Origin of the sequence: Paenibacillus hunanensis (assembly GCF_014645615.1) — a bacterium.
GTDB classification, from domain to species: Bacteria; Bacillota; Bacilli; order Paenibacillales; family Paenibacillaceae; genus Saccharibacillus; species Saccharibacillus hunanensis.
The window spans coordinates 576,713-692,055 of record NZ_BMMB01000002.1 but is presented as its reverse complement, the minus strand read 5'-3'; the positions used below and the strand labels follow the sequence as shown (position 1 = coordinate 692,055).

87 protein-coding genes and 1 tRNA gene (1 of these 88 cut by a window edge) are annotated in these 115,343 nt (G+C 48.4%); 62 read left to right on the top strand and 26 right to left on the bottom strand.

The window, feature by feature from the left end:
* The 3 genes from IEX62_RS06265 to IEX62_RS06255 form a co-directional block, all read left to right on the top strand.
* Positions 1-1,695: the 3' portion of a glycoside hydrolase family 3 C-terminal domain-containing protein gene (locus IEX62_RS06265; protein ID WP_188774618.1), read on the top strand. The gene continues 1,152 nt to the left of window position 1, outside the view; only the last 1,695 of its 2,847 coding nucleotides appear in the window; its start codon lies beyond the left edge, outside the window; its stop codon occupies positions 1,693-1,695.
* 802 nt (positions 1,696-2,497) lie between these two features.
* Positions 2,498-2,581, top strand: a tRNA-Leu gene (locus tag IEX62_RS06260).
* Between the two features lie 371 nt (positions 2,582-2,952).
* Positions 2,953-4,341 carry an MATE family efflux transporter gene (locus IEX62_RS06255; protein WP_188774535.1) on the top strand — a complete coding sequence of 463 codons (1,389 nt, stop codon included), beginning with the start codon at positions 2,953-2,955 and terminating at the stop codon, positions 4,339-4,341.
* Positions 4,342-4,655: 314 nt separating this feature from the next.
* Here the strand turns inward: IEX62_RS06255 and IEX62_RS06250 are convergent, their stop codons facing one another.
* From IEX62_RS06250 to IEX62_RS06240, 3 genes are all read right to left on the bottom strand, one after another.
* A complete protein-coding gene (locus IEX62_RS06250) occupies positions 4,656-5,903 on the bottom strand; it encodes a SpoVR family protein (protein WP_188774534.1) in 1,248 nt (415 codons plus the stop codon).
* 295 nt (positions 5,904-6,198) lie between these two features.
* Entirely contained in the window at positions 6,199-7,458 is a 1,260-nt protein-coding gene (gene yhbH, locus IEX62_RS06245) for a sporulation protein YhbH (protein ID WP_188774533.1), read from the bottom strand.
* Between the two features lie 21 nt (positions 7,459-7,479).
* Positions 7,480-9,381 carry a PrkA family serine protein kinase gene (locus IEX62_RS06240; RefSeq protein ID WP_188774532.1) on the bottom strand — a complete coding sequence of 634 codons (1,902 nt, stop codon included), beginning with the start codon at positions 9,379-9,381 and terminating at the stop codon, positions 7,480-7,482.
* Between the two features lie 510 nt (positions 9,382-9,891).
* On the opposite strand from IEX62_RS06240, the gene IEX62_RS06235 reads away from it, so the two are divergent.
* Complete coding sequence (locus tag IEX62_RS06235) at positions 9,892-11,454, top strand: right-handed parallel beta-helix repeat-containing protein (protein WP_188774531.1); 1,563 nt, start codon at positions 9,892-9,894, stop codon at positions 11,452-11,454.
* A 51-nt stretch (positions 11,455-11,505) separates the two neighbouring features.
* On the opposite strand, the gene IEX62_RS06230 is transcribed toward IEX62_RS06235, so the two are convergent.
* Complete coding sequence (locus IEX62_RS06230) at positions 11,506-11,874, bottom strand: DUF1304 domain-containing protein (RefSeq protein ID WP_188774530.1); 369 nt, start codon at positions 11,872-11,874, stop codon at positions 11,506-11,508.
* Between the two features lie 411 nt (positions 11,875-12,285).
* On the opposite strand from IEX62_RS06230, the gene IEX62_RS06225 reads away from it, so the two are divergent.
* Both IEX62_RS06225 and IEX62_RS06220 read left to right on the top strand, forming a co-directional pair.
* A complete protein-coding gene (locus IEX62_RS06225; protein ID WP_373289098.1) occupies positions 12,286-13,230 on the top strand; it encodes an NAD(P)-dependent oxidoreductase in 945 nt (314 codons plus the stop codon).
* Positions 13,231-13,350: 120 nt separating this feature from the next.
* A complete protein-coding gene (locus IEX62_RS06220; RefSeq protein WP_188774528.1) occupies positions 13,351-13,857 on the top strand; it encodes a hypothetical protein in 507 nt (168 codons plus the stop codon).
* 13 nt (positions 13,858-13,870) lie between these two features.
* Here the strand turns inward: IEX62_RS06220 and IEX62_RS06215 are convergent, their stop codons facing one another.
* Together IEX62_RS06215 and udk are read right to left on the bottom strand one after the other, a co-directional pair.
* Entirely contained in the window at positions 13,871-14,422 is a 552-nt protein-coding gene (locus IEX62_RS06215) for a 5' nucleotidase, NT5C type (RefSeq protein ID WP_188774527.1), read from the bottom strand.
* Between the two features lie 282 nt (positions 14,423-14,704).
* On the bottom strand, positions 14,705-15,352 hold the full coding sequence (gene udk, locus IEX62_RS06210; protein WP_188774526.1) for a uridine kinase: 648 nt from the start codon (positions 15,350-15,352) through the stop codon (positions 14,705-14,707).
* Between the two features lie 520 nt (positions 15,353-15,872).
* Between udk and IEX62_RS06205 the strand changes: the two genes are divergently transcribed.
* A complete protein-coding gene (locus IEX62_RS06205; RefSeq protein ID WP_188774525.1) occupies positions 15,873-17,105 on the top strand; it encodes a Zn-dependent hydrolase in 1,233 nt (410 codons plus the stop codon).
* Positions 17,106-17,123: 18 nt separating this feature from the next.
* Here IEX62_RS06205 and IEX62_RS06200 read toward each other — a convergent pair whose 3' ends face one another.
* Together IEX62_RS06200 and IEX62_RS06195 are read right to left on the bottom strand one after the other, a co-directional pair.
* Positions 17,124-17,663 carry a chromate transporter gene (locus tag IEX62_RS06200; protein WP_308422631.1) on the bottom strand — a complete coding sequence of 180 codons (540 nt, stop codon included), beginning with the start codon at positions 17,661-17,663 and terminating at the stop codon, positions 17,124-17,126.
* 64 nt (positions 17,664-17,727) lie between these two features.
* A complete protein-coding gene (locus IEX62_RS06195) occupies positions 17,728-18,393 on the bottom strand; it encodes a chromate transporter (protein WP_229685636.1) in 666 nt (221 codons plus the stop codon).
* 466 nt (positions 18,394-18,859) lie between these two features.
* On the opposite strand from IEX62_RS06195, the gene IEX62_RS06190 reads away from it, so the two are divergent.
* The 4 genes from IEX62_RS06190 (at position 18,860) to IEX62_RS06175 (ending at position 22,190) form a co-directional block, all read left to right on the top strand.
* Positions 18,860-19,348, top strand: coding sequence for a PTS sugar transporter subunit IIA (locus IEX62_RS06190; protein ID WP_188774524.1), 489 nt, complete (start codon positions 18,860-18,862; stop codon positions 19,346-19,348).
* 327 nt (positions 19,349-19,675) lie between these two features.
* Positions 19,676-20,506 (top strand): endonuclease/exonuclease/phosphatase family protein, encoded by an 831-nt coding sequence (locus tag IEX62_RS06185; RefSeq protein ID WP_188774523.1) that lies wholly within the window; start codon positions 19,676-19,678, stop codon positions 20,504-20,506.
* Positions 20,507-20,551: 45 nt separating this feature from the next.
* Positions 20,552-21,211 (top strand): peptide-methionine (S)-S-oxide reductase, encoded by a 660-nt coding sequence (locus IEX62_RS06180; RefSeq protein ID WP_188774522.1) that lies wholly within the window; start codon positions 20,552-20,554, stop codon positions 21,209-21,211.
* Positions 21,201-22,190, top strand: a complete 990-nt coding sequence (locus tag IEX62_RS06175; protein WP_188774521.1) for a LacI family DNA-binding transcriptional regulator — start codon at positions 21,201-21,203, stop codon at positions 22,188-22,190. Before IEX62_RS06180 ends, IEX62_RS06175 begins: the two co-directional genes overlap by 11 nt.
* A gap of 85 nt (positions 22,191-22,275) precedes the next feature.
* Here the strand turns inward: IEX62_RS06175 and IEX62_RS06170 are convergent, their stop codons facing one another.
* Both IEX62_RS06170 and IEX62_RS06165 read right to left on the bottom strand, forming a co-directional pair.
* Positions 22,276-22,728, bottom strand: coding sequence for a DoxX-related protein (locus tag IEX62_RS06170; protein WP_188774520.1), 453 nt, complete (start codon positions 22,726-22,728; stop codon positions 22,276-22,278).
* Between the two features lie 39 nt (positions 22,729-22,767).
* Positions 22,768-23,385, bottom strand: a complete 618-nt coding sequence (locus IEX62_RS06165; protein ID WP_188774519.1) for a TetR/AcrR family transcriptional regulator — start codon at positions 23,383-23,385, stop codon at positions 22,768-22,770.
* Between the two features lie 500 nt (positions 23,386-23,885).
* Between IEX62_RS06165 and IEX62_RS23930 the strand changes: the two genes are divergently transcribed.
* The gene (locus IEX62_RS23930) at positions 23,886-24,020 is read left to right on the top strand and encodes a hypothetical protein (protein ID WP_268239795.1); all 135 of its coding nucleotides are present in this window, start codon (positions 23,886-23,888) and stop codon (positions 24,018-24,020) included.
* A gap of 182 nt (positions 24,021-24,202) precedes the next feature.
* Here IEX62_RS23930 and IEX62_RS06160 read toward each other — a convergent pair whose 3' ends face one another.
* Together IEX62_RS06160 and IEX62_RS06155 are read right to left on the bottom strand one after the other, a co-directional pair.
* Positions 24,203-27,298, bottom strand: coding sequence for a DEAD/DEAH box helicase (locus tag IEX62_RS06160; protein ID WP_188774518.1), 3,096 nt, complete (start codon positions 27,296-27,298; stop codon positions 24,203-24,205).
* A complete protein-coding gene (locus tag IEX62_RS06155; protein WP_188774517.1) occupies positions 27,295-28,554 on the bottom strand; it encodes a hypothetical protein in 1,260 nt (419 codons plus the stop codon). Before IEX62_RS06155 ends, IEX62_RS06160 begins: the two co-directional genes overlap by 4 nt.
* A gap of 256 nt (positions 28,555-28,810) precedes the next feature.
* Between IEX62_RS06155 and IEX62_RS06150 the strand changes: the two genes are divergently transcribed.
* The 4 genes from IEX62_RS06150 (at position 28,811) to IEX62_RS06135 (ending at position 34,904) form a co-directional block, all read left to right on the top strand.
* Entirely contained in the window at positions 28,811-30,133 is a 1,323-nt protein-coding gene (locus IEX62_RS06150) for a sensor domain-containing diguanylate cyclase (RefSeq protein ID WP_188774516.1), read from the top strand.
* A 247-nt stretch (positions 30,134-30,380) separates the two neighbouring features.
* Entirely contained in the window at positions 30,381-31,013 is a 633-nt protein-coding gene (locus IEX62_RS06145; RefSeq protein WP_188774515.1) for a LysE family translocator, read from the top strand.
* A 462-nt stretch (positions 31,014-31,475) separates the two neighbouring features.
* A complete protein-coding gene (locus IEX62_RS06140) occupies positions 31,476-33,062 on the top strand; it encodes a response regulator transcription factor (protein ID WP_188774514.1) in 1,587 nt (528 codons plus the stop codon).
* A 42-nt stretch (positions 33,063-33,104) separates the two neighbouring features.
* A complete protein-coding gene (locus IEX62_RS06135) occupies positions 33,105-34,904 on the top strand; it encodes a sensor histidine kinase (protein WP_188774615.1) in 1,800 nt (599 codons plus the stop codon).
* A 1,142-nt stretch (positions 34,905-36,046) separates the two neighbouring features.
* Here the strand turns inward: IEX62_RS06135 and IEX62_RS06130 are convergent.
* Positions 36,047-36,664 (bottom strand): DedA family protein, encoded by a 618-nt coding sequence (locus IEX62_RS06130; RefSeq protein ID WP_188774513.1) that lies wholly within the window; start codon positions 36,662-36,664, stop codon positions 36,047-36,049.
* 606 nt (positions 36,665-37,270) lie between these two features.
* On the opposite strand from IEX62_RS06130, the gene IEX62_RS06125 reads away from it, so the two are divergent.
* From IEX62_RS06125 to IEX62_RS06090, 8 genes are all read left to right on the top strand, one after another.
* Positions 37,271-38,194, top strand: a complete 924-nt coding sequence (locus IEX62_RS06125; RefSeq protein WP_188774512.1) for a copper amine oxidase N-terminal domain-containing protein — start codon at positions 37,271-37,273, stop codon at positions 38,192-38,194.
* A 474-nt stretch (positions 38,195-38,668) separates the two neighbouring features.
* The gene (locus IEX62_RS06120) at positions 38,669-39,958 is read left to right on the top strand and encodes an extracellular solute-binding protein (protein WP_188774511.1); all 1,290 of its coding nucleotides are present in this window, start codon (positions 38,669-38,671) and stop codon (positions 39,956-39,958) included.
* A 165-nt stretch (positions 39,959-40,123) separates the two neighbouring features.
* Entirely contained in the window at positions 40,124-41,053 is a 930-nt protein-coding gene (locus IEX62_RS06115) for a carbohydrate ABC transporter permease (RefSeq protein ID WP_188774510.1), read from the top strand.
* On the top strand, positions 41,046-41,870 hold the full coding sequence (locus tag IEX62_RS06110) for a carbohydrate ABC transporter permease (RefSeq protein WP_188774509.1): 825 nt from the start codon (positions 41,046-41,048) through the stop codon (positions 41,868-41,870). Before IEX62_RS06115 ends, IEX62_RS06110 begins: the two co-directional genes overlap by 8 nt.
* Before the next feature lie 513 nt (positions 41,871-42,383).
* Positions 42,384-45,476, top strand: coding sequence for a beta-galactosidase, LacZ type (gene lacZ / locus IEX62_RS06105; RefSeq protein ID WP_188774508.1), 3,093 nt, complete (start codon positions 42,384-42,386; stop codon positions 45,474-45,476).
* 276 nt (positions 45,477-45,752) lie between these two features.
* Positions 45,753-46,361 carry an esterase/lipase family protein gene (locus IEX62_RS06100; protein ID WP_229685635.1) on the top strand — a complete coding sequence of 203 codons (609 nt, stop codon included), beginning with the start codon at positions 45,753-45,755 and terminating at the stop codon, positions 46,359-46,361.
* A gap of 145 nt (positions 46,362-46,506) precedes the next feature.
* Positions 46,507-47,316: a helix-turn-helix transcriptional regulator gene (locus IEX62_RS06095; protein ID WP_188774507.1), complete on the top strand. Its 810-nt coding sequence runs from the start codon at positions 46,507-46,509 to the stop codon at positions 47,314-47,316.
* Between the two features lie 84 nt (positions 47,317-47,400).
* Entirely contained in the window at positions 47,401-48,399 is a 999-nt protein-coding gene (locus IEX62_RS06090; protein ID WP_188774506.1) for a proline dehydrogenase family protein, read from the top strand.
* A 151-nt stretch (positions 48,400-48,550) separates the two neighbouring features.
* On the opposite strand, the gene IEX62_RS06085 is transcribed toward IEX62_RS06090, so the two are convergent.
* The gene (locus IEX62_RS06085; RefSeq protein ID WP_188774505.1) at positions 48,551-49,882 is read right to left on the bottom strand and encodes an alkaline phosphatase; all 1,332 of its coding nucleotides are present in this window, start codon (positions 49,880-49,882) and stop codon (positions 48,551-48,553) included.
* A gap of 231 nt (positions 49,883-50,113) precedes the next feature.
* Between IEX62_RS06085 and IEX62_RS06080 the strand changes: the two genes are divergently transcribed.
* Both IEX62_RS06080 and IEX62_RS06075 read left to right on the top strand, forming a co-directional pair.
* Complete coding sequence (locus IEX62_RS06080; protein ID WP_188774504.1) at positions 50,114-50,743, top strand: VC0807 family protein; 630 nt, start codon at positions 50,114-50,116, stop codon at positions 50,741-50,743.
* Positions 50,744-51,148: 405 nt separating this feature from the next.
* Positions 51,149-54,703 (top strand): DEAD/DEAH box helicase, encoded by a 3,555-nt coding sequence (locus IEX62_RS06075; protein ID WP_188774503.1) that lies wholly within the window; start codon positions 51,149-51,151, stop codon positions 54,701-54,703.
* A gap of 10 nt (positions 54,704-54,713) precedes the next feature.
* On the opposite strand, the gene IEX62_RS06070 is transcribed toward IEX62_RS06075, so the two are convergent.
* On the bottom strand, positions 54,714-55,832 hold the full coding sequence (locus IEX62_RS06070) for an HD-GYP domain-containing protein (protein ID WP_308422630.1): 1,119 nt from the start codon (positions 55,830-55,832) through the stop codon (positions 54,714-54,716).
* 923 nt (positions 55,833-56,755) lie between these two features.
* Between IEX62_RS06070 and IEX62_RS06065 the strand changes: the two genes are divergently transcribed.
* Both IEX62_RS06065 and IEX62_RS06060 read left to right on the top strand, forming a co-directional pair.
* Complete coding sequence (locus IEX62_RS06065) at positions 56,756-57,070, top strand: cupin domain-containing protein (RefSeq protein WP_229685633.1); 315 nt, start codon at positions 56,756-56,758, stop codon at positions 57,068-57,070.
* Between the two features lie 75 nt (positions 57,071-57,145).
* Positions 57,146-57,289 (top strand): hypothetical protein, encoded by a 144-nt coding sequence (locus IEX62_RS06060; RefSeq protein ID WP_188774502.1) that lies wholly within the window; start codon positions 57,146-57,148, stop codon positions 57,287-57,289.
* A gap of 84 nt (positions 57,290-57,373) precedes the next feature.
* Here the strand turns inward: IEX62_RS06060 and IEX62_RS06055 are convergent, their stop codons facing one another.
* Entirely contained in the window at positions 57,374-57,712 is a 339-nt protein-coding gene (locus tag IEX62_RS06055; RefSeq protein WP_188774501.1) for an MGMT family protein, read from the bottom strand.
* A gap of 378 nt (positions 57,713-58,090) precedes the next feature.
* Between IEX62_RS06055 and IEX62_RS06050 the strand changes: the two genes are divergently transcribed.
* The 3 genes from IEX62_RS06050 to IEX62_RS23925 all read left to right on the top strand — a co-directional run bounded on the left by IEX62_RS06050 (position 58,091) and on the right by IEX62_RS23925 (position 63,024).
* The gene (locus IEX62_RS06050) at positions 58,091-59,596 is read left to right on the top strand and encodes a methyl-accepting chemotaxis protein (RefSeq protein WP_373289097.1); all 1,506 of its coding nucleotides are present in this window, start codon (positions 58,091-58,093) and stop codon (positions 59,594-59,596) included.
* Positions 59,597-59,961: 365 nt separating this feature from the next.
* Positions 59,962-61,458, top strand: coding sequence for a methyl-accepting chemotaxis protein (locus IEX62_RS24000; RefSeq protein WP_373289096.1), 1,497 nt, complete (start codon positions 59,962-59,964; stop codon positions 61,456-61,458).
* A gap of 33 nt (positions 61,459-61,491) precedes the next feature.
* Positions 61,492-63,024, top strand: a complete 1,533-nt coding sequence (locus IEX62_RS23925; protein ID WP_188774498.1) for a methyl-accepting chemotaxis protein — start codon at positions 61,492-61,494, stop codon at positions 63,022-63,024.
* 196 nt (positions 63,025-63,220) lie between these two features.
* Here IEX62_RS23925 and pyk read toward each other — a convergent pair whose 3' ends face one another.
* Entirely contained in the window at positions 63,221-64,636 is a 1,416-nt protein-coding gene (pyk, locus tag IEX62_RS06035; protein WP_188774497.1) for a pyruvate kinase, read from the bottom strand.
* A 278-nt stretch (positions 64,637-64,914) separates the two neighbouring features.
* On the opposite strand from pyk, the gene IEX62_RS06030 reads away from it, so the two are divergent.
* On the top strand, positions 64,915-65,739 hold the full coding sequence (locus IEX62_RS06030; RefSeq protein WP_188774611.1) for an AraC family transcriptional regulator: 825 nt from the start codon (positions 64,915-64,917) through the stop codon (positions 65,737-65,739).
* A gap of 119 nt (positions 65,740-65,858) precedes the next feature.
* On the opposite strand, the gene IEX62_RS06025 is transcribed toward IEX62_RS06030, so the two are convergent.
* Positions 65,859-66,701: an AraC family transcriptional regulator gene (locus tag IEX62_RS06025; RefSeq protein WP_188774496.1), complete on the bottom strand. Its 843-nt coding sequence runs from the start codon at positions 66,699-66,701 to the stop codon at positions 65,859-65,861.
* Between the two features lie 358 nt (positions 66,702-67,059).
* On the opposite strand from IEX62_RS06025, the gene IEX62_RS06020 reads away from it, so the two are divergent.
* The 3 genes from IEX62_RS06020 (at position 67,060) to abnB (ending at position 71,938) form a co-directional block, all read left to right on the top strand.
* Positions 67,060-67,602 (top strand): hypothetical protein, encoded by a 543-nt coding sequence (locus IEX62_RS06020; protein WP_188774495.1) that lies wholly within the window; start codon positions 67,060-67,062, stop codon positions 67,600-67,602.
* Between the two features lie 31 nt (positions 67,603-67,633).
* Positions 67,634-68,713 carry a C40 family peptidase gene (locus tag IEX62_RS06015; RefSeq protein ID WP_188774494.1) on the top strand — a complete coding sequence of 360 codons (1,080 nt, stop codon included), beginning with the start codon at positions 67,634-67,636 and terminating at the stop codon, positions 68,711-68,713.
* An 876-nt stretch (positions 68,714-69,589) separates the two neighbouring features.
* Positions 69,590-71,938, top strand: coding sequence for an arabinan endo-1,5-alpha-L-arabinosidase AbnB (gene abnB / locus IEX62_RS06010; protein WP_188774610.1), 2,349 nt, complete (start codon positions 69,590-69,592; stop codon positions 71,936-71,938).
* Positions 71,939-72,274: 336 nt separating this feature from the next.
* Here the strand turns inward: abnB and IEX62_RS06005 are convergent, their stop codons facing one another.
* Positions 72,275-73,447, bottom strand: coding sequence for a tetratricopeptide repeat protein (locus tag IEX62_RS06005; protein ID WP_188774493.1), 1,173 nt, complete (start codon positions 73,445-73,447; stop codon positions 72,275-72,277).
* Positions 73,448-73,702: 255 nt separating this feature from the next.
* Here IEX62_RS06005 and IEX62_RS06000 point away from each other — a divergent pair, with 255 nt between their 5' ends.
* Positions 73,703-74,050, top strand: a complete 348-nt coding sequence (locus IEX62_RS06000; RefSeq protein WP_188774492.1) for a DUF4870 domain-containing protein — start codon at positions 73,703-73,705, stop codon at positions 74,048-74,050.
* Between the two features lie 147 nt (positions 74,051-74,197).
* Here the strand turns inward: IEX62_RS06000 and IEX62_RS05995 are convergent, their stop codons facing one another.
* Positions 74,198-74,641, bottom strand: coding sequence for a DUF6376 family protein (locus IEX62_RS05995; protein ID WP_188774491.1), 444 nt, complete (start codon positions 74,639-74,641; stop codon positions 74,198-74,200).
* Positions 74,642-74,896: 255 nt separating this feature from the next.
* Here IEX62_RS05995 and IEX62_RS05990 point away from each other — a divergent pair, with 255 nt between their 5' ends.
* Positions 74,897-75,733, top strand: coding sequence for a methyl-accepting chemotaxis protein (locus tag IEX62_RS05990; RefSeq protein ID WP_188774490.1), 837 nt, complete (start codon positions 74,897-74,899; stop codon positions 75,731-75,733).
* On the opposite strand, the gene IEX62_RS05985 is transcribed toward IEX62_RS05990, so the two are convergent.
* Positions 75,714-75,902, bottom strand: a complete 189-nt coding sequence (locus IEX62_RS05985) for a hypothetical protein (RefSeq protein ID WP_188774489.1) — start codon at positions 75,900-75,902, stop codon at positions 75,714-75,716. The two genes, IEX62_RS05990 and IEX62_RS05985, sit on opposite strands and share 20 nt — an antisense overlap.
* Before the next feature lie 359 nt (positions 75,903-76,261).
* Between IEX62_RS05985 and IEX62_RS05980 the strand changes: the two genes are divergently transcribed.
* The 3 genes from IEX62_RS05980 to IEX62_RS05970 all read left to right on the top strand — a co-directional run bounded on the left by IEX62_RS05980 (position 76,262) and on the right by IEX62_RS05970 (position 80,962).
* Positions 76,262-76,969, top strand: a complete 708-nt coding sequence (locus IEX62_RS05980; RefSeq protein ID WP_229685631.1) for an FHA domain-containing protein — start codon at positions 76,262-76,264, stop codon at positions 76,967-76,969.
* A gap of 140 nt (positions 76,970-77,109) precedes the next feature.
* On the top strand, positions 77,110-79,128 hold the full coding sequence (locus IEX62_RS05975) for an ABC transporter ATP-binding protein (protein WP_188774488.1): 2,019 nt from the start codon (positions 77,110-77,112) through the stop codon (positions 79,126-79,128).
* Complete coding sequence (locus IEX62_RS05970; RefSeq protein WP_188774487.1) at positions 79,109-80,962, top strand: ABC transporter ATP-binding protein; 1,854 nt, start codon at positions 79,109-79,111, stop codon at positions 80,960-80,962. Before IEX62_RS05975 ends, IEX62_RS05970 begins: the two co-directional genes overlap by 20 nt.
* A 169-nt stretch (positions 80,963-81,131) precedes the next feature.
* On the opposite strand, the gene IEX62_RS05965 is transcribed toward IEX62_RS05970, so the two are convergent.
* The 3 genes from IEX62_RS05965 to IEX62_RS05955 all read right to left on the bottom strand — a co-directional run bounded on the left by IEX62_RS05965 (position 81,132) and on the right by IEX62_RS05955 (position 82,713).
* Entirely contained in the window at positions 81,132-81,590 is a 459-nt protein-coding gene (locus tag IEX62_RS05965) for a TM2 domain-containing protein (protein WP_188774486.1), read from the bottom strand.
* Between the two features lie 41 nt (positions 81,591-81,631).
* Positions 81,632-81,982: a TM2 domain-containing protein gene (locus IEX62_RS05960; RefSeq protein ID WP_373289091.1), complete on the bottom strand. Its 351-nt coding sequence runs from the start codon at positions 81,980-81,982 to the stop codon at positions 81,632-81,634.
* Between the two features lie 221 nt (positions 81,983-82,203).
* The gene (locus tag IEX62_RS05955; protein WP_229685630.1) at positions 82,204-82,713 is read right to left on the bottom strand and encodes an antibiotic biosynthesis monooxygenase family protein; all 510 of its coding nucleotides are present in this window, start codon (positions 82,711-82,713) and stop codon (positions 82,204-82,206) included.
* Positions 82,714-82,991: 278 nt separating this feature from the next.
* Here IEX62_RS05955 and IEX62_RS05950 point away from each other — a divergent pair, with 278 nt between their 5' ends.
* From IEX62_RS05950 to IEX62_RS05900, 11 genes are all read left to right on the top strand, one after another.
* Positions 82,992-86,105 (top strand): lantibiotic dehydratase, encoded by a 3,114-nt coding sequence (locus tag IEX62_RS05950; protein WP_188774484.1) that lies wholly within the window; start codon positions 82,992-82,994, stop codon positions 86,103-86,105.
* Entirely contained in the window at positions 86,096-87,934 is a 1,839-nt protein-coding gene (locus IEX62_RS05945; protein WP_188774483.1) for an ABC transporter ATP-binding protein, read from the top strand. Before IEX62_RS05950 ends, IEX62_RS05945 begins: the two co-directional genes overlap by 10 nt.
* Positions 87,916-89,256: a lanthionine synthetase C family protein gene (locus IEX62_RS05940; protein ID WP_188774482.1), complete on the top strand. Its 1,341-nt coding sequence runs from the start codon at positions 87,916-87,918 to the stop codon at positions 89,254-89,256. Before IEX62_RS05945 ends, IEX62_RS05940 begins: the two co-directional genes overlap by 19 nt.
* Positions 89,257-89,379: 123 nt before the next feature.
* Positions 89,380-89,553, top strand: coding sequence for a gallidermin/nisin family lantibiotic (locus tag IEX62_RS05935; protein WP_188774481.1), 174 nt, complete (start codon positions 89,380-89,382; stop codon positions 89,551-89,553).
* Positions 89,554-89,711: 158 nt separating this feature from the next.
* A complete protein-coding gene (locus IEX62_RS05930; RefSeq protein WP_188774480.1) occupies positions 89,712-90,200 on the top strand; it encodes a NisI/SpaI family lantibiotic immunity lipoprotein in 489 nt (162 codons plus the stop codon).
* Between the two features lie 12 nt (positions 90,201-90,212).
* On the top strand, positions 90,213-90,929 hold the full coding sequence (locus IEX62_RS05925; protein WP_188774479.1) for a lantibiotic protection ABC transporter ATP-binding protein: 717 nt from the start codon (positions 90,213-90,215) through the stop codon (positions 90,927-90,929).
* A complete protein-coding gene (locus tag IEX62_RS05920) occupies positions 90,926-91,678 on the top strand; it encodes a lantibiotic immunity ABC transporter MutE/EpiE family permease subunit (protein ID WP_188774478.1) in 753 nt (250 codons plus the stop codon). The genes IEX62_RS05925 and IEX62_RS05920 overlap by 4 nt, the downstream gene beginning before the upstream one ends.
* Before the next feature lies 1 nt (position 91,679).
* Positions 91,680-92,450, top strand: a complete 771-nt coding sequence (locus IEX62_RS05915; RefSeq protein ID WP_188774477.1) for a lantibiotic immunity ABC transporter MutG family permease subunit — start codon at positions 91,680-91,682, stop codon at positions 92,448-92,450.
* Between the two features lie 39 nt (positions 92,451-92,489).
* Positions 92,490-93,152 carry a response regulator transcription factor gene (locus tag IEX62_RS05910; RefSeq protein WP_188774476.1) on the top strand — a complete coding sequence of 221 codons (663 nt, stop codon included), beginning with the start codon at positions 92,490-92,492 and terminating at the stop codon, positions 93,150-93,152.
* A complete protein-coding gene (locus IEX62_RS05905) occupies positions 93,143-94,567 on the top strand; it encodes a sensor histidine kinase (RefSeq protein ID WP_188774475.1) in 1,425 nt (474 codons plus the stop codon). The genes IEX62_RS05910 and IEX62_RS05905 overlap by 10 nt, the downstream gene beginning before the upstream one ends.
* 193 nt (positions 94,568-94,760) lie before the next feature.
* Positions 94,761-96,014 (top strand): DUF445 domain-containing protein, encoded by a 1,254-nt coding sequence (locus IEX62_RS05900; RefSeq protein ID WP_188774474.1) that lies wholly within the window; start codon positions 94,761-94,763, stop codon positions 96,012-96,014.
* A 301-nt stretch (positions 96,015-96,315) separates the two neighbouring features.
* On the opposite strand, the gene IEX62_RS05895 is transcribed toward IEX62_RS05900, so the two are convergent.
* The gene (locus IEX62_RS05895) at positions 96,316-98,052 is read right to left on the bottom strand and encodes a glycoside hydrolase family 13 protein (RefSeq protein WP_188774473.1); all 1,737 of its coding nucleotides are present in this window, start codon (positions 98,050-98,052) and stop codon (positions 96,316-96,318) included.
* A 363-nt stretch (positions 98,053-98,415) separates the two neighbouring features.
* Between IEX62_RS05895 and IEX62_RS05890 the strand changes: the two genes are divergently transcribed.
* The 3 genes from IEX62_RS05890 (at position 98,416) to IEX62_RS05880 (ending at position 103,857) form a co-directional block, all read left to right on the top strand.
* Entirely contained in the window at positions 98,416-99,369 is a 954-nt protein-coding gene (locus IEX62_RS05890) for a CorA family divalent cation transporter (protein ID WP_188774472.1), read from the top strand.
* A 634-nt stretch (positions 99,370-100,003) separates the two neighbouring features.
* The gene (locus IEX62_RS05885) at positions 100,004-102,730 is read left to right on the top strand and encodes a copper amine oxidase N-terminal domain-containing protein (protein ID WP_188774471.1); all 2,727 of its coding nucleotides are present in this window, start codon (positions 100,004-100,006) and stop codon (positions 102,728-102,730) included.
* A gap of 146 nt (positions 102,731-102,876) precedes the next feature.
* The gene (locus IEX62_RS05880) at positions 102,877-103,857 is read left to right on the top strand and encodes an aldo/keto reductase (RefSeq protein WP_188774470.1); all 981 of its coding nucleotides are present in this window, start codon (positions 102,877-102,879) and stop codon (positions 103,855-103,857) included.
* Between the two features lie 247 nt (positions 103,858-104,104).
* Here IEX62_RS05880 and IEX62_RS05875 read toward each other — a convergent pair whose 3' ends face one another.
* The gene (locus IEX62_RS05875) at positions 104,105-105,229 is read right to left on the bottom strand and encodes a GGDEF domain-containing protein (RefSeq protein WP_188774469.1); all 1,125 of its coding nucleotides are present in this window, start codon (positions 105,227-105,229) and stop codon (positions 104,105-104,107) included.
* Positions 105,230-105,807: 578 nt separating this feature from the next.
* Here IEX62_RS05875 and IEX62_RS05870 point away from each other — a divergent pair.
* The 8 genes from IEX62_RS05870 to aguB all read left to right on the top strand — a co-directional run bounded on the left by IEX62_RS05870 (position 105,808) and on the right by aguB (position 114,956).
* Positions 105,808-106,008, top strand: a complete 201-nt coding sequence (locus IEX62_RS05870) for a cold-shock protein (protein WP_017813974.1) — start codon at positions 105,808-105,810, stop codon at positions 106,006-106,008.
* A gap of 283 nt (positions 106,009-106,291) precedes the next feature.
* A complete protein-coding gene (locus IEX62_RS05865) occupies positions 106,292-107,479 on the top strand; it encodes a GntR family transcriptional regulator (protein WP_188774468.1) in 1,188 nt (395 codons plus the stop codon).
* Positions 107,480-107,746: 267 nt separating this feature from the next.
* Positions 107,747-109,057: a glycoside hydrolase family 125 protein gene (locus IEX62_RS05860; RefSeq protein ID WP_188774467.1), complete on the top strand. Its 1,311-nt coding sequence runs from the start codon at positions 107,747-107,749 to the stop codon at positions 109,055-109,057.
* An 83-nt stretch (positions 109,058-109,140) separates the two neighbouring features.
* Positions 109,141-110,520 carry an extracellular solute-binding protein gene (locus tag IEX62_RS05855; protein ID WP_188774466.1) on the top strand — a complete coding sequence of 460 codons (1,380 nt, stop codon included), beginning with the start codon at positions 109,141-109,143 and terminating at the stop codon, positions 110,518-110,520.
* Between the two features lie 191 nt (positions 110,521-110,711).
* Positions 110,712-111,620: a carbohydrate ABC transporter permease gene (locus tag IEX62_RS05850; protein ID WP_188774465.1), complete on the top strand. Its 909-nt coding sequence runs from the start codon at positions 110,712-110,714 to the stop codon at positions 111,618-111,620.
* A gap of 15 nt (positions 111,621-111,635) precedes the next feature.
* Positions 111,636-112,508 (top strand): carbohydrate ABC transporter permease, encoded by an 873-nt coding sequence (locus tag IEX62_RS05845; protein ID WP_188774464.1) that lies wholly within the window; start codon positions 111,636-111,638, stop codon positions 112,506-112,508.
* Positions 112,509-112,820: 312 nt separating this feature from the next.
* Positions 112,821-113,849 carry an agmatine deiminase family protein gene (locus IEX62_RS05840; RefSeq protein WP_188774463.1) on the top strand — a complete coding sequence of 343 codons (1,029 nt, stop codon included), beginning with the start codon at positions 112,821-112,823 and terminating at the stop codon, positions 113,847-113,849.
* Between the two features lie 228 nt (positions 113,850-114,077).
* Complete coding sequence (aguB, locus tag IEX62_RS05835; RefSeq protein ID WP_188774462.1) at positions 114,078-114,956, top strand: N-carbamoylputrescine amidase; 879 nt, start codon at positions 114,078-114,080, stop codon at positions 114,954-114,956.
* Positions 114,957-115,343: the final 387 nt, after the last annotated feature.

Genomic DNA, 115,343 nt, shown 5'->3' with positions numbered 1-115,343 from the left:
GTATTGGAAGCTGGATTGTATCACTTCCATGCAGGTAATAGTGTGCGTGCGACAGAGACGGTATCATTTGCGGCATCCGTGAATACGGCAGATGCAGGTGCGCCTGCGATTGCACGGGTAGCAGCAGACGGAACAGCACTGGAGCTGCCAGAGCTACATAAGGTCGAGCAATGGGAGGAAGCGCTGGCTCCGGTTGAGGAGTTCCATCGTATGAAGCCGGGTGCACGTAAGGCGGATGGAACGTATGAGCTGATGGCTGAGCCTGTGCCAACACGGCAGATTTCACTGGCGCAGCGGATTCAGGATCGTTTGCCAGCACCATTGCCGGAGACGGGCAATCATGGGTATACGCTACAGGATGTGGGTGTAGGACGCGTGACGCTGGAGCAGTTTGTCGCTCAGCTACATGATGAAGATCTGGCTGCACTGGTACGTGCAGAGGGGATGAGTAGTCCGCTCGTTACGCCGGGAACGGCATCGGCATTTGGTGGAGTAACGGATCGATTGCTCGGCTTTGGTATTCCTGTAGCGTGTACGACAGATGGGCCTTCCGGTATTCGGATGGATAGTGGTGATAAGGCGACTCAGGTGCCGATTGGTACGTTGCTAGCGGCAACATGGGATGTGGCACTGGTTGAGGAGCTGTATGTGCTGGAAGGGCAGGAGATGCGTCGTAATGAGATCGACACGCTGCTCGGGCCGGGCCTGAACATCCGCCGCAGTCCACTCAACGGACGGAACTTTGAATACTTTTCCGAGGATCCGTACGTGTCCGGTGTGTTCGCTGTTGCCTGCACACGCGGTATTGCGCAAAGTGGCGTATATGCGACGCTCAAGCACTTTGCCTGCAACAACCAGGAGCAGTATCGGACAAAAGTAAATGCGGTTGTATCTGAGCGTGCACTGCGACAAATCTATCTCAAAGGCTTCGAGATCGCTGTACGTGAAGGTGGTGCTCGCTCGGTCATGACCTCCTATAACCCGATCAATGGTCACTGGGCAGCATCCAACTATGATCTGAATACCACCGTTCTGCGCGGCGAATGGGGCTTCCGCGGTATCGTTATGACCGACTGGTGGGCAGTGATGAACGACTGCGCCGAAGGCGGCCCTGCTGACCGTAAGCATACGGATGCGATGGTTCGCGCGCAAAACGATCTATACATGGTCGTTGCTAACTATGGAGCCGAAACCAACGTATGGGGCGACCACACGATCGAAGCACTGGAAGCAGGCAGACTTACTCGCGCCGAGCTGCAACGCTGCGCGATCAACATTTGCGAATTCATCATGCAGTCCCCTGTATTCGAACGAGAAGAACTCATGAAAGACCAGATTCCATCTGTAAAAGGACTACAGGCAGGCACAGATCACGCAGGAGAACTTCTACAAGCAGGCGAAGACGTGCAAATTTCAATTGCTAATGACGGCGTAACCCACTTCGAGATTACAGAAACCGGACAATACCGCTTGTTCCTGCACATCTCCTCCGAAGGCGACCAATGGGCACAAAGCGCCACCAATCTGATGCTCAATGGAGAACTCGTCACTACAGCCCAGAGCAACGGCACCGAAGGCAAATGGATGCGCCAAAAAGCAAATAAAATGCACCTCGAACAAGGCCAATACGAACTCACACTCGATTTCATCAAACCCGGCATGTCAATCGAGTGGATCGAGTTGAAAAAGCTATAAGGTGTAAGCATACACTAGGTCATTTACAGCCTAGATGATTCCAAATTAAAAAAGTACCTGTCTGGAGCTTTATAAAGCTTTATAATATACCATGCTAGAAAGCTAATTATGATCGATAAAGAAACCAGCCTGCATCCAAGAATGCAGGCTGGTTTGTGTAGAATAAAAGTAGAACAAAGTATCGCCGAATAACATACAAACTATCTTGCCCATTAGCTATAAAAAGCATCTATCGATCCTGGTAAACTACCAAAACTCCAATCGCTGTAAGTTATACATTCCAATAAAACATTCAAATCAAACAGCAAATCCCACTAGAAATCAAAAACAAATATACCCCTACCAAGGTTATTGTATCTTCATTCCAATACGCAACAAAACCGCCTAACACCATAACAATCAGACCCCAACAGTCAAACAGAAAACGTAAAAGTAACAGTAACTCTTTCAATAACACCTGCTACCCCCTCACCAAGTTCGGCACAGCACCTATCCCAAGTCTGCGATTAGCACGGAACGGAGGAAAGGAAATAAGGGGAAAGGACTCCTTATAGTGTTAGTGATTTTCTAACACGGTGTTCAATGAAGAGTGATTTTTGCGAAGCAAAATATCTTACAGCTTTGGAGGGGCGGGAATCTTCATTCCTTCCCAATCCAAAAGATTCCCGCGGCTCCACCCGAGTCCGTCCCCTTATTCCTTTCCGCAGTGGTTGCCCCACAACTAAAATAAAGTGCTTGCCAAACCCCCTTCACCATGATATGATCTTTCTTGTGGTTGCGAAATCAATCACTAACAGTATTTGCGGTCGTGGCGGAATTGGCAGACGCGCACGGTTCAGGTCCGTGTGGGCTTACCCCCGTGGAGGTTCGAGTCCTCTCGACCGCATTTTCCTTTAAACGTAATGATTCACCGATATCAAGAAACGGTTCCTTTTCATCAGGGAACCGTTTCTTTTTTGTGTAAATCAATTAGCGGATGCTCTTATACCAGAGCCGACAACCACACATCATCCACCATCACAGCCAGCAGGGAATTTGAGAAAATACAAATTACCCCTTCATAAATGGAAGCAATCCGCTTAATATAGAAAACAACAACAGCACCGTACGGCTAAACGTATTTCCAGCAACCGCAGAGCAGCAATCATAAGCGCAGTCGTTTCAGGTACATACGGTGACGGAAGCAGAAACAGATTCTCGTCGGACAGTCAGCAGGACAGCACGACCCAATCTCATACAAAAAGAAGTGAATGCATAATGGATTACGCGATACGTTGGAAATGGGGGCACCGGATTCTTGACCGCTACTTTACCGGAGCCACAATGAATTACAGGCAGATGATCTCGCTGTTTATTCCGATTTTGGTCGATCAGGCGTTTATTATGGGTCTTAACCTGATCAATACAGCGATGATTAGTGCTGCTGGAGTGGCAGCTGTCAGTGCGGTGAATATGATCGACTCGCTGAATATTTTTCTATTCAGTATTTTTATCGCTGTAGCGACAGGCGGTACGGTCGTCGTTGCCCAGTATAAGGGCAATGGCAATGTGAAAAAGGTGTCCGAAGCCAGCGCGAGCGCTGTGTCGGTCGTGACGTTACTGGGATTGCTCGTAGGTTTACTCGGTATCGCACTGCATGTGCCGCTACTGAATATATTATTCGGCTCCGCACAGGCAGACGTAATGAGCTATGCGCGCGTGTATCTGATCGGAAGCTGTATTTCATTTGCCGGGATTGCGATTGTGGAAGCGATCTGTGGGGCGCTACGTGGTGTAGGTAGCACGCGAGCCTCGCTTGTGCTATCGCTCATTATGAACATATTGTATGTATTACTGAACTTTCTATTCATCCACGGCTTCCATATGGGCGTGCTGGGGATGACGATTGCGCTGAATATCGCCCGTTATGGCGGTGCGGTCTGTGCGCTGTATTATTTGTTCAAGGTCGATGTGAATCTAAAAGTACGGATGAAGGAGCTATTCCGGGTCAAATGGGAAATGTTCCGCAAAATTCTGTTTATCGGCTTCCCGTTTGCGACCGAGCAAATGTTTTTTAACGGTGGGAAAATCATTACGCAGATCTTCATCGTTTGGATGGGGACGTACGCGATTGCGGTGAATGCAATCTGTGCGGCGCTTGCCGGAGCGATGCAGATTCCAGCCAATGCGTTGTCGCTGACGATTATTACAGTGGTCGGGATTTGTATCGGGAGTGGGAATATTGATGAAGCGCGGAAATTCACGAAGTCGTTTCTCGTGCTGTCCTCAATGTCCTTTGTTGTGATGGGATTGATTATTTTACCGTTATTTAATCCGTTGATTGCGCTCTTTGATCCGCCAGCGGAAATTGTGGATGATATCTTCCTGATTTTGCTGGTGAATACGCTGGTGCAGATTCCGCTGTGGGCGATCTCCTTTATTACGCCTTCAGCGCTACGGGCTGCCGGTGATGCGAAGTATACATCGGTCGTCTCGATGCTAACGATGTGGCTGTTCCGCGTCGTGATGGGGTATGTGCTCGGTGTCGTATTAGGCTGGGGTGTGCTCGGGGTGTGGATCGCAATGGATCTGGAGTGGGGCGTGAGGGGACTTATTTTCCTGAAACGGTTCTACGGGACGAAGTGGTTGCAGCATCGGTTGATTTAGTAGGCTGGGTAAGTACCAATTACAAGTAGCCATTTCAGCATGGAAGTGTGACGACATGTAAGAAGTGTAATCAATAAAAGCCATCGGTAGCATTATAGCTACTGATGGCTTTTTGCGTATTGTGAGGAAGGAGAGAGGGCACTATCTTGACAGGGTAGGGGTCAGTCTGGCTGGTGCCCTACATGTGCTAGAATATAGGGTATTGCACGGACATGTATCAGAAAAATATAAGTGGGTCTATATAAATAGTAGAACTTGTCACAGCTCTAATGGACAGCCTAAGAAACAGCAATCGATATCGACGTAACTGCTCATCAACTCACCAGCTGCTTCCCATCATACACATACGTAACCGTCTTCCCCCCAGCCATCGTCTCCAGATGCACACTGCGTCCCCACAGCTTAAACACAAGCGGCAAGGTACGCTCCACATATTTACGATCCAGCTCCATGCCGTCAAACCGATTATGCAGCAGTAGCTCGCCGCGCCCATGCAGATCATCATCACGCACCGTAATATACGGAAAGCCACCATTTGTGCGTGAGCGAATCAACTGCTCTTTGACTTCATTCACATCATTCGCTGTCACACGATACACCTGCTGTTGCTTCTGATATACGAACAGATCCATATCCTCTGCCAGCTCACGGGTGAGATAATTACGGATAAAGGACACATCCGATTCCACCTCGCGAATCTCGAACAGTGCTTCGATGCCTTCCTTACGCTCAATATGCCGTAGCATCATCAAGCCGAGATAATACGGATTAATTCGTCCCGGCGTAGGCTGGATCACGCCTGCATTCATTTTGGCAAACTCTACAATCTCAGAGTCGCTTAGCTCCAGCTCACGTACCAGCTTCAAGTGCCAGTAGCTCGCCCAGCCTTCGTTCATAATCTTCGTTTCCATCTGTGGCCAGAAGTACAGCATTTCTGCGCGCAGCATGTGCAGAATCTCGCGCTGCCATTCCTCCAGATACCGGCTGTGTGTAGCGATATAGCCGATCACATCCTTGATCGAGCCGTCAGTTTCGCGGAATCCGTCTACATGACCGAAACGCACATAGGGATCGACATGCTCCTGAATCGCAATACCTGCATCGAGAAAAGCTTCCACTTCATCCATGCCATATTCCTGACTGAACGCCTCAATTCGATTCGCAAACACCGCCATTCGATCAACCATATTGCGATCTGTACCGCCGAACATCGCATTATTTTTGAAAAAGTCACTATGTCCAAGCACATGCGCGACGATTAATTTATTTTGCAGCAAGGTGTTGCTGTCGAGCAGGAAGGCATAGCACGGGTTAGAGTTAATCACCAGCTCATAGATTTTACTCAGACCGTGATCGTATTCCGACTTCATCCGGTGATACGCCTTGCCAAAGCTCCAGTGTGAAAACCTTGTCGGCATTCCGTAAGCGCCAATCGAATACAGTACCTCAGATGGGCAGAACTGATAGCGCATCGGGAAAAAGTCTAGCCCATGCTGGATTGCCGCATCGGTCAGCTGCTCGACCGATTGTTCCAGCTGTTGCGTATCGCTTTCCAGTAGCATAAGCAGCGCTCCTTTCAATCGATGGAATAGAGCTGTCTAATTGAGCAGGGTTGTAGATGGGGCTGGCTGGATTCAAGATCACCGAATACACCGGACGAGGAAAGAATCCTATCCATGTTCGATCCATTGCCAGCTCGATCCATAACGACAAATACAATAGGTATAGCAAAAGGCGATAACAGGCTGACCATCACATCGTCAAAATCAAAAGTAAACGAGCTGCTAACAAACTAATCGCCAAAAGTAAAAGCAGACGCTCCGTAGATATCCTTATTTTAAAGAGCGAAGGGATAGATCAACTAGCCATCTCATCACCAAAAAACGCCTTCAGCGTCTTGAACACATCTTCCTTCTGCTCCAATAAAGCCTGTACAAATGTCGGCGACTCCAAGCGCTTGAGCACATCCCATAGTTGCTTACTGCTATAGCCATATGTGCGCTGACGAATCTCGCCATAGCCAAGCATATTCACCTGCTCCAGCAATGTGCGAGCGAGCCGCATCGTCTCTGGATTGTCACTACTTAGATTATCGCCATCTGAGAAGTGAAATGCGTACGTGTTAAAGGAGCTGGGTGGATATTCCTTTTCGATCATCTGTAGCGCCAGCTCATACACGGAAGAACAGCGTGTACCACCACTCTCTCCTTTATGAAAAAAGGCTTCTTCATCTACTTCCTTCGCCTCGGTCGTATGCGCCAGAAAACGAATATTCACATTTTCATATCGTGTACGCAGGAAGCGCACCATCCAGAAGAAGAAGCTACGCGCGATATACTTTTCAAATGTACCCATTGAGCCGGAGGTGTCCATCATGGCGAGTACGACCGCAGACGATTGCGGCTTATGAATGTCCTCCCACGTTTTATAACGCACATCGTCACCGATAATCGGGCCAAGTACGGGAGCTGGAGCAGTGTCCGGGCCAGGTATGCCCACTGGAATACCGCCACCCTGCTGCATCGCTGCGGGATAAGCACCGCCATGTAAGCTGCCACCTAATGCCTGCCGCTTGATCGCCTCGAACAGGGTACGCCGCTTGTCGATATTAGACACCATTCCTTGCTTGCGCACATCGTTAAAACGAATATCGTCCACCAGCATCTCCTGTGCCGTCTTGGGCTTGAGATGCGGTAGCTTCAAGTCCTCGAATACGAGCTCAGCCAGCTCATCTACCGTCAGCTCGGCTTCATAATAATCGATGCCGGGCTGCTCCCCTGCTTCACGCCCGCCTTTACCAGGCCCAGTACCTGCTGCGCTCTGCCCATTCCCATCTGCCTGTCCAACCACATCGCCCACCTGCGTACCACCCTGTCCCTGTCCAACCTGTGGCTCATCGCTCGTATTATAGCGAAAGCGCGGTTCATCCAGACTGCGGATCGGTACTTTGATGATCTTATCGCCCTGCGGCATAATGATCGATTCCTCACTGACCAGATCAGCCAGATTCTCGCGAATCGCTTCCTTCACTTTGCGCTTATGTCGTTCCTGATCGATCTCGCCCTTACGGTGCAGCGACCAGTCATCCCTTGCAATAATAAATGATCGATTGTCCATGTCGCTTCACTCCTTCCTGCCTCAACGGTTCAGCAGGCTGCCGACATATTTCATCAGATCGTTGGCGCAGGCAGCGCAGTAACCGTGATGCTCAATCAGACGGCGGGACACTTCATTCATGCGTTTGACCTGCGTTTCATCCGGGTTCATGGAGGAAGTCGTGATTTTGATGACATCCTTCAGATCGGCGAATAGCTTCTTCTCAATCGCATCCTTGAGCGGCTCATGCGACGTATATTCAAATTTACGTCCGCGGCGAGCAAAGGACGAGATTTTGATCAAAATTTCCTCACGGAACGCACGCTTCTGATTCTCGGTAATACCAATCTGCTCCTCGATCGAGCGCATCAGCTTTTCATCCGGGTCGCGTTCCTCGCTGGTAATCGGATCAGGCATCTTGTGACCGCTGCAATATGCTTCGACATTGTCCAGATAATTGTTCAGCATCGTATGCGCGGATTCTTCGAATGAATAGACAAAGGCGCGCTGTACTTCCGTTTTGGCGCGATGGTCGTATTCCTTGCGTGCCATCGTGATTAGATTGAGCAGACGCTCCCGTTCCTCACGCGAGATGGACGGGTGCTGATCCAGACCTTCCTTGAGCGAGCGCAGTACATCCAGTGCGTTAATACAGGGCTTGTTGCCTTTGATGAGCGCGCTGGAGATTCGGTTGATCACATAACGCGGATCGACACCTGACATGCCTTCATCGCTATATTCGCGGCGTAGCTCGTCGACCTCGCCAGACTTCACACCATCGACCTGAGCGCCATCGTACAGCGTCATTTTTTTGATCGGATCGATACCGGGCTTTTTCGATTCCTTGAGACGGGACAATACGGTGAAAATAGACGCTGTACCGAGTGCGCCGGGTGCCAGATGCACCTGATTATTCAGACCAGAGGCATCAACTAGCTTCTGATAAATACGTTCTTCCTGGGTAACCTTGAGATTGTAGGGAACACGCATGACGATCATGCGAGAGTGGAGGGCTTCGTTCTTTTTGTTGGAGATGAAGGTGCGATATTCGGTTTCGTTCGTGTGGGCGATAATTAATTCATCGGCGGATATGAGGGCGAAGCGTCCTGCCTTAAAATTACCTTCCTGCGTCAGCGACAATAGATTCCAGAGGAACTTCTCATCGCATTTTAAAATTTCCTGAAATTCCATCAGACCGCGATTCGCCTTGTTCAGCTCGCCATCGAAGCGATAGGCGCGCGGGTCGGATTCGGAACCGTATTGCGTAATGGTCGAGAAGTCGATACTACCTGTCAGATCGGCAATATCCTGTGACTTCGGATCAGAGGGGGCGAAGGTGCCAATCCCGCGGCGTCCACTTTCAGAAAAGAGCACGCGCTCGATCGGCATTTCCTCGATGCGTCCGCCATATTCCTGTTCCAGCCGCATCCGGCACACCGGGCATAGATCGCCTTCGATATGAACGCCATACTCCTTACCGAATTCCTCGCGTAGCTCGCGCGGGATCAGATGGAGCGGTTCTTCCTGCATCGGGCAGCCTCGGATCGCATATACAGCGCCTTCGGGTGTACGGGTGAAGCTTTCTAAGCCGTTCTTGAGCAGCGTGACGAGGGTGGATTTACCACCACTGACTGGCCCCATGAGCAGCAGTAGTCGTTTGCGAACGTCCAGACGTTGCGCTGCCGGGCGGAAATATTCCTCCACCAGTAGCTGAATCGCATCCTCCAGCCCGAATAATGTACGACTAAAAAATTGATATTCTCGCCGTCCGTCACCAAGCTCTATAATGCCTGCACTTTCAATCATACGATACACACGCTCATGCGCTGTACCTGCAATATGTGGATGCTCTCGAACCAGCCGGAGATAATCAAGGAATGTTCCTTCCCAATGAAGATCATTTTCCTGATCCCGGTAGGCCATAAGTTTCTCCAGGAATGTCATGCTGACCGCCTCCCTATACATGTCTTTTACGAAAAGTTTGAGGTCACGGAATCATACCGTCCGGCAACAACTTCAACGTCCGACAGAGCTGCAACGACATTCGAGTTCATTGATTGAATAGAGTAGGTATTTTGTTGTTTTTAAATTCTAGCACAACTTATGTCATCTATCGACAGTAAAATTAACATAATTCCAGATTTCAATCGGTTATTCAGGATGAATTTTCTCGATTAGAAGGTGGGATTGTATAAAAGTTTTCTATATGTGTAAGGTTATCTATGAAAAATTCATAATAGCAAGTATGTCGATTATAGTGGGAGATCGAAATATTGGATTCACGCAGAGTCGTGCTAGGAGGTAGAATGAAAGAAAACAACACAATGAAGTCGAAAGAATGAAATATAAATTCTAATACAGACACGATATTTTGAATACGATCCGATAGGTAGAATAAGACTATGAGACTTCATCGGATGACTTCATCATGATCGGTAGAGAGGATGCTGACGAGTGTTAAAACAAATCGCAATCTGTACACTGGTGATTGGATTGATCACAGGAGGAGTGCAGGCAGGGAGCTATGAGCCATTAGCAATACAGCCTGCCGAGGCAGCAGTAGCAACCTATTATGTCGCACCTGACGGTAATGATACTGAAAGTGGAATGCTGAATGCGCCGTGGAAGACGCTACAGCATGCGGCAGATCAGGCACAACCGGGTAGCACAATCTATGTACGTGGTGGTGTCTATCGGCAGCAGCTTCATATTACACGTTCAGGTAATGCACAGCTTGGTGCGATTACCTTTGCACGTTATAAGCAGGAGCAGCCGATTTTGGACGGAACGGGTCTGGCTGTAGATGGCTTGCAGGGGATGGTCAGAATCGATAATGCCAGCTATATCACGATAGATGGATTCGAGATTCGCAATTATACGACCACCCGGACGGGCAATGTGCCAGCAGGTATTAGTGTCATGGGAGCAGGTGGTTATATTCGCCTGCTGAACAACCATATTCATCATATTGCGAATACGGCTAGCCCTCAAGGCGAGGAGCTGTCTGGACGAGATGCGCATGGCATTGCGATCTATGGTACGAAGGCACCGTCAGCACTACATCATCTGACGATCCGAGGGAATGAGTTGGATCATCTGGTGCTTGGCAGTAGTGAAAGTATTGCACTAAATGGAAATGTAACAGACTTTGAAGTAGCGAATAATCGGGTGCATGACAATGATAACATCGGCATTGATGTGATAGGCTTTGAGCAGACCGCGCCTGATCCTACCTACGATGCGGTGCGTAATGGACGGATTACGGGCAATGTGGTGTTCAATATTACGTCCAACCGTAATCCATCCTATGGACGCAACCTGCCGAACAATAGCAACGGTGCAGCCGGTATCTATGTGGATGGTGGGCGCAATATTGTGATTGAGCGTAATCGTAGCTATAGCAATGATATCGGGATTGAGATCGCATCGGAGCATAAGGGCAAGTCAACGAGTGCGATCACAGCTCGCAGTAATGTAGTGTACAGCAATCGCTATACCGGTATTGGCATCGGTGGCTATGATCCAGAACGTGGAATGGCGACGGACTGCGTCATTATGAACAATACGCTAGTCGGCAATGACACGTTATCGAATGAGCCGGGTGATGGAGCAGGGCAGCTGTTAATCCAGTACGGCACCTCGCGTAACGTGATCGAAAATAATATTTTATCGGCAAGCCCAACCGGTGTGCTGATCTATAACGAATATGCCAGCAGTGGCAATAAGCTGGATTATAATCTGTATCATACGCCGGGTGGAGCAGACGAAGCATGGTGGACATGGCATGGAAAAGTGTACGAAAGTCTGGCGGCTTTTCAAAAGGGGAGTAAGCAGGAGCAGCATGCGATTTTTAAGAATCCAATGTTTGTAAATGCGAAGTTAGCCAACTACCGTCTGAGCGCAGGATCACCCGCAATCGATAGCGGCTTGGTTGATACGAAGCGGATAGGCACGCTGGATATGGCTGGTCAGCCGCGCGTATCTGGCAAAGCAGTAAATCGTGGTGCATATGAATAAATAGCACCACGATTCACCCTCTGCCTTCAGCTTACGCTACCTGTCTGAGGTTTAGTGACTGATCAGCACAAGAAGGAATGCGATGACCGCAGGCAGACCTTGCATGAGCAAAATCGAGCGTTTTACGCTCAAGCCGCCATACAGCGCAGCCACGATCACACAGGCGAGGAAGAAGATCGCAAGCTGGTATGCGATAGTAGCATCGGGATGCAGTAGCGACCAGATCAGGCCTGCTGCGAGAAAGCCATTGTATAGACCCTGATTGGCTGCCATCGAGCGTGTTAGCTCGGCATGCTCTGGATTGGTGCCAAATGTCTTCATAACACGCGGAGTCGTCCACAAAAACATCTCCATCACAAGGATATACAGATGTTCCAGCGCAACGACGGCGATCATAATGGAAGCTAGAATAGTAAGCATGGAAATTCCGTCCTTTCGATACGACCCGTACGGATCAAGTGGTCATTCTGAGTTCATGCGTGGAATGAAGCTTGCAAAGGATCTGCAATGTAAAATAAAAGTAGTGGATGCCATCGTCGTTATAAGCTCCGTTACCTTGTAGGAGAATGGAAGCTTAGCTACGGTAAAAGAAGCTTAATATCGTCTGCATTCATCACGGTATGTATGTATCCATAGCTGCGGTTGCAGTCCGCTTGCTTGTTTATTTTACCACAGCTGCACAGGGCCAAAACGGCAATATATGAAGTTCGTTATGTAAGATTGTAAACGGGGCTGAATCCGTGCTTTTCTTCAGCTGATATGTGATCTAGGGGCAGGGATGGTGCTGTCCATATGGCTCGTTCGATGCGAGACGGCGAAGCGAGAGCAGTCATGCTATACTTTGATGAGAATGCATCGCTAAGAAATGAGGAGGCAATAATCATGGCAATGGAACCAGCGACAACAGCAGTAGGCTTTATCGGAATCGGCGTAATGGGTAAAAGCATGGCTCGTCATCTCAAGCAGGCAGGCTATCCGCTTCATGTGTACACACGTACAGCGGCATCGGCGCAGGAGCTAGTAGATGAGGGAGCAACATGGCATGAGACACCGGGCAAGCTGGCAGCAGCATGCAAGGTGATCATTACGATGGTTGGTTATCCGAAGGATGTGGAGGATGTATACCTCGGCGTGGACGGCATTATCGCCAACGCACCACAGGGCGCATACCTGATCGATATGACCACCTCCAGCCCACAGCTCGCACAGCAGATCGCTAAAGAAGCCGCAGGCAAAGGTCTGCATGCACTCGATGCACCTGTATCTGGCGGCGATGTAGGCGCACGCGAAGCGCGTCTGTCGATTATGGTAGGCGGCGAACAGGCTGACTTTGAAGCCGTGAAGCCGCTGCTTGAGAAAATGGGTACGAACATCATCCTGCAAGGCGCCGCAGGTGCAGGTCAGCATACCAAAATGTGCAACCAGATCGCGATTGCCTCCGGTATGCTCGGTGTCTGCGAAGCACTAGCCTATGCCAAATTCGCTGGATTAGACGCAGAAGTCGTTCTACAAAGCATCGCTACAGGCGCAGCAGGCAGCTGGTCACTCAGCAACCTCGGCCCACGTATGATCAAGGGCGATTTTGAACCGGGCTTTTACGTGAAGCATTTTATCAAGGACATGGGCATCGCGCTGGAATCCGCCAAAGCAATGGGACTGAACACACCAGGTCTTGCACTGGCAGGGTCCGTCTACCAGCAGCTCGCCAGCGAGGGCTACGATAATAAAGGTACACAGGTGCTGTATCATTATTTTATAGCGCAATTGAATAACTAGGATTATAATAGCAAGCTTACTATACAGATCGGAATGCAAGTATGCTTGTTCATACCTGCATTCCGATATATTGCACTAAAGGCAGATACATACGTCTACACCCAGCTGTGGAGGGCATTCATGAAAAGATGGATCATTGCACTACTAATCTCAATCTCAGCCATTATCATTCTTGTACCAAGTATCATTTATGCCACGTCAACATTCAGTCTGAAGCAAAATGATGTCAATATCGTTAGTGACAATAATGAACATCATGACTCCGAGAACAACGAATTGGCAAACCTGGAAACTTCCATCACTCATTTTGCAGGCACCGCTTCGGGGAGCAAGCAAGTAGCTTCAGCCTTCATCGTACCCATTCATTATGGACATGTTACGCTACATTTTAGTAACCATTCATCAGCAGCTACAACAATCGCAATAAACAATAACCAATCGAGCAAAGTCTACTTCACCCGGCAGATTGCAGCTGGCTCTTCTTACACATGGAGAAGTGCCGAGCACCATACCGCTGGAATCCAATCCGGCGATTACACCATTACTTATCGATCCTCTTCATCCAGCGTACATATGGATTACTCGGGTATTGCTTCCGATACGATGCAAAAAGTAGAAATAAACTGAAGCGTAAGCTATATCAGCTCTCCAAAATTTCATTCACCAGCTCACTCATGCCCTGCCACGAATCCTTCATCACAAACTCCGACTGAATCGGCAAATTCCACGGACGCGGAATGCCGATCGTCTTCTTGCCTGCTGCACGAGCAGCGAGCAGATTATGCGGCCCATCGTCGATCAGCACATCAAACTCCAGCAAATACTTGCGCTTGGCGACGAAAAAGTTCTCATACGAAATAAACGGCAGATGGCGTTGCAGCCAGCGCCACTTTTCCGGTACCGAATCAGGGCGTGAGGCGGTGACGATAATCAGATCATGCTGTGCATGAATCTTCTCCACCTCGGCAATTGTATACTCGTCAAAAATCTCCAGCTCCTCATACAGTCCAGGGCGTCCAAAAAATATATCCTCCGAGCACTCATGATGCCAGATTTGACGCAGATCAAAATTAATAATCTGCTCCATCGTAAGCGGCAAATCAGGGTACAGCAGGTTATGATAATGAATCGCCCGTGGCAGCAGATGACACAGCGTGTCATCCATATCAATGGCGACAATTTTTCTATCCAAATTCAAGTCCTCCTCAAGTGGCATCAAATAATCGACTGTACTCGTCTATCCGTTTAATTAAACGAATCCTTCTCATCTTAGTTTTTATTATCGATTGTCGCAACAATAACTGGAAGATTGGTGATAGGGAGGTGATATGATCAACCAATATCTTCCGCATCATCGACTGATTAGAATGCAAACAAGCACCTGCTCATAGGGCAGGTGCTTGTCTGGTTATCTCGACTATATCTATAGCTATATCGGATGCTGCGATGATAGATACAAAAGGGGGCTAGCGAATTAGTTCGTCTTTTTCGCGCCTGTCCATTCTTCACCGGACAGGTACTTTTCCGTCAGAATCGACAGCAGCTGAATCCCAACTTCATTGTGTCCGCCTTCAGGGATGATCAGGTCAGCGTACTTTTTGGAAGGCTCGATAAACGCTTCGTGCATCGGCTTCACCGTTGTCAGGTACTGCTGGTGAATTGATTGGATGCTGCGACCGCGTTCTTCGATATCACGCAGCACACGGCGCAAAATGCGCACATCCGGATCGGTATCCACGAATACCTTGATATCCAGCTGCTCGCGCAGCTTTTCATCGGACAGGACATGCAGACCTTCGATGATGACGATGTTATTCGGCATCAGCTCCAGACGCTGATCTGTAAAACGAGCATGCATCGTAAAATCGTACACAGGTGCATACGCGGTCTGACCTTGCTTCAGCTCGCCCAGGTGCTCGATCAACAGCTCGTTGTCAAACGCGAACGGGTGATCATAGTTGATCAGCGCACGTTCTTCCAGTGTAAGATGCGTATGATCCTTGTAATAGTTATCCTGCGAAATAAACGTAACTTCCTTGCCTGCACTTAGACGTTCGATAACGGAGCGTGCGACAGTTGTCTTGCCTGAACCGGTGCCACCGGCAATACCAATAATGAGCATGGCGTTAACATAAACCTCCCTGGATATATCGTAATATTATGGTTGGGCATGTGGAAGCATGACAATCGGAAATTATCGCTCCTTAATGAAGCCTTTTCCTGCCATACGAACGTGCCTGTAAATGAAGTAATTTTTGCACGACAAAACCAATTTACATTCAGCATCTGACATTGTAAATCCGGTGAAAAATAATCATGATTTTTACGGGACAAAATTTACACACTACTAATATTTTAGAATAGCACAGCTGAGCCTTTTTTTCACCTGATTTCAAAAGGTTTACACAGGAAATATTACATTTTGTCAAATGACATTTATCTGGATTGCTTTAGTATAGAGGCTATACGCTCCAATCGAGCATGGAAATTGAGGCAGAAACAGCAAAATGATGAACCGTTCATAGCAGCATAAGACTTTACACGATGGGGATATACCGTGATCGGATGCCCGGTCACAGCGGCGAATAGGCAAAGAGTGTCCAATACACAATATGCATAATCTGGCGAATGGAGTGGTGACGATGAAGCAGCAGCAACAGCTATTCGTAAATGTAGACCGACTGGAGCAGACAATTGAGGCGTTTGCTGATTATGGGCGTACAGAGAACAATGGCGTGACCCGGCTGGCGCTGAGTGAGCCAGATATCGCGGTACGCGGATATTTTCGCCAATGCTGTGAGGAGCTGGGCATGACGGTGACGGTCGACGATCTGGGCTGTATGTACGCCACCTATGCTGGCACCGAGGATGTACCACCGATTGTGATCGGATCACATATGGATACCGTCAAAAAAGGCGGGCGTTTCGATGGTATTCTCGGTGTGCTCGCCGGGCTTGAGCTTGTACGCACACTCAAGGATTACGGTATTCAGCCACGTATTCCGATTGTGGTGATGAATTTTACGAATGAAGAAGGTGCGCGGTTTGAGCCATCGATGATGGCATCCGGTGTGCTCGCCGGTCGTTTTGATGGGGATACGATGCTGGCAAAGACCGATCCAGACGGCATCACATTCGGTGATGCGCTGAATGCGAGTGGCTATGCAGGGGAACAGCAGCATCGCATTCGTGAAGCGACCGCTTATCTGGAGCTACATATTGAGCAGGGGCCTGTGCTGGAGAGTGAGCAGCTGGCGATTGGGCTGGTCGATTGTGTCGTTGGGATGGTCTGCTATGAGATTGAGGTACAGGGTGACTCCAATCATGCCGGTACGACCCCGATGTCGATGAGACAGGATGCGCTATTCGCAGCGAATGATCTGATGCTGATGTTACGCGAACAGCTCGCACCGCTGGACGAGGAGCTGGTGTACACGATGGGACGGATGAATGTGTACCCGAATATTCATACGGTCATTCCGAATCGAGTTGTGTTCACACTCGAAGCACGACACAAGGATGAAGATGTCGTGCATCAAGTGGAGCAGATCATTGGTGCGCTACCGAAGCAGCAGGGAGGCTGTGAGGTAAAGGCTACACGGCTATGGAATCGTAATACCGTCTGGTTCGATACCCATGTATGCGGAGTTTTGCAGCAGGCGGTGAAGACGCTTGGCTATTCGCATCGTACGATGGCGAGTGGTGCTGGACATGATGCCCAGTTTGTAGCCGACTTTTTACCGTCAGCGATGGTATTCGTGCCTAGCGTGCGTGGGAAAAGTCACTGTGAGGAGGAATTTACGCCATATGAGCAATGCGCACAGGGCGTAAATGTGTTGCTGGAAGCGGTTATGCTCATGCAGGAGAAGGCATAAACGTTAAAATGAAAATGATCAAAATAACACAATGCCCATCACTGCCGAGCCGAGAATTACGAGCAGAGGATGGGCTTTGTAGCGTACAATGGCTACAAATACGGCTGCACCGATTAATAGCGTCAGCCATGTTGTCAGCTCACTCAGCGCCGACCAGCCGCTACCGAGTCCGAAGTGAATCGCCGCATAAGCGATCAAGCCGGTTACGATGGGACGCAGACCATAGAATGACGATTTGACCACCTGACTGCCATGGAGCCGATAAAACAATCCAGCTAAGGTGATCACCAGTACAAGCGAGGGCAGCACAATACCAAGCGTTGCCATCGCCGCACCAGGTATGCCAGCGACCTGATAGCCGATGAGTGTAGCGCTGTTGGTCGCGATCGAGCCGGGTGCCATTCCAGCAAGCGAGACGGTCTGACGAAATGGCTCAGCCGCCATCCAGCCATATTGCTCGGAATCATGCTGAATAAGCGGAATGACCGCATAACCACCGCCGAATGAGACAAAGCCTATTTTTAAAAATGAAATAAATAGCTGCCATAATAGCATCATTGCACCTTCTTCGTGATGTCGATCATGTATTGATCATGTCGTTTATTTACATCTAAATATCCAATTAAATGTAGTATTCGATATACGTCGTGTTGTCCTTACCAGAACCGCGTTCTTTTTCCGTACGGATACGTAAGCCGAGCGCTTTTTTCACCCGTATAATCAGTAAACCGATCACCAGCCCGGATAAAATAAGGAAGATCGGATTCAAGCCAGTTAATAACAGAATCATGAGGGCTACCGCCGCCACGATCATCGTTGTACGATCAAACAGCGAGCTTTTGCCCATACGATAGGCGGCAACCGCGATCAATCCGATCACCGCGCCTTTAATCCCCTGAAAAGCAGCCTGTACTTTGGGCTGATCATGGAATAGAGAGTAAAATAAGCTTAATACGAACACGATCAGAAAGGTCGGCAACGTAATCCCAAGTGTAGCCGCGATGGCTCCTGTTACACCCGCCATCCGGTACCCAACAAAAGCCGAGGCATTCACGCCTACGCCACCCGGAGCCGAGCCTGCTACCGAGAGCAGATCATTCATTTCATCCTGCTCAATCCACCCACGCCGCTCTACCACCTCTCGCTCGATCATCGGAATCATCGCATAGCCGCCACCAAAGGTTGCTGGCCCAATTTTGAAAAATACCCAGAACAGATCGATCCACATCGCTAATCCACGCGCAGGTGGTTGAGAGGTGGAGTCCGTTCGTGCTGTTGAAAATAACATACTAATCCGTCCCTTCTGTATACATATAGTATACCATCTTTTTACCAAAATGAAATTAACTATGGATAAAAGAATTGTAAAATCGACAAAATAAAGCGTAAAAACGATTTTTTGAAGTCGATATCTGGTGATTGGATTGGTTTTGAAGAAGAAAGATGCTCTGTAGAATGATGAATGAGTTATCTTTTTTTAATTTTGATAAAAAGTTTGCGCTAATTAGCACTAAAATGATATCCACACGGGCAGAACTGAATTCACACGAGCGGTACTAACTGGCTTACTCCGTACATTTGACAACCGCTTGCACACCCACGTATCATAGAACCCAAAATCCGGTCATGTACCGGAATAGATACATGAATGGACTGGTAGTATGTCGGCGCTTTCGTCCCTGCGTATGGATGACCTGATTGTCAGGATCGTAAGTCAGCGACAGGTCGTTCATGATACAGGAGGAGATGAGAAGATGCTGTCATTTTTCAAAAAGGATAAAACAGGCCCGATCGAGGCATTCGCTCCCATTACAGGTAAGGCGGTCGATCTGTCGAACGTGCCGGATCCCGCATTTGCTGACAAGCTGATGGGTCAGGGTATTGCGATTGAACCTCACGAAGGTAAAGTACACGCACCATTTGATGGTAAGATCGCGCAGCTATTCAAAACAAAGCATGCGATGCTGATCGAGCATAGCTCTGGCATTCAGGTGCTGATTCACGTTGGTGTTGATACGGTATCACTCAAGGGCGAAGGCTTTACGGCTCATGTGGCGACAGGTGATAAAATCAAGCAGGGTCAATTGCTGCTCGAATTTGATATCGCTCAGATTCAAGCGGCAGGCTATCCTGTGATCACGCCATTCATCGTGCCAGATGGTCAGGATGCGGTGAAGGGTGTTACCGAGCAGTTGGGTGACGTTATCGCCGGGCAGCAGCAGGTGCTGACTATTCAGCGTTAAGCTACTGGAAGCAGGAGCAGGATGGAATCTGGAGTAACTGTCCGTATTTGTAGCCTGTCTGCATCGCATGTAGTCATGTAGTCAGTATAGTGCGGTCATCTGAATCCACGTTGTACACTTTCTCATACGAATGCTCATCCTGCTGGTATCTCCATGATCCGGCAGGATTTTTTGTTGTGCCGTTTTGTCATCTGGAAGCTATGGTATAGTGGAAGTAAGGCGTTTCGGCAGTGAGGTCGAGCGATTACGATGCAGTACAGTCAAGCTTTGCGGTTAATAAAGGTAAGGATCAGGTAGGCTGAACTAGACGAAGGATGGAGTAGAGCGATGAAATTATTGACGTTAAATGTACATGGCTGGCATGAAGAGAATCAGCTGGAGAAGATTGGACAGCTGGCGGATTTTATTAATAACGAGCAGTTCGATGTGATCGCCATGCAGGAGGTCAATCAGCGCGCGGCAGAGCCGCCATTGGAGCCATCCCATCTGGGGCATTATTTTGCGGCGGATGCGGATGCCGTCATTCGGGCGGATAATTATGCGTATGTTTTACTATCACGTCTGCAAGAAAATTATCACTGGACATGGGTGCCGGTGCATTCGGCAGCACGTGGTCGTTTTGATGAAGGACTGGCGATTCTGTCGCGCGCACCGTTTAATGATGCGGTATTGGGGCATGTATCGACGCAGCGAATCTATGAGCATTATAAGACGCGTAAGGTGCTTGCTGTACGCACAGAGCATGAAGGACAGGCGGTATGGCTAGCGAATGGACATTTTGGCTGGTGGAATGATGAGGTCGAGCCGTTTCGTCCGCAATGGGATCGGGCGGAGGAGCTGCTTGCGCCGTGTCAGCAGGAGCCGATTCTGTTTCTCGGTGACTTTAACAATGTGGCAGAGATTCGTGAGGAAGGCTATGACTATATGATGAAGCACATCTGGAAGGATACGTACACGCTGGCTGTCGATAAGGATAAAGGGCATACCGTAACCAAATCGATCGCAGGCTGGGAAGGCAATGAGCATCCGTTACGGATTGATTATATTTATAGCAATCGGGAGCTACAGGTGGAACGATCACGTGTGGCGCTGAATGGCAGTAATGGTGCGGTGGTGTCGGATCATTTTGGCGTGATGGTCGAGCTGAAGCTGTCCTGATGGCTACGCATATCGCTACAACAAAAGGAATAGGAGGTGTCCAGAATGGGCAATGAAACGATCCGACTCGGCATGGGCTGCTTCTGGGGACCGGAAGCATGGATCGGCGCAATGGAGGGTGTGGTCGGCACGACGGCTGGATTAGCCGGTGGACAGAGTGAAGATCCAGGCTACCGTCAGCCAGCGGATCATTCGGAAACGGTACAGGTGGTATATGATGAAGCCGTGCTGCCACTGGAGCAGCTGCTGGAGCAATTCTGGCAGCGTCACCGTCCGGCTGCGATTAATGGCTATCGAGCAGAGCCACGGTACCGCTCGCTCATTTTATGTACTAATGAACGGCAATTGCAGGTGGCACAGCAGCTACAGCAGGCAGACGAGGCGCGTAAGGAAACGATCATTCGTCTGGATATGACCTTTTACCCGGTGGACGAGCGGCATCAGAAGTATTATTTACAGCGTCAGCCTGATGTGCTGGAGCAGCTGGTTGAGCTATATGAAGCGACCGTATCGGATTGGGATGTTAAAGCACTGGACACCACACTGGCGGCAAGGCTGAATGGCTGGACTCGTCAGCAGACCACAGTGGAGCGGATACGCGCAGAGCTACCGAGCTGGCCCGAGCCGCTTGAGCCACTGATGCAGCAGCGTTACGAGCAACTACTGGACACGATGATAGATAGGAGCGTAGCGAATGAAAACTAGCATTTTCGATGTCGCCAAGCGATCCGGGCTATCGGTCGTGACCGTATCGCGTGTGCTGAACGGTGCACAGACCGTACGTGAGAAAAATCGGCTAAAGGTGCTGGAAGCGATCCGCGAGCTGGATTATCGTCCCAGTGCAGCAGCGCGTTCGCTGGCAAGAGGACGAACGGGAACGATTGGCTTGATCGTGACAACGCTACAGGATTCTTTTTTTGATTCGGTCGCCAAAGAGATCAACGATCTGCTAGCTGCTGAGGGCTACTATCTGGCGATCTCCGTCTCGCGAGGGCTGGATCATAGCGGTCAGCATTATATGATTCAGGAGGATCGTCTGGATGGGTTGATTCTGCTATCACCGGTGGAGGAAGAAGACTTTGTCCGTGAGCTGCGAGCACGCCATATTCCGTATGTGCTGATTGATAATCAGCAGCCTGCGCATAATGAGGAAGCAGTGCAGATTGATAACTATCGTGGTGGCTATGTGGCAGGACGACATTTGCTAGAGCAGGGGCATCAGCGTATCGCGCATCTGTGCGGAGAAGAGCTGTATCGGAGTACCGTTGAGCGCAGACGGGGCTTTGTGCAGGCTTTGCAGGAAGAGGGGCTTGAGCCGATAATGATCGAGCAGGGCGAATATAGTATTGGATTTGGCTATGCGACTGCTCGGCGCTGGTTAGAAGCAGATACGCTTCCTGAGGCTATATTTGCTGGAGACGATTATATTGCGCTGGGCTTTATCAATGCATTACTGGAAGCAGGTTTGTCTGTACCACGCGATATTTCCGTAATCGGCTATGATGATCAGGTGATCGCTGCCAAGCTGCATCCTCTACTCACGACCATTCGTCAGCCCGCAGATGAGATTGCTCGTGCAGCCGTCCAGCAGATGCTACGTAAAATTAATGAGCCTGATCAGCCTGTGCCAGGTGTGTGTATTTGTCCAGAGCTGATCATTCGTCAATCAACCGCTGTTCGCTGACAGCGGCTTTTTGTCGTGATTATCGAGTGGTGAGGGATGCTAATGCTAAGTCGCGGATAAAATGTATTGATTAGAATCGAATCCATCAAGCAAACCACGGGGAAGCCAGTATGATCAGCACCAGATAGAGCAACTGCATCGCTGTACGTAATGGTAGTGGCGTTACCGGACGACCACCGAGTGTTAAATGCTGTCTGGCAGCATGCACATTAGCAGGGAATAGCGCCAGCATGAGCAGAAATAGCCCAATTGCCGCGATGCCGTTGATCACGGTAAAGGGAATAACCAGACCGATCGCACCCATGATTTCCAGTATGCCCGTCAGACTGACCAGCATAGCAGGATGAGAGAAAAAGGGTGGCACCATACGGATCATTTCTGCCCGACGTTTACCCCAGTGTGCAGAGGCGGTGATCAGAAGCATGATTGCCAGAGCGATTTGCAGACACGGGTGCCAGTGATTAAGTGGTTCCACACCTGCCCAGCCGATCATTCGTAGCACGACAAAAGCAATCGTTAATACAATAAGAGAAATCATACAGCAGTCTCCTTCCCAATCGTTATGCTAAGATTCACGCTACAAAGGCTCGGACGACATACCCAGCAGCGAACGAATCATATGCTCGCGTAGCTGAGACATATGCAGCCGCGATTCATGCGGCGTATCGGCAAAGGAATGACTCACCCGCAATCCAAACTGAATAAGGGTGAAATACTCGGCCACGAACCTTGCATCGACCGTAGCAGGAATGACACCTCGTTCCTGTCCACGTACAATCCAGTGCTCTGCATACTGAACCGATTGCCGCTGAAAGTCCTGTAATGCTTGCCGAATGAGCGGATCCTCCTCCTTACCAAGCAAATATAAAAAGACTCGATTCGTCATCTCCTGCGGATCGGTCAGCTCCATCATGCGCTTGATAATCGCATCCATCGGTCGATAAAAGTCTGGCTCCTGCTGCTGCTCGACTTCATGCTCAAACTCCGCATCGACGGATTCCAGCCGCTCATTGAGTAGCCAGATGAAGATTTCATCGCGACTGCGAACGTAGTGGAAAATCGCTCCTTTGGACAATCCCGAGCGCTCCATCAGATCGTTCATGGTGATGGCATGTACATTGTTCTCTCGCAATAGCTCACGCGCTGCCTGGAGTAGCTTTTGCTGGGATAGCTGGCGGCGTTCCTCGTTCTTCATCGTATAACCTCCTGAAATTTTCATGGCAGACTAGCAAGCTTGCTTACCCAATAATCGCATCCATCACAGAGTGGCTATAAGCTGTGAAATAGAGTTGTCTTATTCAAACAGCTAATTGCGTTTATCTAATCGTTTCAAGCATCCATACCTATCTAAAAGAGGTCAGCCATACTGCTCTAAAAGAGGTAAACTCAGCTATACTGCACAATCGAATCGTACTTTGTTGCGCTGGATGAGAGATTCTTACGAGAAATCATTTGCTAGTTGATAAGCATATTATAAAAACAGACCATCGGTTTGTAAATTAAAATTTGATATCATCACATAAACACGTATCTTATCAACACAACCATGAGCACAGCCGCGAATCCATCCTATTCATCAGCTACTTGATCAGCCTGATTCTCCGTAGCTCTCTGTCATACAAATAAAATCAAAAATAAACCCGAGTAATTCACCGGAATACTAACGTATCCAGCCAACCACTCGGGCAGCCCCTAATGGAACAAATATTTATACAGATGAAGCGAATCGGTGCGTTGTATATTCGCTTCTTGTCCAGCGAATTCATGCTGTTCAAGCTAGCGATATCGGTTAACGATCTTTATCGTCTATTCAAGCTGCGCAACATCTAAAACGGATCGACCTATAGAACTAATCAATCCACAAAACCACTCAATCCATAAAACCAATCAACCTTTCACAGACCAACTTGCCTGACATGATACGATCGATTCAGCCTTGATCAGCCTCTACAAGCTCTTCGAGCCTCATGCTTCGCTAAATTCATGTCACAGCCTGTATAGCCTTTCTAACCTTATACTTCGCTAAATTCACGCCGCAGGCTAAACAAGCTCTGTAGCTCATCATTCGACAGCTCCGTAATCCAGCCCTCGGACGTAGCGATGATGTTATTGCTGAGCTGCTGTTTGCTTTCTAGCATCTCATCGATTCGTTCCTCCAGTGTGCCAAGTGAGATAAACTTATGCACCTGCACGTTACGCTTCTGACCCATCCGATAGGCTCGGTCGGTCGCCTGATTCTCGACGGCAGGATTCCACCAGCGATCGACGTGGAATACATGGCTTGCTGCGGTCAGGTTCAAGCCGACACCGCCTGCCTTGAGTGACAGGATGAATATATTCGGCTCGCCGGGTGCCTGGAACTGCTCAATCATACGGTCACGGGCGGTTTTGGAGGTGCTGCCGTTCAGGTACAGCACCGGTTCATTCAGCTCCTCGCTTAATATGCGCTGAATCATCTGCCCCATTCCGATATACTGGGTGAAAATCAGACATTTCTCGCCTTCCTCACGTAGCTCGCGTACCATTTCCAGAAGCCGCTCCAGCTTGGCAGAGCGATTGATCAGTGCATCATTTTCCATACTTAACTCTTCTGGCTCCTGATCCTGCCCTTCCTCCAGCGTCTGTGGCATATGCACCAGATCGGGATGATCGCAGATCAGCTTGAGCTGAGTGAGTGCAGACAGAATCGCGCCCTTGCGCTTCATGCCCTGTAGCTGATTCACCTGCTGCATCAGCTGATTGACCGCCTGATCGTACATTGCGCCTTGCTCCGGGGTCAGGTTCAGATACGTTTTCATCTCATTTTTCTCCGGCAGATTGAGCTGGATATTCGGGTCTTTTTTCGTACGGCGCAGCATGAATGGCTTGACCATGCGCTGTAGCTCCAATGTTCGCTCCTCATCCTGCTCCTTCTCGATCGGTGTTGCAAATCGATCCTGAAATCCCTTCATCCCGCCCAGATAGCCGGGGGTGATAAAGTCATAGATCGACCACAGCTCGGCCAGTCGGTTTTCAATCGGTGTCCCGGTTAGTGCGACACGGTGCAGTGCATGGAGACTTCGTACCGTCTGCGATTGACGGGTTTGTGCGTTTTTAATATTTTGCGCCTCGTCCAGACAGACCGTTGCCCAGGTGATCGTTTGAAGGAGCTCCTGATCAAGCGATGCGGTGGCATACGAAGTGAGAATCACATCATGCTGCTCCACTAATCGCTGGAAGTCATCACCGCTCGTGCGCTTGCTGCCATAATGTAGGGCAACACGCAGCGAAGGAGCAAAGCGTGCGATCTCCTTTTGCCAGTTACCAAGTACCGATGTTGGACAGACGACAAGGGAGGTAGGTGTATACTGATCTTCTATATCCTTGCCGTATTGCTGAGCGCTGGATCGATCAGCATCTGACATCGCAGACGGATCGTTCTGCACCTCTGCCTGTCGCGCGGCTATCGTATCCGCATGTGTGATTTCCAGCTGTTTCATACGAGCGGCATCCTCACGGATATGCAGTAGATAAGTGATCAGCTGAATCGTTTTACCAAGACCCATATCGTCGGCAAGACATGCACCCAGACCGAAGCGCCGCAGGAAGCTAAGCCAGGAGAAGCCTTCCTGCTGATACGGGCGTAGCTGTGCCTGTAATCCGTCCGGTATAGGGATGAGTGGTAATTCATTTTGCTGACTAATCTGGCGAATCAGCTCATCCAGCTGTGCATTCAGCTCGACCTCGATCTCGATGCGCTGCATTTCCAGTAGCTCTTCGTCCTCAGCTTCTGCTTCCTCCACGCCAGCCGACTTGCCCTGACGCATCAGATGCAGCTGTAATACATCCTGAAACGATAGACCACGGCGCCGATCAATACCGCTCATCGCGCGCCGAATCTGTTCGAGTAGCTCAGGATCAAGCACAATCCATTGTCCACGGAATAGCGCTAGCCGCTCCTGCTTTTCCGCAAGCTCAAGGAACTCATCCTCGGTTAGCTCCGTCTCGCCAATCGCCACACGCCAGTCGAAGTCGATCAGCGCATCCAATCCGAAGAAGGATTTGCCGGTACGCTTGTCTTCGTCCTCGCTTAGCTTTGCCTTGAGCTTTGGTCGCTTGCGGCGTGCCGTTTCCCACCATGCAGGTAACAGGACAAGCCATCCAGCCTGTAATAGCCGGTTACTGTATTGGGATAAGAAGCGCCATGCCTGCTCATTGCTCAGGCTGCGTCCGATCATGTCGTCATCGGTGCCGAATTGCTGAATTGGTAGCACCGCCCGTAGCTGCTCACGCCAGTTGGCAGAGCGATCCTGTACAGGCGCTTCCCAGCCCGTCGGCCAATCCCCACGCGCCAATCCATCCAGCCGTAGCTGTACCGGCACCAGATGCGTCTCGTCCTGCTTATCCTGAAGCACGAGTCGTAGCCGCCAGCCGCTATTCGTATCCTCTGGCTCCAGTAGCTGAAGTGCAGGACGGAATGGGGCGGTATCACTTTTCCATCCGATCGTGATCAGCCAGGTCGATTCGTCCAGTCCAGCCGTGCTGTTATTACGGTCAAATAAAGCTGGGAACTCGCGCCGCAAATCCGCATTTTCCGCCTCCGAATTATAGTATCGCTCTGATACAGATGCAGAGAAGGCTGCCTGCAATCCAGCCAGCATTTCAGGTGTGACATCGTTTTTCAGTGCGCTTTGCAGTGCCTGACGCTGTGCACGCGGCACGGCTCGCAGCAATTGCTCTGCATCCCATTTCCATTGCAATCGTCCACGGCGATAGGCTGCCAGTGAAGGCAGGTACTTTTTATCATTCAGGCAGGCGAGCAGTGCAGGGGCAAGCAGGCGTAGGGTGGCTGCTTCTTCTTCCCAGCTCCAGCGCACATGATGAAGTAGCTCTGCCTCGGCAAAAAAGGGAATCACCTGCTCGGCAGGCAGCACGATCAGCTCGACCTCCGGTGTCTGCTCGATCTGTAGCTCTGTCCCATAAAAGGATGGCTCATGCCAGGCAAATAGCAGTTGCTTTAGATACATCGCGGGTACAAGCCCATACGCTTCCTTGGTGCCATAGATGAGTGCATCCCCATATTCACTCAAGCCAACGCGTACACTGATATGTTGTAAATGATGACTCATGGAATTAGCTTTCCTTTCCGCAATTCTTCCTGCAATGCACGCAATCGACTGTTCCGCGCTGCAAATTGCTCGATATACTGCTGCCAGCGCTCATCCTGCTTGAGCCGCGCATATAGCTTGGCTAGCCGCTTGAGTAGCTTGACGGCTGCCTTGTAGCCATCGCGATTTTTGTGTGACATATGACGCTCTACTGCCTGATGGTAAAAGGGCAACAGCAGCTGTGGAGCGCCTGTCTCGACAGGCTTTAACTCGGTCACCTTATAGTTAGCTGGATCACGTCCAGAGGATAGCTGGTAATCCATCCAGCGTTCGTATTTGCCATACGCAAGTAGCTTTTCTTCATACATGCGTCCGCCCAGCGGCAATAGACTTTCCAAAGCACTCCACATCTGCGGCTCTTCTTCCGGGAGCTGGCGAACCGCTGCATCCCAGTGATCTGCATACGATTGTAGCTCTGAATACTGTCTGCGCAGGATGGGCGCCAGTGCCGCCAGCCACCAGACAAGGCGTGTCCATTGCTCATTCGCCGCCAGCTCACTCGTCACGTCCGGCAAGCGTTCTGGATAAAAGTCATGCCGCGCCGCCGCTTCCTGAATATAATGCAGGGACTGCTCATCCTGTGCCAGCGAAAAGTGAATATAACTCTGCGCCAGCAGGAGCGAATGATGAGCAAAGCGTGCATGTGATGATCCGGGGAGCGGCTGTTTGTCCCGCTCGGCGGCTTCGGCAACAATCTCATCCAGTATGCGTTGCTCACGCTCTAATCGCTGTGTACCATCCGGTAACAGACATCCCCAGTATCGCCAGAACAAATAATAGCTATTCAATAATGTATACGTATCCCGCACCTCAGCAAGCATATCGCCGCGTAGTACAGCTAGTAGCTCCGTCCATTGCTTACGCTCGATATCCATCGTCAGTGTCGGTAGAGGTTTGCTTAATAGCTGATCGATGCGGCCCTGCACCTCGCCTGCTGCCAGACGGGTATGATAACCGAGCGATAACGGTGAGGTGCCGGTCGTTTTGTGCATCGGCAGCATCACCTTGCTGTAGATCGTCAGCTCCGCCAGCAGCTGATAAAACTGGCGTGAAGCCGCAGATAGCGCCGCTGGTTGCAGCTGCAAAGCAATCTCCAGCGCCTGCTCGGTATAAGCGACATTGCGGATACTCGTTTCAATCGTAATCAGCGCTTCACGAATCTGCTGTTGCCAGACGGCTACACTCAGCTCTGCCGGTTGGGAGGCATTTGAATTCATAGATATCCATCTCCTGCATCAGTTCAACTTTTGATATCTCCTTATTATATCATTTGCAGACCGTATGAATCTTGTCATTACATATATCTCACTAGGAATATAGGCTTATTTACTGGAAAATGCTCTAAAGCACGCGTTCATTTACCGATAATAAAACACACAAGTTATTGTCGTATCGACTTCTTTTTTAGCGCGTAGGATACGTTGGTTATGTATGCAACGAGGTTGCACTTATTTTGCGGAAAGGAGAATTGGAATGGAATTCTCCAGTGATTTTTTGACGAAGTATGACAGTGAAGCAGAGCTTCGCTTTTTGATTGATATGATCCCTGAGCTGATCGTGCTCAAGGATGGAGAAGGGCGCTGGTTGATGTGTAATCGATCAGTGAGAGAGATTATGCAATTAGATGAAACACAATATAAATATAGAACGGATCGAGAGATTGGGGAGCGTTATCCGATATTGCGTGATATTTTGGAATATAATCATATGACGGATGAGCAAGCCTGGAATAAGGCAGCTACGCTGGTGATTGAGAAGTCATTTGAGGAATATGGTGGTAGCGAGGATATATGGGAGATTATCAAGACACCGACCTTCGATAAGCAGGGCAATCGGGAACGTATGATGTCGGTGAGCCGCAATATTATGAATCGTCGTATCACGGAAAAGAAGTTGTACGAGAGCCAGGAGCGGTTTCGATTTATCGCGGAGAATATGACCGATATTATAACTATTTTTACGATGGATCGGAAAATTGATTATTTATCCCCTTCGTTAGCAACGGTGCTTGGCTATGATATTGAGCTGGTGATGACGCAGCCACGTTTTACGACTCTGCATCCTGAAGATGTCCCTCGTTTTTCCAGCGCTTTTGAAGCTATGTTTGAGGGTGAGCTGATGCAGGCGAAGGTGGAATGCCGCTATCGTCATATGCAAGGGCATTACATCTGGTTTGAAATGAATATGTCTCGTGTGAGTCACGATAATGGGGAAGAATATGTGCTTGTGGTTGGCAGAGACATTAGCGAACGTAAAATACATGAGCAGCAATTGAACTCACTCGCGTATATGGACCCGCTCACCGGCGTGCCGAATCGTCGTTATCTGATGAAGCAGCTAGAGCAGGATATTAAGACCGCTTGTCAGCATAACACGATGGTGGGTGTGTTGTATCTGGATGTAGACCATTTCAAGCAGGTGAATGATACGTTAGGGCATGAACAGGGTGACCAGCTATTGATTCAGATGGTCGAGCGCATCACCAACGAGCTTGGCCCGGTGGATACGATTGCTCGCATCGGTGGCGATGAATTTGTGGTGGTGTTACCGATTATGACCGATCGCAATCAGATTGCCTGGATGGCGGAGAACGTATGTCACACGCTACAGCAGCCGTGGCAGCTGGGGAAAGCCTGTATGGTCACGAGCTCATCGATTGGTATTTCCATTTATCCTAACGATTCGATCAGTACAGCTGATCTGATCCGTCATGCAGATGCGGCATTGTATGAAGCGAAGCGTGCGGGAAAAGCACAGTTCGCCTTTTATGAGGATGTCTTCTTGAATGGACGCTAGCTGGATCGATAAATGAATGCTTTTCTTTTGCAGTCTCCTGTACAAAAAAATAAATTCCATACAATCAGCTTCTGACGCGATATATTCTGGCGCATAGAAGCTGATTTTTTATACTGTTTTTATGTGGATTGATGAATAAATATTCATTTTGATGTATAATGCACAGAACAGATGGTAGCTATGATGAAGTGGATGTACGGAATCTATGTATAATGAATGGAACATTAACGATAGAGGAGGCAATTTGATGCTGGATCTAACAACGATGATCGGCTTCGCACTGGTCGCGCTCGGTATGGTGTGTGCACCGGGGCCGAATATGATTTATTTGCTATCTCGCTCGATTACACAGGGAAGGGTGGCAGGCGTGACCTCCTTGCTGGGAATTATGCTGGCTTTTACCGTCTATATTATCGCCACCATGCTGGGCTTGTCGGCACTATTTCATGCAGTTCCGTTCGTATATGAGTGCATTCGCTGGCTGGGAGCTGGCTATCTGGTATGGCTGGCATGGAAGTCGATTCGTCCGGGGCAGGCATCGCCGCTGGAGCCGAAGCCACTCTCGATCGATTCACCGCGCAAATTACTGATCATGGGCTTTATGACGAATCTGCTGAATCCGAAGGCAGCGGTGCTGTACATTTCCTTACTGCCACAATTCATTGATCCAGCGCGCGGCTCGGTATTACTGCAAAGTATGGAGCTGGGCTTCATCCAGATCAGTATTAGCTTTCTGATCAATCTGCTTATTGTGCTTACAGCAAGTCAGATCGCCGCATGGCTTGGAGCGCGTCCGCTCTGGCTCAAATGGCAGCGCTGGCTAATGGCGAGTGTACTAACAGGTCTGGCAGCACGGATGGCACTGGATCGCAGCAAATAAGCAGGTAATGATGTAGAGCATTAGCGATCTAGTGATCATCATGTTAGAGCGACAAGCATGTACGTCATAGGTTCTTCTTCTCAAAGAGCAAAGTAACATACACGGCATAATGAATAAAGCCGGATTATATATCCTTTTTCAGCGGATACCATTCAACGCAGACGCGGATGAACGGTATCCGCTGTTATGCTTATCAAGCTGCGTTGTCGCTTCCATATTCGTTTATTTATAGGTAATATCTAGTTAAAATGTCTTTAATACAGTAAAACATTTTGTGCCGCTGGTACCATTTTTGTGATACCATAATAAGACAAAATTAGACAAGCCGTCTAGCTTTTTATGAAAACGTTATCAGCCATAACTTCTTAAAACGCCATATTCACGATTCGTCCTATATAATGCAAACCTGCTGTTGTTAAGATGACTTCAAGCGTAACATCCAGTCCTATAGGGAGTGTCCTGATGAAAGAATTATGCAAAATATTAATCGTAGACGATGAAGTACTCGTGCGCCAGGGCATCAAGCATTACCTTGTCTGGGAGCAGTATGGCTTTCAGATTGTCGGCGAGGCTTCCAATGGACGCGAGGCGCTGGAATTAATCGCAGAGCTACGTCCACATATTGTCATTACCGATATCGTGATGCCTGTTATGGATGGAGAGGAATTCACTCGCATCTTAAAGCAGAGCTATCCTGAGATTGAGATTATCGTATTAAGCAGCTATGGAGAATTTAACTATGTGCGCTCGACGTTCCAGAATGGGGTCGCTGACTACATTTTAAAGCCAAAGCTCGAAACGCAGGAGCTGCTACAGGTATTACAAAATACAGCCCGTCGTATTCCTGCCATTCAATATGATGAAGAAACAGGCAGCGAGCAGATTACCGTCGATCATATATTGGAAAAGTGGATCGCTGGCTTTGAAGCCGATGCGGAGCCTGCGCTGTTAAAGGAGCATTTTCCGTATCCATCCTTTTATCTGGTGGGCGTGCAGCCGCGTCTATCCAGTCTCGGTGGTGGCGAACAGCTAATCCAGCAAAAGAGCAGTCATATCGCTACGACGAGCGCCCGATTAGCCGAGGTGCTGGAGCAAGCGGGGCTTCCGCTCGCCTTTCGTCCGGTTGCGGCAGACCCGCAGATCGTTGTTTTCGTGCTTAATTTGAGCACAATTCATTATGATGAAACGGTTGAATTGCTGCGCCAGCTCGCCCAGCATATGCTACGTGAGACGAACACCGCGCAGCTTGCCTGGGCGCTCAGTGAGCGCTTTGACCAGATGGAGCAGATCGGCGAGGTGTATCAGCAGCTGCTCAAGCTACTCGATTATCGATTTTATTTTCCAGATCATGCGCTCATAATCGGATCAGAGCTACCTGCTCCGGCTGAGGTACGCGGTTCATTTAATCTGAAGGAATTTACCGAGGAGCTGCGCCGGGATAACTTTAATACTGCTTTTGCGGCACTGCGTGAGTATGTGCAGACGTTGTCGGCGAACTATCTTGCGACTCCATTTGAGCTCAAGTCGTTTTTAGGGAATATTATTTTTAATATTATTACATTGCTTGGTAATCAGGACTATGATGTACGTCAGCTTGACGAGGAAAAGTATGACTATTTCCGCGAAATTAACGATGCACTGGATGTACGCCAGACGACTGCATTACTGAACAGCTTTTTGCAAAAGGTCGATGCACGCATTGCCGAGCGCTCCGGGCAGAGTCAGGGCACGACCAATATGAAGATGCTGCTGGAATATATCGAGGAGCATTATGCGGAGCCGCTGAGCCTGACCGGGCTTGGACAGCATTTTCACTTTAACCCGTCGTATTTGTCGAGTTATTTTACGACGCATAATAAGGAAGGCTTCAGCGAGCATTTGAACAAAATTCGAGTGCAAAAGGCAGCCGAGATGCTCAAGGATGACCGCTATTCGATCTCGGAGATTAGTGACCGTGTCGGCTATTCCGATCACAGCTACTTTACGAAGGTATTCAAAAAATGGACAGGGCTGTCACCAAGTCAGTATCGGCGTCAGCATGCACGCTAAAGCAGCCAAATCACCAAAAAATGAGTGTGAGCAAGCATGAAGATCAAAGCCTATATGCAACGTTTTGAGCAGCAGGGTCTATTTTTTAAGCTGTTTATCGTGATGGTCGTCAGTATTATCGCCGTCTGTCTGTTAACGTCACTGGTAACGATTCGGATGTCCGAGCGTTTATTTACCGAAACGTTCAGCATTACGAACTCTAAGGTGCTGAATCAGATCAAGACGAGCATGGAATCGCTCAATGATTCGATCGTGAATGCGGTCAGCCATGCGTCTCAAAATGGCACCGTAAAAAATTATCTGGCAGGTGGAGATGGCGATTCGATCAGCGCAGGAGCGACCTATTTTAGCATGGGTCAGCAGATGAAGCAGATCAAGTCGAATGTGGATGCCTATGATGTCGGGGTGACTATGGTTGGGGTCAATGGGCGTAGCTATACGTCCGACTGGTCGTACTGGCCAGTAGACACGAGCGATCTGGCAGATAGTATGATTACGAAGCATACCGTCGATCAGCCACGCCGCCTGATGTATCAATATGATGAAGAGACAGCCAAGGATGGCAAGGAGAACTACATTATCGCCTCCAAAGCCTTAATGGAGCGCACGAGCGACTTTCTATATGGCACGATCTATGTTGCGATTCGCGAGGATCAGTTCAAGCGTTTTTATAGCAATTTTACGAGTACAGGCAATGATGTGCTTATTCTCGATTCCAATGGACGTATCGTCTCATCCAATCAGGACAAGCTGATCGGCACCTTCTCGCCGCAGCTGCTCAAGGACGTTACCGAGATGCAGGAGCAGCAGATGAGCTATAAAAATGCCGATGTGATGGGCAAAAATCATATTATTTTATCGAACTATATTCCAGAGTATGACTTCTACCTCGTCAATCTGATCGATCGCCAGTATGCGGTCGGGCAGATCATTAATGTGCGCGATATTGCGCTCATCTGTATCGCTATCGTCGCCGCAGCCCTGCTGACCGTGTTCCTCATTTCCCGTCGCTTGACCCAGTCGCTCACCCGTCTCGTACGGCAAATGTCCACCATTACCGAAAAGGACTTTGGCAACTATGTAAATGTGACGGGCAGCTATGAGGTGCAGGAGCTGAGCCGTGCCTTTAACTATATGCTGGACGAGCTGAACGATTATATCGCCCGTCTACTCGAAACGCAAAAGGAGCAGCGTAACGCCGAGCTTGCCGCGCTCCAGCGACAGATCAATCCGCATTTCCTGTACAATACGCTCGCATCGATCAAAATGCTCGTGCAAAAGGGCAATAAGGAAACCGCTGCCGAGACGATCAATGCACTGATCTCTCTGCTGCAAAATACGATCAGCAACGTCAGCGAGACGATCACAATCGAGCAGGAATTAGAAAATATGAAAAACTACGTGTTTATCAACCATGTTCGGTATGGCGGCAAAGTGCAGGTGAACTACTTTGTCTCGCCCGATTGCATGGACTATCACGTACCCAAGCTGATCATTCAGCCATTTATCGAGAATGCCTTCTTCCACGCCTTTAACGAAAAAGGCGCTGGCGTCATCTACATCATGGTATCTCGCCAGGATGACATGCTCGTCTGCGAGGTCGTCGATAACGGAGACGGCATGGACGGTTTCTCCGATTCCGCCGAGGGCAGCCGCCTACCGAATCCAAAAAGCAAACGCCAGCTGTTCACCGGCATCGGCGTCCAAAACGTTCATAACCGCATCACCTTACTCTACGGCGAGCAATACGGCGTAAGCATCTCCAGCAAAAAAGGCCAGGGCACCAAGGTTAAAGTGACCTTACCGCTTATTCTGGAGCCGATGTCTGACGATATGTCGTAAGTAGACTGCATATCGAACATCTAAAATGATCTGCGTATTAGCTACAATATTTTCCACCTTAAAAGCCGCCGAATCCTCATCGATTCAGCGGCTTTGTTATTTGAACTATGAAGTGTATGAACACATGCTGATTTTTATATGCAGCATTATGAGCTAATTGTAGTGTTATTCTTGCTTGAAAATGAGGCTAAATTGCTTTGGAATGCTTTTTTTAGTTGATATCGTGATGGGATGGACACCACTCCGGGAAGGAATAAGGGGACGGACTCCCGTCTCGCACAGGAATCTACGGAGTAGGAGTGAAATGTAGATTCCCGCGCTCAAAAGTCCGTCCGTTCCCCTTATTTCCTTCCCTCCGTTATGTGCGTATCTATGTACTTATAAGTATGTATACTCCATCGTTCAAGTGCATAGAACTCTTACATATGTGCTTGCCTTAAATCAAGACCTAATGGCATCAGCAATCAAAATGCTCGTTTCCATCAAGTGATTATTTATTTGGAGCCTGAAAGTGATAGGTCAGGATGGTTCATAGCCTGTCGTGTAATACCAAAAATAATAAAAGACGTCCGAAGTTGTAAGAGCAACATTGTATTGCCGTGATTCTAATACTGCATCTTAATCTAACGTACAAAGTGTGACGATTATTATTACGTATTAGTTAATGAATAGAATGGGTACTTTGTAACATCTAATGACTTGGTAGAAAAAGTAATAGTAATAGTAAACAAAGCTACCTGATGTGGAAAAAAGACGCTCAAAGATCGCATTAAGTTTGCAGACCGTATCATATGTTGCTCCATTTACGGAACGGAGGCAAGGAAATAAGGGAAAAGGACGACTTACAGTGTTAGCGACTTCCTAACACGATGTTCAATAAAGAGTGATTTTTGCGAAAGCAAAATATCTTACTGCTTTGGAGGGGCGGGAATCTACATTCTATACTAATCCGTAGATTCCCGCGGCTCCACCGGAGTCCGTTCCCTTATTCCTTGCCGTAAGTGGTGTATGCTTCAACTCATATTGATCCTCAGAACACCCATCCCTGCAATATTATCTCCTGCATTATCCTTATGAAATTTCATGTAATCCGCAATAAGACACCTAGCTACACCTCAGCAGTTCTCGCTTTTAGCAGGATATCACTTCGCCCCAGCCCGACGATTCCGCCGTACATACCACACAATCCCTACAACGCCCACAACCGCAATAATGACATAAGCCACACTCGAATAAATATTCATAAACTCTGTAATCCGATGCCAGTTGTCCCCTAGCATCGCACCAATAATGACCAGAATCGAGTTCCAGATCACAGTACCGATCGTTGTAAACAGCAAGAATAGCCCGAACTTCATATTGGACATGCCTGCTGGAATTGAGATCAGGCTGCGTACGAGTGGAATCATGCGGCAGAATAGCACCGTCCAGTAGCCGTATTTATCAAACCAGGCATCTGCCCGATGAACGTCTTCTTTTTTGATACGTAAAATATGACCCCAGCGATCGATAATCTTCTCCAGTCGCTCGACATCAAGCAGGCGACCTACACCATATAAAATGACCGCACCCAGCACCGAGCCAATCGTAGCGGCGATAATGACACCGATGATCGTCAGGGAGGAATTGGTCGTCATAAAGCCGCCAAAGGGCAGCACAATTTCCGAAGGAATTGGTGGAAATACATTTTCCAGCGCAATGATCAGGGAGATACCGACATAGCCAAATTGCTCCATAAAGCTCGTAATCCAGTTTTGCAAAAGAACCCTCCTCAGTAAGGTTTTCACTCCAGCCATCGTCTACTATATATACCGATGAATAGCCAGTTGGAAACATGGTGATGGTACCGTGTATACGTTGGAACAACCATCCGCGCTTCAATCATTAGCAAATTTGTACAAAATGACATATGAAGAACGGAAGAAATGATATATCTCTTACGTGTATATTAGCTCATTACATCGAGAGAATACCTTATTATTTCCCTGAATAGTAGCTTATTACAGCTTATGAGCTATTGTTCAAGGGCTATCCAACTCTATCCATCACATTTGCATAAAATATACACTACTTCCTATGACGATGTAAAATGTACACGCGATGTCAGCCTCACTGTATAGGCATTAACGACATGCGATACCTAGCGTTACAGCTTCATACGGTTGGAAGAATAAGAACGGATACGGGCAGACTGCTTGCTTGATTAGTAGTCGGGGTATAAAAGATGGTAAGATAGAAGGGGCTGGCACGTTATGCCGCTTTGTACTCTAAGCTTATCCAGGACGGGATGAGTGAGGTGCAAGGTTCTTGTGCAACATCCTGATTGGCCGCATCTGCTTGTATGACGATCAATGGAGGAATAGAATATGATGAAACGATGTTCCAAGCTATTTTTAACAATGATAGTTGTAATAGGATTAGTGGGCGAAACGACTGCGGCTACAGCAGCTACCACGAAGGCAGCAGCGACACCGGACATTCAGGTGATCGTGAATAACTCGACTGTCTATGTAGGGGTAACGGCTTATGTGGAGCAGGGAACGACGATGATTCCAATTAAAGCGCTTCAGTACATACCAGGTAACTCTACGATCTGGAACAATATTACCCAGACCGTTACCGTCAGTCAGGATGGCAATGTGATCACGCTTGTCATCGGACAGAAGACCGCTACGATTAATGATCGTACGGTGCAATTACCCGTCGCACCGGAGCTTCGCGAAGGACGTGCTATGGTGCCGCTTCGTTTTATTGCTGAAGCCGCACAGGCGAAGGTATTCTGGAATTCGACAGGGCGCACCGTTTATGTAGCGAAAACGCCGGATACACTGCTTCGTCAGCTGAGCGGTACCGATCTGGCTACAGCACGTGCGGCGGCAGTGAACATTCCGCGTATTAATCGTCTCAAAACGTTTACGCCTTCGGACAATTCCAATAACGGCATCTACCGTTATTATTTCCCACAGGGACAATCGTATCCGTTCTTTGAGCAACGTGGAGATGTCGTATATTATTATGAAATGCAAGAGAATCACAGTGAGCTGGTCTGGACGGCGAAGCTGAACCTGAATCAGCAATCCCGGGATAACCTGTTCTTCCTGCCGTATGCAATCGAGCAGGAGGATGGCGTCATGCCAAATATTCTTACCAATGTAGCATTCTACGATACATTAACAGCCAATGGTGTCGTGCGGTATGGCTATATCGAGAATCCGATTCTGTCTTCTGGAGCACAGGGTGGAACAGAAGCAACCTTCCCGAATATTCCGGGCGAGCAGCAGGTGAAGTAGTCCAGACGATTAGCTCCTGCCGTATACAGCAGGTAAGCGTCACGGATTCAGGATGCACATAGAGAAAGGGACAGAGCTAGGAGTTACATCCATACGCCATTTTAGCTCTGAACCATTTTGCATACGAAGCCAGATCACAGCCAAAGAGCCAGGTAGAGAGTGTAACCTCTGCCTGGCTCTTTTTTTGTCGGAAAAAGGCTGAAACCCAATTGGTTTTCCAACATTCTACTTTTGAAAGAAAGATAAAAGCGGATACAATACCAGATGATATTACCATTCAATCTAAAAATAGTACCAAAAAACAAAAATAGTACCAAATGATAACGCTACCAAAATAGGTTGTGCCAATAATATAACAAATCCGTACAAATATATTCCTAACATTCGATGAAACCGGAATGGTAAGATTAGCTTGTCAATAAGCAAACGCTTTCAAATAGCAAAACATTATACAAGAGCAGGGGTTGAAACAAGATGAAAAAACTGATGTTTCTTTTACTGGCAAGCGTACTGCTGCTGTCCGCATGTTCTAGCGGTGGCGGAAGCGCAAGCTCAGGTTCCGATGCATCCGCTAAAGAAATCACAATCTGGGCATGGGATAAAAACTTCAACATTGCCGCACTGGAACTTGCCAAAGAAAAATATATGAAATCTCATCCTGACGTGAAGATCAATCTCGTTGAGAATGCACAGGCTGATATCGTACAAAAGCTGAACACTGGCTTGAACTCCGGTACAACAAAAGGTCTGCCTAACGTTGTTCTGATCGAGGACTATCGTTCACAGAACTTCTTGCAAGCGTATCCAGACTCTTTCGTGGATATGTCTGACAAAATCAAAGCTTCTGACTTTGCAGATTACAAAGCAGGTCCTACAAGCTACGAAGGCAAGCAATACGGTATTCCATTTGATTCTGGTGTAACAGGTCTGTTTGTACGTACAGACTATCTGAAACAAGCGGGTTACACACCAGAAGATCTGCAAAACATCACTTGGGATCAATACATCGAAATCGGTAAAAAAGTCAAAGCCGCTACTGGCAAAGACATGCTGACTCAAGATCCTAACGATCTCGGTCTGATCCGTGCAATGATCCAGTCCGCTGGTTCCTGGTACCTGAAAGAAGATGGTACTACGCCAAATATCGCTAACAACGCAGCACTGAAAAAAGCGCTGGAAACATACAAAGCTATGTATGATGCAAACATCGTAAAAGCTAACTCTGACTGGAGCCAATTCCTGGCAGCATTCAACAGTGGTGACGTAGCATCCGTACCAACAGGTAACTGGATTACACCATCTATCAAGGCTGAAGCTTCCCAATCCGGTAAATGGGCAGCTGTACCGATTCCAGTTCTGAGCGATGTACCTAACTCGGTTCACGCTTCTAACATCGGTGGTAGCTCCTGGTACGTAATGAACGTAGACGGTAAAGACACAGCTGCTGACTTCATGGCTTCCACTTTCGGTTCTGACAAAGACCTGTATCAAGAAATGCTTGATAAAGTTGGCGTTCTGTCTACATTCAAAGCAGCTTCTGAAGGTAGCGCATACGATAAAGCTGACGAATTCTTCAGCGGTCAAAAAATCTATGCTGACTTCGCAAAATGGACAACAGAAGTTCCAAAAGTTAACTACGGTCTGCACACTTATGCGATCGAAGATATCATGACTGTTGAACTTCAAAACTACCTGAACGGTAGCAAAGACGTTGACACGATGATGAATGATGTACAAACACAAGCTGAAGCTCAACTGAAATAATCCGGACATTGTAATGAATGGGGAGATAAAACCTTGGGCTGATCGTTCAAGGTTTTATTTCCTTATTATGACCGGGGCTGTAAACCATACCTGAAATGTGTACGTCGCAGGCTAAGCATATAAAAACAAATAAGCAAACCGGCGATACGAGGGAGATGAGACGATATGAAAACCGCTGAACCCGCATTGAACCAGAGTCAAAAAGCAACACGCTCACGCATGGGCAACCGTATGAAAGAAAGCATTACCGGCTGGGTATTCGTTGGAATCGCAGCACTGTTAATCTGTATTTTCTTCTTCTATCCTATGATCCAGGCGCTGATCCTGTCCTTCCAGACAGGTAAAGGCATGAACTTGAAATTTAATGGCCTTGATAACTACACACGACTGTTCATCGACACGACCTTTATCATGGCTGTCAAAAATACATTCATCTACCTGCTGTTCCAGGTACCGCTGATGGTCGTACTGGCACTATTTATCTCGGTACTGCTGAATGACCGCAATTTGAAATTCAAAGGCTTTTTCCGGACAGCGATCTTCCTGCCATGTATCACTTCCCTGGTTGCTTACTCCGTTGTATTCAAATACCTGTTCGCACCAGACGGTCTGGTTAACGGTATGCTGCTGGGTCTGCACGTGATCGGTACACCAATTCAGTGGATCACCGATCCATTCTGGGCAAAAATCACGATCATTATCGCCATCACATGGCGCTGGACAGGCTACAACATGATCTTCTATCTGTCTGGTTTGCAAAATATCGATAGCTCTATCTACGAAGCAGCACGTATCGACGGCGCTTCGGCAGTTCGTCAATTTTTCAGCATTACTGTACCACTGCTCAAGCCAATCATTCTGTTCACATCGATCACATCGACGATCGGTACACTGCAATTGTTCGATGAGGTTGTGAACATTACGAAGGGCGGACCGGGTAACGCAACGACGACAATCTCGCAATACATCTACAACCTGTCGTTCAAATACTCACCGGACTTCGGTTATGCGGCAACGGTATCGTACTCGATCGTAATTATGGTTATCATTCTTTCCTTCATCCAGTTCAAAGTGGCAGGTGAGCGTAATGGCTAAGACGAAAATAACATTCACATATTTATTCCTTATTGTCGCAGCATTCGTCTCGATCTTCCCGTTCTTCTGGATGATCGTTAGTGCGACGAACCTTTCGGTAGACGTTACACAGGGTCGCCTGCTCCCAGGCGCTCATCTGATGGACAATCTGGCGAAGCTGACCAGCTCCGTCGATATTTGGACAGCGATGGCGAATTCAGCCAAAATCGCGGTATCTACAACGCTACTGGCGCTGCTGATCGCTTCACTAGCAGGCTATGGCTTTGAAATCTATCGTAGTAAAGCAAAAGATATCGTATTTAACATCCTGTTGCTGTCGATGATGATTCCATTTGCAGCACTGATGGTTCCGTTGTACCGTATGTTTGGTAAAATCACTAACTTTATTTCCTTTATCGGTATCGATACGCCGGCAGCGGTCGTTATTCCAACGATGACAACGGCGTTCCTGATCTTCTTCTTCCGTCAAAGTACAAAGATGTTTCCAAAGGATCTGCTGGAAGCAGGGCGTATGGATGGACTGAGTGAGCTGGGCCTGTTCTTCCGTATTTATATGCCTACGATGAAAACAACGTATGCAGCAGCTGCGATCATCACGTTCATGGCAAGCTGGAACAACTACCTGTGGCCGCTCGTTGTTTTGCAAACACCAGAGAATCAAACGATTCCACTGCTCATTTCCAATCTGGGCTCCGGTTATGCACCTGACTATGGCGTCATCATGCTGGCGATCGTGATCTCTACACTGCCAACAGCGCTTGTGTTCTTCCTGATGCAGAAGCACTTTGTTGCAGGTATGGTCGGTTCGGTCAAATAATAGCTGTACACTGGATTTCAGTAAGAAGTGCTGCGGAAGATGGCCAGCTCCGGCGCGTCTTTGCAGCACTTTTTATTTGCCATTGTAGGTTGGGGCAGCATCCACTGCGGGAAGGAATAAGGGGACGGGCTCGGGTGGAGCCGCGGGAATCTACGGAGTAGGAGTGGAATGTAGATTCCCGTGCTCAAAAGGAGTCCTTTCCCCTTATTTCCTTCCCTCCGTTCCTTGCTACTCGCATACTACGAATGGGCAGTGGCCTGTTGAGGGCGCGAAACAAAGATATAAGAATATGGAAGTTAGTTATTTGCTATTTTATTATGTTAAAAAGATATAGGTAATCGGAATATAATAATAAGAGAGTTTACGGTATGTGTGGTGTGGGAGGGTTTGTGGATGGAAAGTGGCGGGCTTGGCTTCATGTTAAGGTAGTGAGGTGAAGACCGAAAAACGCTTTGCTGACGCAGATTAGACACAGGCATGTATTGCATTCAAAGTGAAATGGAGTGAATGGATATGAGCAAGACGCAAGCAGAAGTGGTAGAACAACGGGTAACAACACCTTCGCTGGAGTGGCTGACGGATACGAGTGTATTTGCAGTCAATCGACTGAAAGCTTATTCAGATCACAAATACTATGCGACAGCAGAGCAAGCGGAGCAACGCGGTGCGCTGGACTGGCGTCATAGTCTGAATGGTACGTGGAAGTTCAACTATGCAGTGAATCCAGCAAGCCGTCCGCAGAACTTTTACGAGAATGGCTTTGCTTGTGCGGGCTGGGGCGAGATTCTGGTGCCAGGTCATATCCAGACACAGGGCTATGGACAGATGCAATATGTGAATACGATGTATCCATGGGATGGCGTGGAGAATCTGCGTCCACCATTCATTTCCGAGGATAACAATCCGGTCGGTAGCTATGTGAAGAGCTTTATCGTGCCGGAGAAGCTGGCTGGTGGCCCGGTCTATATTTCCTTTCAGGGCGTGGAATCAGCATTTTATGTGTGGCTGAACGGCAAGTTCGTGGGCTACAGTGAAGACAGCTTTACGCCATCTGACTTTGACCTGACTCCTTACATACAGGAAGGAGAAAACCGTCTTGCGGTTGAGGTGTATCAGCGCAGTACAGGGGCATGGCTGGAGGATCAGGATTTCTGGCGCTTCTCCGGTATTTTCCGCGATGTGTATCTGTATACGGTGCCGGAAGTGCATGTGCGTGATCTACATGTGAACGCAGGTCTGGACGATAGCTATACAACTGGACAGCTGAATGTGAAGCTGACACTGGAAAAAGGACAGCCAGCAGATGGTCGTGCGGTGCTGGAATTAAAAGCAGCCGACGGTGAAACGGTCGCTTCAGGCGAGGTATCGTTTGCGGCTGGCAAGGATGGAGCAACAGCAAGCTTTGAAGCGACTGTAGCGAATGCATCCACATGGAGTGCAGAAGATCCATACCTGTATACGCTGTACATTTCCGTCTATAATGCAGCTGGTGAGCTGACCGAAGTGATTCCGCAGCCAGTCGGCTTCCGCCGTTTTGAAATGATTAATAAGATCATGTGCATCAACGGCAAGCGTATCGTTTTCAAGGGTGTGAACCGTCACGAGTTCAACTGCCGTACCGGACGTACTGTAACTGAAGAGGATATGCTGTGGGATATTCGTACGATCAAGCAGAACAATATGAATGCGGTGCGTACGTCTCACTATCCGAACCAGACACGCTGGTATGAGCTATGTGATGAGTACGGAATTTATCTGATCGACGAGATGAATCTGGAAACACACGGCTCCTGGCAGAAGCTAGGCGCGGTTGAGCCATCCTGGAACATCCCTGGCGATTTGCCAGAATGGCAGGATATCGTTATGGATCGTGCAATCTCGATGGTAGAGCGTGATAAGAACCACCCATCTATCCTGATCTGGTCATGTGGTAATGAATCGTATGCAGGTCAGGTGATCCTGAACGTAGCGAACTATTTCCGTGAAGCCGACCCGACTCGTCTGGTGCATTATGAGGGTGTATTCTATCGTCGTGAATTTAACGATTCGAGCGATATGGAGAGTCGCATGTATGCGAAGCCTCAGGATATTGAGGAATATTTGAACAATGATCCACAAAAGCCGTACATTAGCTGCGAATATATGCACGCGATGGGGAACTCGGTTGGTGGTATGCATAAGTATACAGAACTGGAAAATAAATATGAGCTGTATCAAGGTGGCTTTATCTGGGATTACATCGACCAGGCGGTCATGAAGAAAAATCGCTATGGCGATGAGTACCTGGCATATGGTGGCGACTATGATGATCGTGCAACCGATTATGGTTTCTGTACAGATGGTATCGTGTACGCCGATCGCAAAGTATCTCCAAAAATGCAGGAGGTCAAATTCCTGTATCAAAATATTAAGCTGACTCCAGATCAAAACGGTGTAACGATCCGCAATGAGAATCTGTTTGTCGGTACAGAAGCCTATGATCTGCAATACCGTGTCTACCGCGAAGGTGTGCTTGTCCATGAGCAAACACTGGCAGTCGATGTACCCGCAGGTACAGAGCGTCATATCGAGGTAGCATTACCACAGGCAGCAACTGAAGCAGGCGAGTATGCGATTCATGCAGCACTGGTGCTGAAGGAAGCAACGCTGTGGGCAGAGGCAGGCTACGAGGTATCCTTTGGCGAGCATGTATTCATCGTTGAAGGCGAAGCAGCAGCTCCTCAAGCATTCGTAACAGGCGAGCTTCGCATTGCAGAGGGCGATGTGAACGTGGGTGTACATGGCGAGCACTTTAGCATCATGTTCTCCCGTGCAGTAGGTAGCCTGACGTCCCTGCGCTACAGTGGTCGTGAGTACATCTCTGCACCTCCAGCGCCGCAATTCTGGCGCGCCACAACAGACAACGACCGTGGTGCAGGACAGAACTTCACATCGGCAAGCTGGCTGGCTGCTAGTCTGGCACGCCGCTGCACGAAGATGGAGCTGGACAAAGCAGCTGATCACGTAACGGTAACGTTTGAGTACGCATTTAGCATCCATGCGGATGTGAAAATGACAACCGTGTATACGGTACACAATGATGGTCGTCTGCATGTGAAATCAAGCTATAGCGGTGTGGCAGGTCTGCCAAATGTACCAACGGTAGCGCTCTCGTTCAAAATCCCAGCAGAGTGCCATCATCTGGACTGGTATGCGATGGGACCAGAAGAAAACTATATCGACCGTGCCTTTGGTGCGCGACTCGGTACATTCAGCAATGATGTAGCCGACAATGTATCGGGCTATGTGGTACCACAGGAATTTGGTAATCGTACTGGCGTACGTCGTGTGGAGATTACAGATGATGGGCAGCGTGGACTGCGGATCACATCTCCGGCAACGGCTCCAGTCGAGTGCAGCATCCTGCCATACACGGCGCTGGAGCTGGAAAGTGCGGCACATCTGTATGAGCTGCCACCGGTACACTATACCGTCGTGACGGTAGCAGGCAAGCAAATGGGTGTTGGCGGTGACGATAGCTGGGGCGCTCCGGTACATGATGAGTATCAGATCCCATCGGAAACCGACATCACATTCGAGTTTACGATCACGCCTGTACAGCCGTAATTATTCTTATGTCAAAAATGTCATAATATAAGCTTTTACAATAACGAATCCTCGTTGCGCCTAAGGTGTGCAACGAGGATTTTTGTGATAATGTATGTAATTATTTTACATTTTAAGTAAGGTTATTATATAGTAAATGAGCAAGATAATTCCTAAATGATTAGTGAGGTGAAATGAGAATCAAGGGAATAAGCTTCATGTCGTCCAGGTAACTGAAATGTCGCTGAGGTACATAGGATCATCACAAACATAATCATGAAAAAAGGAGAATACATAATGATGAAACGAATCTTTTCCCTGCGTCTGGCTGCATGTATGGTATTGTTGTTCGCACTGGTAGGTGCCACTGGAGCGGTGAAGCCTGCTCAGGCAGCAACGACCCATACACCGATTATTTTCGTACACGGTCTGGGTGGCTCGGCAAGTAACTTTACCTTTATCGAGAGCTTCCTGGCTCGTCAGGGCTGGTCTTCTAACGAAATGTATGCGATCGATCTGCCAACGAAAAATGGCGTACAGACATTAAACGCTGCCGCGATCCGTAATCTGGTGGACGATGTACTGGCACGTACAGGTAGCACTAAGGTTAACATTGTGGCGCATAGCATGGGCGGTGCGAACAGCCTGTACTACATCCTGAACTATGGTGGTGCAAGCAAAGTCGATAAGCTGATCACGCTGGGTGGTGCGAATCGCCTGACTACAAACAGTGCGCCTGCGGGCGTGAATGTTACATCGATCTACTCGATCAATGATCAGGTCGTAAGCAACTACCTGTCCAATCTGGACGGTGCGAACAATATTCGCATTTATGGCGTGATGCACATCGGACTGCTGGCAAACTCCACAGTGAACGGTCATATTTTGGACGCGTTGCAGCAATAATACGATGATGCTGAGATGAATTTAGAATCATGAATGTAAGAGAATAGAAAAGGATCGAGCAGGCAATGATTGCCTCGTTCGATCCTTTTTTTCTATACTGGGAGGAAGACGTTAGGTAACGGAAACAGGGAAAGGAGCAGAAGCCATGACGGATGTAACTTTTTATCGCCATCCAGCGCTTCCTTTTGTGGAAGGCAAGCGTTGTCGTGCGGATGAGCTGGCGTATCATCGGCATTTTCACGAGGAGTACTCGGTCGGATGGATTCATAGCGGGCATACGAATGCTTGGTGTGATGGCAAGCTGTGGGAGGTGGAGCAGGGACGGATGATCACCTTCCCACCGGAGATGCTCCATGCCTGCCATCCGCAGCAGGGACTGGCATGGAGCTATGATATGCTGTTTATCGATCCAGCATGGCTACAGGGGCTGGAGCAGCGTGAATTACAGCAGATTCACATTCCATATTTGCTATCCGAGCGTAAAAATGCAGCCTGCACCTTGCAGATGGAGCAGACGATGCAGGCGCTAATACATGGACGAGAGCCACTGGAAACGGAAACCGCGCTGGTCTCGCTGGTACAGCTGTTGACAGGTGCAGAAGATGGTGACCAGGAGCATCAGTTTACCCTACAGACAGATCGTAAATATGTCGGTATCGTACAGGAGTATTTGCAGGAGCATTTTCTGCGTCCGATACTGCTGGAGGAATTGGAACAGATCACCTCGATTAGCCGTTTTCATCTTATCCGCCTGTTCAAGCAGTGGCAGCATCTTCCCCCACATGCGTATCAGAATTTACTGCGCATCAACTATGCTAAAAATGAACTTCATCTCCAGCGTCCGATCGTGGAGGTCGCGGCAGAGGCAGGCTTCTATGATCAGAGTCATTTTACACGCATGTTTCGGCGAGTGGTGGGCGTTACCCCGCGTCAATATCGAGTATCGGTGATGTAACAGGCTGCAAGCGTAGAATAGCAATTTTGTACAATATTTTCTTTTCCTGCTCCGGTAATGTGTACGGAAAGGGAGGAATGAATAATGAAAAATACAATAAACCGTGAGCAGCAGTTAGCTATCGATGCCGCGACTGCGCTGAAGGCGATTGCACGTCGACCCGATATTAAAATGCAGGTGGAGCATCAGCCGCAGCTGTATGCTTTACTACAGCGTGCAGCCGCCCGCTATGTGACCGGAGAACAGCGCGCAAACGCATTAGAAGTCGCCGAGCTTCTACATGGTGAAGGCTATGCAGTATCGCTGGAATATATCGGTGAAAATACAGTCTCAAGAGCAGATTGTCAGCAAGCCGCAGCAGAGCTAATGGGTGTGCTCACTGATCTGGGCGAGCAGGGGATCGGTGGACGTGTATCGTTCGATCTATCGCACATCGGGCTGCTTGTAGATAACGAGCTGGCTCTCCAGCATGTGCTGCAATTGGGCGAGCTATCGCAGATGTACGGGATTGAGCTGTTTATTAGTATGGAGGAATCGGCCAAGACCGCTGCGATTTTGGCTATTTATCGTCAAGCGGTGGCGCTGTATCCGTTGATCGGAATTACGCTACAGGCACATTTGCACCGTACATGGGAGGATGCGAGTCGCTTGCTCGCGCAGGATATTCGTGTTCGATTCGTTAAAGGTGCCTACGAGGAACCGGATACACTTGCCTTATCACGCTCGGCTGAGTTGGATGATCGTTATGTGCAGCTATTTGAACTGGCAGTAGAGCGTGGTTGTCGGATTTCGTTAGCTACCTACGATGAGTTGCTAATCGATCGCCTACTTCTCTATTCATGGGAGGGTGCCGCATCGGTTGAACTGGAGCTGCTCTATGGCATTCGTCCAGAGCTAGCTGTACAGCTACGAGAGCAGAGCTATCCGGTACGCGTGTATCTGACGTATGGACAGGAATGGTATCTGTACCTGTGCCACCGGATTGCTGAATATCCGCCCAATCTATATCAGGCGCTGATCGATGTGGTTGGTGGACAGGAGCAAGCGCCTGTGATGCAGTATCGCTTGATGAAGCCGCATTAATCAAAAGATTTGATGAACGGTGCATTGCGTGCTACAGGTGAGCGTATTTACACAGGTAACAGTATTAGATAAAAAGACACGGATCTGCTGCGTACAGCATCCGTGTCTTTTACATCGTTCTCTTTATGGTTTGATATCAAGTAAAAGCGTGTTATTTCAGCTTCAACAGCTTCACAAGCTTGTCGTGGATCGCTGTGTTCTGGTAGTTGCCGACGAATTGCTCGGAGCCTGGACCCATTGCTGTCAGTGCTACATCCACCGCGCTATGTCCTTCAGTTGTCCAGTCGATGAAAAATTGCTCCTCTGAGCCAGCTACAGTGAATGGGCCATCTTCTTTGGACAGACCATCGCCAGATTCATCCTCATCATCCGGGCCTTCGATGACCATGCCGCCTGTTTCGTGGTCAGCCGTAACAAGTACAAGTGTGTCAGGATGCTTTTTCGCATAATCCTTTGCTACTTTTACCGCCTTGTCCAGCTGCTGTCCTGCCTTGATTGTCAGCTCTGCATTGTTGTCATGCGCCATTTCATCTGTGCCTTCCTCTTCAACGAGCAGGAAGAAGCCTTTTTTGTTCTGAGACAGCACGTCCAGTGCTTTGGTTGTCATATCAGGCAGGGATACGATTGGGTTGTACTGGTTACCCACCTCGTTATGTGCCTGGAACATTTCCTCATTGGCGAACAGACCGAGCAGCTTGCCGTTTTTCGCTGCTTTTAGCTCGGAATCGTTCGTTACATAGTTATAGCCCAGCTGCTTCGCGCGCTCTACCAGATTGCCCTGTGTGCCTTTGCTGGCTTCAGTTGGATCTTCTGCGGGTGCATCAGGATGGGAGCCAGCTGTTCCTTTTGGATACCAGAAGTCCTCGCCACCACCGAGCAGTACGTCAATTTTGCTGTTTTCGATATATTGCTTGGCGATATCGCTCTGTGCCGAACGGTTCTCCACATGCGCGCCAAAGGCTGCGCCTGTCGCATCGGTCACCTGACTGGTTGTGACTACCCCTGTGGACATGCCTGCTTTTTTAGCAAGCTCCATAATCGTTGTCACAGGCTTTTTGTTCGGATCGACGCCGATAGCGCCGTTGTAGGATTTTACACCCGTTGCGATCGCAGTCGCTGCGGCAGCGGAATCCGTTACGAGATGATCGCTGGAGCTAGTGCGCACCAGTCCTGTCACAGGCATATTGTCCATTTCCAGTGTGCCGTTTTTGCCTACGGTTGCATAACGAATCGCATTACGGCTCGCTTCACCCATCCCGTCGCCGATGAATAGCACGACATTTTTAGGAGTAACCCCGTTTTTGGCAGGTGTCGTTGTTGGCGTTTTTGCAGGTGCAGCGGCCTGAGTCTTTGCCGGAGGCATAGTTTTTGTGCCAGCCGCCCATGCCGAATGGGCATCCAGCGAGCCTGTCAGTAATGGCAGACCCAGTACAGCAGCAGTACTTGCAGCAACAACTGCTTTTTTAAATGAAGATGGTTTCATAAGTAAAAATTCCTCCTGTATGTATCATATGATGTATTGATCATATATTCGTATCATTATATAAGTATTATTATTTTGTAAATTACATATAAAATAACTTAAAAATGGGATATCTATCTAGAACACACATCTCCACCTACAGGTTGAGCTGGAATCCATCTAGCGGTAGATTCAGCAATGTTCGAATTATTTTAAGATGAATGTACCAACCTCGAACAGGAGCTGACAATCATGTCAACATTACTCAAAAGCCGTAAAATTCTATTCAACCTCATTATCAATGGATTGATCCCGTGGCTAGGATATGTATGGCTTGCGCCACATATCGGAAGTGTACTGGCATTGTCCATCGTCATGATGATTCCGCTGATCGATAATCTGATCCACCTGGCACGTCACCGCAAGATGGACGTATTCAATGGATTGATGCTGGCGGGCTTTGTGCTTAGTCTCGTTATGGTGCTGATGGGTGGCAGTGAGAAGCTGCTCCTGATGCGTGAATCGCTTGTTACCGTTGTGATCGGATTGGCCTTTCTCGGTTCGTTACTGCTGAAGCGTCCACTGATCTATCATATGGCGAGTCGCTTTAGTAAAGGTGTAGATCCTGAGCGTAACTGGGAGTATCCATATTTCCGTCAGGTGATGCGTCGTCTAACCTTGCTGTGGGGCGTTGCACTGGTAGTTGAAGCAGGCTTGAAGCTAATGCTGATCAATGTACTGAGCACCTCGCAGATGCTGGCAATCTCGTCTCCACTATTTTATGCAGTGATCGGGTTAGCCATTGTAGGTACGATTGTGTATAAGCGCCGTGCAGGTGTGCATATGAAGCAGCTCAAGCAACATCGTGAACAGTTTGCTTAAAGAAAGCGCCAAGGGATATGTATAGTCATACGGAGCCTTTGATTTGGATACGAATCGCTGTAGCAGCTGTATCAATAGTAATGAATAGTGGGCATCAAACTACAAATGATAGCTAAAATAATCATAAAATGACGATAGCGCGATCCTAGCTTGTCCCTAACTACATCCCTTATCACCAACCCTTTGCGAATCATGCAAAGGGTTTTGTTTTGGCTGTCGCTGACACTATGGCATAATAAAACGTACAATAAATAATGACCATAAAATAACGATCATGCCAACAGGTTACAGCGATCATACAGATAAGCTATTTGTCCAAAGGAGTGTACTTATGTCTAACAACTCGATGATCCTTTCAATCATCTCAATGATATGTCCGGTAGCTCTCTCTATACGGAGCGGACGATGAGTTATTCTATTCAGACGCAGTCCATTCAGCGCTTATGTGGATCAACGTCTTATCATAAAGGAATGACGATGTATCGTGCAGGTAAGGTAGGCTTCACACGCTATGATGATGAGTCTGGTGAGTATGAAGCCGTCGTGCAGAGCAGACGAGGGGAAGTGGAGCATGTACAGATTCGTGTGAGCGAGGAGCAGCAGATTCAAGCTTCTTGCTCCTGTCCGTCGCTCGCTTCGTATCGTTATCATTGCCAGCATATTGCAGCAGTGCTGATCTATATCCATGAATGTGAGCAGCGTGGAGAGCCACCCCTGCTCATCGCGCCCACTGCCGCAGTGTCACCACAGGGGAGTAGGTCGCAGCGAAATACAGCAGATGCTACATCCAGGCAGCAATATGCTTCTTCTAGTAAGGCTACGGATAGAACGTCAAAATCGCATTCATCCGCCGATGAAGTTACCACCTATCCAGCGTCACATGCTGAGCAAGACCGATATGCCCAGGAGGAGCAGCTAACGAATGAGCTGCTGCATCTGTTCACCGAAGCGCCGCGCCGTGCTGCGGTTCGCCGTCGCTATCTGGAAACGCGTGACGCACTTGCACTGGATGTGATCTGCCATCCGCTCGCCTCGGGTAACGGGCAATATCGAATCGGGATCGAGCTGCGTATGGGGTTGACACGGACATTTATCGTCCGTCATATTCGGCGGTTGCTGGACAGTATTCGTAGGGGAGAGAGCTATCATGTAACAGCCCGATTTGCGTATGATCCTGAGCTGCATAGCTTTGCCGCAGGGGATGATCGTGTGCTACGTCAGTTAATCCAGATCGCAGAGGACGAGCTACCTGCGGAGTCGGCAGCGACGCGTAATCAGCCTGGACGACAGGGTGAGCGAATGCTGTCCGTGCCGGTATCGCACTGGTCGACGCTAGTATCCGCACTTCGTCAATGTCGCTCCGTCTATGTGGCACAGCAGGACGGAAAGGAGCTACCGATCATCTGGTCATCGAATATGCTACCGCTTCAATTTGAGCTGGATCAGTCGGAATTGCCTTCGCTTTCGTTAAAATCAGACAGCAAGCTGCACGAACAGCATTATGTACTGCGTGTGCAGGGCTTGCAGCCCTTAATTGTACTGGAGGCGTATGAGGCGGTGCTGAACGGTGCAGAGCTGGTCGAGCTGGATGGCGAGCTATGTCGAAGGCTGGGAGGCTTACAGCGCCTGCTTCGGCAGACCGCACTGTTAGAGGACGAGCAGCAGCTTCATGTATCTGCTACACAGCTCGAGCCATTTGTCCGTCAGGTGGTGCCTGAGCTGATGAAGCTGGGCAATGTGCATCTGACACGCTCGGTTTCCAATCGAGTGACGCAGACGCCGTTACAGGCAAGATTGTATCTGGATCGGGTTCGTGACCGACTGCTCGCTGGATTGGAGTTTCAATATGGTAGTCTGATCATCAATCCGCTGGAGCTAGAGCAGGAAGGGCAGGATGAGGATCGGATCGTGCTACGCGATGGTGAACGAGAAGCGCAGATTTTGCAGTTGATGGAGGAAGCTGATTTTACGGTGACCGAGGGTGGTTACTTTTTAACCGATGAGGATGCGGAATATACGTTTTTGTATCATATCGTGCCTCGTCTGGAGAAGCTACTACAGGTGTATGCGACCTCGATTGTGAAGGCGATGCTGCAAAATCCATTATCTCCGCCCAAGCTAACCGTGAAGACCGATCAGCGGCATGATTGGCTGGAAATTCGGTTTGCACTGGATGGAATTCCGGAATCGGAAATTTTACAGGTACTAGCATCATTACAGGAGCAGAGGCGGTATCATCGTCTGCCAAGCGGCGCCTTTCTCCCGCTGGAGGATCAGGCGTTTCGGCAGATTGCTGACTTTATTCGTCGTACAGGCATGGCAGCGCCCGGTACAGGCACACAGGACGAGCAGGAAGGCGTATTATTTCGCTTGCCTGTGCTGTATGGCTTAGAACAGCTGGATCGCCGTGATGAAAATGAAGCGATTCGCTTTGATCGCTCCCTGCGGCGCTTGTTAGAAAGTATGGAGCAGCCTGAACGTCAGCATGAGGCGGTGCCTGCTACACTCGACTCAGTGCTACGCGATTATCAGCATGAAGGCTATCAATGGATGCGTACGCTCGCTCGGTATGGATTTGGTGGGATTCTCGCAGATGATATGGGACTCGGTAAGACGCTGCAAAGTATTGCCTTTATCGTCTCTATGCAGAGCGAGCTTCGTCGTAGTGGCAGACCGGTGCTGGTCATCACGCCAGCCTCGCTGATGTATAACTGGCAATACGAGCTACAGCGCTTCGCACCAGAGCTGCGTGTACTGCTGGTCGATGGTAACAAGGCGGAGCGTACGGCACGCTGGCAACAGGTACTGGCACAGGAGCCAGACATGGAAGCGATGTCTATCTCTACCGAACAAGCGACATCCTCGGCGGCAAAAGAATCTATAGTACAGCCGATTGATGTGGTCATTACCTCGTATCCGCTGCTGCGACAGGATCGTGAGCTGGCGACAAGCCATGCCTACCATACCCTGATTCTGGATGAAGCGCAAAATGTCAAAAACGCGCTGACGCATGCCGCCAGAGCAGTAAAGGACATTCAAGCCAAGCATCGCTTCGCACTAACCGGTACACCGATTGAAAATTCACTGCAAGAGCTATGGTCGATTATGAGCATCGTGATGCCGGGTCTACTTGGTACGCGGCGTGAATTCAACGATCTGCTGCCAGATACGATTGCTCGCCGTGTGAGTCCGTTTATTTTGCGACGGATGAAGACAGACGTATTGCATGAGCTGCCGGATAAGCAGGAGATTACACTCGTATCCGAGCTATTACCGGAGCAAAAAGTGCTCTATGCTGCGTATCTCGCTCAATTACAGCAGGATGCCCTCAAGCATCTGTATGATCCCGATCAATCGGAGCAGAAGATTCGTATCTTTGCCGGGCTGACCCGTTTGCGCCAGCTCTGCTGTGATCCCGGCTTATTCGTTGAGGATTATGCTGGTGGCTCAGGTAAGCTGGAGCAGCTATTGGAGCTCGTACAGGATTATCGAGATTCAGGAAGACGAATGCTCGTCTTTTCTCAATTTACAGGCATGCTGAAGCGGATTGGAAAACAGCTACAGGAGCGTCATATTCCATTCTTTTATCTGGATGGTAGTACAGCGTCAGCCGAGCGTTTGGAGCTATGCAATCGATTCAATGCAGGGGAAAAGGAAGTGTTTCTCATTTCACTGAAGGCTGGAGGAACAGGACTGAATCTGACAGGTGCCGATACGGTCATTTTATATGATCTGTGGTGGAACCCGGCAGTGGAGGAGCAGGCGGCAGATCGTGCCTATCGCATGGGGCAACAGCGTAAGGTACAGGTGATTCGCTTAATTACACGGGGAACCGTAGAGGAGAAGGTATTGGAGCTTCAGCACAGCAAGCGTGAGCTGGTCAGCGAGATTATCCAGCCCGGTCAGGCGCAATTGTCGTCACTGACTGAGCAGGATATACGTGAGCTGTTACTGTTGTAATGGCATCTATTTAGACGGTGGGCGAAGGCATATGGGCGTTCATGCCTTCTACCGCTGTAATCATAACGGAATGGTGGGCGAGCAGATCCAGGTCAAATGGTGCTTGCAGACGTTCGCCTGCTTCATTAAATAGAATACGCACAATCGGTCGTTGTGGGATGGCGGTGTGAATATGCACAACCACGCCTTTGTAGCCATTGCTTAGTGTGACGGTTACACCAATCGGATAAATAGCAATCCGGCTTTTGAATACTTCCAGCATAGAGCGGTCATAGAGTGTGCCAGAGCCAGAATACAGCACATCCAGTGCCTGATGTGGCAGCATGGCAGCGCGGTATACACGACTGGTAGTCAGAGCATCATATGAATCGGCGATTCCGATCCATTTGGCATATTCGTGAATGTCGGGCTCGGTTAAACCGCGTGGATAACCGCTACCGTTCAGACGTTCATGGTGCTGATAGGCACAGTGAGCAGCTAGAAGCGGAATGCCCGGCTCATCTTTTAAAATTTTAAAGCCATATTCGGTGTGTAGCTTGATCGTGTTATATTCGTCATCTGTCAGGAGACCGGGCTTAAACAGAATCTCGTTCGGAATATGAGCTTTACCCACGTCATGTAGTAAGGAACCGATTCCGAGTACACGCAGTTCATCGACGGAGTAGCCATGAACCTTGCCAAGCAGGAGGGTGTAGATGCACACATTCAGAGAATGATGGTACAAATAGTGATCCTTCGTATGCATGCTCATCAGCATAACCATCACTTCGGGGTTGTCACTAAGCTCCATGAGGATAGAATCCACGATGCCTGTAAAGGTTTTGCCAATGATCGGGTAAGAGGACTTTTGGACACGTGGATCGGCAATACTGGAGAAATGTGTACGTATTTCCTTCAGCGCCTTGCGCTTAGTTTCGGCGGAGACAATATCATTAGCCGTGACATCATCCGTATCCTTATCCTGAATATAGACGTAGTCCAGCCCGTGATTATATAGTTTTCGGATGATTCCAGCGGATAACTCTGCGCCTTCTTTAAGCAGAATGACACCTTCGTCATTAAAGATTTTTCTGGCTAATCGCATTCCGGGTTGGAGCGAAGTAATCGGTAATAGCCTCAATGTGGTCACTTCCATCTGTTCAGGAATTATCACCGGTCAGCGTTGGGGTTGGATGCAGAAGTCGTCAACTAGCTGGCAAGATGATATGTATGGATGAGGACGATGCACTAGAATATATGGTGCTCTTTCTTAGATTAAAGAAGCAACGTATCGCGAATGTTCATCATAGTTACTATCTATATCGTCATCTAGCGTGTAATCTATAATGATTATAGGATGTATTTTTAAAATGCGATAGACTTATAACGCAAAGTTTGCTTTATAAGTAACAAATTTGCCTGTTAATATATCTTTAAGTTACTAAAATGTATAAATAAGGTGTAACACCCGGATTTGATTTCATGAACAGCATGATAAAGGTAGCATAATATGGGTTTTTATTCCTTTTAATGGAATAAAAACCGCTGGATAAAATGCATTTCCAACGTTTCTTGTAAACGATTTGGGAATGCATATTTTGTATATTTATACGATTGATCGTTCGTTTATTCATCTATCCTCCAGTCAATGCAAAAACTTCTCATCTTGATGCTTCATTCTTTAAAATACTCGCTTGTAAAAACCAAATAAAACCCAAATGGATATGAAATAATGTGACGATATTGTGTCAGGTATATGACAATGTGTGATATAAAATGCCTGAAAGCTTAATAATGTGACTATTTATCGTATTTAAAACGCTAAAAATCGACTTTTTATATGGATTCTAGTATAAAGTAACTATATAATCGTTTTATTTTTTGTGATTGAATACACTATATCTTTGTTTTCAAACATGTTACTATGGATATCAATCATTACTTCCAACTAAAAACCAACAAGTTAGCAGATGAGTTCAATAATAAGGACATGTTTCTCATAATTAAGTTACTTATTATGACTCTAACCTGACATTGAAGTTGATAAAATATGACGAAAAGGAGCTGTATGGGATGATTAATGCAAGCCTGAGTAATATTGGAATCTGGGAAATGGTAGAGCCGGGTATACGGCGCAAGGTATTTGAGCCAGGTCAAGCCATGATGATGATGGAGGTTCATTTTGAAGCAGGTTCCAAGAGTAGTGAGCATTCCCATCCTTATGAGCAGATGAGCTACTGCATGAAGGGACGCTTTGAGATTGCCATCAACGGACAGATGCATGAACTTAGCGCTGGTAAGGCACTTGTCATCCCCGCAGGTGTTCCTCATTCGATCAAAGCGCTGGCTCCAGGCATTCTGCTCGACTCCTATACACCTGCACGATAAGCGTGTATGCGTGAGAGATAGACTTGGATGTAGCGAGCATTCTTGTCCTTCGTCCGCCAACTTTGGAGGGCATACATGGAGATGAATGTTGATGTACATGAACGTTATAGCTGTATATTAAAGATCAGCCTTATCGTCCTACCGACGGGAACGATTGCTGATCTCACACCAAAAGCCTGCTCGATCCGCCGAGCAGGCTTTTTGTTATGCGATAGATAAGGGACATAAAAAGACAGAAAATACATATACAGAAACGACAATACACATATATAGAGAAAATAGTATAGAGAAAGCAGGATTGCCCTATTCCTCGTTACTCACTTCTTCTACTGACAGATCGGGCTCAAAGCGATACTGCTCCAATGGAATCCGTTGCTCCAGCGTGAACGTGATGCCTTCCTCCTCCAATCGAAGTCGCTGTTCCTCTGCCGAATCGGGATCACCCAGCGCAATCTCGCCGTGCTTGTTCACCACGCGATGCCAGGGCAGCTGCTGGGTAGTACTCATCGCATGTAAAATACGCACGACCTGTCGGGCTGCCCGTGGACTTCCTGCACTAGCTGCAATTTGTCCATACGTCATGATCTTACCGGGTGGAATCGAGTGAATGATCTGGACGACACGCTCGGTAAATGGCTGCATGATCTCACCTCCTGAACGGGTTCAATAAATAGGTTCCGCTAACAGCATAGTTTAGCTGTTTGATGCAGGATGACTAATAAATTGATGAATTCCCATCCTTTTCTATAAAAATATGTAAAATTTGAAGAAAAAATATCGTAAAATGTTTCATTTAGTCGAATAATAGGTAAAAAGACTCATAATTAATTGAGGATAAAGTACGAATATAGACTATAGTAATGACTAAATCACTATCTTAATACTACAACAACAATAGAGGATTGACGTGACAGAAGGATGTACTCGGTTAGGTCGGCTTCTATTATTTTACCAAGCGGAAGCTACAAAGTGTAACCTATCTAGCTCGACCGCCCAAAGGAGAGTATTCATACGATGTCCATTTTCGCTGCAAAACGCAATTTCACAGAGCTTCAAACCCTACTTCAGGCTGCAACACAGCTGGCAGAGCATCCTCAGCAATCTTCCGGAAAGCTGCAACTACAGAGTGATGATCCTACTCTACAAAATATTGTACACCAGCTCAATACAGCGATCGGTCAGATTCGTGAAGAAAAGGATTATCTGGCACTGCGTATGAATCTGGTAACGAAGGCAATTCATATCGGTCTCTGGGATATGGAGGTTGAAGCAGGCGATCCTGTCAATCCGAACAATGCGTTCACATGGACAGATGAATTCCGCGCGATGCTGGGCTATACCAATGAACAGGATTTCCCGAACGTGCTCGATAGCTGGGCATCCCGTCTCCACCCGGAGGACAAAGATTGGGTAATGCAGGCGCTGGGCGATCATTTGCTAGATCATAGCGGTAAAACGCCATACGACATTCAATACCGTCTACAACTGAAAACAGGTGAATATCGCTGGTTCCGCGCAACAGGTACGACGATCCGTGATGCGAAAGGCGTTCCACTTCGTATTGCGGGCGCACTACTGGATGTACACGAGCAGCGCAAGCGTGATCATGAGCTGACTGCACTGGCTACTCGTTACGATCTGATTAACAAGGCACTGGTCGAAGCACCGTGGGATATGATCGTAGAAGCAGGTGATCCGATCAATCCGAATAATGAATTTTGGTGGTCTACTCAGTTCCGTCAAACATTAGGCTTTCAGGATGAACGTGATTTTCCCAACATACTCAGTAGTTGGAGCGATCGCTTGCATCCAGAAGATAAAGAAATGGCATTAGACGCTTTTGCAGCGCACTTGAACGATCATACAGGACGCACACCATTTTCCATCGATTATCGTTTGCAGCTCAAAAGCGGTGAGTATCGCTGGTACCATGCTGGAGGCACCACTAACCGTGATGCGCAGGGATTGCCGCTACGTGTAGCAGGTACGATCCGTGATATTACGTTTGAGAAAAATAAAGATACCGTTGTGAGTGCTATGACCGTTCGAATGGAGCAATTATCCCAGTCGATCGCTGAGATGGCAACAGCGATTCAATCTGTAACCGGACAGGCTCAGGAACTTGCTGGTGCTCAGGAGCATTCTACTGAAGCAGCCAATCGCGCTAAAGTCAGTGCTGATGAAACGCAGAACATTTCCAACTTTATCCGTGAAATTGCCAATCAGACGAATATGCTGGGCTTAAATGCATCGATTGAGGCGGCAAGAGCAGGCGAGCTGGGACGCGGGTTCTCCGTCGTTGCAGACGAGGTACGTAAGCTGGCGATTAACAGCGCCGGAGCAACAGAGAATATCGAAAAAAGCTTGAGCGAGATGAAAGATCAGATTGAAACGATCCTGTTCCAAATTAGCAATATGACGGCACTCACCCAATCACAGGCCGCATTAACCGAACAATTAAATGCATCCATGGATGAGGTTAATCATATGGCACGCTCTATCGCAGACCTGGCACAGCAAATTTGAGGAGCTATGCTCTGAGATTCGTTGCTGCTTCATCTATACAGATTCAATGATAAGAATCATCCTTTTTATTTGCATGTTCACCATAAGCCCCGTCTGCCTTAGCATGGCGGGGAATTCTTCCATTTTCGTAGTCCGTAGCCCTACCGCATAACTACTATACATCACCGATCCCACTCTAATACCAATGACTTCTAACAGCATACATACGACTACATTTAAAGCCAACGAAGCAAGAAGATCAGGTTTTTCGCAGGGCAAGATGTATGTACTTGCCAGCTAAGATAAACATTTTAAGCAGCGGCAGCAATGGAGAGTCATTTATTCGGAAGCTGAGCTGCTCAAAGGAGAATATGAGAACAATGTCTATTTTTTCCGCCAAACGCAATACTTCTGATCTACAGCCGCTACTTGATGCTACAGGACAGCTAGTAAAGAAACCGTCCACTCGCTTACAGGTGCAAACGCAAGACCCGACTATTCTTGGTGTTGTCAACAATGTAAACGAGGCGATGGATAGCGTACATAGACAGAACAAGTATATGTCTGTGTGCATGAAATTAACGCACAACACGATGCAGGCTGCTTTTTGGGATTTGGCGATCAAGGATGGCGATCCGCTCAATCCGAATAACATTTTCTTTTGGACAGATGAGCTTCGTCATCTGCTTGGCTATACAAATGAACAGGATTTTCCTAATGTGATGAATAGCTGGTCGTCCAGTCTACACCCTGAGGACCAGGATGGGGTATTTGCCACATTTATGGGTCATTTAACCGACCATAGCGGACGTACACCGTTCGACATTCATTACCGTCTGCGACTGAGAACAGGCGAGTACCGCTGGTTCCGCGCGACAGCGGAAACCGAGCGCGATGCGAAGGGCTTACCGCTGCATGTGACTGGAGCCTTGATCGATGTACATGAGCGTTATATTCGCGATCAGCAGCTTGAACAGATGGTCGTGCGGTACGATCTGATCAGCAAAGCACTGGTGGAAGCGCCATGGGATATGACTGTCGAAGCCGGCGATCCGGTGAATCCGAAAAATGAAATCTGGTATTCGTCTCAGTTCCGTGAGGCGGCAGGTTTCCAAACCGAGCAGGAGTTCCCGAACGTTTTAAGCAGCTGGAGTGACCGTCTGCATCCAGAAGATGCGGAGCGCGTCGTACAGGCCTTTGCCGATCATATGCTGGATCATAGCGGACGTACACCATTTGATATCGATTATCGCTTACAGCGTAAAAATGGAGAGTATCGCTGGTTCCATGCTAACGGTACGACCAACCGCGATGCGAAGGGTGTTCCACTACGTGTTGCTGGTACGCTGCGTGATATTACTTTTGAGAAAAATAAAGAGGTGATCGTTGAAGCGATGACGGAGCGCATGAGCCATCTGTCACAGTCGATCTCAGAAATGACGATCGCGATCAACTCGGTCACAAGTCAAGCACAGGAGCTGGCAGGTGCGCAGGAGCATTCGACGGAAGCGGCTAATCGGGCGAAGGTGAGTGCGGATGAAACGCAAAATATCTCTAACTTTATTCGTGAGATTGCCAATCAGACGAATATGCTAGGCTTGAATGCCTCGATTGAGGCAGCAAGAGCAGGTGAATTGGGTCGCGGCTTCTCTGTCGTTGCCGATGAAGTACGTAAGCTGGCGATTAACAGTGCGGGTGCAACGGAAAATATCGAGAAGAGTCTGGGTGAAATGAAAGACCAGATCGAGAAAATTCTGTTCCAGATCAGTAATATGACGACGCTAACACAATCGCAGGCTGCTTTAACGGAGCAGCTCAATGCATCGATGGACGAAGTGAATCATATGGCTCGTGCGATTTCGGATTTGACGCATCAGATTTGAGGAATAAATACATGGTTAAGGAGCGATAAATAGATGCCATTTTTTACATCGGGTAAGTCACAAGCTTCATCGGTTCAATGGTTGACAGAGCAAAGTAATCAGCTGTTACAGCAGGCAAAGCAGGGCAATACAGGCTCCAGACTGGCTGCTCAGCAGGCGCCAGCTGAGTTGAGTGAGGTATGCGGTGTTTTGAACGATGCCTTTGATCAAGTGGAACAGCAGAAGACCGAATTGAATCAGAGCCTGGAGCTCGTGTCTGGAGCGCTCGGGGTTGCTCTATGGGATGTGTATCTGGTAGGCGGACAGGTCACTCATCCAGACAACCAGTATATCTGGTCAGACGCGTTTAGAAAAATGTTAGGCGGATATACTATGACACAGCTGCCGAATACGATTGAAGGCTTTGCTCAATATTTGCATCCTGACGACATCCAGCGTGTGATGCAGTTTATTGCTGAATATGTGGAAGGTCGTACAGGGCAAGAATTTTACAAGGACACCTATCGTGTATTCACACCAAATGGAGATATTCGCTGGATACAGAGTGCAGGCAAAGCGATTCTTGATGCAAAAGGTTTGCCGATTCGTGTATCGGGTGCTTCTATCGATATTACAGATCGTAAGCAAAAGGATGAACAGATGGCGGATCTGGTTGATCGCTATGATCTGATCAATCAGGCGCTCGTCGAAGCGCCTTGGGAAGTGAAGATTGTCGCCGGTGATCCGCTCAGCCCGGATAACCGGGTCTGGTATTCGGGACAATTCCGTAAGACGCTGGGCTTTCAGGATGAGCGTGATTTTCCGAATGAGCTGGCGAGCTGGAATCAGCTTATCCATCCTGAGGATGCGGAACGTACGAATATGGAATTTGCCGATTATTTATTGGCTGGATATAAGGCGAATCGTCCGTTCAGTACAAGATCACGTATTCGCAATCGTCAGGGTGACTATCGCTGGTATGAGACGAATGCACGTACATCGTACGATGAGCAGGGTAATCCACTGCGTATAGCAGGTACACTGCGCGATATTACGCATGAGCAGACGCGTAGTGAGGTTGTGACAGGGATGACCGACCGTATCGGACAGCTATCCCAATCGATCGGTGAGATGACGACCGCTATCAATTCTGTGAGCGAGCAGGCACAGCATATTACGGTCGTGCAGGATCAATCCACCGCTGCCGCGCATAAAGCGAGTACAAGCGCCGATGAAACGAAAAATATATCGATGTTCATTCGTGAGATTGCCAATCAGACGAATATGCTCGGTCTGAATGCAGCGATTGAGGCATCGCGCGCTGGTGAGCTGGGTAGAGGCTTTAGCGTCGTTGCCGATGAGGTACGGAAGCTAGCACTGAATAGCGCAAGTGCTACGGAAAATATCGAATCCAGCTTGCAGGGCATGAAGGAGCTGATCGATCAGATTCTGGAGCATATTAGCCAGATGACCACGATGACTCATACACAGGCGGCATTGACCCAGCAGCTTAGCGCCTCGATGGAGGACGTGAATAGCATGTCCCAATCACTGGTAGAGTTTGCACGTCAGATTGAACGTGTGTAACGAAGTGTAATCCAATACAGCCCGTCTATTTTTCATGGATTGCCCGTAGCGATCATGATGAATACATGCTGTCTGCAATCTCTCAATACAATAAGAGCACCACAAAATGCCGACCCTCTCGCATCAAGCGCGAAAGGATCGGCATTTTGTGGTTTGACGTTCATAACAGGCTAAATGGTCATGATCAATCAGAGCATTACACCTGTTGAATTTTAAGTAGATTCGTATTACCGGATTGTCCGATCGGTACACCCGCAGACAGCACAACGATATCGCCAGCAGCGATATGACCGGTTGTGATCGCATTACGGATAGCGGACTCGAACATCTCATCTGTTGTCGATACCGCTTCACCATGAACCGGAATCACACCAGACAGCAGGCATACTTTATTGAGTACCGCTTCATTATGCGTGACAGCGATAATAGGTGCATTAGGGCGATACTTGGAGATCATACGAGCGGTAAAGCCGCTTTCTGTCGAGATAATGATCGCCTTCGCGTTCAGCTCCAGTGATGCGCTCACTGCGCCTTGACTGATCACTTCTGTAATATTGGTCGATTGTAGCGCTCTTTTACGAGAGAATTGCTCCTGATAATCGATCATGCTCTCGGCACGACGAGCGACAGCTGCCATCGTTTGTACCGATTGCACCGGATATTTACCCGCAGCGGATTCACCGGATAGCATGATCACGTCAGCGCCTTGCAGTACAGCATTCGCCACGTCACTCACCTCAGAGCGAGTTGGGCGTGGATTCACCTGCATCGATTCCAGCATATGTGTAGCAACGATAACCGGTTTACCCGCCACGTTACATTTATCGATCATTTCCTTTTGCAGTGCCGGTACATCCTGAATCGGCACCTCTACCCCGAGATCGCCACGAGCGACCATAATGCCGTCAGAAGCCTCGATAATATCGTCGAGATTCTCCATCCCTTCGGCATTTTCAATTTTGGAATAGATCTGTACATCCTGTGCATCATGTTGAGCTAGAATGCTACGGATCTCACGAATATCGTCGCCTTTACGAACGAAGGAAGCTGCGATCATCTCGATCTTCTGCTCCAGTCCGAAGTGAATATGCATCACGTCACGCTCGGTTACGCCTGGCAGCGAGGTATGAATACCGGGCAGATTGACACCTTTACGCGGCTTGATTGTACCACCGCTCACGATTTCGCAGACGATCTCGCTATCCTTCACTTCCAGTACAGTCAGATCGATCAGACCATCATCCAGCAGGATGCGGTCACCTGGATGTACGTCCTGGTTCAATTGCGGATAGTTTACACCAATACGCTCGGAATCGCCCAGAATCTCTTCTGTTGTCAATACGAGCTTGTTGCCTGTGCGCAGCTCGAAGGAAGCTTCCTTCAGCTTACCAATCCGCACCTCAGGGCCTTTAATATCCATCATAATCGGGACAAAGGTATTCAGCTCAGCCGCCGCCTGACGTACATTGCGGATGCGTGCGACATGATCCTCTAGCTCACCGTGCGCCATATTCAGACGTGCTACGGTCATCCCGGCTTTAATCATTTCCTTCAACATGTCAATCGAATCACAAGCAGGTCCCATCGTACAAATAATCTTTGTTCTCAGCATTCCAACTGTTCCTCCTTAGCATGTGCAGGCTGCAATCGCCTTGCTCTGGCAGCCCTCTGATTGGTGGCTGTCCGAACACGTCCTGAGCCCGGGGCAGGGAAGGAACGTTCACCGACAACCTGTACTATCTATTTCATTTTAGCTGTAATACACACAGTTCGCTATGAAATATGGTACGATGAGTGCACTATAGTACGATAAATGGTTGGAAAAGCGACTGCGGGTTCTTTTCCAGCATACCGTAATGAGTGGCAAGGGGAAAGAAAGGATTGGACGCGATGAAGGTGCATAACGTACGGCAAGATCACCATATGGACTGGTATGAGGAACAGCTCCTGCCATGGGGACATTATATGCTCAGTCTATGCACATATGGCAATTGTGTGTACTGGGTGAATGGACAGAAATACATTATGGAAAAAGGGGAGCTGTTGCTGGTACCGCCACAATGCTCCTATTATGGCAAAAGTGTACCAACCCGTGTACATACGAAGCAAACGGTAGATTTTGCACAGGGTGAGGCATTGAATAATAGCGAGGCTGAAACGAAAACTCCTGATGCCGACTCGCTGATGACGCTATCGCTGCTTCGGTGTAAGCAGCCCATACATATGAAGCCGGGCTGCTATGAGCGAATTCATGACATGCTGAAGCAGCTTGCGGTACAGTGGGAGGAGCGACCCGCGTATTATGAGCTCATGGCACAGTCACTGCTTGTCCAGCTGCTCGTTGAGCTGAATCGTGAATATGATCGCGGCATCATCTCAGACGATCGTCACCGTCTGGTGGAACAGATGAAACGTCATATTCAGCAAAATTACAGCTCACGCATCGGAAAGGAGCAACTGGCAGAGGTGATCCAGCGCACACCAAACTATGCGGCGACCTTATTCAAAACGATAACCGGTCAGACGATCAGTGAATATACACATCACGAGCGTATGAAGCGTGCAGTGTATATGCTGACCGAGTCCCATCTGACGGTGGCAGAGATTGCCGAGTTTCTCGGCTATCAGGAGGTGTCGTACTTTTACCGGATATTCAAAAAGACGATGGGTGTACCGCCTACTGGGCTGATGCAGGATCGTCCGCCGTTGTTGTAGGTGTGGGTGTAGCTTGCAAAATGTCTTGCTGGTAGACGAAGCAGATGAATGGTAAATGTCGAAAGGGTATTCTATGCTGAATGGTGTTAGCATAGCGGCGAAATGCTTACGCATTCCACTCACGAATTCGCTTCATTGCGTAGCTTTTTCGGTGACATGCCCTTGAGCTTTTTGAACATTTTTGAAAATAAAAATGGATCGTCGTAGCCGACAGAGCGCGATACCTCGCCAACCGAGAGACTCGTATGGTGCAGCAGCTCCATCGCGCGGTTCATACGATATTCCAGCATAAAGGCTTGCAGCGACATACCGAAGCGCTCCTTGAACAGGCTGGATAGATATGTTCGATCCAGACCGACCGAGCGCGAGATATCCAGAATCGTAATCTTCTGGCTATAGCTGTTCTCAATGTATTCGATCGCTTGTCGGATATGCATTTCCTTGGAACGCGAACGAGCGGCGCCACGTTCAGCAGATGGTAGGCGGGAGATGAGCTCATACATGATGCGATACAGGATACCCTGAGCATGGATATCACCCGCGGGCTGGGTTGACGTTTCTAGCAATAGCTCATAAAAGTTACTCAGCGTATGTTCCATCCCGTCTGGCATGCGATAGACTGGCTCGGTAGTAATCAGACCGGCGCGCTCCATCAAGGTGCGAGCATACAAGCCGCGAAAGCCGATCCACGAATAGACCCAGGGCTGCTCGGTGTCTGCTTCGTAGTTCACCACGGTATCCGGCGGAATCAGGAAGCCCTCGCCAGCAGAGAGATGATATTCGTGATCTCCCAATCGAAATACGCCAGTGCCTTCGTGAATATAGTGTAAAATATAGGAGTCGCGCACACCGGGACCCCATGCATGTCCGGGCAAGCATTCCTCTTTGCCAAAAAAGAGTAGATTCAAATCCATCGGTTGCTGTGCTTCGGAGGCGATATAAATAGTATGATTCAGCGGCATATCCGTGTACAATCCCTTCGTTGAATGATACTTATATTATGACATGTCCGCGAGTCGGTGAAAACTTGTTTACAATAGAGTGATGCTTTACATAAACTAGATTATTACAGGTAGTTTTACGCGTTTATACGTCGTATGGGCGATGTAAAATAAGCGAAAAGCAGGCATACAGCAATAGAATATCTCGATGAAAATAATCCATTATTTTACAGAAAGGAAAGCGGTTTGTATTTGTGATAGTATGGAATACATAACCCCCTGAGCAAATGGGGATGGCACGGAGCGCATGTTATGAAAGGAAGGGAGCGGGAAGCATATCGAGAAAAATCTGCTCGGCACATGTATCGTTATTTTTTTATTGATCTGTTTATTCTCCTATTTCAAATTTGCCCGCTTTCCACGGGCAGAGGATGAGGAGAAGGACACACGCGATCCGCTGGGCGGTATGATGCGTCCATCCAGCTTATTTGATCGGGTATCGATGACTGTATTGCTGTCGGTTGGGCTGCTCATTGTCGTTGCGGCAGCTTCCTTTGCGGCGTACGGATTTTTTTATCTTGCTTCGTTTATCGATCTAATTAAGTTTGATAGTCGCACCACAGCGATGATCTATTCGATCTGGACGAGTGCCGGATTATTCATGCTGGCGATCTACATTCAGCCAGCTACAGCAGAGCTATTGTATCCGTTATTACGGCGTCCACTCGCCTTCTGGCATACACAGGTCGTGGCGATTGTGCGGAATACGCTGCTGCTCTATACGCTGGCTGAGATGTTTCATGGCGTGCATATTCCTGGCATGTTGGGCGCGCTGGGACTTGCTGCTATTTTTCAATTATTGCAATGTATTCGGTTTGATGAGGATGTTCAGTCGGGGCAACAGGATGACAAAGAGGAGTAGCAGCACGAGCATACCGAAGGGGGCAGACGAGATGAACGAGCAGAGCAAGGGACGACTGCACAGGCGGACGGGAGCAGCGATGATCCTATGGATTATGAGTGTGCTGCTACTATGGAGTGCATGGCTACCTGCCAGTGCGAATGCAGCCGAAGGAGGTCAGGCGGTGACAGATCTGGATTGTAAAACAAATGCGACAGCACGTAAGCATCTGGTGAACGTTGCGGTTGCTACCTTGTGGACAGAGCCGGGACTGGCGCGCAAGCTGGATGCTCCATCGCTCACAAGTCCGGTCGATATGAACGCATGGACGAAGGCGATGAACACCGCTGATAAGCGGCGCTGGTTAACTGGCAAAACGGAAACACAGGCGCTATACGGACAGGAGCTTCGTCTGCTACAGGTCAAGGGTGACTGGGCGTATGTCGCAGTCGTCGGTCAGTCAACACCGAAAAGCAGCTACGGTTATCCAGGCTGGATGCCCAAAGCACAGATGCTCACGGTGAATGAGGCGTCCTCCTATTCGAACTGTTCCATCGCAGTCGTGTCGGACAAAACGACCACATTGTATGGAGAGGATCGCCGTACCGACCTGATGGAGCTGAGCTTTAATACACGATTACCGATCACCAAGCGCATCGATGGCTGGATCGGAGTGCATTTACCGGATTATCGTACAGGCTGGCTCAAGGAAAGCGCAGTGAAGGTGATCGATCCGAGTAAGGAGCTGCCAGCGCCGACAGCAGCAGAGGTCATTGCGACAGGTAAACGCTTCCTCGGCTTGCCTTATCTATGGGCAGGCGTATCGGCGTATGGATTCGACTGCTCTGGCTTCACATCAACAATCTATGGCTTCCATGGAATCAGTCTGCCACGTGATGCTTCCGCTCAGATCAAGGAGGGTAAGGCGGTCAGCTGGAATGAGCTGAAGCCGGGTGATCTGATGTTCTTTGCGCACAAGCAAGGCAAGGGCAGTGTGCACCATGTATCGATGTATATCGGTAATGGTCAAATGATGCATTCGCCCAAAGCAGGTAAGACGGTGGAGATCATTTCGATCAACACCCCAGCCTATAAAACAGAATTCGCTGGAGCAAGACGGTATATCCAGTAAGTTGATTGGATACTGCTACGCTCTGCATCATCCCCTATTTTCGCCGCTTCGGTCGTACAGATGAAGAGTCATCAGGTACAGTCGAGGTAGCAGGGTGGGGGATTTTTGCGTTGTAGTGGGAAATACGTGCAGACTACCGTGTATTCAACAGGATTAGAGTGAGTAACGGACGCTTATATAGAATGAGCAAGGAATGCTTGTATTGTAAGGCGATCGTAAGCGGTGTGTAGCCTATTCGCTGGATAGCTGGACGATGACGGGGAGTCGATGATATCGAAATATCTAACCAATATGCTATATGTAACTAACTACCGCATGAACGATCATTCAGACATAAGTAAATTTCAGCTCATTAAACAAATACAAAAATATTAAGCAGTACATATATAGTTTATATATATATTTATAATTCGCATTTTTATAAATTTAATGCTTGAAAAAGGGTAGAATATTCCTTTATGATAAGTCTAGCTTCATCGAATAAAGCGTACGTGACCGGACGAAATCATCCCTAGTTCCTCGGAACAGTGTAGTTTAACGTATTTATGTAAGCGCTTAATCTAAGATTAGAAGAAGCAAGATTTTGGAACACCTGCTTTAAAAGTGATCGTCTTTGCTCATCATTTGCCATATCTATACCCAACCTATTCCCTTAATTATGAAAGGAAGATTCGTATGACATCCAGTTTCCGTAAACAAGCTGCTAGTACTGCTATTGCAGCTACGCTGGTCATCCCGATGCTGCTGCCTTCGACAACGATCCTTGCTGCTCCGGTAAGCCATCCATCGGTGAAAGTTGTCCCAGCTCCCTTGTTAGCACAGCCTGCCGCAGGTGACGACGATACATTCGCGGCTGCTGAAGCATCCGACGGAGCTATGACCAGTACAGCGTCATCCAGCCCAGCTACGCCAAGCACTGCTTCAAATACGGCTACTTCCAATCCATCTAGCGCGGCGAAGACAGCTACCACCGCTCCTGTGTATCAGGAAGCTTCGGTTCACGATCCGTCCGTCATTAAGGTTGGCAATGAATTTTACATATTCGGTTCTCATCTTGCCTCTGCCAAATCATCTGATCTGATGAATTGGAGCATGATCTCTTCTGGTGTCGCAGATGGCAATCCGTTGATTCCCAATGTCACCACAGAATTAAAGGATGCACTGAGCTGGGCGCAAAGTGATACCCTGTGGGCAGCCGATGTGATTCAGCTGGCAGACGGTAAATTTTATATGTACTACAACGCCTGCAAAGGTGATTCGCCGCGCTCCGCGATGGGCATTGCGGTAGCAGATCGTATCGAAGGGCCGTACCGCGATAAAGGCATTTTCCTCAAATCCGGGATGTGGGATCAGATTAGCGAGGATGGTACGATTTATGATGCGCGCATTCACCCGAATACGGTTGACCCGGATGTATTTTATGATAAGGACGGCAAGCTATGGATGGTCTATGGCTCGTATTCAGGTGGAATTTTCGTCATGCAGATGGACCCGGTAACAGGGAAGCCATTGCCTGATCAGGGCTATGGCAAAAAGCTGATCGGCGGCAACCACAGTCGGATCGAAGGTGCCTATATGCTCTACAGCCCGCAGACGGATTATTATTATATGTTCCTCTCATTTGGCGGTCTGGATGCGAATGGTGGCTACAATCTGCGCGTCGTTCGCTCCAAAACACCGGATGGCCCCTTTTACGATGCAGCAGGCAACGATATGACCACTGTAAAAGCCGATCCGTCCAAGCCGCTGTTTGACGATGTTTCGATCGAGCCGTATGGAGTGAAGATCATTGGTAATTATCAATTCCAGCGCCAAATCGGTGATCCAGGTACAGGCAGTGGAGTTGGAGCGGTATCGCCAGGACATAACTCCGCTTATTACGATGAGCAAACAGGACGCTATTTCCTCATCTTCCATTCCCGTTTCCCCGGACGCGGTGAGGAGCATGAAGTGCGTACACACGAGATGTTTATGAACGCCGATGGCTGGCTGACCGTAGCACCATACCGCTATGCAGGCGAGCAGAATCCGCAGGCAAAGGTTCGCGTCAGCGAGATTGTGGGCGATTACCAGTGGATTACACAGGATAAGCATATTAGCGCGGATATTCATCACGCTGTCTCGGCTACATTGAACGCAGATGGTACGATTACGGGCGATGTGAACGGTACGTGGCAGCTTCAAGGCAATAATACAGCACGACTAACAGTAGCTGGAACGCTATACACGGGTGTCTTTTTGCATGAAACGAATGCTGATTCTGGCAAAACGGTACTGACCCTGACCGCGTTATCCAAGGCAGGAACTAGCGTGTGGGGGAGTCAGCTTGAAGTGCAGAAGGACAAGCAGCTCGTCTCAGCCGTGGACAAGGATCTGAGTGTGGGCAATACGGAAGGGATATTTTACGATCTGAATTTGCCAGTGAGCGGAACACGGGGTGTACAGATTAGCTGGCACTCTAATCAGCCTGAGATCATTTCCGATACGGGCAAAGTGACCCGTCCAGCAGCAGGCACAGGCAATGCTCGTGTTACACTGATCGCGACCATTACCAAAAATGGCGCCAAAAAGAACAAAAACTTCAAAGTGACCGTTCTTGAGCAGGCGCGCGGCCCATTGCTGGGTCAATATACATTCAACGAATCCAGTGGTACGACGGTGGTTGATAGCACCTATAACCATTACGATGGTACGCTGATCGGTGGCGTAACTCGCGATGTGTATGGCCAATCTGGCGCAGGGATTACACTGGATGGTGCTGGAGGCTATGTGGCGCTGCCAGGAACCATTACGGATGCAGAGGATTATACCTTTGCCAGCTGGGTGAAATGGAATGGCGGCGCGGCATGGCAGCGAATTTTGGATTTTGGGGATGGCATGAATGCATTCATGTTCCTAACGCCTTCACAGGGAACCGGAATGCAGTTTACTATTCACCAGAACAATACGGATCAGAGCATGATTACGCCATCTCCATTGCCTACCGGACAGTGGGTGCATGTTGCTGTTACCCTGTCTGGTCATACAGGTAAGTTGTATATCAATGGCAAGCTAGCTGGAAGTAACGATGCAATGACCTTTAACCCGCATGATCTGATGACCCGCGAAGCTTATCTGGGCAAAAGCCGCTTTGCTGCCGATGCGTATTTTAAAGGGAGTCTGGATGAAGTGAGCATGTATAATCGAGCGCTGAGTGAGCAGGAGATTGGGGAGCTGGCGAAGTAAGCAGGGTGAAGCAGGTGATGTGGAGTTAACGTATTGAAGAGGTATACGTTCGAAGGAAAACAAAGCGAAACCAACGCAGCGTACAAAGGCGTCTCCATATCTCGCAAAGACATCTAAAGACATCTACACGTAGCAAAATGAACAATAGAAGCTAAACAACACAGTATGCTGATCAAAAGAAAAAATAACAATAACAGACAAAAAAGCTGGATGTTCTCGTCACGGAACATCCAGTTTTTGTATATCCAATGTACCATCATTTCTGTTGAGTATACGCTGTTGAAATACATTCTGTTACAATCGTCGTTTTGATTGGTGGATTAGGGTGATGTTCATTCACTTTGTATGATCTGGAACTGGACTCAAATGTCGATAACGTCGTAAGCGATCGGCTATCAGACGATCCTGTGCTGCTTCGATCGGTTTATCCATATGCTGGTACACCAATGCTCGATTGTCAAAATAAATATCCATTTTAGGAGCAAGCTCAATCGCACGATTGTAATACATTAGTGCTTCTTCTAAATGACCTCGTCGATAATGAGCCAAGCCCATCATGTTGTACGCTTGATCAGGGTCTATATCGTTATCAATCACATGCTGTACATAAGGTTCGATCTCATCATAGCGTTTTAATTCCAGCAAAATATGCGCCATCTTCATATAATGACCCGAATCATACGGGTCATTTTCGATAAGCTGCCGACAAACTTGTAATGCCCAGTTATGTTCGCCACGTTCCAAATGATATTCCATCATATTGTAATAGATTTGGGCGCGATCAGGCTCTAACTCCAGACAGCGATAATAATCCTGAACCGCCAGCTCCCATTTCCCCATCATTTGATAGGTGAAACCGCGATTATGATAATACAAAGCATCTTGATCGTGTAATTCAATAGCTGTGTTAAAATCCTGGAGTGCCTGTTCATATTGCTTCTTTCCCATGTATAGATTGCCGCGATTGTTGTAAGGCAGACTCCATGATGGACGAAGCTCGATTGCTTTTTGATAATCCAGCATGGATAGTTCAAAGGATTCCAGCAACTCATAATAATAACCGCGATCAAGATAATAAGGCGCATGGGTATCATTTAAAGCAATTGCTGAGCTGTAATCTTGAATCGCTAGCTCGTATTGCCTACGTCTAACATGTAAAAGGGCCCGTTCATAAAATATGTAGTCTGCTTCCCGATTTAATTTAAGGGAAGTATTCCAATCCGCTAATGCTGCTTCCTCATTCCCCATCCATAAATGCAATTCTGCCCGCTCATTATAGGTAGCAGCATCGTTAGGATTCAGGTCGATCAGAATATTATACTGATCCATAGCCAGCTCATAGTTTTGCTGACGCTGATACAGAAGCGCCAGTCGTGTGCGCAGTTGAAATACATAAGAGAATGTATCCGTTTGAAGTAGTAGTGTCGCGATATCATTGATAACCTCATCCGAATCGGCAGACGCATGTAGACGTGCGATTTCAGATTGTAACCAATCCTCTGAATCCATTTGCTCACCTGCTTTCTCTATTTCAAGATACGAATATCATAAAGCATTCCCGCCAGCTAGCAAATCCCCACTTAATGCTTCTGCTCGGCTTCCTAAATTCCTTATCAAAATGGCATAATAGATAGTACTCATCTCCGGTATCAAGTGGTATACTCAAGGTGCATTCCATCAATATGAAACTTTTACATAATAAACATCGTACTTCTGGTATCGCTGTGTGACACAGTACAAATTATGAATGAAAGAGGTTATGATATGTCCAATTATCAAGATCCATCGTATCAACCACAACAGCAAGGCGATCCGAATGATGTGCAAACGAACAAGGTCATGGCGATTCTGGCGTACATTTTGTTCTTCGTGCCGTTGCTGGCTGCAAGAAATTCACGCTTCGCGATGTACCATGCTAACCAGGGATTGATTTTATTCCTTGCCGCTTTGGCTGCTAATATCGTTGCAGCGATCATTCCGTTTGTCGGCTGGATTCTGTCACCGCTTGTGGCAATTGCTGTATTTGTATTCATGATCATCGGTATTATCAATGCTGCTAATGGCGTAATGAAGCCGCTGCCTTGGATTGGTAACTTCCAGCTGATCAAGTAAGTACACCCATCCAGAATACGCTACATAGAGAAACGGCATACTAATTATCACACCAATCAAAGGCAACCTTCCACTACGGAAAGGTTGCCTTTTTGCATCTGGATATAGGGATGGGCTAGCATCACGCGTATGCGTTAGCTTGCGTGATTACTGCCCTAACTGCTGAAACTGATTCAGCAAGCCGTTAATCTGATCAATCGTCTGGAAGATTTGAGAGTTATTCAGGCTTTGGGCGGTGAGCTTGCCAGCCTGTGCCTGGTCGATGAGCGAATTGACTTCGGTGCCGAGCGTAGCACTATAGCCGGACAGTTGCTGATGCAGCTCCTTGGCGAATGCGGGTGGCTCCAGCTGATTGAATGTATTGATCTGCTGCTGTGCATTTTGTAGCTGTTGCGTCAGCTGCTCGCGCGCCTGTGGATCGTTTAGCGATTGCTGGGTGAGGTCAGGCAGCTGCTGCGCCAGATCGGAGGTATCGTTAATATAGGCGGTCACGCTGCTTACATAGTTAACGGACTGATTTACATTATCCAGTGCTGAGCAGCCGGATAATAGACTGACCAGCAGGACGAGTGTCAGAGCATATATTTTCAAATGAAAGCACTCCTTTACGAGGGGATATCGTATAGTACTCCCCGGGCTATGATATGGTTTCATTTGCAAATGCATCAGTCTTTTGTTTAAAGATGTCACTGTATTCTTTTATTACTTATAATGCAAAAATTATGAAATTAATTAAAACGCGAGCCGATATGAATGGTAGGTAACTTGCAGGTCTGATGGCTCGATCCGATCAGATTACAGGTTGATTACCTATTATTTTATATTATTATGGAGGCGTTTACTTAGATGGATATTACACAAGCTCTGATCGCGACAATGCCCTTTTTCCGTGAGGCCATTCGTCAGGATGTTACATTATCGATTATTGGCCCGGAAACCTTTTTGTACTTTTCCCCTGGAGAGTCGCTCAAGCAGCTTGATTTCAAGCCCGGTGATCCACTGAATCCAGAGGAACGCAATTTCTGCTCGCTTACCAACGGACGGGAGAAGAAGCTCGCTCACTATCCGAAAGAGCTATTTGGCGTTCCATTTGACGTGATGATGCTGCCCGTGAAGAATGAGCAGGGTGAAGTGGTTGCTCAATTCAATCTGCTTTATAGTATGGAGGACCAGTATCAGCTTCAAGAGTTGATGGAGAAGACGGAGCGTCTGACCCAGCTGATCGTAGACGGTGTGCAGCATGTGGCAGCCCATTCCGAGGAGCTTAGCTCGACGACCGAGGAAATTTTGAACAACTCCAGTCATGCGGTACAGAATTCCGGTAATGTAACAGCGGTCGCTACCTTTATCCGTGAAATCTCGGAGCAAACGAATCTGCTTGGGCTGAATGCTGCGATTGAAGCGGCGCGTGTCGGTGAAGCGGGTGCAGGCTTCGGCGTTGTAGCACAGGAGATTCGCAAGCTGTCCGTCGATACGAAGCAGGCGACAACCCAGATCGAGGATTCCTTGAAAACGGTGCAGGAATCGATCCGTCATATGCAGACAGAGATCGGTGAGATTGCGACCACCTCTCATGAGCAAGCCAAGCTGGTAAGTGAATTTATGGAAACGATTGAGCAATTGAACGATACGAGCCGTTCACTCAAGCAGTTCATCGAAAAGCTTATCTCGGTTCGTAATTGATTCGTTGCTGTAGATCGCTCAGGCTCTCCATATGAACTTTCTGAATCGAATCGGTCGTGCTGGTTTTGCTATACCCGGGCAGACGATGATCCAAATAGACATACATAGCTAGACTGCTAGCAATCAGAAAGGATAATAAGCCGTAGATGACAATTTGTTTTGGTTTCATGATGATATCCCCACTTTTTCCAATCATATGGTAGCCTGCTTCGGCAGGCTTTTTTTATTTGCATGATCTGTATCTAGTGATCTGTATGTGATGATCTGTATACGTAATGTCCATGTGTGGACGTGTATGGTAATGCTATGAAAAGAGCGAAATTGAATTATTCGACAGGCGGTGTATAGTATAATGGAAGACAGCCCACGGAGTGGGAGGTGCTTCGCCATTCGCATAACCTCTCTCCTTTACACTATAAAAGCTGGACGGCAAGCAAACAATGAAAGGAATCTGATGATTCTGTCATTGAGCTACACTATAGATCACGTTATGCTGACATACAGATTGAAATTACCGGAAAGTGAGCGATGAACATGCCGGACATCATCAAAATTATTGTCGATACCGCCGGCCTGGAGGGCCACGGTGCGTTTATTTATTTAGAAAATCAAAAGCCTATACTCGTAGGCAGACATACGGGTACAGGTCAGACCGACCTTCCGCTCTACAATCAGCTTGTATCCAAGCAGCATTGCCGCTTGAGTCGTGTCCATAATGATGTGTACGTGGAGGATCTGGGCAGTAAAAATGGTACCGAGCTGAACGGTCAGCGTCTGCATCCGAATCAGTCGTATCGCATCGGAGACGGCGATCAGCTCACACTGGTCAATGGGCTGGTGACCCTGCATCTGGAGCGCGGCAGCGATCTGGAGGAAACGAGAGAATATCGAGTGAGCGATCTGATGGAGAACGAGATTCGCCTGCACGATTATTTGCAAAATATTCAGATCGGCAGTGACAGCATCACCTTATCGAAAAAGGAATATCAGCTATTCAAGCTGCTGTACAATTGTCTGGATCATTTTGTGACGCGTGAGCAGATTGTGCGTGAGGTATGGCCGGAGCGCTGTATGGATGATGCTGAGCTGGTTGGCGTGGATGAGGTCAATTCGCTCATCTATCGCACAAATAAAAAGCTTGGCGACCACTTTACGATACGTTCAGTTTACAAAAAAGGGGTATATATGAAGAAGCAGGATGATTCGGAGGAAGTCAGCACAGGAGCGCCATCCTGAGGAGAGGGAACGCCGCTGTATGCCCATCGATGGCAGACAGCGGCGCCTTTCGTTACAACTTCGCTCATCATCTGGACGAATGAAGGCTATGAAGTCGGTCATCATAGATCGTACATATTTTACAGACAAGGGGGAGCACCATGTCGTTAATGTTTTCCTTTTTGAAGAAATACCGGGTGGCTGCGATTCTTGCCTTACTGATGATGCTGATCGAATTGACATTGGAGCTGATCCAGCCTTATCTGATCTCCAAGATCATTGATGATGGCATCAGCAAGCAGTATATGCCGTCTGTGCTATTATGGGGCGGTATTTTGACAGCAGGCACGGTGATTGCTTTTATAGCGGGCATATTCAGTTCATTTTATGCGTCCTATGCGAGTCAGGGGCTTGGCTACGATCTACGTGATGCGCTGTATCGGAAGGTGCAGTCGTTTTCGTATAGCTTGTTTGGACAATTTGCGACGTCCTCGCTAATTACACGGCTGACGAATGATGTGACGATTTTGCAGGATATGCTGTTTATGGGGCTACGCTTTATGCTACGTATGCCGTTGCTCGTTATCGGAAGTAGTGTGATGGCGCTAATTGTGAACGTGAAGCTTGGCTTACTGCTGGTCGTTGGAGTACCGATTTTGCTGTTATTCGTGATGGCGATTATGAAGCGTGCGGCAAGGCTATTTGAACGGGTACAGCGGCGATTGGACACGGTCAACAATGTAATGCAGGAAAATCTGACAGGAATGCGGCTTATTCGTGTATTCGTACGCAAGCAGCATGAACGCAAGCGATTCGAGCAGCATAGCAGCGAGCTGATGAATGATACGGTATCCGCGCTACGACTGACCGAGACGACAATGCCGTTTATTTTATTCATTATGAATGCGAGTATTATCGCTGTGCTCTGGTTTGGTCATCGTGATATTTTGACCGGCTCGGCTTCGGTCGGTGAAGTGGTAGCGATTATCAACTATTCGATGCGTACAATGGGTGCATTATCTGCCTTCTCGATGATCGTAGCGTCCTTCTCACGTGCGCGTGCATCCGCAGGTCGGATGGATGAGGTGCTAACGGCGGAAGAGGCAGCAACTCATGTCATGTCTCCGCAGGATCGAAGTGAACAAGCGCATGAAGTTATGGCACAGGCAGATGACAAAGTGACCGCACAACTGAATGGAGTCAATGCACGATTCGATCAAGCAGCAGCATCTGATGTTGAAACCGCCTTCAAGACTTCTGAGCAGCCAGCCATCGCGAAAATGCAAGGCGCTTCCGCCACGATACAAACTAGCGCTATCTATGGCGACACGATCAAGCAGGATCATATGATGGCAGATGGCACTTATGGTCGTTCCCAGCACAAGAAAAGGGATCTGGTTGTATTGCCCGGGCAGGCAGGTTATGCAGCTGAGGTGGAGCTAGAGGGCGTTCATTTCCGTTATCCCGATACCGAGCGCCCGATTCTGACGGACATTTCCTTCGTCGCGCGTGCAGGTCGTATGACAGCGGTGATGGGCGCTACCGGCTCAGGAAAGTCCTCGCTTATGCAGCTTATGCTACGCCTGTACAATCCGAATGCAGGGACGCTTCGGATCGATGGGCAGGATATTGCTTCTATTCCAGAGCATGAGCTACGTAGCCATATCGGCTATGTTCCACAGGAAATCGTGCTGTTCACAGGCACGATTCGTGAAAATATCGCCTGGGGGAATGAGCACGCTACACTGGAGGAGATTCAGGAGGCAGCACGTATTGCTCAGATTCACGATACGATTGTAAGCCTGCCAGCTGGCTATGAGACACGGCTTGGACAACGGGGCGTCAATCTATCCGGCGGGCAAAAGCAGCGGCTCTCCATCGCGCGTGCGCTCGTACGTAAGCCATCGCTGCTACTGCTGGATGATAGCACGAGCGCGCTTGATGTACGCACCGAAGCAAAGCTGTTAGAGGAGCTTGGACAGCTATCCTGCACAACGGTACTGATCACACAGAAGATCAGCTCCACGATTCGTGCGGATAAAGTATTACTGCTACAGGATGGTCGCTTGATCGCAGAGGGTGGTCATGAGCAGCTATTGCAAGCCTCGGAGCTATATCGACGCATCTATGCATCGCAATTTGGAGAGGAGGAGCTACAGCATGTGGAAGGCATTCATTGATCCGTTTCGAGTAGCTCGTCCATCTGCGCCGCGTGCGAACGAAGCGCAGTCCGCTAAAACGGGAACACAGCAGGACAATCGTAAACGCGCGAAAAATTGGCGCGGTACACTGGCACGTATCTGGATCTACCTCGCAGAGCGGCGGCTCAAGCTGTTTCTGGTGCTGTTCATGGTGCTACTAACGTCTGGACTGACGCTGCTGGGTCCCTATCTGATCGGGATTGCGATTGATGATTTTCTGGCGCGTGATAGTGGGATGCTGTGGATCTGGTTTCTGGTCGCGCTGGGTGCCGTTTATATTTTGAACTCGATTACCTCATGGCTGCAAAACGTATGGATGATTGAGATTGCACAGGAAACGGTATACCGGATGCGCTCCGATCTGTTTGCTCATTTGCACCGACTGCCGATTCCTTTTTTCGGTAAGCGTCAGCAGGGGGAACTCATGAGTCGGGTGACGAATGATATCGAGAATGTGAGCAGCACGCTCAATAGCTCGGCGATTCAGATTTTCTCCAGTGTGCTCACGCTGATCGGTACGCTCGTCGTGATGCTATGGCTCAGCCCGTTGCTGACACTGCTGACCTTTATCGTCGTTCCGCTGATGGCGCTGGGGATGCGCTGGATTACGAAGCGTACAGGCCCGCTCTTTCGCGAGCGCCAGCGCAATCTGGGCGAGCTGAACGGTTATATCGAAGAGACATTATCGGGCGAAAAGATTATTAAAGCATTTGGGCGCGAACAGCAGGTAATTGATGACTTTGCCCAGCGGAATGATCGGATTCGCTTTTCAGGCTTCTGGGCGCAGACGATTTCGGGCTTTATTCCCAAGCTGATGAATGGACTGAACAATCTGAGCTTTGCGCTGATTGCTCTAGTTGGTGGTATGCTGGCGATTCGGGGTGCGATTACGGTCGGTGTGATCGTGATCTTTGTGGAATATGCACGGCAGTTTACACGTCCGCTGAATGATCTGGCGAACCAGTGGAATACGCTATTGTCCGCGATTGCAGGGGCAGAGCGTGTATTTGAGATTATGGACGAGGATGTGGAGGAAGCGGATGAGCAGGGCGCGACCGAGGTCAAGCAGCTGTCCGGTGCAGTAGAGTTCAAGGATGTCTCCTTTGCATACGATACCGAGCGCAGTGGGGATACGCTACAGCATATTTCATTTTCGGCAGCACCGGGCGAGATGATTGCGCTGATCGGCCCTACGGGTGCTGGGAAGACGACGCTCATTCAGCTCATCTCGCGCTTTTACGATGCGGATCAGGGACAGATTACAGTAGATGGCAAAGACATTCGTACCCTGCGCCGCTCCAGTCTACGACAGCATATGGCATTTGTATTGCAGGATTCCTTTTTGTTCGAAGGAACGGTGCTGGACAATATCCGCTATGGACGGCTGGATGCAACGGATGAGCAGGTGCGTGAGGCAGCGAAGCTGGCAAATGCAGATACGTTTATCCGTCAGCTGCCTGATGGGTACGAGCAGGTGCTCAGTCGGGATGGTGGCGGCATTAGTCAGGGGCAACGACAGCTGCTCACGATTGCACGGGCGATGCTGGCTGATCCAGCGATTCTCGTATTGGATGAGGCGACGAGCAGTATTGATACGGTTACTGAGATTCGTATTCAGGAGGGCTTACAGCGGCTGATGAAAGGGCGTACTAGCTTTGTGATCGCGCATCGACTGAACACGATTCGCTCTGCCGATCAGATTCTCGTGCTGCGTGAAGGGCAGATTGTTGAGCGAGGGAATCATGATGAGCTACTGGAGCAGGGAGGCTTTTATAGCGAGCTATTCCATAGCCAACTGCAAATATCATCCTGAGCAGGACGCAAACGATAAAAAAGACCTTTTCCATCACATATGGAAAAGGTCTTTTATGTATACATATGGTGCTTATAGGCAGAAACTCTGTTGCTTATAGAGCTGTGAGTAGAGCTTGATTCATCTAATGAGCATCTGGTCTATTCAGCGATACAGCAGCGATGCCAGATTACCTCTGCGGATAAGGTGGCTGTGGTGGATAAGGCTGATGCGGTGCACCTTGCGGTGGTTGACCGCCATAGTTATTACGCTGTGCTTGCGGATTGTTACGAATCCATTCCAATTGCTGCATGATCTCACCCTCGATCTGAGCATTCATTCCACGTACCATGCCCGGAATGAGGAACAGATCCACAACAACCCAGACGAACAATGGAGCTGCAGCGCCAAAGAACAGGATTAGACCTACAATGACTCCTGGTGTAGCATTCGCTTCATCAAAACCGGCGGTAGTCACCATCATAACGATATAGCCAAGAGCAGCGATCAGGAATAATATTAGCTGTACAATCGCTGTTGCTGTCCGTTTCAGATAAAAGCGATGAACACCAAGGTGTCCACCAATCAGCATCAGATAGGCAAGTCCAAGTGACTTCTCACGCGGACGCATTTCGGAATTGAGTAGCATCAGCTCCTGTGGAGAGAGCTCATAACGTGTCAGCATCCGAATTAGTAGTTATAATCCGATGAGATTGGCTTTTGAACGAGAATCTGATCGATAATGTTGCTTTCCACATAAGCATTACGCTCTTTCACCCAGGTATGTACGAGGAACGCATCCACGACCCACCAAACCGCAGTGACGATCATGCCGACCATCGTTAACGACAAAATCAGTTGAGTAACAGCTGTACCGATTTTACCCATGTAAAAACGATGTGCGCCAAAAATACCGAGGAAATACCACAGTACATAAGCAACGACCATGTTTTTGCCGTATGTTTTGACTTCCGATTCCAGCAGCATCAGCTCGCGTGCGTCAAGCTGGCTTTTACGCTGGAGATTGTAATTCATTCCCATTTCTATACCCCTCAATTTCTAAAAGTAGTATGGAGTGCCAATGATATGGCTTCCAATGTAATGCCATTTTAACAAGAATAGGCGTTAGAATCTACCATGTTATACGGGTTGTCGCCGAATTCGTTACATTTTTTAGGTCAATGATAGAATCGGTCAAATGTAAAAAGCCTGCTCTCTTTTGGAGAACAGGCTTTTGTAGTTGAAGTTAGGAAGCAGACTGCCTATAGATCGACCGTAAATGTTCTCACAAAGGAAGGGCGTGGGAAAATAGACGGCTGCTGTACATCGATGCCTTCTTCTGTATTCCGCTTGCGGTGCGCATGGCTGTACGCTTGCGATTCCTGCCATGCTTTGAAGTCCGACTCGCCTTCCCACAGTGTCATGATCACATACGTATCATCATCGAGTGGACGCAGCACACGAATGCCGACAAAGCCCGGCTCATCCTCTACCTTGCGTGCGCGATTCATAAAGCGCTGTTCAAAGGCAGAGCGACCCTCTGCGGTCACCGGAATATTATTCAATACCGCATAATTACCACCGACACGACCGCCGCTATCCAGTACCTCATAGCTGAACGTATGCTGGGAACGAATATCAACAGGCAAAATCTCATCAATCTCCATCACATAACGAACATCTCCGTCATGGCGCATAGAGATCACCTCTGGTAAATGAGCAGCTTCTGGAAATTGATCATGAATATTATGGGAGCTGATATACATGTACATGAAATATTCCTCCAATAGGTTCAATACAATTCTGATAAAAACCTGATATTTGTACATTAAAATAAATTCCACAGTTTATCAACCAGCGCAAAGAAGCTGTTATGTACATAACCAGTACCGTCTGTGACTACGCAAAAATCGTTTTATTTTATCTCTTATTTGCCATTCGCAAGCACGTTCACCAGACTGCTGGGCTACTGCATCGTCCATACAGAATGGATCAAGCCGAACCCATTCCATCTGTTTAAAATACATTTATTCGAAAAGAGGTCATAGATATGAAGCCACTTTTTCAGCCAGTCGGACAGTATATGGTACGCCTTCCTCTCAGCCCTGTCTCCGATGAGACAGTTCCTATGAATATCGAGGAAGTGGAGGAGCAATTAGAGCAATGGTGCCGGGATCCGTTATTTCGTGAACAGGTGCTGATCGCGAGCCGCACCCTGTATGACACGATGAATGTCTATCTCCATCAGCCGGAGAAGCTGAGCGGGAAAAAGAAGCGTAATTTTGTCCAGGCGATGCTGAAGTATGCGGGGCGGCGTGCCCATCGTACGACTCCGTTTGGTCTGTTTACAGCTGTAGGGGTAGGGCAATTTGAAGAGCATCATCAATGGACATACGACCGTCTGCATATTCGCAAAACGGCGCGAGTCGATCTGGAATGGTTATTTTTGCTGATCAAGCATGTGGAGCAGGAACACAGCGTCCAGCTTCATTTCAAGCTGAATCCAGCCTGTTATATCAAGGGAGATCGTGCGTATTTGCTGTATAGCATCGATGGGAAGTCCGAGGATGTACAGATTCGTGCTACACCTGCCTTTCAAATTTTGTATGAGCATAGTCGTATAGCGGCTTCATTCCCGGCACTGGTGCAGACGTTACTACATTATTATCCAGATACACCGGCAGAGCGTATCCAGCACTATGTACAGGAGATGGTCAATCAGGAGTTTCTGATCTCCAATCTGCGTCCTCCGCTGAATGCTAGCGATCAGTTCGCCTTTGTCATCGAGCAATTGGAAAGATGCTATCTCGATCCCCAATTGATCGCACAGCTCAAGCAGATTCAGCGTATGATCGGTGATTATAATGCCACCGAGCCGGGAGCTGGAGAGACTGCCTATTTGCAGCTGGTTGAGGCGATGCAGCATATTCAAACGTCCTCCTCGCCGCTACAGATTGATACGGGCATGGATCAGGAGGAGGGGATGGATTCAGGATTACGTCTGGGTGAGGATATCGCCGGGCACATGGCACATCTCGCCTCCGTGTTATCTGCTGTAGCTATCCCGTTAGAGCAGCGACAGGGCTACTGGGAGCAGTATAAAAATAAGTTTATTGAAAAATACGGTGTGGATCGTGAAGTCCCATTGCTGGAAATGTTGGATACCGCGACCGGTATCGGAGCGCCTTACTCGTATACTCATCCAGCCAATGATTATTTTGAGCAGGTTCAGCCGGGCGAATATGTGACGCCTGCCTTCAAAAGTCTGCTGCTGCTCCATTACATGGAGGCTGTGCAGAAGGGAACGCCGATCGAGTGGACGCGCCAGCATTTTGAACCTCATCTCCATGCCGAATCGAATGCTAGCGAAATTCCGGTATCGCTGGAATTGAACTTCTTGCTGCGCATGAGAGACGGGCAACCGCTGCTATATCTTGGGCCGAATATCGGTTCCCGGCAGGCGGGCAAAACATTTGGACGATTCGCTCATCTGTCATCAGGGATGCATACCGTATTAGACCATATTCATCGTGAGGAGCATCGAGTACGCGGACAGCAGGCGGAGCAGATGTGTGAGCTTAGCTTTATCCCGCACCAGATTCGCTCTGGTAATGTGACACGCAATGCGAGCGGTCGTGCCAGGGAAATGGCACTATTTACGAATAGCTCGCGCGATGCAGCGGATCAGGTGAGCATCGAGGATATCGGCATCGGTATACATGGTAATCACTTTTATGCACGCCATCGTCGGAGTGGGGAATTGCTCGTATTTGGTGCTAACAATATGTTGAATCCGCTGATGACAGCGAATGCGATTCGATTTCTACAGGAAATGGAGGAGCATCGTCGTCGGAACTGGAGCTATTTTCCCTGGACGGATGTGTACAAGGTATTTAAATATGTACCGGAAATTCGTTATGAAGGCATCGTGCTATCCGGTGAACAGTGGCAGATCAACCTGAATGATCTATACGATCACGACAAGCCGGATGAGTCTGAATTTGCCGAGCGATTCCAAGCATTCCGTCTGCGGTACCGTTTGCCATCCAGCTTCTATATTGCGAATTCGGATCATCGACTGATCGTGGATACAGCGGATGAGCGCTCTATGCGCATGCTATTCGCAGAGCTTCGCAAGTCTGGTCATCAGAATATTCAGTTGGTCGCTCTGGAAGAGGGCGAGCCTGCGGTTCATGATACAGAAGGGCGCGGATATGTGGCAGAAGTAGTTGTACCGCTGGTACGCATCGCTGAAGAGGAGCCGCAGATCATTCAGCCTAAGCTGTGCAGCATGGAGCTGGAGCAGCAGCGCTTGAAGATGCCAATGGATGATTGGCTGTATATCAAGCTATATGGCAAGCAAGCACGAGAGGAAGAGCTGATTGCGTTTGAGCTGTTGGATTTCTGTCGTGAGCTATCGGCTCATTTACCAGTTCAGCATTTCTTCATGCGTTATATGGATCCGAAGCCACATATTCGACTGCGCTTCAATGCGGATTCCGAGACGCTAATGACGATGCTACCTGATGTGCTGGAATGGCTGAAAGGGCTAAAGCAGCAAGGGCTGATTGCCGATTATGTGATCGCTTCGTATGATCGTGAATTGGAGCGTTATGGCGGTGTGGCGGCTATTCAAGCGGCAGAGCGGCTGTTTAGTGCAGATAGCTTTGTCGTGGAATCGATTTTGCGTGGACGGCGATTGAAGCAGCTGACGATGGAGACCGATACGATTGCGATGGTGTCGATCATCCGTCTGCTCCAGCAGCTTCATCTGAATCCACAGCAGCAGCTGGATATTTTAAGTCGTCAGGGCATCTCCAATAACGAATATCGTCAGGAGTTCAAGCAGCAGGCAGCCTATTATACCGAGCTTTGTGATCCTTCGAATCAGTGGCAGAAGCTTATTGCTGAGGATGGCGGCAAGGAGCTGCTCGATCTGCTTGCGCTGCGGGATGCACATGCGCACGAGTATGCGACCTATTTGCATCAGGAGTTGCCGATCACTGCACATCCAGCAGATATGATCGGTAGCGTGCTCCATCTGCACTGTAACCGTCTGCTCGGAACTGATCGTGAAAAGGAACGCCGCGCGCTGGCATTGACCGCTCATACGCTGCATGCCCTTCATAGCCGCAGCCGGGAAGGAAGTCTGTCATGGAAGTAAAAGAAACCTTTCGACTGCGTGATCTATTGTTCACGCTGCGTCAGCTTCCCCGCACGCTCCAGCTTGTATTTCGTCTGGAGGGTAGACTGTTTACCGTGATTGCTGTGCTGAGCTTGATTACCGGGCTAGCGCCAATCGCCACACTGTATATTTCGCAGGAGCTGATCAACTCACTGGTGCACATTCAGGCAGGAATCCAGCCGATTCTATGGCTGTTCGGCACCTATATCGTCGTCACCCTGCTGTCGGAATTGATCTCGCAAACGATGGATTATTACAACACGCGCTTTCAGTTTAGTATGAATTACAAATTGAATTATATGATTATGGAGAAAAGTGGACGTCTGGCATTGGAGGACTTTGAGAATCCAGAAGTATACGACCGACTGGAGCGCATCACGCGCGAGATTTCGTACAAGCCCTTTCAGATTTTTCAGTCCTTTATCGCTATGGCAACGGCAGCGGTGACGCTCGTATCCGCGATTATCTTCCTGATGACGTGGAACTGGTTTATCGCTGTATTGCTGCTGTTAGTACCGATTCTGTCGCTCTTTTATTTTCTACGGATTGGGCAGCAGGAGTTTTTCATACAGTGGAAACGAACAGGGGAAGAGCGTAGAGCCTGGTATCTGAATTACATTTTGACGCATGATTTCTCATTTAAGGAAGTGAAGCTGTACGGTCTGAAGGGCTATATTCTGGAGCATTATCTGCGTATTAAACGCAAATTCCTACAACAGGATACGACGGTGCTACGGCGCAAGACGGCATTTAATTTTATCTATGAGATTATTGTGCAGATTGTCGGAGCGGCTGTGATTTTACTGGCGATTCTATCCGCTTATGCAGGTCGGATTATGGTCGGTAATGTGCTAAGCTGCATTCGCTCTGTCGGCATGGTACAGAGCAATTCGCAGGCGATTATTAATCAGATCTATGCGATCTATAACAGCAATCTGTATATGAATCAGCTCTTTGAATTTCTGGAATATCGGGAGGAAGTGATTCCCGAGCATCTGCAAGCAGGCGATTACACCGAGACGATTCGTGAGATCAATATTGAGCATGTAAGCTTTGCCTATCCGGGCAGTGAGCAGCGTAGTCTGGAAAATATCAGTCTTACATTTCGCGCAGGTGAACGGGTCGCGATCGTAGGGCCGAACGGTTCAGGCAAAAGTACATTGATCAAGCTATTGTCCGGTCTGTACCGCTTGCAGCACGGAAGTATTCGGATTAATGGTCAATCGATGGAGCAGATTCATCCTGCCGATTATAGCAACCAGCTCGCGGTCTTATTTCAGGATTATATGAAATATGAGATGACCCTTCAGGAGAATATCGGCTTCGGTCAGGTGGAGCGGATGCAGGATACCGAACGAATGAAGGCAACGCTGGAGCGCATGCAGGCACATTTTGTGCGAGAGCAGGGCGACTACAATCTGGATATGCAGCTTGGACTCTGGTTTGACGAGGGACGTCAGCTGTCTGGTGGACAATGGCAAAAGATCGCCCTTGCCCGTACCTATTTCCGCGACGCCTCGGTGTACATTCTGGATGAGCCGAGCGCGGCGCTGGATCCGATTGCGGAAAAGGAAACATTTGATACCTTTTTCCGATTATCCCGGCAAAAGATCGGTATCTTTATCTCGCATCGACTGGTAGCGGCTCAGCAAGCTAATCGGATTATTGTGATGGATCAGGGGCAGATCGTTGGCGAGGGTGTGCATGAGCAGCTACTGCGCGATTGTCCGGTATATCGACAAATGTATGAATCGGAAAATTACGAGATTGATATGGGAGGCGAAGCCGAATGGAAGCAAGTGCAATAACCGCAACCGGTCTGCCCATCGTTGACCGGATCAAGCAGATCGCGCTCAATATGCAGGATTATGATCGCCTGCTGGATGTAGTTACGCATCCACATAACGATTTGCAGCTAGGTAATGAGCGTATTAGTCCATGGAGCGTGTCTTCATTAAGTCATGGCATTCCGGGTATCTGTATGCTGTACGCGGAGCTGCATGCTCACTTCCCAGACGAGGGCTGGGATCAGAGAGGACATCATTATCTGTCCATTCTGGTGCAGCATATTGCCAGCGAAGGCATACATAGCTCGTCACTCTTTTCAGGAGCTGCCGGAATTGGTCTGGCTACCGTATGTTTATCGCAAAATGGACAGCTATACGGTAAGTTTATTCAGCGAATTCATGATTACCTGCTCGTACATGTTCCCATCATGCTGAACCATGCCAGAGCAGGCACGGTGCGCAGTGGAGATTACGATGTGATAGAGGGATTAAGTGGGGTTGCGGCGTACCTGCTACTATTCCAGCAGGAGCCGCAGATTCGGTCATTGCTAGAGCAGGTCGTGGATTATTTGATTGAACTGGCGCAGCCGATTCAGGTGGGCGATCTCGCTGTCCCCGGCTGGCATATTCCAGCCGCGAATCAATTCAGCGAAAGCGAGAAGCAGCAGTATCCAGAGGGGAATTTCAACCTCGGCTTATCGCATGGTATTCCCGGCCCTTTACTCGTACTGTGCAAGGCATGGCAGCAGGGCATTCGGCGTCCGAACCAGCTGGAGGCGATTCAGGAGATGGCAGCGTTCGTGATCCAATTTGCCAGTCAAGATGAGCAGGGGCATCTATTCTGGAAGGGCTGCATCGGTATGGATGAATTCCGACAGGGCCAAGCACATGAACAGACAGAATTTCGACGTGATGCGTGGTGCTATGGTAGCCCCGGCGTGTGCGTAGCACTCTGGCATGCAGGCGAAATTCTGGCAAGAGACGATTGGAAGCAGCTCGCACTGGATACGTTTCAGCATACGCTGGAGGATATTCATCATATCTATTCGCCTACCTTTTGTCATGGCTTTGCCGGTCTTGCTCAGATCGCCAGTCAGTTCCAGCTTTGGAGTGGCTCGCCATCGCTCCAGACTCAAATCGATCGGTTGAAAGCAACGATCATGGAGCAGGATGATCCACAGTATGCGTTTGGATTTTCCAATCTGGAGCATTTTGAGCAAAGAGGCATGACCTCGGTACAGTACACGGGTCTGCTGGATGGCACAACGGGTACAGCTCTGACCCTGTTGCATCTGGAATTAGGACAACGTACACCGTGGCAACAGGCATTTATGCTAGCGTGAAAGAGAGGAACAGCATTCATTTTACCAATTTGGAAAAAAATATAATTTCCAGCCAGATTCTGATAAAATCCTGATATTTGCCGTATACAATGAACTCATCCCAAAGAAAAGGAGTTGAGCACAATGGCAAAATTCGACGATTTCGATCTGGATCTGGTGAAAAACCCGCAGCAATCTTCACTGCAAGTGGAGCCGCAATGGAAAAGTAAAAGCTTCTGTACACCAGGTTGTGTAACTGGCGTACTGCAAACATGCTTTATCCAAACTGCGACTTGCAACTGTCATATCAGTAAGTAATCAAACGGGTCGTATACATACGTATACTATAAACTCAGGGAACGACCTGTGTATGGAATGATTGCAAGCGGGGGACGAGGGCTACCTTTAGGGGAAAGCGGCGTACTCCGCTTTTTTTATATCGCTTGGGATCGATGATGAATAAGGGAGGTGAAGACATGCGTTCAGTTAAAGTCATATCTTCTGTTGTTTGTATGGTGCTCGTTTTCGTAGCCACAGGCTGTCAGAGCATAGATCAATTCAAGAAAAAGGTGATCACCGAAACGGAGAAAACAGCCAGCTATACGGTGGACCCCGATGTAGAGCCTGTAACGATGGAGCAGTTAATTGATAGCGGTCGGTTAGACTGCTTTGTATTTAATGGCGATGTGTACCAGATGCAGAATGAGGTGAAATCGGATCAGGTCGGACGTGCGATTGGATCGGTCGGTGAAATGTACTTTGTGGATCAAAACGGTAAGCGATGGAGCAAGCAGGAGCTGAAGCAGCCTTACGTATACTCGAATCCAAAAGACGTTCGCGAAAAAAAATCATTGAAGTATGGAGTCGTCTATCAGCCCAAGCAGGCGGCATCAGACTCCAAAAATGAATCGGTTATCATTCGTTTCAATGATCAATACATGCTAGCTACCAAATCTAAAGGATAGAGGATGAATCATATGAGTGAATATATATTGGAAACACAACAACTCTGCAAAACCTTCGGACGCGAAACGGCTGTTGCTGATGTGAGTCTACAGGTTCGGCGCAATAGCGTCTACGGTCTGCTTGGACCGAATGGCGCGGGCAAATCGACTACGCTCAAAATGCTCACAGGATTGCTATCGCCCACTTCGGGTAACATCTTATTCGATAATCATATATGGAGCCGCCGCGATCTAAGCCATATCGGTGCATTGATCGAAGCGCCACCACTGTATGCCAATCTGACGGCACGCGAGAATCTCAAGGTGCACAGCATTTTGCTCGGGCTGGATGACCGCCGCATTAGCGAGGTGCTGGAAATGGTCGCTCTTACTCATACCGGGCGCAAACGAGCTGGGCAATTTTCGATGGGGATGAAGCAGCGGCTTGGCATCGCCATCGCTCTCCTGAACCATCCGCAGCTATTAATTCTGGATGAACCGACCAATGGTCTCGATCCGCTCGGCATTCAGGAGCTGCGCGAATTGATTCGTTCTTTTCCACAAATGGGCATGACAGTCATTTTATCGAGCCATATTTTATCCGAGGTCGAGTTGATTGCTGACCATATCGGCATCATTAATAACGGTAAGCTTGGATATCAGGGTGAGATTCATCCGGACGATGATCTGGAGCAGCTGTTTATGAATGTGGTACAAGCAGATCGTATGAAGGAGGGAGTGACACGATGATTCGCTATCTACGTGCAGAGCATCTCAAATTCAAAAAGTCCTTTTCACGTAAAATGCTGCTGGTTGTGCCTGTACTGGTGCTGCTATTTTCCTTTTTCATGAATCCGATGTATACGGTGACCAATACGTTTAACTGGTGGTCGATCTTCTTCATGCCATTAGTGATCGCCCTGTTAAGCGGCTTATCTCACCAGAAAGAGGAGCGTTCGATCGGCTATAATCGCATCTTTTCGCTACCAGTCTCGTTGTCTAAGGTCTGGTACGCCAAGGTAATCGTAATTGCAGGCTATACGCTGGGCATGCTGATCTTTTTTGAATTGATCCTGCTGTTGTTTCAAATCGTTATGCCGATCGGAGGACAATGGTCGAATACACTGCTCGCGGTAGGGCTACTCTGGCTCGGAACGCTATGGCAAATTCCATTTTGTCTATGGCTGGCACGCAAATGGGGACTGGTCACGGCGCTGCTCGTGAATGCGGTAGGTGGAATTGGATTAGGCACGTATCTTGCGCCATTGCCGATATGGTGGATCAATCCATGGAGCTGGGCGATTCGGATGATGTGTCCGACGATTGGCGTACATCCGAACGGTGTGCCGCTTGCACCCGGAGATACGCTGTGGAATCCCGCTGTCATTTCAATCGGCGCGCCATTAGCGCTTGTGTTATTTGCACTCGTGCTGCTCTGGACAGGATCGGCATTCGCAGGTGTAGCACGCTCATCCCGTATGCAAACGGAGGTGAATTAAGATGATCGCAGTCTGGCGTTGTCTTCATGCGGATGGGTACAAAATGAAACGGACGCCTTTTATCTGGATGCATGTGGGCTTGCCGCTGATCTGGACGGTTGTCTATCTGCTCTATATTCAAGGTAGGCCGTATGCGCTGGTCAATGTGTATACGGGCTATATGGAGGCGCTGGGTGCGATGATGCCGCTATTGTCCGGCATCATTTGCGGTATGGTTGCCGCGCAGGAGGCACAGGCAGGTCATTTTCAAAATGTATTGACCCGTACACGTACGAAAGAAACCGGGTATGTCAGCAAGCTACTACTCGTTTGGGGCTGTGGCAGTCTGGCGATTATTTTATCCGTTTTGCTGCTTGGCATTGGCATCCCGCTGGTATTGCCAGTGGCGCATGTTCCGTATGGCGCATTTCTGCTGGGAGCGGTTTATTTGCTACTCAGTAGTGTTATACTGTACGTAATCCAGTTATGGGTAAGTTTTACATTCGGTATCGGAGCGTCGATTTTGTTGGGCGGTTCGGGTACGTTGATTGCGGCGATTATGATCACCGGTCTGGGCGATCATATCTGGCACTATATCCCGTGGGCATGGGGGGTACGGATGACCGACAGTATTGCACTGCTGCATATGGGCACATTGACCGGAACGGTACAGTCGTATCTGGAACAGGATATGGCGATGGGATGGCTATGGGTTATTACAGCTAGCCTGATTACACTACTGGGCAGTCTATTGTGGTTCCGTCACTGGGAAGGAAGCCGAGCGTACGAATAAGCCGAACTGGAGACCAATTACGCGCTAGGAGTGATGGTCGTGTTCAAAATACTGGCAATTGATGATGATCGTGATATTCTTACGCTTATCGGTAATATTTTGCAATTGGATCAGCATCTAGTTAGCGTTCGCGATCAGGTGCATCAGCTAACGATTGAGGATGTGCAGGGTTATGATTTGATTTTGCTTGATGTGATGATGCCGCAGCTCAATGGATTTGATTTTTGCTGTACCATTCGAGATGCGGTTGATTGTCCTATCTTGTTTTTGACAGCACGTTCCGAGGAGGAAGCGATCGTACAGGGACTCATGACAGGGGCCGACGATTATATTACCAAGCCGTTTGGTGTGAAGGAATTGCGAGCACGTGTGAATGCCCATTTGCGGCGGGAGAAAAGGGAGAAGCGACCGTCGCGTCAACAGATTGGCGATTTCACCTTCGACTTTGATCTGCGGCAAATCTGGATTGATGATATCCAGCTGCATCTCACCAAAAACGAATACAAAATATGCGAATGCCTGGCTCGCAATCGTCATCATGTGTTCACGCGGGAAGAGATTTACGAAGAAATCTATGGCATGGATGGCAATGCACTGTATTCGACCATCACTGAATTTATCCGGTCGATCCGTAAAAAATGCAAAGAACATAACCGAATGCCGATTACGACCGTCTGGGGTGTTGGATACCGGTGGGAATAAAAATACATAAACGCAAAACGACCCTGCGCCGAGAATTGTTCAAGTATCTGGTTGCGCTTGGGCTGAGCTTTGTGCTGGTTATTGGATTGTATCTGGCACTCACGACCTTTGCCATTAGTGCAGGCTGGGTGTTCCCTGCCAACTATAATGAACAGCTGATCAAGCAGGGAGAGCCGATTATACGCGAAGCACCAGTTGTGCATGAGGATATGCTTCCGCTTGGCTCCAAGTATGTCGTTCTGGATAAACAGAGTCATGCTGTGCTGTATGGCAATATGGACGATGCCGAGGTGAAGCTCGCCAGTCAGCTCGTGAATGGACGATCTCCAGCATATTACGGACAGACCGTGTATACCCTGATTGAGCGTCCTAATGATTACTGTGTGCTGCAATCTGATCTGCGTCCGCAATTCAGCTCGCCCTATTTACGTAGCCATCTGCCCAATTATGAATGGACAGGCAATGTACTGCTGGGGCTATCCATCGTGATCATCTCTTTTCTGGTGACGACTATATTTGCCAGAAGATTTCAGAATAGTCTCAAGACGTTAACACGCATTACCCGTCATATCCAAAACCAAAATCTCGATTTTGCGGAGAAGAAGTCAGGCATTAAGGAATTTGACGATGTGGCGCAGGCGTTAACTGAAATGAAGGATGCATTGCAGCAATCGCTGGAGACGCAATGGAAAATGGAACAGACCAAGCAGGAGCAGATCGCCGCGCTTGCCCATGATATCAAAATTCCAGTTACTATTATTCGCGGTAATGCGGAATTGCTGAGTCTGTCCGAGCAAAATCACGAACAGGATATGTACACCCGGTACATATTGAATGCGAGCGACAAAATCGACCAGCATGTACGCATGCTGATTATGATGTCGCGCACGGGCAGTAGCCTGACTCTCCATAAAGAGAATGTCGCCATTCAGGAATGGTTAAAGGAGCTGCTGAGTGATACTCGTGCCTATGCAGGCTGCAAGCATATCGCGATCGAACAGCAGGGGCAATGCACCGACATGGTCGTGCCACTGGATAAGCAGCTGTTTCACCGTGCCCTGATGAATATTATTGCCAATGCACTCGATCATACGCCAGAAGGTGCCAGTATGCATATCGATGTCCATTGTGATCGACATGGCTTAACCCTTGTGATTACCGACAGTGGGCCGGGCTTTACGCCAGAGGCACTGGAAAAGGCGACCGAGCTATTTTACAGAGGCGATAAAGGTCGGAACGCAGATGGTCACTATGGCATGGGATTGACCTTTGCCGATTATGTAATCAAGCTGCATCATGGCTCGCTACAATTGCAAAACGATCTCAAGGGTGGAGGCGGGCAGGTGACGATTCGCGTGCCGGTTGCCACGGAAGAAGCGCAGTCAACATCGAATATGGCGAATGGAAATGTGTAAAATCTATTGCTTGCTCGTATAAATAAATGACATCCTTCAGCGCCTTCCTCACGTATGTATAATGGAGCACAGCCGCTATTGATTCATCCTGTAAAGGATTGACTTAATAGTATGTGGGATTTTGAAGTGTGCTATACTATTGCACATCCGGCCACTTGGTCGACGTGGAGTGAAGCGTTGGAGGAGGAAGCTTATGAACTCAAGGTATTTGGCGAGTATTTCGCTTGCGGTGATGGCAGCCGGATTCATCGTGACGCTGTTTCTGCCGCAGACGACACTCGTTTTGCTGATTCAGGGCGGCTTTGAGGCCGGACTGGTCGGTGGGATTGCCGACTGGTTTGCGGTAACCGCGCTGTTTCGGCATCCGCTGGGATTGCCCATCCCGCATACATCGCTGTTAACCCGTAATCGCGAGAAGATTATCCGCTCGCTTATCTCGGCGATGGAGAACGAATTGCTCAACAAGGAAAGTATTGAAAATAAACTGCGTCAGTTCAAGCTGTTTCCGTTTGCACTGTCTGCCATCACACGCCAGTTAGGTAAAAAAGCGATTCGACGCGAGCTGGTAAATCTGGTGATCCCACCTGTACAACGGATGGATATGAAGCCGATTGCCCATTTTGTCACCTCTGGTCTGGCAGATTATATGCAAAAAGCCGACCTGCAAGCGGCAGGCAACAAGGTGCTAACCCATATGCTGACCGAGCGCTACGATGAAAAAGCGCTGGATCATATTCTCAAGCAGGTGCATAACTGGGCAAGCAAGCCGCAAAACCGCGACACGCTTGGTAAGCTGGCACTGGAGCAATTAGAAAATATTAACCTCGGCGGCTTCAAGGGCTTCGCCTTTCAAGCATTCGCCGGTATGATCAACGAGGAAATGGTCGGCGGTATTTTGCAAAATGCGATCCTATCCGCGATGGATAATTTACAGGAACCAAGTAATGAATATCGTGAATCCCTGCTACGCGAGCTGCGTGTGCAAATGTTCCAGGTCATCGACGACGAAAATACCTGGGTACGTGTCAAAGACTGGGCAGGCGACATGCTGCACGGCGAAGCCGCTCACCTCTTCATCATGGAACGTCTGGAGGAAGTACGCGGCATGGCCATCCGTATGCTGGAGCAGGAACGCGATACAGGCGGCAAAAATCTGTTCCGCGTCTACCGCACCGTCGTGCGTGAGCTAGGCAAAGATGAAGAGAAAGTACACAGCTGGGAAGACCGCCTGCGCAACGGCATCATCCACGCCGTCAGCCGCAACCATTACCGCCTCGGTCAACTCGTCAAAGAAAACCTCGACCAGATGGACAACGATACTCTCGTCCATATGCTAGAGGAAAAAGTCGGTCAAGACCTCCAATGGATCCGCGTCAACGGCGCCATCTGCGGCTTTATCGTCGGTATCATCCTATCGCTTATTCACCTGAGCTTAGGTGCACTATAATACGTAACACATTTATTCATTCGAGCTTACGAGTACCAATCAATACATGCAAAAGCCCATCCGCATAGGGAGATTTCTCTCCCCTGTCGCAGATGGGCTTTTATATTTTGTTGAGTAAAGAAAATGCTGCATTTAGCATAGAACGAAGGCAAGGAAATAAGGGAAAAGGACGACTTTGGAGCGATGAGAATCTACAAGTAACTCCTATTCGGTAGATTCTCATCGCTCCACCTGAGTCCGTTCCCTTATTCCTTGCCGGAGTGCTGTAACTCAAAAGCACCCAATTTAACAAACTCATCATTCAGCTGTCCAAAATCGAAATCCCCCTGAACACCAACGATTCATAGGGCTTCAGCGTCGCCGGTTGCTCCGAGATCAACGCCCGTGCCACCTCACGCGAATGATCCTCATGCGTACACAGGATCAACTCCGCCGTTTCCAGCCGTGATGCCAGCTCCTGCGGAAGCTGCAATTCCGTCTCCGAGCGCGAGAAGTTCAGCATGATCAGCCAGTGCTCATCATTCCACTCCCGTGTATACGCAAAAATATGATCATGCTCGGATAACATACACTCATATTTCCCATACAACAGGGCAGCACTTTTACGACGCAAATGAATAAGCGTACGATACAGCGTAAAGATCGAATGCGGATCATCCGTTTGATCCTGTACATGAATTTCTGCCTTATTCGGATTTACCGGAAGCCATGGCTCATGCTCAGAAAAGCCTGCATAGGTGCTATCATCCCACTGCATCGGCGTACGCGCATTATCGCGGGCTTTGGTACGGATTCGCTTCATAATCTTCTCCGGGTCTTCGCCATGCTCCTTCACCATCAGCTCATAATACATGCGTGCCTGCTGCTCGGTCACATCATCGATCGTATGCATATGAGGCGAGTTGGTCATACCAATCTCATCACCCTGATAAATGTACGGCGTTCCGCGTAGCGTCAGCTGGAAGATACCGAGCATTTTCGCTGATTCTACCCGATATTCGCCCTCATCACCCAGATAGGAGACGAGCCGTGGATGATCATGATTACTCAAATACGTTCCCATCCAGCCTTCGCCGTACAGATCGTTTTGCCACTTGGCGACGATTTCCTTCAGCTCGTGCAGATCCCAGGATTTACTTTTCCACATATCGTCCGGATCATCGCAGATTTTGGAGGCTTCAATCATGAGCACCATATTCATTTCCTCGCGCTCTGGATTGGTATATTCCTTCACATCCTCCAGCGAGACGTCAGACGCCTCGCCTGTAGTGAACATTTTATAATGAGAAAATACCTCGGTGTACATTTCATGCAGGTATTCATGAATATGCGGCCCATTTTTATAAAACTCGGACGAATTCGCCTGCATTTTATGCGTATCGGTTGCGGGTGGGAAGCTCGTATCCTTAGAAATGGCGTTGACCGCATCGATTCGGTAGCCGTCTACGCCTTTGTCCAGCCAGAAGCGCATCATCTGATGCATCTCGCGTCGTACCTCAGGGTTGTCCCAATTTAGATCAGCCTGATGCACACTGTAGGAATGCAGGTAATATTGCTCGGTTTCTCGATCATACTGCCACATGGAGTCGCCGAGAAAGGACGTCCAGTTATTCGGTGGCCCTCCATCCGGCGCAGGATCGCGCCAGAAGTAGTAATCCCGATATTTATTGTCACGGGAGGAGCGAGCCTGCTTGAACCATTCGTGCTGATCGGAGGTATGGTTAATCACCAGATCGAGGATCAGCCGCATATTGCGTCCATGAAGCTCCTCCAGCAGCTGCTCTAAGTCCTCCATCGTGCCATACTCCGGGTTAATTGTACAGTGATCGATCACATCATACCCGTAATCTACATTCATCGTCGTATAGATGGGAGACAGCCAGATCACATCCACACCCAGATCCTGCAAATAATCGAGTCTGGATATGATCCCTTGCAGATCCCCAATACCATCATTATTGCTATCTTGAAAGCTACGCGGATAGATTTCGTAAACTACACTTTCCTTCCAAAATTCAGGCTTCATAATTTTTTTCATATACGCTTCTCCTATTCCGATGTGAATGACGTCACGGTATTAGCTCATGTAATGTGTGATGTATGTGCTTGGACTGAGGGAAGTCATTTTTTAACACGAGGTTCAATGAAAACGTGATGCTGGCGAAAGCAAAATAGCTTATCTCATCCCATGAAGCCTCACTCACGGTTGCTATCCAATGTATTGTGCAAAATGAAATAAATCGTCTACTTTCTACATACCCGCATCAAGGTGACAACAATCGGTCAGGTTAGAGTCGAGACTGTATATTTCTATTCATAGGTACGTATCGTTCAAATACGAATGCGGGATGCAGGGAATATGGTTATATAGTAAACAGATGTGATGGGGGAGATGATCGGAATGGTGAGTCCAGAACTTGAAGTTATACGTTCTGAGCATGAATGGACATGGTATCGGCTACAGGACAGCAGACAATTGATTGAGCACGAGGATTTTAATGAGCGGATGCAGGCATGGGCGGCTGAAAGTGTGATGTGTCGGCACAGTCATATTTCGACGATCTCGTATGTGGAGGGCAATAATGCGATGAACGGCACATTGACTGCTCGCTTGGCAGATAGTGCGGCAGACGGGTGGATTTTTCATTATTATGTGAATGGGGATAAGCTGATCACGACAGGCGATACCGACTGGTTAGAGCAGGTGATTGGTGTGACCGAATGGGAAGAGTATGTACGCAAGCAGCAGACACCGATTGAGGGTTTTATTTTTATTATTAATTCCTTCATTCGGGCACTCTTCACACGAATGGATGCGATCGAGCAGAATCTGATGAAGATTGAGGAACGGATGCAGGGCAATAATGGTAGCCGCTTGCTCAAGGAAATTATCGATCTGCGTAATCAGCTCACTCGCTGGAATATGCATACGGTCGCTCTGCGCGAGATTGAATACGCCATTGAAGAGACGTTTCCCGATACGACAGAGCATTCGAATACGTGCCGGATTATGCAGATTTATTTGAAGCGTATTCGTATGCTACAGCAAAATTATGAGCATGAGATCGATTCACTGCTCAAGGTCGATGATAATATCGGCAACTATCGTTCTAATATGATCATGAAGACGCTGACCGTATTTACGGTACTACTCACACCGATGACAGCACTGGGCGCCATCTGGGGAATGAACTTTAAAAATATGCCCGAGCTGGACTGGTCATGGGGCTACGCTGGAGCGCTTGGCTTGATCGGTCTGACCACGTTAATTACGTATCTGTGGCTGAAGAGCACAGGTCTGACAGACGATATTCTAAAAATTAACATTAAGGATGAGGAAGAATCCGATAACTAAACACTCCTACATTCACATACAAACCAAATAGCCTTTCTGCGGAAAGGCTATTTATGTTGCGTGGAGAATGTAACATTTTAGCGTATTCGAGTGTTATATGTATAACACCTCTAGTGTTAGCGATCTCCTAACACGAGGTGCAATAAAAAAGTGATTTTTGCAAAGCAAAATATCTTACCGAATCTAGTGTTAGCGATCTCCTAACACGGGGTGCAATAAAAAAGTGATTTTTGCAAAGCAAAATATCTTACCGAATCTAGTGTTAGCGATCTCCTAACACGAGGTGCAATGAAAAAGTGATTTTTGCAAAGTGAATAGTTCACCATTTTTAGTAAATGAATTGTTTCTATTTGTAACCTTCCTCAGGTTGTTCGCCGATAGTAACGATGATAACGTACATAGAGTCCGGGCAGCAGCATGTCGACAAGAAGCGCTTTAATGACGTATTGGCAGTACATCATCGATGCAAAAGCGCTCGATTGCGGCATACCCACTCTAATGTGATCGATAGCGTATCCATATAAAGCTGGATAGAGATAGGAGCGCTTGATCCCAAACGTTATGGAGATCAGCTTGCTAGAGGACATCGGAATAGGGAAACAAGTTTGTAATCAGGGGACAAGGGGATGACAAAGTGAAAAAGAAAGTTAGCATGGCAGTGCTGGCAGCAGCACTAACTGTAAGTGGGGGCGTACATATACCGTACGCGGTTGCGGCAACGCCGATTCAAATTGTGATCAATGGAGTACAGCTGAGCACAGATCAGCCTGCTGTCATGTCGGGAAGTCGCACGATGGTACCGCTGCGAGGCGTATTTGAGGCGATGAATACGAATGTAGACTGGAAGCAGAGCACGCGTACCGTAACCGCAAGCAAGAATGGAACAACCGTTATTTTACCAGTAGGCTCCAAAACCGCCAAAATCAATGGCAAAACAACAACACTGGACGTACCTGCTAAGGTGATCAAAGGACGTACGATGGTGCCGCTACGCTTTGTAACCGAAGCACTGGGCAGCAAAGTCGATTGGAATAAATCCACACAGACTGTCACGATTGCGACCACGACGCCAACACCTACACCAACGCCTACGCCAACACCGACTCCTTCAGGTGCTGTGATGCCTGTAGCGTTTGTGAATGCGAGCGTGATTGGACAGCAGGGCAATGGCGGCGACATTCAGGTGATTTTCCCATCGTCATCAAGTAAGACAGGATTAAGTCAGTATCGTATTTTTGTAGCGAAAACATCCGATTCGAATCCATTTACGCTGTCGCGTGCGCTTACTGTACCGGCAGCGAATTATCAGGCCATCCCGGCGGGTAGCACAAGTGCGTATACGATTTCGCTAACGCCACAATCGCGTGATATTGACGGTGCCTTTATTCAAAAGGGTACATCGTATCGTGTATATGTGATGGCTGTCGGAAGTGCAGGCTATACGAGCGCGCTGACTCCAGCTCAATCCTCGATCACGATCGGTGGAACCGTGTCAGCCACAGCTACCGCTAGTAATGTGAAGCTGGTTGATGTAGCTGACTTCAACGATGGACGCGATCTGTCAGTATCGTTTGACAAAGCATCCGATGAAAGTCTGGTATCCGGCTATCGTGTGTTTATCGTGAGAACGAATAGCGCGAGCAGCTTCAATCTGTCGCAAGCGACCGCTGTACCTTCAGCGAACTACACCACCGTAAGTAAAACAGGCTCCAATCAAACGGTGCGTCTGCAATCGACAGCACGCGATACATCTGGCACGATCATCCAAAAGGGAATTTCGTACACTGCCTATGTTATGGCAATCAATACAGCGAATGACGGTATCGGTCTGTCTGCGATGTCGAACAGCATTACACTGGGCAATGCTGCACCGGTAGCAACGATTACGAAGGTAGCCGATGTGAGCAATTTTGGCGATTCCCGCGATCTTCAGGTATCGTTTGATAAAATATCCGATGAATCTCGTATTAGTGGCTATCGTATTTTCGTCGTACGTAGCAAGGATTCGAGCAACTTCGATCTGTCGACTGCCAGCTCGCTTGCTTCTTCCCGTTATATGGATGTGTCCAAAACAGGCGATTCCCGTATCATTACGCTGTCCTCGGGTTTGAAGGATAGCAATGGCGATGCGATTGTGAATGATGTTCCTTATCGTGTATTCGTGATGAGCCGTGGAACAGGCTCCTATGGGGATGCATTGTCCTCGTCATCGTCTACGATCACATTGTCTTCCAGCAGCAAAACTGTAGGCAGTCCGAGCAGTGTGACATTAAGCGATGTGAGTGATTATGGAGATGGACGCGATGTACAGGTAAGCTTCACCAAAGCTAGTGACGAGACGCTCGTTAGCCAGTACCGCATCTTTATTACGAAGTCCTCCAGCTCTCTGTCACTCAGTCAGGCACAGAGTCTGACCAGCTCCCGTTATACCTCGGTGAGCAAAAATGGCTCGAACCAGACGGTTACACTGACATCGGGCGCGCGCGATACCGATGGTGATCTGATCAAAAATGGTGTGACCTACCGTGCATTTGTAATGGCAGTAGGAACAGGTGATGCATCGGATACGTACACACTGTCCTCCGCCTCTGGTACAGCAGCATTGTCCGGTAGCACCGCTGTACTGGCTGTATCCGGTGTAACCGCAACGAATAGTGGTGCACGTGGTGATGCGTCTGACATTACAGTAAGCTTCACACCTGCGAATGATGCCGGTGTATCGGAATACCGTATTATCGCGGTACGTAGCGATCAGGCAGGTGCATTTAATCTGGCAGCCGCAAATGGTGTAGTCGCTGCGAATTATACGCGTGTTGCGAAGACAGGCGCTGCGGTTACACAGGCGCTTACTGCGGCAACACGAGATAATAATGGTAACGCGATTGTACGCAATGTCGGCTACCGTGTGTATGTACTGACAGTAGCGGATGGACTGGTTCGTTCGGTTAACGCCCTGTCCGCTGCATCCGGTGAATTCAGTCTGACCGAAAAAGCAGTCGCAGCAGCGACTTCCGTATCCGCTGATCTGGTGAGCAACAACAGCGCGATTCGTGTAAGCTTCACACCACCAGCGAATACGACAGGAATTAGCTCCTATGCGATCATGCTCGTGCCATCCGGTAATGCGACCAGCTTCACACTGGCAGATGCTAACCGTGTGACTGCGCCGAACTACCAGACGGTAACAGGCTCGACTTATAATGAATGGTCATTTACAACGTTGAATACCGATGCAACGGGCAATGCCATTCGTGCCAATGTGGCATATCGTGCATTCGTGCTGTCCGTTGCCAATGGCAGTACAGCAACAGTAAACGCATTGTCTGTCGCTTCACGCGAAGCAACGATCATTTCGCAATAATCACCAACGCATCGATGTGCTCAAGCCGTTCAGCTCTAGCTGGACGGCTTTTTGCTGGCCTCTGTTGACTGTACACACTGGGAAAAGGGTAAGATAGAGACAGGTCATATTATCCTGTGCCCCTGTGGCGGAAAGAGGGAATCACATTGGAATATGTTAAACTGGGCCGTACTGGTCTTGAAGTATCACGACTCTGTCTGGGCTGTATGAGCTATGGTATACCGGATCGTGGCGCGCATCCGTGGACACTGGATGAAGAAACGAGCCGTCCATTTATCCGGCAGGCACTGGAGCTGGGAATCAATTTTTTTGATACAGCAAATGTATATTCAGATGGAACAAGTGAGGAAATTGTCGGTCGTGCGCTCAAGGATTATGCGCACCGTGATGATATCGTTATCGCTACCAAGGTACACGGCAAAATGCGCCCTGGCCCGAATGGTGGCGGCTTATCACGTAAGGTGATTATGAGCGAGATTGATAACAGTCTGCGTCGTCTGGGGACAGACTATGTGGATTTATACCAGATTCATCGCTGGGACCCGCTCACTCCGATTGAGGAGACGCTGGAAGCGTTAAATGATGTCGTACGAGCCGGTAAAGCACGTTATATCGGCGCTTCATCCATGCACGCGTGGCAATTTATGAAGGCGCTCGATATTTCACGTCAGCGGGGCTGGGCGAGCTTTGTATCGATGCAGAACTATGTGAATCTGATCTACCGCGAAGAGGAACGCGAAATGCTGCCACTCTGCCTGGAGGAGGGCATTGGTGTCATCCCATGGAGTCCACTGGCACGAGGACGCTTAACCCGGAACTGGGAGGAGCAGACCGCACGCTCTGAAAGTGATGCATTTGGCAAAACGCTCTACACCGCTGCGGTCGACGCTGACCGTGAAGTAGTAGGGCGTGTAGCTGAGATTGCCGCAGAGCAGGGCGTTCCACGCGCACAGATCGCTCTCGCCTGGGTATTACAGCAATCTGCGGTCACCTCACCGATCATTGGTGCTACCAAGCTACATCATCTGGAGGACGCTGTCGCTGCCCTTGAAATCAAGCTGACAGCCGACGAGATGGCGCGACTGGAAGAGCCGTATGTACCGCATCCGGTGACAGGATTCCAGTGATCGCTAACCTGGTCACAGAGAACACTAGCGTCTAGCTCACCACCTGTTGATGATCGAAGCGTCCTGTATCATTTACACGTCTAGTCCAACCGATCTTATACAAAGTTGGAGATATCCATCTTGAGCTACACTGCGAAGTCGTTTGTATGCGATATTTTGCTTCAACGAGAATAGATGGCACACCAAAAAGCACCGCTATTGCATAACAGCATAGCGGTGCTTTCCATCGTGAGCGTGCTTGTTCATGTTAGGCGATGCTTCCCACACTGTGGGACGTGATCGTCTTATTTTTACCCGAGCGCTTCGCATGATATAAATACTGATCCACCTGCTCGAATAGCTGCTCCTTATTGAGTCCAGGCTCACAGCTATGCAGCCCGATACTGATTGTAACCGTCTGATTGTCCAGCTCTGCCCAGTGAAGCAGGGACAGATGTCGTCGTATATTTTCAACGAGTGCATAAGCTTCATCAAATGTTTTGTCGAAAATGAGCAAGGCAAATTCCTCTCCGCCATAGCGTGCTGCAATATCGCTGGAGGAGATATGATCCTGAATAATCTGTGCCACCGTGCCAAGCACTTTGTCGCCAACCTGATGACCATACGTATCATTGATCAGCTTGAAGTTATCGATATCGAGCAAGGCAAGATGCAGCGTCACACCCTGGCTGGCATAATCAAAGGCGGTATCGTAATAGTCTTTGAACGACACTTGATTATACAGATTGGTCAGACCGTCGGTTTTGGAAATCTTACTCATGATTGCATTTTTAACGATGAGATCCTGCTTGGATTGCATCGTATGATGCAGATGGTTTAAAATCTCGCTGCCACTTGAAACGATAACATGAGCGACGAATGTTCCTCCCAGTATAAATGCAGGTATGGAAATAACATCAAAAGGAGTGAGGAACGTACGAAAGTGGGGATCGGCGAAATATAAGGTCAGGAAGGCGAACATCTGCAACAATGCCGGAATCCAGAGCAACCTCTTATTAAAAAAAATTACTGCCGAGAATATGGGCATCAGGCAGAGGGCGGTTATAATGCGGATATCATAGTTGAGATAAATAATCGTCCATGTAATAAATGTACTTGTTAAAAATAGAGCATAATACGAAAGTTGTAACCGAGTACGATGAATCCAATCAGCCCATACGATCATCAGCACCATACACGATGTCGGAATCAACAAAATATGAACAAAAAAGTGATAAGCAGTTGCTGGATAGTCCAAAAATAAAAAAGCCCCGAGCTGGGCAAAAAAGTGAATGAACACAACCACCCAGTAGGACCTCAGAAAATTGCGAATCCATTTTTGCTGCTTATTGACATGCTCCAGATGGTCAAACACAGAATCTGAGGATTTCATAACATCACCATACTGCCTCATTAGATAAATTACCAAACGATATACGTATTCACCTAGTTATTATAGATCATTATTTGGACAGAAAGAAGGTAATTTTTGGCACGATAGACAGGATAAACGGTAGGAATGAGTGCTTTTTTGACAATATTCTGATAATTTTATTCACACACTGTCACTCTATACATACAGATTACCAACGATGGAACTATTTGTTGTGCATGCTAACGATCAGAGTGTCTACAATAAAGCGCGAATCATGTCTCGATGCGTGGAAATAGGAGCGTTTGCATAGTCCCATCTTCCTGATTAGCCGAAAATCGACAAACGCAATAGGGACGCAAGTAAAAGCGGTTTCTTTTTTTCAAATTAAATTACAAAAATTCCCTTCCGGTGATTGTATTTAAGAGAATCATGAGTTATAATGAGTATAACGAAATCGTGACCTGAACTCACATATTGTAGAGGGTTATTGGTTTGTAAAAATAATAACCTTGTACAATATGTGATTTTTCATTTTATCGGATGTTTTTTTCTGAATAAAGAAGGTCATGTAAATTTAATTTTTGGAGGTACCCCACATGCAAACAGGTACAGTTAAATGGTTCAACGCTGAGAAAGGTTTCGGCTTCATCGAAGTTGAAGGCGGCAACGATGTATTCGTACACTTCTCCGCAATCCAAGGCGACGGTTTCAAAACTTTGGACGAAGGTCAACGCGTAGAATTCAACGTAGTTGAAGGTAACCGTGGACCACAAGCTGAGAACGTTGTAAAACTGTAATTCAGCTTATAAAAACGCCCTTAACGTCAGTTAAGGGTGTTTTTTTGTGTTTATAAATTTGTGTTTATAAATTGTTGTGTACAGCCTTCATATGGAGGGTATAGCCCAATCTTGTCGCGATCTTCTACCTGCAATGACGCATACGTCGGAAACGCAATTTTTATTGTGATTTACATAAATGATATAACATATTATAATATATGTTAATATTAAACATAAATCCTAATCCAAAGGTGATATTATGCCAGATAGCCCATTGTCTTTAAAACCAAGGTATGAACAGATGTATATTGAGCTTCGTTCACGTTTGCAAAAAGGGGTGTACGGAGTCGGCGATAAGCTCCCTTCTGAAAAAGAGCTGATGAAGCAGTTCGATGTGAGCCGTATCACCTCGAAAAAGGCGCTTGATATGCTGGTGCAGGAAGGCTATATTGTTCGCCAGCCGGGACGGGGATCGTTTGTCATTCATGCGGGTGATCCGCCCGGTGAAAGCTATTCCGCTTCAACAAAGGCACCAGAGCCGCAGGAGCAAACAGGCGTCCAGCGTCGTCTGGCGAGCAAGCAGATTGTGATCGGTCTGATTATGGAGGACTTTAGCGACAGCTACGGCAAGGAGATGCTGGCAGAGATGGAGCGTACCGCACAGCGTCTGAATGTGTATCTGCTGATGCGGATGTCCTTTTCACAGCCGGATATTGAAGAAAATGCGATTCGCAGTCTGCGTGAATACGGAGTGGACGGACTGATTATTTATCCGACACGCGGACAGAGCTTTAATCCGGAGATTTTACGGCTGGTTATTGATCGTTTCCCGCATATACTCGTGGATCGCTATTTTAAAGGCACCGAATCGGCTTCGATCAGTACGGATAATGTAGAGGCAGCGCGCAAGGGCACGAATCATCTGCTCGATCTGGGACATCAACATATTGGTCTGCTCGCCTCCAAGGTGATGGACAATGTGGCGATTGAGGAGCGGATCGAAGGCTTTGTGCGTGCGCATGCGGAGCGTGGAGTCATACTGGATCGATCATACTGGCTCACCGATATGACGTGGAATGGAGAGACGGAAGCGGAAGAGCAGGAGCGTGTGCGCGTTAATGTGGATACGATCCAGCAGATGGTAGAGCATCAGCCGCAAATGACAGCGATCTTTGCGATGCAGTATGAGTTGGCGCTATTTGCCAAGGAAGCGCTGGAGCATGCTGGGGTGAAGATACCGGAGCAGATTTCGCTGATTTGCTTTGATAGCCCGCAGGCGAGTGCAGCGCTGTATCCATTTACACATTTGCAGCAGGATCAGCATTCGCTCGGACGACTGGCTGTAGAAAATGTGCTCAAGCTTATTGCTGGTGAAACGCTACCGGGACGAATCTCGCTTACTGCCGATCTAATTCATGGTCTGTCTACAGCACCAGCACCGGCGTTGTCTGGAGCCGCTCAGGTGAAGCGTGCGACTGGAACCGATTAATTCACCTATCGCGATTGGCTAGAGGGAGTGATCAGCTAGCAGGTCAGATAGGTGAATACATGAGCATATTATCGTTTCATTGGACGTCATGGTCATGCAATAAATGGATAATATCATAGCTTATTCAAAACACCGGATGATATGACAATATTATCCGGTGTTTTGTGTAATTTAAATTAAATATTATAATATAATATATTGACATGTTATTTAGAGTGCATTATGATATTGCCATAAATGAAAGCGCTTTATATGAGGAGGGATGTTATGAACGAACAGGAGGAAGCGATTGTCCCCTTTTCAGTGGAACAACTCATATCCAGTGTTGCCGGCAAGCTAGAAGATCGACCTAAGCTGGCGCATATGTTCGGCAATTGTATTCGCAATACGTTAACAACGACACTCCGACCTCAGCAGGACGGTACCGTATTCGTCATTACCGGCGATATTCCAGCGATGTGGCTGCGTGATTCGGCAGCACAGGTTAGACCTTATCTGCTGCTTGCGAATGAAGACGAAGGACTTGGCGATCTGGTGAGCGGTGTGGTGAAGCGGCAGATTCGTTATATTTTGCAAGACCCTTATGCGAATGCCTTCAACGAAAGTGCAGATGGTAGTGGGCATCAGGATGATCAAACGGAGATGACGCCGTGGATCTGGGAGCGCAAGTATGAAATTGACTCGCTCTGTTATCCGCTCCAGCTCGCGTATCTGCTCTGGCAGAAGACAGGACGTACCGATCATTTTGACGATGAATTCCGTCAGGCATGTCGGACGATTCTGGAGGTATGGCGCACCGAGCAGAATCATGATGAGCATTCCACGTATCGATTTGAACGGTTTGACTGTCCAGCTTCGGATACGCTCCCTCATGACGGGAAAGGTAATCCGGTTGCAGTTACCGGCATGACCTGGTCGGGCTTCCGGCCAAGTGATGATGCGTGCGAATACGGTTATCTGGTGCCAGCGAATATGTTTGCGGTTGTGGTGCTGGGCTATATGCAGCAGATTGCGACTGAAGTATATAGCGATCAGGAGCTGACCGAATCAGCGGCTACCCTACAGGAGGAGATTCGGGCAGGAATCGAGAAGTATGGCATCGTTAATCACCCGAAGTTCGGCCCGATGTATGCGTACGAAACCGATGGGTACAGCAACTATAATCTGATGGATGATGCGAACGTACCGAGCCTGCTTTCCCTGCCTTATCTGGGCTACTGCAAGCCGGACGATGAATATTATCTGAACACAAGGCGCTTTATCCTGAGCAAGCATAACCCGTATTACTATAGTGGCTCCGCGGCGCAAGGCATTGGCAGCCCGCATACGCCGCCACAGTATATCTGGCATATCTCACTGGCAATGCAGGCGCTCACATCACTCGATTCGGAAGAGCAGGAACGGCTGCTCACGCTACTGGAGAACACCGACGCAGACACTGGATTTTTGCATGAAGGCTTCCACGCCGATAACCCGGCAGAATATACTCGGGAGTGGTTTTCCTGGGCAAATTCATTATTTAGCGAGCTGATCTTGACCCATTGTGGCTATGATGTGCCGAGCAGCAGGCTGAAATAAGAATAGGATTCCCCTAACAAGGGATTCGGAAATGTAGGAAGCGAGACTTACTGGATTACCATTTACACAAAGGGGCGATCAGTATGAAAAAGCAAAGCTACAAATGGGCAGCAGGTATGCTACTCAGTCTATCCGTATTCACCGCAGCCTGTTCTTCCGGCGGCACAGCGACAACAGGCTCTGCCGATGGTGGTTCCGCTTCTAGCGGCAGCAAAGTGGTCAAGGTAGCCTACGGCAAATGGAACGACACCGATGTATGGGGCAAATGGCTAGCCGACGTGAAAACTGAATTTGAAAAGGAAAATCCGGGCGTAACCGTAGAGCTACAGCCGATCCAGGGTGCACAATATGCAACGAAAATTCCGCTATTGATGTCCGATCCAAAAACCGCACCTGAAGTACTGGCAGAGGATTCCTTCATGATCAATGCCGATAGTGCAGCCGGTTATCTGGAGCCACTGGCAGTCGATCAGTGGAGTGACTGGAGCAAGTTCAATGATGGCATCAAGGCAGCTGTCAAAGGTAAAGACGATAAGAGCTACGGCGTACCGTTCTCCACTGACGTTCGCGGTCTCTATTACAATAAAGAGCTGTTCAAAAAAGCAGGTCTGCCTGTACCTTGGCAACCGAAAAACTGGCAGGATATCCTGACAGCCGCTCAAACGTTAAAAGACAAACAGCCGGATATCATCCCATTCTGGATGAACTCCAGCAAAGCCGGTCAGGAAGCAACAACGATGCAGACCTTTGAAATGCTGCTGTACGGAACACAGAACACACTGTTTGAAAACAACAAATGGGTGACTCAAAGCCCTGGTGTACTCAGCTCCCTGCAATTTATCAACGATATCTATAGCAAGGGTCTAGGTCCACAGCTGTCTCAGGTAATGACTGCACAGGCTGGACAGGTGCTTGAAACAGACCTGATGCCGAATCAAAAGGTCGGTATCGTGCTGAATGGTAGCTGGTTGCCATCTACATGGGCATCTACTGGCAGCAAGCCATGGCCAGAAGCGCTCAATGTGTATGATTTCGTGAAAATGCCAACACAAAACGGTCAGGACCCAGGCTACACTTCAATGTCTGGCGGTTGGACACTGGCTGTGGGCGCGAAGGCGCAGCAGAAGGATCTGGGCTGGAAATTCATCCAGATGGCAGTGAATGAGAAGTACAACAAAGAATACGCAATGCTGGACAGCGCACTGACTCCACGTACTGACGTAGCCAAGGATTCGGAATATCTGAGTCAGCCAGGCACACTGTATGCAAAAGCAGCCGATTTCATTAAATATACTCACGTTCGTCCAAGTAACTCTGACTATCCAGTTGTATCCACAGCAATTCAGCAAATGGTCGAAACGGTTGTTACAGGTGGCGCAAGTCCACAGGATGCGATGAATCAATTCTCGCAAAGTGTGCAGCGAAGCCTTGGTGCTGACAAAGTAGCACCAGCAGCTAACTAACGACAAAGTGATGGTAAGGTAGCCGATTCAGACAGGTAGCCGGTCGCCGGGAATGCCGGGCAGCCCGGCTGCCTGACTGTTTACAGATAGAGCGTACAGGAACGATAGAGAAACCGTGATGGGGCTTAGCAAGCTGGCATGAAGGTGCTGGTGAATTGATCCAGATCGCGTGATGGAGGAGGAGACTGAAGATGGAGGCTGTACAAGCGCGCACTACTGCGAGCAAGCGTCGGAATAATGCTGAACAGTGGCGAGCATTAGTGTTTTTGTCGCCAAGCTTTGTTTTGCTGCTGGCGTTCTTTTTCGTACCGACCATTCTGACGTTTTATTTTGCTTTTACGAATATGGCATTGACCGGTGCTGCGGCAGCGGATACGCAATTTGTAGGCTTTGAGAACTTTAAAAATATGTTTCAGGATGCCAGCTTCCGTACTTCGGTCTGGAATACGATCATTTTCCTGATCTTTTCCGCGGTGATCGGACAGCAGGTGATGGGCTTTATTATTGCGGTATTGATGAACGGACGCAGTCGCGTCTTCCGCAGTGTGATTGGCTCGATCGTTATCGCGGGCTGGGTAGCACCGGAAGTGGTGTGTGCGTTTGTATGGTTTGCCTTTTTGAATGATACCGGTACGGTGAACACTTTTCTCCAATCGGCGAATATTACGCCGATCGCCTGGCTGTATACGTTCCCGATGGTATCGGTCATTATCGCCAATATCTGGCACGGTACGGCATTCTCAATGATGGTGTTCCAGGCAGCGCTTGGTGATGTACCGCGTGAGGTGGAGGAATCCGCGATGATCGATGGCGCGAATGCATGGCAACGCCTGACACGAATTACGCTACCGATGATCGTCAGCTCGGTAACGACCAATATGGTACTCGTTACGCTGCAAACACTCGGTTCCTTTACACTGATCTACGCTCTAACTGGCGGTGGCCCGGGTCTTGCGACAGAGACGCTTCCGATCTATATGTATCATCAGGCTTTCGTGAATTATCAGTTAGGCTATGGAACAGCAATCTCGCTAATGCTGCTGTTGATCGGTATTATTGCCAGCCTTATCTATATGCGCATGCTAAAAGTGAAGCTGTAAAAGGAGGAAGAACAGATGAGCACTGTACATGATGTCCCTCGCACTCGAACACGCAAGCGGAAGCTGAATCGGTTCGCGGTTGCGCGCGTTTTACCTTATATCATTTTGACCTTTATTGGTGTGCTGTTTTTGCTTCCACTGTTATGGCTGATTTTTGCATCCTTCGATAAGGACGCAACACTGGCACTCAAGTTTCCCGTTCACTTTACACTCGATAACTATCGGGATACGGTAACGAATCAGGAGAATCAGCTGTCCTTTGCAAACGGTCTGATTCTGGCGCTGGGGCAAGCATTGCTCGTCGTCATCGTCGCGGGTCTGGCTTCTTATCCGCTGTCCCGTTACCAGATGCGTTACAAACGCCCGTTTATGTATGTTATTTTGTTCGCAACCGGCTTGCCGCTGACAGCGGTAATGGTGCCGGTGTATCAATTCTTTCTGTACTTCGGTATGCAGGATTCCCTCTTTTTCACGATTTTGTTCCTGACTGCATCGGCATTGCCGTATTCGATCTGGATGATGAAAAACTTTATGGATTCGGTACCGATTGAGCTGGAGGAAGCGGCATGGGTCGATGGTGCATCGATCTGGACAACGCTGCGCCTCGTCATCGTACCGCTCATGCTGCCCGGAATCTTCACCGTCGGAATCTTCGCCTTTTCCGGTAGCTGGGGCAACTTCCTCGTTCCGTTCATCCTGCTACAAAGCGCGAACAAGCTGCCTGCCGCGGTAACGATCTATCAGTATTTTGGACAAAATGGTATGGTGCAATATGGCATGCTCGCATCGTTCTCGGTGCTGTATACGATCCCGGCAGTGGCGCTGTATATTATCGGTCAACGCTACATGTCGCAGGGCTTTAGCTTTGGTGGGGCAAGTAAAGGTTAAGTGCGCGCAGTGAAATAGTAAGCCGACGCTTACACCTGAAACGCATACCATCCATCTATTATGCTCGATAGAAATAGCAGAAATCGATAGCAAGAAGTCGAACGTGGAAATAATTGGTTATACAATGGATCAGCCTGTAGTGCAATGTACTACGGGCTTTTTCATGTTGGCTTGCATAAAATTTACGAAAATCGCTTGGTACAACCGCGCTCATATTGTATGATATAGGTTGTTCCGAGGCGTATGGCAGCATTTTGCTTATACCAGCGCACACGGGAACTATCCTATGATGAATAAAGGTGAACATAGATCATGAAACCAATCGATTTGAAATATATGATGCCTGCCGAATGGGAAGCACACGAAAGAACAATTCTTGCCTGGCCAGTGATCGGTTCGATGTCGTATCCAGACGATTATGCAGATGTATGCAAGGGCTATCAGGAGCTGATCAGCGCGATTGCTGAATTTGAGCCCGTAACGCTCGTTGTGAACCCGGACGATCTGGAAAAAGTACAGGAGCTGTTTGCCGGACAAGCGGTTGAATTCCTGCCACTGGAGCATGACGATGCATGGATGCGCGATAATGGGCCTACTATTGTAATGAATGAGCAGGGCGAGCGCGCGGGTATTAACTGGGGCTTCAATGCATGGGGCGGTAAGTACAAGAACTGGGACCTGGATAACGCTGTGGCACCAGAGGTGCTCAAGCATCTGGACTTGCGTCAATTCGATGCACCGCTCGTACTGGAAGGCGGCTCGATTCATGTGGATGGCGAGGGTACACTGCTGACGACAGAAGAGTGTCTGCTGAACGTGAACCGCAACCCGCAGCTCAGCCGTGAGCAGATTGAGCAGTATGTAAAGGACTATACGAATGTAGAGCAGATTATCTGGCTCAAACGCGGCCTGTCCGGTGACGAAACAGATGGTCACGTCGACAACGTGGCATGCTTTGCTGCACCAGGTAAAGTCATTCTACAGGTCTGCCATGATCCTGCCGATGATAACTATGAGATCACCCAGGAGAATCTGCGTATTCTGGCAGACGCAACCGATGCCAAGGGGCGCAAGCTGGAAGTGATCGAGATTGAGCAGCCACCGCTGGTGATGCATGAGGATCAACGTCTGACGCTGAGCTATCTGAATTTCTACTTTGTGAATGGCGGTATTATTTTACCAGTATTCGGCGGTACGGCTGAAGAGACGGATCGCAAAGCGATTGACGTACTGCAACAAACATTCCCGGATCGTCGTATCCGTACGATCAATGGCATGGCGATTATCCGCGAGGGTGGTAACGTACATTGCACGACCCAGCAGATTCCTGCGGGCAAGTAAGTACTGATCTGGACATTCACTTTATGATTGTTCTAATATAGTAGCGGTCTGTATTCATTAGATATCGATTGTTAGCTAATGGTATATACTAGCTATAGTTTGGTATCTATTTATTGGATAGGTATAATGTTCGTGAAACTTTATTTATCATTCGAAGCGAGCAGGTCGTGCATAGATAAAATGCCACGACCTGCGCTCGCGTTCATATAGGAAGGATGACTACACCACATGAGAAACGTAAAAGTAGCAGCAACTCAAATGAGCTGCTCCTGGGATATTGAAGATAACATCCGCAAAGCAGATAAGCTCGTACGCGAAGCTGCGGCACAGGGTGCACAGATTATTTTGCTGCAAGAGCTGTTCGAAACGCCATATTTCTGCCAGAAGGAAAAAGCAGAATATTATCAGTACGCAACCGAGCTGGAGGAAAACAAAGCAATCAACCATTTCCGTGAGGTAGCGAAGGAGCTTCAGGTTGTATTGCCGATCAGCTTCTATGAGAAGAAAAACTATGCTCGCTATAACTCGCTTGCTGTAATCGATGCAGATGGCGAAGTGCTGGGCAAATACCGCAAGAGTCATATTCCGGACGGCCCGGGCTATGAAGAGAAGTTCTATTTTAACCCGGGTGATACAGGCTTCCAGGTGTGGAACACACGTTATGCGAAGATCGGCGTTGGCATCTGCTGGGATCAATGGTACCCAGAAGCGGCACGCTGCATGGCACTGATGGGCGCTGAGCTGCTGTTCTACCCGACAGCAATCGGCTCCGAGCCACAGGATGCAGGTATTGATTCCAAGGATCACTGGCAAGCGTGCATGCTCGGTCATGCTGGCGCGAACCTGATTCCCGTCATCGCTTCCAACCGTATCGGTAAAGAAGAGGATGAGGATTCCCTGATCAACTTCTACGGTTCTTCCTTTATCGCTGGCCCACAGGGCAACAAAGTACAGGAAGCCGACCGCAGCAGCGAGGGCGTACTGGTGGCTGAATTCGATCTGGATCAGCTCGAAACACAGCGTCTGGAATGGGGCATCTTCCGTGATCGCCGCCCGGACCTCTATGGCATGATCGCGACTTATGATGGCGAGCGTCGTTTTAAGTAAGCGATGGGTTCGTGAAATGAATACAATAGATTCGTAGTCTCTATGGAGGATGCGAAGCGTAGAAAGGCTCATTCTTCGATAGTGAAGGATGAGCCTTTTTTGTTTATTCTCCGAAAGTGAACCCAGTGCTCTTTTCTCATTGAGCCTATAATTATTCCATTTCCTTTATTCTTACACCGTGATAACGGTTAATGGGTAGTTAGAAATACACCATAACCGCTTACATTCGTGTGTACCATGTTACCATACAGGCTTTACACGTCCATCATTATGGATATGCCTTTCACATGCCAAACTGCTCTACAAATCAGGCATCCATTCAATCCTAGACACCCATCAAAATCAACGCACCAAGTATAAATAACCATTAAGTATAAACACCAAAGT

Excerpts from the sequence above, each read along its gene's own strand:
- IEX62_RS06145 (WP_188774515.1), top strand. The coding sequence starts at position 30,381 with ATGCTGGATCTAACAACGATGATCGGCTTCGCACTGGTCGCGCTCGGT.
- IEX62_RS06025 (WP_188774496.1), bottom strand. The coding sequence starts at position 66,701 with ATGCCGCTGAATCATACTATTTATATCGCCTCCGAAGCACAGCAACCG.
- IEX62_RS05925 (WP_188774479.1), top strand. The coding sequence starts at position 90,213 with ATGAGTGAATATATATTGGAAACACAACAACTCTGCAAAACCTTCGGA.
- IEX62_RS06240 (WP_188774532.1), bottom strand. The coding sequence starts at position 9,381 with ATGACATTCCTGGAGAAACTTATGGCCTACCGGGATCAGGAAAATGAT.
- IEX62_RS05990 (WP_188774490.1), top strand. The coding sequence starts at position 74,897 with ATGGATATTACACAAGCTCTGATCGCGACAATGCCCTTTTTCCGTGAG.
- IEX62_RS06030 (WP_188774611.1), top strand. The coding sequence starts at position 64,915 with ATGAAGGTGCATAACGTACGGCAAGATCACCATATGGACTGGTATGAG.
- IEX62_RS06185 (WP_188774523.1), top strand. The coding sequence starts at position 19,676 with ATGAAATTATTGACGTTAAATGTACATGGCTGGCATGAAGAGAATCAG.
- IEX62_RS06165 (WP_188774519.1), bottom strand. The coding sequence starts at position 23,385 with ATGAAGAACGAGGAACGCCGCCAGCTATCCCAGCAAAAGCTACTCCAG.
- IEX62_RS05965 (WP_188774486.1), bottom strand. The coding sequence starts at position 81,590 with ATGCTACTCAATTCCGAAATGCGTCCGCGTGAGAAGTCACTTGGACTT.
- IEX62_RS05870 (WP_017813974.1), top strand. The coding sequence starts at position 105,808 with ATGCAAACAGGTACAGTTAAATGGTTCAACGCTGAGAAAGGTTTCGGC.
- IEX62_RS06110 (WP_188774509.1), top strand. The coding sequence starts at position 41,046 with ATGGCTAAGACGAAAATAACATTCACATATTTATTCCTTATTGTCGCA.
- IEX62_RS05915 (WP_188774477.1), top strand. The coding sequence starts at position 91,680 with ATGATCGCAGTCTGGCGTTGTCTTCATGCGGATGGGTACAAAATGAAA.
- IEX62_RS05980 (WP_229685631.1), top strand. The coding sequence starts at position 76,262 with ATGAACATGCCGGACATCATCAAAATTATTGTCGATACCGCCGGCCTG.
- IEX62_RS23925 (WP_188774498.1), top strand. The coding sequence starts at position 61,492 with ATGCCATTTTTTACATCGGGTAAGTCACAAGCTTCATCGGTTCAATGG.
- IEX62_RS06175 (WP_188774521.1), top strand. The coding sequence starts at position 21,201 with ATGAAAACTAGCATTTTCGATGTCGCCAAGCGATCCGGGCTATCGGTC.
- IEX62_RS06180 (WP_188774522.1), top strand. The coding sequence starts at position 20,552 with ATGGGCAATGAAACGATCCGACTCGGCATGGGCTGCTTCTGGGGACCG.
- IEX62_RS05875 (WP_188774469.1), bottom strand. The coding sequence starts at position 105,229 with ATGAAATCCTCAGATTCTGTGTTTGACCATCTGGAGCATGTCAATAAG.
- IEX62_RS06125 (WP_188774512.1), top strand. The coding sequence starts at position 37,271 with ATGATGAAACGATGTTCCAAGCTATTTTTAACAATGATAGTTGTAATA.
- IEX62_RS05935 (WP_188774481.1), top strand. The coding sequence starts at position 89,380 with ATGGCAAAATTCGACGATTTCGATCTGGATCTGGTGAAAAACCCGCAG.
- IEX62_RS05940 (WP_188774482.1), top strand. The coding sequence starts at position 87,916 with ATGGAAGCAAGTGCAATAACCGCAACCGGTCTGCCCATCGTTGACCGG.
- abnB (WP_188774610.1), top strand. The coding sequence starts at position 69,590 with ATGACCAGTACAGCGTCATCCAGCCCAGCTACGCCAAGCACTGCTTCA.
- aguB (WP_188774462.1), top strand. The coding sequence starts at position 114,078 with ATGAGAAACGTAAAAGTAGCAGCAACTCAAATGAGCTGCTCCTGGGAT.
- IEX62_RS06065 (WP_229685633.1), top strand. The coding sequence starts at position 56,756 with ATGATTAATGCAAGCCTGAGTAATATTGGAATCTGGGAAATGGTAGAG.
- IEX62_RS06155 (WP_188774517.1), bottom strand. The coding sequence starts at position 28,554 with ATGAATTCAAATGCCTCCCAACCGGCAGAGCTGAGTGTAGCCGTCTGG.
- IEX62_RS06055 (WP_188774501.1), bottom strand. The coding sequence starts at position 57,712 with ATGCAGCCATTTACCGAGCGTGTCGTCCAGATCATTCACTCGATTCCA.
- IEX62_RS06005 (WP_188774493.1), bottom strand. The coding sequence starts at position 73,447 with ATGGATTCAGAGGATTGGTTACAATCTGAAATCGCACGTCTACATGCG.
- IEX62_RS05865 (WP_188774468.1), top strand. The coding sequence starts at position 106,292 with ATGTATATTGAGCTTCGTTCACGTTTGCAAAAAGGGGTGTACGGAGTC.
- IEX62_RS05920 (WP_188774478.1), top strand. The coding sequence starts at position 90,926 with ATGATTCGCTATCTACGTGCAGAGCATCTCAAATTCAAAAAGTCCTTT.
- IEX62_RS06205 (WP_188774525.1), top strand. The coding sequence starts at position 15,873 with ATGAAGCAGCAGCAACAGCTATTCGTAAATGTAGACCGACTGGAGCAG.
- IEX62_RS05985 (WP_188774489.1), bottom strand. The coding sequence starts at position 75,902 with ATGAAACCAAAACAAATTGTCATCTACGGCTTATTATCCTTTCTGATT.
- yhbH (WP_188774533.1), bottom strand. The coding sequence starts at position 7,458 with ATGGACAATCGATCATTTATTATTGCAAGGGATGACTGGTCGCTGCAC.
- IEX62_RS05860 (WP_188774467.1), top strand. The coding sequence starts at position 107,747 with ATGAACGAACAGGAGGAAGCGATTGTCCCCTTTTCAGTGGAACAACTC.
- IEX62_RS06170 (WP_188774520.1), bottom strand. The coding sequence starts at position 22,728 with ATGATTTCTCTTATTGTATTAACGATTGCTTTTGTCGTGCTACGAATG.
- IEX62_RS05955 (WP_229685630.1), bottom strand. The coding sequence starts at position 82,713 with ATGTACATGTATATCAGCTCCCATAATATTCATGATCAATTTCCAGAA.
- IEX62_RS05945 (WP_188774483.1), top strand. The coding sequence starts at position 86,096 with ATGGAAGTAAAAGAAACCTTTCGACTGCGTGATCTATTGTTCACGCTG.
- lacZ (WP_188774508.1), top strand. The coding sequence starts at position 42,384 with ATGAGCAAGACGCAAGCAGAAGTGGTAGAACAACGGGTAACAACACCT.
- IEX62_RS06075 (WP_188774503.1), top strand. The coding sequence starts at position 51,149 with ATGAGTTATTCTATTCAGACGCAGTCCATTCAGCGCTTATGTGGATCA.
- IEX62_RS06150 (WP_188774516.1), top strand. The coding sequence starts at position 28,811 with ATGGAATTCTCCAGTGATTTTTTGACGAAGTATGACAGTGAAGCAGAG.
- IEX62_RS05900 (WP_188774474.1), top strand. The coding sequence starts at position 94,761 with ATGAACTCAAGGTATTTGGCGAGTATTTCGCTTGCGGTGATGGCAGCC.
- IEX62_RS06250 (WP_188774534.1), bottom strand. The coding sequence starts at position 5,903 with ATGCTACTGGAAAGCGATACGCAACAGCTGGAACAATCGGTCGAGCAG.
- IEX62_RS06085 (WP_188774505.1), bottom strand. The coding sequence starts at position 49,882 with ATGAAACCATCTTCATTTAAAAAAGCAGTTGTTGCTGCAAGTACTGCT.
- IEX62_RS06060 (WP_188774502.1), top strand. The coding sequence starts at position 57,146 with ATGGAGATGAATGTTGATGTACATGAACGTTATAGCTGTATATTAAAG.
- IEX62_RS05850 (WP_188774465.1), top strand. The coding sequence starts at position 110,712 with ATGGAGGCTGTACAAGCGCGCACTACTGCGAGCAAGCGTCGGAATAAT.
- IEX62_RS06140 (WP_188774514.1), top strand. The coding sequence starts at position 31,476 with ATGAAAGAATTATGCAAAATATTAATCGTAGACGATGAAGTACTCGTG.
- IEX62_RS06200 (WP_308422631.1), bottom strand. The coding sequence starts at position 17,663 with ATGATGCTATTATGGCAGCTATTTATTTCATTTTTAAAAATAGGCTTT.
- IEX62_RS06090 (WP_188774506.1), top strand. The coding sequence starts at position 47,401 with ATGAAAAATACAATAAACCGTGAGCAGCAGTTAGCTATCGATGCCGCG.
- IEX62_RS05970 (WP_188774487.1), top strand. The coding sequence starts at position 79,109 with ATGTGGAAGGCATTCATTGATCCGTTTCGAGTAGCTCGTCCATCTGCG.
- IEX62_RS06000 (WP_188774492.1), top strand. The coding sequence starts at position 73,703 with ATGTCCAATTATCAAGATCCATCGTATCAACCACAACAGCAAGGCGAT.
- IEX62_RS06100 (WP_229685635.1), top strand. The coding sequence starts at position 45,753 with ATGATGAAACGAATCTTTTCCCTGCGTCTGGCTGCATGTATGGTATTG.
- IEX62_RS06220 (WP_188774528.1), top strand. The coding sequence starts at position 13,351 with ATGAAAAGATGGATCATTGCACTACTAATCTCAATCTCAGCCATTATC.
- IEX62_RS05895 (WP_188774473.1), bottom strand. The coding sequence starts at position 98,052 with ATGAAAAAAATTATGAAGCCTGAATTTTGGAAGGAAAGTGTAGTTTAC.
- IEX62_RS06115 (WP_188774510.1), top strand. The coding sequence starts at position 40,124 with ATGAAAACCGCTGAACCCGCATTGAACCAGAGTCAAAAAGCAACACGC.
- IEX62_RS05890 (WP_188774472.1), top strand. The coding sequence starts at position 98,416 with ATGGTGAGTCCAGAACTTGAAGTTATACGTTCTGAGCATGAATGGACA.
- IEX62_RS05930 (WP_188774480.1), top strand. The coding sequence starts at position 89,712 with ATGCGTTCAGTTAAAGTCATATCTTCTGTTGTTTGTATGGTGCTCGTT.
- udk (WP_188774526.1), bottom strand. The coding sequence starts at position 15,352 with ATGCTCATTATTGGTATTGCCGGTGGCACCGGTTCAGGCAAGACAACT.
- IEX62_RS05950 (WP_188774484.1), top strand. The coding sequence starts at position 82,992 with ATGAAGCCACTTTTTCAGCCAGTCGGACAGTATATGGTACGCCTTCCT.
- IEX62_RS23930 (WP_268239795.1), top strand. The coding sequence starts at position 23,886 with ATGGAACAAATATTTATACAGATGAAGCGAATCGGTGCGTTGTATATT.
- IEX62_RS05975 (WP_188774488.1), top strand. The coding sequence starts at position 77,110 with ATGTCGTTAATGTTTTCCTTTTTGAAGAAATACCGGGTGGCTGCGATT.
- IEX62_RS05845 (WP_188774464.1), top strand. The coding sequence starts at position 111,636 with ATGAGCACTGTACATGATGTCCCTCGCACTCGAACACGCAAGCGGAAG.
- IEX62_RS06255 (WP_188774535.1), top strand. The coding sequence starts at position 2,953 with ATGGATTACGCGATACGTTGGAAATGGGGGCACCGGATTCTTGACCGC.
- IEX62_RS06230 (WP_188774530.1), bottom strand. The coding sequence starts at position 11,874 with ATGCTTACTATTCTAGCTTCCATTATGATCGCCGTCGTTGCGCTGGAA.
- IEX62_RS05840 (WP_188774463.1), top strand. The coding sequence starts at position 112,821 with ATGAAACCAATCGATTTGAAATATATGATGCCTGCCGAATGGGAAGCA.
- IEX62_RS06080 (WP_188774504.1), top strand. The coding sequence starts at position 50,114 with ATGTCAACATTACTCAAAAGCCGTAAAATTCTATTCAACCTCATTATC.
- IEX62_RS06120 (WP_188774511.1), top strand. The coding sequence starts at position 38,669 with ATGAAAAAACTGATGTTTCTTTTACTGGCAAGCGTACTGCTGCTGTCC.
- IEX62_RS06225 (WP_373289098.1), top strand. The coding sequence starts at position 12,286 with ATGCTATACTTTGATGAGAATGCATCGCTAAGAAATGAGGAGGCAATA.
- IEX62_RS06015 (WP_188774494.1), top strand. The coding sequence starts at position 67,634 with ATGAACGAGCAGAGCAAGGGACGACTGCACAGGCGGACGGGAGCAGCG.
- IEX62_RS06095 (WP_188774507.1), top strand. The coding sequence starts at position 46,507 with ATGACGGATGTAACTTTTTATCGCCATCCAGCGCTTCCTTTTGTGGAA.
- IEX62_RS06190 (WP_188774524.1), top strand. The coding sequence starts at position 18,860 with ATGCTGTCATTTTTCAAAAAGGATAAAACAGGCCCGATCGAGGCATTC.
- pyk (WP_188774497.1), bottom strand. The coding sequence starts at position 64,636 with ATGCTGAGAACAAAGATTATTTGTACGATGGGACCTGCTTGTGATTCG.
- IEX62_RS05960 (WP_373289091.1), bottom strand. The coding sequence starts at position 81,982 with ATGGGAATGAATTACAATCTCCAGCGTAAAAGCCAGCTTGACGCACGC.
- IEX62_RS06195 (WP_229685636.1), bottom strand. The coding sequence starts at position 18,393 with ATGTTATTTTCAACAGCACGAACGGACTCCACCTCTCAACCACCTGCG.
- IEX62_RS06160 (WP_188774518.1), bottom strand. The coding sequence starts at position 27,298 with ATGAGTCATCATTTACAACATATCAGTGTACGCGTTGGCTTGAGTGAA.
- IEX62_RS05855 (WP_188774466.1), top strand. The coding sequence starts at position 109,141 with ATGAAAAAGCAAAGCTACAAATGGGCAGCAGGTATGCTACTCAGTCTA.